The 115,343-nt window shown below is 39.1% G+C and carries 86 protein-coding genes (2 of these 86 only partly in view); 67 read left to right on the forward strand and 19 right to left on the reverse strand.

Annotated features, from left to right (window positions below; translation table 11 throughout):
• Nucleotides 1-938: the 3' portion of a ferredoxin--NADP reductase gene (locus CRS_RS02370; RefSeq protein ID WP_142722479.1), read on the forward strand. Its footprint begins 187 nt before the window's first position; only the last 938 of its 1,125 coding nucleotides appear in the window; its start codon lies beyond the left edge, outside the window; the stop codon is at nucleotides 936-938.
• Nucleotides 935-1,552, forward strand: coding sequence for a vancomycin high temperature exclusion protein (locus CRS_RS02375; protein ID WP_142722480.1), 618 nt, complete (start codon nucleotides 935-937; stop codon nucleotides 1,550-1,552). The genes CRS_RS02370 and CRS_RS02375 overlap by 4 nt, the downstream gene beginning before the upstream one ends.
• Here CRS_RS02375 and CRS_RS02380 read toward each other — a convergent pair.
• Nucleotides 1,549-4,158 (reverse strand): BamA/TamA family outer membrane protein, encoded by a 2,610-nt coding sequence (locus CRS_RS02380; protein WP_142722481.1) that lies wholly within the window; start codon nucleotides 4,156-4,158, stop codon nucleotides 1,549-1,551. The genes CRS_RS02375 and CRS_RS02380 overlap by 4 nt on opposite strands.
• On the opposite strand from CRS_RS02380, the gene CRS_RS02385 reads away from it, so the two are divergent.
• On the forward strand, nucleotides 4,144-4,869 hold the full coding sequence (locus CRS_RS02385) for an RNA methyltransferase (RefSeq protein WP_142722482.1): 726 nt from the start codon (nucleotides 4,144-4,146) through the stop codon (nucleotides 4,867-4,869). The genes CRS_RS02380 and CRS_RS02385 overlap by 15 nt on opposite strands.
• Nucleotides 4,870-4,935: 66 nt before the next feature.
• On the opposite strand, the gene CRS_RS02390 is transcribed toward CRS_RS02385, so the two are convergent.
• The 5 genes from CRS_RS02390 to porQ form a co-directional block, all read right to left on the reverse strand.
• Nucleotides 4,936-5,436: a phosphoribosyl-ATP pyrophosphatase gene (locus tag CRS_RS02390; RefSeq protein ID WP_142722483.1), complete on the reverse strand. Its 501-nt coding sequence runs from the start codon at nucleotides 5,434-5,436 to the stop codon at nucleotides 4,936-4,938.
• A 3-nt stretch (nucleotides 5,437-5,439) separates the two neighbouring features.
• Entirely contained in the window at nucleotides 5,440-5,748 is a 309-nt protein-coding gene (locus CRS_RS02395) for a phage holin family protein (protein WP_142722484.1), read from the reverse strand.
• Nucleotides 5,749-5,827: 79 nt separating this feature from the next.
• On the reverse strand, nucleotides 5,828-6,178 hold the full coding sequence (locus tag CRS_RS02400; protein WP_002979824.1) for a YtxH domain-containing protein: 351 nt from the start codon (nucleotides 6,176-6,178) through the stop codon (nucleotides 5,828-5,830).
• A gap of 95 nt (nucleotides 6,179-6,273) precedes the next feature.
• Nucleotides 6,274-6,948, reverse strand: a complete 675-nt coding sequence (gene cmk, locus CRS_RS02405; RefSeq protein WP_142722485.1) for a (d)CMP kinase — start codon at nucleotides 6,946-6,948, stop codon at nucleotides 6,274-6,276.
• Between the two features lie 83 nt (nucleotides 6,949-7,031).
• The gene (gene porQ, locus CRS_RS02410; RefSeq protein ID WP_142722486.1) at nucleotides 7,032-8,024 is read right to left on the reverse strand and encodes a type IX secretion system protein PorQ; all 993 of its coding nucleotides are present in this window, start codon (nucleotides 8,022-8,024) and stop codon (nucleotides 7,032-7,034) included.
• A gap of 167 nt (nucleotides 8,025-8,191) precedes the next feature.
• On the opposite strand from porQ, the gene pyrH reads away from it, so the two are divergent.
• Entirely contained in the window at nucleotides 8,192-8,899 is a 708-nt protein-coding gene (gene pyrH, locus CRS_RS02415; protein ID WP_002979821.1) for a UMP kinase, read from the forward strand.
• Nucleotides 8,900-9,039: 140 nt separating this feature from the next.
• Here pyrH and CRS_RS02420 read toward each other — a convergent pair whose 3' ends face one another.
• Nucleotides 9,040-10,386 carry a lipase family protein gene (locus CRS_RS02420; protein WP_142722487.1) on the reverse strand — a complete coding sequence of 449 codons (1,347 nt, stop codon included), beginning with the start codon at nucleotides 10,384-10,386 and terminating at the stop codon, nucleotides 9,040-9,042.
• Between the two features lie 440 nt (nucleotides 10,387-10,826).
• Between CRS_RS02420 and frr the strand changes: the two genes are divergently transcribed.
• Both frr and CRS_RS02430 read left to right on the forward strand, forming a co-directional pair.
• Nucleotides 10,827-11,381 (forward strand): ribosome recycling factor, encoded by a 555-nt coding sequence (gene frr, locus CRS_RS02425; RefSeq protein ID WP_142722488.1) that lies wholly within the window; start codon nucleotides 10,827-10,829, stop codon nucleotides 11,379-11,381.
• Between the two features lie 198 nt (nucleotides 11,382-11,579).
• Complete coding sequence (locus CRS_RS02430; protein ID WP_142722489.1) at nucleotides 11,580-12,641, forward strand: 3-oxoacyl-ACP synthase III family protein; 1,062 nt, start codon at nucleotides 11,580-11,582, stop codon at nucleotides 12,639-12,641.
• A 256-nt stretch (nucleotides 12,642-12,897) separates the two neighbouring features.
• Here CRS_RS02430 and CRS_RS02435 read toward each other — a convergent pair whose 3' ends face one another.
• From CRS_RS02435 to CRS_RS02450, 4 genes are all read right to left on the reverse strand, one after another.
• Nucleotides 12,898-13,689, reverse strand: coding sequence for a hypothetical protein (locus CRS_RS02435; protein WP_142722490.1), 792 nt, complete (start codon nucleotides 13,687-13,689; stop codon nucleotides 12,898-12,900).
• Between the two features lie 131 nt (nucleotides 13,690-13,820).
• Nucleotides 13,821-15,278: an LptF/LptG family permease gene (locus tag CRS_RS02440; protein WP_142722491.1), complete on the reverse strand. Its 1,458-nt coding sequence runs from the start codon at nucleotides 15,276-15,278 to the stop codon at nucleotides 13,821-13,823.
• A gap of 110 nt (nucleotides 15,279-15,388) precedes the next feature.
• The gene (locus CRS_RS02445; RefSeq protein WP_142722492.1) at nucleotides 15,389-16,036 is read right to left on the reverse strand and encodes an outer membrane lipoprotein carrier protein LolA; all 648 of its coding nucleotides are present in this window, start codon (nucleotides 16,034-16,036) and stop codon (nucleotides 15,389-15,391) included.
• Between the two features lie 64 nt (nucleotides 16,037-16,100).
• Nucleotides 16,101-18,665, reverse strand: coding sequence for a DNA translocase FtsK (locus CRS_RS02450; RefSeq protein ID WP_142722493.1), 2,565 nt, complete (start codon nucleotides 18,663-18,665; stop codon nucleotides 16,101-16,103).
• A 362-nt stretch (nucleotides 18,666-19,027) separates the two neighbouring features.
• On the opposite strand from CRS_RS02450, the gene CRS_RS02455 reads away from it, so the two are divergent.
• From CRS_RS02455 to CRS_RS02515, 13 genes are all read left to right on the forward strand, one after another.
• Nucleotides 19,028-19,666 carry a cysteine hydrolase family protein gene (locus CRS_RS02455; protein WP_142722494.1) on the forward strand — a complete coding sequence of 213 codons (639 nt, stop codon included), beginning with the start codon at nucleotides 19,028-19,030 and terminating at the stop codon, nucleotides 19,664-19,666.
• Nucleotides 19,667-19,927: 261 nt separating this feature from the next.
• Nucleotides 19,928-20,506, forward strand: coding sequence for a Crp/Fnr family transcriptional regulator (locus CRS_RS02460; protein WP_142722495.1), 579 nt, complete (start codon nucleotides 19,928-19,930; stop codon nucleotides 20,504-20,506).
• A 270-nt stretch (nucleotides 20,507-20,776) separates the two neighbouring features.
• Nucleotides 20,777-24,046, forward strand: coding sequence for a cytochrome c biogenesis protein CcsA (gene ccsA / locus CRS_RS02465; RefSeq protein WP_142722496.1), 3,270 nt, complete (start codon nucleotides 20,777-20,779; stop codon nucleotides 24,044-24,046).
• A 517-nt stretch (nucleotides 24,047-24,563) separates the two neighbouring features.
• Nucleotides 24,564-25,430 carry an SPFH domain-containing protein gene (locus CRS_RS02470; protein WP_142722497.1) on the forward strand — a complete coding sequence of 289 codons (867 nt, stop codon included), beginning with the start codon at nucleotides 24,564-24,566 and terminating at the stop codon, nucleotides 25,428-25,430.
• 80 nt (nucleotides 25,431-25,510) lie between these two features.
• Complete coding sequence (locus CRS_RS02475; protein ID WP_142722498.1) at nucleotides 25,511-25,699, forward strand: Arc family DNA binding domain-containing protein; 189 nt, start codon at nucleotides 25,511-25,513, stop codon at nucleotides 25,697-25,699.
• Between the two features lie 472 nt (nucleotides 25,700-26,171).
• A complete protein-coding gene (locus tag CRS_RS02480) occupies nucleotides 26,172-27,722 on the forward strand; it encodes an aldehyde dehydrogenase family protein (protein WP_142722499.1) in 1,551 nt (516 codons plus the stop codon).
• A gap of 113 nt (nucleotides 27,723-27,835) precedes the next feature.
• Nucleotides 27,836-29,161: an L-lysine 6-transaminase gene (gene lat / locus CRS_RS02485; RefSeq protein WP_142722500.1), complete on the forward strand. Its 1,326-nt coding sequence runs from the start codon at nucleotides 27,836-27,838 to the stop codon at nucleotides 29,159-29,161.
• Between the two features lie 61 nt (nucleotides 29,162-29,222).
• On the forward strand, nucleotides 29,223-29,453 hold the full coding sequence (locus CRS_RS02490; protein ID WP_142722501.1) for a DUF2007 domain-containing protein: 231 nt from the start codon (nucleotides 29,223-29,225) through the stop codon (nucleotides 29,451-29,453).
• 161 nt (nucleotides 29,454-29,614) lie between these two features.
• Entirely contained in the window at nucleotides 29,615-30,127 is a 513-nt protein-coding gene (locus CRS_RS02495; protein ID WP_142722502.1) for a GNAT family N-acetyltransferase, read from the forward strand.
• A gap of 116 nt (nucleotides 30,128-30,243) precedes the next feature.
• Nucleotides 30,244-30,699, forward strand: a complete 456-nt coding sequence (locus CRS_RS02500) for a hypothetical protein (protein ID WP_034694378.1) — start codon at nucleotides 30,244-30,246, stop codon at nucleotides 30,697-30,699.
• Between the two features lies 1 nt (nucleotide 30,700).
• Nucleotides 30,701-31,888 carry an efflux RND transporter periplasmic adaptor subunit gene (locus CRS_RS02505; protein WP_142722503.1) on the forward strand — a complete coding sequence of 396 codons (1,188 nt, stop codon included), beginning with the start codon at nucleotides 30,701-30,703 and terminating at the stop codon, nucleotides 31,886-31,888.
• Entirely contained in the window at nucleotides 31,888-35,034 is a 3,147-nt protein-coding gene (locus CRS_RS02510) for an efflux RND transporter permease subunit (protein WP_142722504.1), read from the forward strand. The genes CRS_RS02505 and CRS_RS02510 overlap by 1 nt, the downstream gene beginning before the upstream one ends.
• Before the next feature lie 91 nt (nucleotides 35,035-35,125).
• Nucleotides 35,126-36,541, forward strand: a complete 1,416-nt coding sequence (locus CRS_RS02515; RefSeq protein WP_142722505.1) for a TolC family protein — start codon at nucleotides 35,126-35,128, stop codon at nucleotides 36,539-36,541.
• Nucleotides 36,542-36,615: 74 nt separating this feature from the next.
• Here CRS_RS02515 and CRS_RS02520 read toward each other — a convergent pair whose 3' ends face one another.
• Entirely contained in the window at nucleotides 36,616-37,596 is a 981-nt protein-coding gene (locus CRS_RS02520; RefSeq protein ID WP_142722506.1) for a BtrH N-terminal domain-containing protein, read from the reverse strand.
• Between the two features lie 164 nt (nucleotides 37,597-37,760).
• On the opposite strand from CRS_RS02520, the gene CRS_RS02525 reads away from it, so the two are divergent.
• Entirely contained in the window at nucleotides 37,761-38,249 is a 489-nt protein-coding gene (locus CRS_RS02525) for a GNAT family N-acetyltransferase (protein WP_142722507.1), read from the forward strand.
• 2 nt (nucleotides 38,250-38,251) lie between these two features.
• Nucleotides 38,252-38,734 (forward strand): MarR family winged helix-turn-helix transcriptional regulator, encoded by a 483-nt coding sequence (locus tag CRS_RS02530; protein ID WP_142722508.1) that lies wholly within the window; start codon nucleotides 38,252-38,254, stop codon nucleotides 38,732-38,734.
• Between the two features lies 1 nt (nucleotide 38,735).
• On the opposite strand, the gene CRS_RS02535 is transcribed toward CRS_RS02530, so the two are convergent.
• The gene (locus CRS_RS02535) at nucleotides 38,736-39,317 is read right to left on the reverse strand and encodes a hypothetical protein (protein ID WP_142722509.1); all 582 of its coding nucleotides are present in this window, start codon (nucleotides 39,315-39,317) and stop codon (nucleotides 38,736-38,738) included.
• Nucleotides 39,318-39,560: 243 nt separating this feature from the next.
• Between CRS_RS02535 and CRS_RS02540 the strand changes: the two genes are divergently transcribed.
• Entirely contained in the window at nucleotides 39,561-40,133 is a 573-nt protein-coding gene (locus CRS_RS02540; protein ID WP_142722510.1) for a YdeI family protein, read from the forward strand.
• Between the two features lie 88 nt (nucleotides 40,134-40,221).
• Here the strand turns inward: CRS_RS02540 and CRS_RS02545 are convergent, their stop codons facing one another.
• Nucleotides 40,222-42,831, reverse strand: a complete 2,610-nt coding sequence (locus CRS_RS02545; RefSeq protein WP_142722511.1) for a TonB-dependent receptor — start codon at nucleotides 42,829-42,831, stop codon at nucleotides 40,222-40,224.
• A gap of 372 nt (nucleotides 42,832-43,203) precedes the next feature.
• Here CRS_RS02545 and CRS_RS02550 point away from each other — a divergent pair, with 372 nt between their 5' ends.
• The 8 genes from CRS_RS02550 to CRS_RS02580 all read left to right on the forward strand — a co-directional run bounded on the left by CRS_RS02550 (nucleotide 43,204) and on the right by CRS_RS02580 (nucleotide 48,988).
• On the forward strand, nucleotides 43,204-43,602 hold the full coding sequence (locus CRS_RS02550; RefSeq protein WP_142722512.1) for a low affinity iron permease family protein: 399 nt from the start codon (nucleotides 43,204-43,206) through the stop codon (nucleotides 43,600-43,602).
• A gap of 32 nt (nucleotides 43,603-43,634) precedes the next feature.
• Nucleotides 43,635-44,204: a CinA family protein gene (locus CRS_RS02555; RefSeq protein ID WP_142722513.1), complete on the forward strand. Its 570-nt coding sequence runs from the start codon at nucleotides 43,635-43,637 to the stop codon at nucleotides 44,202-44,204.
• Nucleotides 44,205-44,235: 31 nt separating this feature from the next.
• Entirely contained in the window at nucleotides 44,236-44,988 is a 753-nt protein-coding gene (locus CRS_RS02560) for an SDR family oxidoreductase (RefSeq protein WP_142722514.1), read from the forward strand.
• A gap of 21 nt (nucleotides 44,989-45,009) precedes the next feature.
• Nucleotides 45,010-45,240 carry an alpha-amylase family glycosyl hydrolase gene (locus tag CRS_RS24730; RefSeq protein WP_262711771.1) on the forward strand — a complete coding sequence of 77 codons (231 nt, stop codon included), beginning with the start codon at nucleotides 45,010-45,012 and terminating at the stop codon, nucleotides 45,238-45,240.
• Nucleotides 45,240-46,475, forward strand: coding sequence for an alpha-amylase (gene amyA / locus CRS_RS02565; RefSeq protein WP_262711772.1), 1,236 nt, complete (start codon nucleotides 45,240-45,242; stop codon nucleotides 46,473-46,475). The genes CRS_RS24730 and amyA overlap by 1 nt, the downstream gene beginning before the upstream one ends.
• Before the next feature lie 147 nt (nucleotides 46,476-46,622).
• The gene (locus tag CRS_RS02570; RefSeq protein WP_142722515.1) at nucleotides 46,623-47,195 is read left to right on the forward strand and encodes a ferritin-like domain-containing protein; all 573 of its coding nucleotides are present in this window, start codon (nucleotides 46,623-46,625) and stop codon (nucleotides 47,193-47,195) included.
• 454 nt (nucleotides 47,196-47,649) lie between these two features.
• Nucleotides 47,650-48,261: an alpha-ketoglutarate-dependent dioxygenase AlkB gene (locus tag CRS_RS02575; RefSeq protein WP_142722516.1), complete on the forward strand. Its 612-nt coding sequence runs from the start codon at nucleotides 47,650-47,652 to the stop codon at nucleotides 48,259-48,261.
• Between the two features lie 115 nt (nucleotides 48,262-48,376).
• Entirely contained in the window at nucleotides 48,377-48,988 is a 612-nt protein-coding gene (locus CRS_RS02580; RefSeq protein ID WP_142722517.1) for a DUF4142 domain-containing protein, read from the forward strand.
• Nucleotides 48,989-49,120: 132 nt separating this feature from the next.
• Here the strand turns inward: CRS_RS02580 and CRS_RS02585 are convergent, their stop codons facing one another.
• Entirely contained in the window at nucleotides 49,121-49,582 is a 462-nt protein-coding gene (locus tag CRS_RS02585) for a PA2169 family four-helix-bundle protein (RefSeq protein WP_142722518.1), read from the reverse strand.
• Nucleotides 49,583-49,811: 229 nt separating this feature from the next.
• Here CRS_RS02585 and CRS_RS02590 point away from each other — a divergent pair, with 229 nt between their 5' ends.
• The 5 genes from CRS_RS02590 (at nucleotide 49,812) to CRS_RS02610 (ending at nucleotide 56,952) form a co-directional block, all read left to right on the forward strand.
• Nucleotides 49,812-50,309, forward strand: coding sequence for an RNA polymerase sigma factor (locus CRS_RS02590; protein WP_172616981.1), 498 nt, complete (start codon nucleotides 49,812-49,814; stop codon nucleotides 50,307-50,309).
• Nucleotides 50,310-50,542: 233 nt separating this feature from the next.
• Entirely contained in the window at nucleotides 50,543-51,355 is an 813-nt protein-coding gene (locus CRS_RS02595; protein ID WP_142722520.1) for a FecR family protein, read from the forward strand.
• A 70-nt stretch (nucleotides 51,356-51,425) separates the two neighbouring features.
• Nucleotides 51,426-54,650 (forward strand): SusC/RagA family TonB-linked outer membrane protein, encoded by a 3,225-nt coding sequence (locus CRS_RS02600; RefSeq protein ID WP_142722521.1) that lies wholly within the window; start codon nucleotides 51,426-51,428, stop codon nucleotides 54,648-54,650.
• 4 nt (nucleotides 54,651-54,654) lie between these two features.
• On the forward strand, nucleotides 54,655-56,058 hold the full coding sequence (locus tag CRS_RS02605; protein ID WP_142722522.1) for a RagB/SusD family nutrient uptake outer membrane protein: 1,404 nt from the start codon (nucleotides 54,655-54,657) through the stop codon (nucleotides 56,056-56,058).
• 15 nt (nucleotides 56,059-56,073) lie between these two features.
• Nucleotides 56,074-56,952, forward strand: a complete 879-nt coding sequence (locus CRS_RS02610) for a glycerophosphodiester phosphodiesterase family protein (RefSeq protein ID WP_228451153.1) — start codon at nucleotides 56,074-56,076, stop codon at nucleotides 56,950-56,952.
• An 84-nt stretch (nucleotides 56,953-57,036) separates the two neighbouring features.
• On the opposite strand, the gene CRS_RS02615 is transcribed toward CRS_RS02610, so the two are convergent.
• The 3 genes from CRS_RS02615 to CRS_RS02625 all read right to left on the reverse strand — a co-directional run bounded on the left by CRS_RS02615 (nucleotide 57,037) and on the right by CRS_RS02625 (nucleotide 60,681).
• Nucleotides 57,037-57,546 (reverse strand): hypothetical protein, encoded by a 510-nt coding sequence (locus CRS_RS02615; protein ID WP_142722523.1) that lies wholly within the window; start codon nucleotides 57,544-57,546, stop codon nucleotides 57,037-57,039.
• Between the two features lie 14 nt (nucleotides 57,547-57,560).
• A complete protein-coding gene (locus CRS_RS02620; protein WP_142722524.1) occupies nucleotides 57,561-59,240 on the reverse strand; it encodes a hypothetical protein in 1,680 nt (559 codons plus the stop codon).
• 298 nt (nucleotides 59,241-59,538) lie between these two features.
• On the reverse strand, nucleotides 59,539-60,681 hold the full coding sequence (locus CRS_RS02625; protein ID WP_142722525.1) for an FAD-dependent monooxygenase: 1,143 nt from the start codon (nucleotides 60,679-60,681) through the stop codon (nucleotides 59,539-59,541).
• A gap of 78 nt (nucleotides 60,682-60,759) precedes the next feature.
• On the opposite strand from CRS_RS02625, the gene CRS_RS02630 reads away from it, so the two are divergent.
• The 32 genes from CRS_RS02630 to CRS_RS02785 all read left to right on the forward strand — a co-directional run bounded on the left by CRS_RS02630 (nucleotide 60,760) and on the right by CRS_RS02785 (nucleotide 115,151).
• Entirely contained in the window at nucleotides 60,760-61,362 is a 603-nt protein-coding gene (locus tag CRS_RS02630) for a TetR/AcrR family transcriptional regulator (protein WP_142722526.1), read from the forward strand.
• A gap of 793 nt (nucleotides 61,363-62,155) precedes the next feature.
• Nucleotides 62,156-62,881 (forward strand): NUDIX domain-containing protein, encoded by a 726-nt coding sequence (locus CRS_RS02635; RefSeq protein ID WP_142722527.1) that lies wholly within the window; start codon nucleotides 62,156-62,158, stop codon nucleotides 62,879-62,881.
• Nucleotides 62,882-62,896: 15 nt separating this feature from the next.
• Nucleotides 62,897-64,381, forward strand: coding sequence for a xylulokinase (locus CRS_RS02640; RefSeq protein ID WP_142722528.1), 1,485 nt, complete (start codon nucleotides 62,897-62,899; stop codon nucleotides 64,379-64,381).
• 106 nt (nucleotides 64,382-64,487) lie between these two features.
• The gene (xylA, locus tag CRS_RS02645; RefSeq protein WP_142722529.1) at nucleotides 64,488-65,816 is read left to right on the forward strand and encodes a xylose isomerase; all 1,329 of its coding nucleotides are present in this window, start codon (nucleotides 64,488-64,490) and stop codon (nucleotides 65,814-65,816) included.
• A gap of 96 nt (nucleotides 65,817-65,912) precedes the next feature.
• A complete protein-coding gene (locus CRS_RS02650; RefSeq protein WP_142722530.1) occupies nucleotides 65,913-68,807 on the forward strand; it encodes a SusC/RagA family TonB-linked outer membrane protein in 2,895 nt (964 codons plus the stop codon).
• 12 nt (nucleotides 68,808-68,819) lie between these two features.
• Nucleotides 68,820-70,778 (forward strand): RagB/SusD family nutrient uptake outer membrane protein, encoded by a 1,959-nt coding sequence (locus CRS_RS02655; protein WP_142722531.1) that lies wholly within the window; start codon nucleotides 68,820-68,822, stop codon nucleotides 70,776-70,778.
• A gap of 78 nt (nucleotides 70,779-70,856) precedes the next feature.
• Nucleotides 70,857-72,032, forward strand: coding sequence for a mannonate dehydratase (uxuA, locus tag CRS_RS02660; RefSeq protein ID WP_142722532.1), 1,176 nt, complete (start codon nucleotides 70,857-70,859; stop codon nucleotides 72,030-72,032).
• Between the two features lie 32 nt (nucleotides 72,033-72,064).
• Nucleotides 72,065-72,880: an SDR family oxidoreductase gene (locus CRS_RS02665; RefSeq protein WP_142722533.1), complete on the forward strand. Its 816-nt coding sequence runs from the start codon at nucleotides 72,065-72,067 to the stop codon at nucleotides 72,878-72,880.
• Between the two features lie 247 nt (nucleotides 72,881-73,127).
• Nucleotides 73,128-74,546 carry a glucuronate isomerase gene (uxaC, locus tag CRS_RS02670; RefSeq protein WP_142722534.1) on the forward strand — a complete coding sequence of 473 codons (1,419 nt, stop codon included), beginning with the start codon at nucleotides 73,128-73,130 and terminating at the stop codon, nucleotides 74,544-74,546.
• A gap of 4 nt (nucleotides 74,547-74,550) precedes the next feature.
• The gene (locus CRS_RS02675; protein WP_142722535.1) at nucleotides 74,551-75,549 is read left to right on the forward strand and encodes a sugar kinase; all 999 of its coding nucleotides are present in this window, start codon (nucleotides 74,551-74,553) and stop codon (nucleotides 75,547-75,549) included.
• Nucleotides 75,546-76,181, forward strand: coding sequence for a bifunctional 4-hydroxy-2-oxoglutarate aldolase/2-dehydro-3-deoxy-phosphogluconate aldolase (locus CRS_RS02680; protein ID WP_142722536.1), 636 nt, complete (start codon nucleotides 75,546-75,548; stop codon nucleotides 76,179-76,181). Before CRS_RS02675 ends, CRS_RS02680 begins: the two co-directional genes overlap by 4 nt.
• On the forward strand, nucleotides 76,182-77,456 hold the full coding sequence (locus CRS_RS02685; protein WP_142722537.1) for an MFS transporter: 1,275 nt from the start codon (nucleotides 76,182-76,184) through the stop codon (nucleotides 77,454-77,456).
• Between the two features lie 37 nt (nucleotides 77,457-77,493).
• Entirely contained in the window at nucleotides 77,494-80,004 is a 2,511-nt protein-coding gene (locus CRS_RS02690; protein ID WP_142722538.1) for a glycoside hydrolase N-terminal domain-containing protein, read from the forward strand.
• Between the two features lie 11 nt (nucleotides 80,005-80,015).
• A complete protein-coding gene (locus CRS_RS02695) occupies nucleotides 80,016-81,734 on the forward strand; it encodes a glycoside hydrolase family 43 protein (RefSeq protein ID WP_142722539.1) in 1,719 nt (572 codons plus the stop codon).
• 87 nt (nucleotides 81,735-81,821) lie between these two features.
• Nucleotides 81,822-83,426, forward strand: a complete 1,605-nt coding sequence (locus CRS_RS02700; protein ID WP_172616982.1) for a glycoside hydrolase 43 family protein — start codon at nucleotides 81,822-81,824, stop codon at nucleotides 83,424-83,426.
• Between the two features lie 94 nt (nucleotides 83,427-83,520).
• Complete coding sequence (locus CRS_RS02705; protein ID WP_142722540.1) at nucleotides 83,521-85,446, forward strand: alpha/beta hydrolase-fold protein; 1,926 nt, start codon at nucleotides 83,521-83,523, stop codon at nucleotides 85,444-85,446.
• 21 nt (nucleotides 85,447-85,467) lie between these two features.
• Nucleotides 85,468-87,915 (forward strand): TIM-barrel domain-containing protein, encoded by a 2,448-nt coding sequence (locus CRS_RS02710; RefSeq protein WP_228451154.1) that lies wholly within the window; start codon nucleotides 85,468-85,470, stop codon nucleotides 87,913-87,915.
• A gap of 17 nt (nucleotides 87,916-87,932) precedes the next feature.
• Nucleotides 87,933-89,306 (forward strand): glycoside hydrolase family 43 protein, encoded by a 1,374-nt coding sequence (locus CRS_RS02715; RefSeq protein WP_142722541.1) that lies wholly within the window; start codon nucleotides 87,933-87,935, stop codon nucleotides 89,304-89,306.
• Between the two features lie 131 nt (nucleotides 89,307-89,437).
• Nucleotides 89,438-91,456, forward strand: coding sequence for an NPCBM/NEW2 domain-containing protein (locus CRS_RS02720; protein WP_142722542.1), 2,019 nt, complete (start codon nucleotides 89,438-89,440; stop codon nucleotides 91,454-91,456).
• Between the two features lie 13 nt (nucleotides 91,457-91,469).
• A complete protein-coding gene (locus tag CRS_RS02725) occupies nucleotides 91,470-92,876 on the forward strand; it encodes a glycoside hydrolase family 43 protein (RefSeq protein WP_142722543.1) in 1,407 nt (468 codons plus the stop codon).
• 168 nt (nucleotides 92,877-93,044) lie between these two features.
• Complete coding sequence (locus tag CRS_RS02730) at nucleotides 93,045-94,427, forward strand: glycoside hydrolase family 43 protein (RefSeq protein WP_142722544.1); 1,383 nt, start codon at nucleotides 93,045-93,047, stop codon at nucleotides 94,425-94,427.
• Nucleotides 94,424-96,361 carry a glycoside hydrolase family 97 protein gene (locus tag CRS_RS02735; RefSeq protein WP_142722545.1) on the forward strand — a complete coding sequence of 646 codons (1,938 nt, stop codon included), beginning with the start codon at nucleotides 94,424-94,426 and terminating at the stop codon, nucleotides 96,359-96,361. The genes CRS_RS02730 and CRS_RS02735 overlap by 4 nt, the downstream gene beginning before the upstream one ends.
• A gap of 25 nt (nucleotides 96,362-96,386) precedes the next feature.
• Nucleotides 96,387-97,607: an SGNH/GDSL hydrolase family protein gene (locus tag CRS_RS02740; protein ID WP_142722546.1), complete on the forward strand. Its 1,221-nt coding sequence runs from the start codon at nucleotides 96,387-96,389 to the stop codon at nucleotides 97,605-97,607.
• Between the two features lie 17 nt (nucleotides 97,608-97,624).
• Complete coding sequence (locus tag CRS_RS02745) at nucleotides 97,625-100,147, forward strand: glycosyl hydrolase 115 family protein (RefSeq protein WP_142722547.1); 2,523 nt, start codon at nucleotides 97,625-97,627, stop codon at nucleotides 100,145-100,147.
• Nucleotides 100,148-100,415: 268 nt separating this feature from the next.
• Nucleotides 100,416-103,154, forward strand: coding sequence for a T9SS type A sorting domain-containing protein (locus CRS_RS02750; RefSeq protein ID WP_142722548.1), 2,739 nt, complete (start codon nucleotides 100,416-100,418; stop codon nucleotides 103,152-103,154).
• Nucleotides 103,155-103,450: 296 nt separating this feature from the next.
• A complete protein-coding gene (locus tag CRS_RS02755) occupies nucleotides 103,451-106,084 on the forward strand; it encodes a glycoside hydrolase family 3 C-terminal domain-containing protein (protein ID WP_172616983.1) in 2,634 nt (877 codons plus the stop codon).
• A gap of 53 nt (nucleotides 106,085-106,137) precedes the next feature.
• Nucleotides 106,138-108,126: an alpha-L-arabinofuranosidase C-terminal domain-containing protein gene (locus CRS_RS02760; RefSeq protein WP_142722550.1), complete on the forward strand. Its 1,989-nt coding sequence runs from the start codon at nucleotides 106,138-106,140 to the stop codon at nucleotides 108,124-108,126.
• A gap of 128 nt (nucleotides 108,127-108,254) precedes the next feature.
• Nucleotides 108,255-109,955 carry a ribulokinase gene (locus tag CRS_RS02765; protein WP_142722551.1) on the forward strand — a complete coding sequence of 567 codons (1,701 nt, stop codon included), beginning with the start codon at nucleotides 108,255-108,257 and terminating at the stop codon, nucleotides 109,953-109,955.
• 33 nt (nucleotides 109,956-109,988) lie between these two features.
• Nucleotides 109,989-110,699, forward strand: coding sequence for an L-ribulose-5-phosphate 4-epimerase (locus tag CRS_RS02770; RefSeq protein WP_142722689.1), 711 nt, complete (start codon nucleotides 109,989-109,991; stop codon nucleotides 110,697-110,699).
• A 39-nt stretch (nucleotides 110,700-110,738) separates the two neighbouring features.
• On the forward strand, nucleotides 110,739-112,235 hold the full coding sequence (araA, locus tag CRS_RS02775) for an L-arabinose isomerase (RefSeq protein ID WP_142722552.1): 1,497 nt from the start codon (nucleotides 110,739-110,741) through the stop codon (nucleotides 112,233-112,235).
• 27 nt (nucleotides 112,236-112,262) lie between these two features.
• A complete protein-coding gene (locus CRS_RS02780) occupies nucleotides 112,263-113,420 on the forward strand; it encodes an aldose epimerase family protein (RefSeq protein WP_142722553.1) in 1,158 nt (385 codons plus the stop codon).
• Between the two features lie 3 nt (nucleotides 113,421-113,423).
• On the forward strand, nucleotides 113,424-115,151 hold the full coding sequence (locus CRS_RS02785; protein WP_142722554.1) for a sodium/solute symporter: 1,728 nt from the start codon (nucleotides 113,424-113,426) through the stop codon (nucleotides 115,149-115,151).
• A gap of 130 nt (nucleotides 115,152-115,281) precedes the next feature.
• Here the strand turns inward: CRS_RS02785 and CRS_RS02790 are convergent, their stop codons facing one another.
• On the reverse strand, nucleotides 115,282-115,343 hold the 3' portion of the coding sequence (locus tag CRS_RS02790) for an NUDIX domain-containing protein (RefSeq protein ID WP_142722555.1). 625 nt of this gene lie beyond the right edge of the window; 62 of the gene's 687 nt are visible here — the last part of the coding sequence; its start codon lies off the right edge, out of view — the gene reads right to left on this strand; the stop codon is at nucleotides 115,282-115,284.

Raw genomic sequence — 115,343 nt, forward strand, 5'->3', positions numbered from 1 at the left:
TTAATGATTATTCAATGACTTCGGCACCCTATGAAGAAAAAATAGGTCTGGGAATAAAGATTAACTCTTCTGAAGGAGCTACTTTTCAGTTATTTCAAAACTACAATGTGGGGGATGTTTTATGGGTAAGTGAACCGGCCGGAAGATTTACGCTTGTTTCTAAACCAAGTGAGTTCAGGACTATTGTTGCTTTTGCTGCCGGAATCGGAATTACTCCTATTTTAAGTCATTTTAAAAATATCCTTCATAACGAACCCAGAACCCGCTTATTTTTATTTTTTGGAAATAAAAGCTCGGATGATCTGGTATATCGTGATCAGTTGGATAGTCTTGCCAGAACATGCGGAGACAGGCTTCAGATATTTTACTTTTTCTCACAGGAGAAAATCGCCGATCAGTTTTTCTACGGCCGTCTGGATGAAAAGAAACTGAACCTTATTATCAATCAGATTCTTCATTTGGATGATACAGACGAAGAATCTACAATCTGGGATGCCGTAGATGAAGTGCTGATCTGCGGAAAAGGTGAAATGATCAAGACATTAGCCAATGCCTGCTACCACCATGGAATTCCAAAAAAGAATATTCATTTTGAACTTTTTGAAGAATTTAATGATACTATTTATCCCGTAGAAAAAGAATTTCCTCTTATTGAAAATATAGAAGTTGAATTTACCATGCTGGGAAAAAAATATAACACCCAGCTTCCTGATAATAAGGATAAAATCCTGCAGCAGCTTTTGATTCAGAATTTCCCTGTACCTTACTCCTGTAAGTCCGGAATTTGTGGAAGCTGTGAATGTTCTTTAGAGGAAGGGGATGTGGAACTGCTGGAAAACGAGTATCTTACCGAAAAAGAGGAAGAGCAGGGACATATTTTAGCCTGTATGTCTATTGTGAAAAGTAAAAAAATAAAGCTTAACTTTGATCTTAGTTGAGAGTTATTAAGAACATATTTAACCTTGGGTTTATATCACTGGAATTGGGAATTCTGATGATATGCTTCTGTAATGTGTGGGTTTTCGGGCTCACCAACGGGAGAACCTATACCAAAATTTCAAAAATTCCTCCAAGGGAAATTGCTCTCGTTCTGGGAACATCTCCGAAAATGAGATCCGGAAATTCGAATCCCTATTTTACTAAAAGAATGGATGCCGCAGCTCTTCTTTATCATCATGGTAAAATCAAGAAAATTATAGTGAGTGGAGAGAAGAGTAAGGGATATAATGAACCGGGTGCTATGAAAAACTATCTGATTAATCAGGAAGGTGTTCCGGAAGATGTTATCATGGAAGATCCCAAAGGTTTCAATACCTATAAAAGTATTCTTCGTTGTAAGGATGTTTATAAAAAGAAAAATGTCATTATTGTATCTCAGGGATACCACAATCTTAGAGCATTGTTTTTTGCAAGAAATAATGATATGAATGCTTTGGGGTTTGATGCGCAGGATGTCACAAAACCAGAAAGTTTTTACAGAAATCAGGCGAGGGAAATCCTCGCCCGTGTAATTGCTGTGGTCTATTTTATTTTAGGCGTTTCTCCGGATTAGAAAGGATATCCGAACGCGATATTAACTGTTGGTTTGAAAGGCTGGATATACTTGATTCTCCATCGGTCGCCTTCAGGTTTATTGGGATCATAGATCTTATAGGCAAGGTCAATTCTGGCTGTAACGTAGGCAATATTTAATCGTAATCCAAATCCACTTCCGATACCTACCTGTTTCCAGAACTTACCGAATTTAAATTCATCACCATATCCATCGTTGTAGTTACGAAGGCTCCACGTATTCCCTATGTCGGTAAATAGGGCTCCCTCATAGGTTTTATTGAAAGGAATCCTGTATTCAATGTTGGTGGTAAGCTTTACGTTGTCGGTCATATAGGTACGTACTCTTTCATCAACCTGGGAATCTGCGGGCCCCAGCCCTCCAAATGCGACCCATGCTCTGATATCATTGGAACCCCCATTGAAATAGGATTTGATGATCGGCATATCCTGTGAATTCCCATACGGTATTCCGACTCCGATAAACTGGCGCAGCACCAATGTCTGGTTTCTGTTAAATCTGAAGTATTTTCTGGTATCAATATCAAATTTGACAAACTGTGCATAAGGCAGTCCGAAAATAGTTCTTTGCGGACCAATAACAACTCCGCCGCTATTATCTTTTTTATTGAATAAGCTAAGAATATTGCCGGCAAGCTCAACTTTTCCATTGAAATAAAATGCATTTGGATATTCTTTTTTTCCAATCTCACTGTATACAAAGTTGTAGATCATGGAAGAAATAAGGACATCCTGGGTCTGTCTGTCTTTGTTTACCAAAGTCCCTCTGAATGCTGTTAAAAGATCTGTCCCCTGTTGGTTAAGACTCGCACGGTAAGCATCATTCTCAATAATTTTTTTGGAAACCTCGTCTACGCTGAGCTTCCCATCTTTATAATCCTGTCCGGTTTGTGCTGTTTCTGGGTTAAATTTAAAATAATCGCCGAAGACTTCATCTTTTACTCTTCCATCGTTTACGAAATAGTCATAATAAGCATCTTTATTTTTGGTCAGACTGACCTGAGTATTGAATAATATAAGCTTATGATATACCTGGTCATTTACACTGGCCTGATAGTTCAATCCCGTATTAAAAATGATTCTTCCCAAACCGATATTGTTCTGAATGGATGCTCCCAGCAAAATAGATGAAGTGGGCGTATACCGTTTAGGAATCAGTTTGTAATAATTAAAAGGCAGCAATAGTCTTGGGAAATTCAGAGAAGCCTGTGCTGATATTTCGTAAGCAGCCACTCTTTTGCTGATATCTTTCGTACTTCTTATAGATCCGAATGTTCCTGAAAGACTGGTAGAAAGGTTTTCTGCTCCCCTGAAAACATTCCGGGTGGTAAGGTCAACAGAAGGAGAGATCCCCAGGTTGAGCACCTGAGAATAATTAATATCAGTTCCCACCTTAAGTTCATATTTTGGAAGTGGTTTCAGTACATATAAAATATCAACAATACTGTCGTTAGGGGAGGTCATTCCACCTTGTCTCAGAGAATCTCTTGCTTTGACAATACTGAAGTTGTTCATCGCTAAAAGATTTCTCTTGGTAACATCCAGCTTCGTTTGATCAAAGACTTTTTTACTGTCCGGAATAATAGCTCTCCATATAGATGAAAGTTTGTACTTATCATTCATCGTGTGGAATCGTATCCTCCGTAAACTGTCTTTTTTCGTATTTTTAGGATAATCTCCGGGTTCGTCCACAATAGCAACATCAATATTTCCAAATGTGGCAATTTTATATGGAGTATCCAGGGAATCTTTATGAATTTCCAGTGTTAAAGGAACTTGTTTTCTGCTTTTAAGAGAATCTGCCACAAAATAAACTTCATCATTGGAAGCATTGAATCTATAGTAACCGAATTCTCTCATCAAATCAGTAATTCTTGTTACTTCTCTTTCAAGAACGGTCTGATCAAGAATCTGTCCGGATCTCACAAGACTTTTGTTCAGAAAAGAACTGTAGTATCCTTTGATCCCCTGATCGGGAATATTATAGTAATAATCTTTAATGCGCGTAGGATCATTATGTCTGACAAAATAATTGACAGAGGCTTTTTTAGAAGCAGAGTCCAATGTATGTTTAAATTTTACATCTGCATCCCAATACCCTCTGTAGGTAAGTCTTTTCTTAATGGATTCAGCACTTTTTTCACTTCGCGTCTGATCAAGAATTACAGGTGGTGTTCCCCAGTTGTGCAATAAACGGTCAAAAAGCAGACTTTTTCCTACACTGCTTTTCATATTATATTTAAGGAATAAAGAATCTCTCAGCTTTTGATTTCTCATCTCACCAGGATAGGTCATATATTCGTTAAGTATAGTGTCGTACTTTGGGGTAGCCATATTGTACAGAAGAAGACTTAACGGCATGAAAAGGAATTGCTTTTTATTAGGCTTCTGCTGAATATAGTCTTTGAGTTCCTCATCAAAAAATTCTCTCTTATCCTCAAATTCCAGACTGTTTTTAGTAAGCAGGTATTCACCGTCAGGAACTTTTTTTGTAGTACTACAAGCATAAAGGAGACCAACAAATGTTGCAAATGAGATAATTTTATAATATTTTTGAGGAGAATTCTTATAATGCTTACAGCTCATACAATAAAAGTTTTACAATCTTTAGATAAAAAGAAGTTCAGACAAAAATACAATTTGTTTTTGGTTGAAGGCAATAAAATCATTTGTGAACTTTTTAATTCTAACTTTAAAGTTAAAGAAATATTATCAACCGATCCACAAAAATTGGACCGTACTGATATTCCCATTACCCATATCTCTGAAAATGAATTAAAAAAAATCAGTTTTCTGAAAACGCCGAAAGATTCCGTAGCAGTATGCTATCTTGCTCAGGAAGAAAAGCTGGCGGATAAGAATATACAGCTGGTTCTGGACGGGATACAGGATCCCGGAAATTTAGGAACCATTATACGGTTGGCAGACTGGTTCGGAATTGAACAGATCATCTGCAGTGAGGATACTGTAGATTTTTATAATCCAAAAGTAATTCAGGCAACAATGGGATCATTTACCCGGGTGAATGTTGTGTATACTGATCTTGTGAAATACCTTTCTGAAACAGAAAATGTAAACATCGGAACAGATATGGAAGGGGAGAATATCTATACTTTTAGAAAACCGGAAAAGATCAATCTGATTTTAGGAAACGAAGGAAATGGAATGAGACCAGAAACAGAAAAACTTTTACAGAAAAGTATCAGTATTCCGAGATTTGGAAAATCCCAGTCTACAGAAAGCCTTAATGTATCTATGGCAGCCGGGATTATTTTAGGACAGTTATTTTCAAAATAGAACTTAGAAATTAGGGCTTAGGATGTGAAAATATGAAACTATTTTTAAATCCTAAGCCCTAATTCCTTAAATCAGTTGTTCCATACTGGAAACACTTTTATTTTTTTGATAGACTTCCATCTTTTTTCTTACATATTTCAGGGCTATAGGAGCAAGATAGATGAGTGCCGCACCAATCAGTTTTTTCTTCCAATTGGAGCTTTTCATATTCTTCTTGGCATAGTTTCCTATAATGGCAGTTACTCCCAGCTTAACAAGGCTGTCTGTAATGCTGCTTCCTTTGAAAGCAGAACTGGCAAGTCCTACAGCTGTATTTTTGCTGATGAGAAGGTCTTTTACTTCTGAAGTAAGCTGTTTGGCAATGACATCTTTTCTAAGAACTACTTTTTCATCACCGTCTTCATCTACTTTTTCCTGAAGATACTGGTCACTTAAACCATTGGTAAACGCACTTAGACTTTCCTTTGTGTTTTTGAAGGTGAGAAGATTTTCCAGGTCGCTTATTTCACTTTGAAGCAGTTTTTTCTTTCTTCTTAATTCTTCTATGCTCTCGTATTTTCTGCCCATAGCTTAATGATTTAAAAATTTAATAACCTGATCTGCAACAGCATTGACAATTTTACCTTTGAATGCAATGACAAATGCCATTACCAAAGCATAAAACCCAGCAACAATTAAGAATCCGTAAGAATAATTATCCAGTGCTTTTCCAATAAGAAAAGCAATTCCAAAATTGAAAAGGATAATAAAAAAAGCAAAAGCAACAAGCAGTACTACAAAGTAAGTAATGAGCCCGGCAGAAAGAGACGACTTTTCAGTCGCTTCAATTTTCAGAAGATCTATTCTTTTGGAGGCGTATTCTTTAATAGTTTCTATCATTGTTTTTTTTTAAAGTTACAAAAAAAGGAACTTTCGCACAAAAGTTCCTCTCTGTAATTTACTTAAAAAGTTAAATTACTTATTTTTTCAGATCATTCAGTTCTGCTTCTACATCTTTTGCCAAATCTGCAGTTTTAGAAACAATCTGATCCTTGTATTTGTCATATCCGTCTTTCACAGTATGTGCTACGCTACTTGCAGTTTCTTTGAAAGTAGAAGAAATATTGCTGTACTGGTCTTTTACCTTTTCTGAAACCTCTCCGTATTTATTTTTTGCCTGATCTTTAAGATCATTCGCTTTTGTTTTGATCTTTTTTCTGGTTTCTTTACCTTCTTCCGGTGCGTATAACATTCCTAAGATTACACCTGCCGCAGCACCTGCAAGAAGTCCTGCCAATATACCTGCTGTATTATTTCCTTTTCTAGACATTTTAAGTTTTTTAATAATTAATAATAGATTAGTTTTTACAGTAATAAAACTTACAATTTGTATACCAAAGGAGGCCTGAAGCCTATTAAAAATTGTTAAATCTTTTTGATGTGAGATAAAATAAGGGCGATGGTTTCATCCTTGGTCAGTTCAGAATTATCAATCACAATAGCGTCATCAGCCTGCTTCAATGGAGCTATTTCACGCTCGCTGTCAATTTTGTCACGTTCTATAAGATTTTGCTTTACCTGCTCTTTATCTGCTTCAATGCCCAGTCCTTTCAGCTCCAGAAATCGCCTTTTGGTTCTTTCATCAATACTGGCAGTAAGAAAAAATTTATAGTCCGCATTTGGCAGAACTACTGTCCCTATGTCACGTCCGTCCATAATAACGCCACCTTTTTCTGCCAAAGTACGCTGTGACTGCAGCAAAAAGTCTCTTACTTCTTTCTGCTTGGCCACAAGGCTTACATTATCAGACACAATATTGGTACGGATTTCTTTAGAGATATCAGAATTATTAAGGAAGAGAACAAGCGTTCCGCCGTTGTTTTTAAATTCAAGTTTGATCTGGTCAAAAGAAGACAACAGCATATTCAGGTCAATCTCACCTTTTGCGTTCAGGCAATGCTGTAAAGCATACCAGGTAACTCCTCTGTAAAGCGCTCCTGTATCCATATGAATAAGTCCCAGTTGATCAGCAATGATTTTAGAGATAGAACTTTTTCCGGTAGACGAGTACCCATCGATAGCAATTACAGGTTTTTTCATACTGCAAATTTCAAGATTTTTTCTTAAAAATCAAGAAGAAGTAAGAAATTTTCGGAATAATTGAGAAATTTCCTCCAGGAAGATTATTCTCCTCTGTGGCTGGAAAGGTCCATTGAGATTCCTATCTGATTGACGTTCGAAGAGTTGTGATATCTTATATGGGCATAATCAATACGGAATCTGGAAACTTTAACTCCAAATCCGGCAGAAAGCCCTGAGAAGTTTCTCTGATCTGCAACTGCAAGCTCATTTCCTCTTTTCACATTATATCCCAGTCTTATATTGAAGTTTTTTTCCGGAAACAATTCTGCTCCCAAAGAAAAATGATCGGCAATCTTTCTTCCGGTACCCACTTTCTGTCCGTCCAGATTCTCTTCTGAAGAAATATCAAACTTCTGAAGGTCATGTGCCGTAACAGTGATGGCAAGAGGGAAGTTCTTGATGGTTTTGGTATATCCCAGATCTACTCTGAAAGGAAGGTTTTCTCTTGTTCCATTGAAAGATTTCAGCTGAAAGCCAAAGTTTCTCATGACCAGTGAAACAACTTCTTTGTTCTTTTTATTATGATAGGTAATTCCCGCTGTTCCTGAGATGGCGGAAGAAGTATAATTATCAATTTTTGAGGTAATAAAATTAAGGCCTCCACCAATAGTCCAGTCTTCTTCAAACTGATAGGCATATCCTGCACCAATCGCTACATCGGAAGCTTTGAATTCTCCGTTTTGGAAACCGCTTTCATCCGTTCTCGGAATACTTCCGTAGCTCATATACCTTGCGTTGATAGTTGCCATATGGCCATTCTCAAAATCTTTGGCGTAAGCAATAGTTCCGTATTTTGAATCGGCAAGGTAAGCCGTTGCGTTTACAGAAAGCTGTTTGTCAGAATCTTTATTTAACAGGGCAGGGTTTGCAATAGCAAAGGAAACATCATAATCTCTTACTGAAATTGCATCACCGCCTAAAGCGGCTTGTCTTGCAGATACAGGTACATTTAAGAACGGATAAACATTTGTTCCTGTTTGCGCATAAGAAACAATTCCTGATAGAAATAATGAAAAAATGATAATTTTCTTCAATTCAATTTATAATTAATGCAAAAATAATCCTTTTTCGTACTTTTCAAAATATTTCTTACATTATTTCTATTTAAATATTTTTCTTTTATCAACATTTTTAATGATTATATTTGCAAAATCAAATTCTTGGGAAACCAGTACTAATAAAAAGTTATTAAAAATAAAAGATGAAATATAAAAGAATCCTTCTGAAACTGAGCGGTGAGGCCTTAATGGGAAACAGACAATACGGTATTGATAATGAAAGACTGCAGGAATATGCTGCTGAGATCAAAAAAGTAGTTGACAAAGGATGTGAAGTGGCCATCGTAATTGGAGGAGGAAATATTTTCCGTGGTGTTGCAGGAGCGGCAAAAGGAATGGATAGAGTGCAGGGAGATTATATGGGAATGCTGGCGACTGTCATTAATGGAATGGCTTTACAAGGAGCACTGGAAGATGCAGGAATCAAAACAAGACTTCAGTCTGCCATCGAAATGGATAAAGTAGCGGAACCATTCATCAAAAGAAGAGCGGTAAGGCACCTTGAAAAAGGAAGAGTAGTGATCTTCGGAGCAGGAACAGGAAATCCTTATTTTACTACAGATACAGCTGCGACTTTAAGAGCAATCGAAATTGGAGCTGATGTGATCTTAAAGGGAACAAGAGTAGACGGAATCTACGACAGTGATCCTGAGAAGAATGCAGACGCAGTAAAATACAATTCATTATCTTTCGATGAAGTTTTTGAAAAAAATCTTAAAGTAATGGATATGACTGCTTTTACTTTGAGTCACGAAAACAAATTGCCTATCATCGTATTTGATATGAATAAAGATGGTAATTTAGAAAAAATCGTAGATGGAGAAAATGTAGGTACATTGGTTGATTTATAATCAAACTTACCGTTAGGAATATAGAAACACCTGTCAAAGCAAAAAGCTTTGACAGGTGTTTTATTTTAGACCAGTTTTCTGGTTAATAATAATAATGATTACCTAATAATCTGAAAGATCTATAACAATTTCTCTATCATTTAATTGGCATTCTCATTTATCAGCTGATTTTCCTCTGTCAGATAATGAGAAGAAATCCAACCGATGATCTGCTGTATTATTTTTAAGATCATCTCATCTTTTGTCACCTGGCTGACTCCCGGTACCAGCTGGGGTGGAGATTGCTGAGGAAGCGGTTGCTGTAAAATAAGACCGTTTATAGCAGGGACATGATCCGAAGCCGGGCTGCCGGAATACATGGTTACGTGCTGAAGGAACAGCTGTCGGACATAGTCATAAAGAGATTGCGGAGGAATATTAACAGGGACTGAACCATCCATTTTTTGAAGCGTTCCCGGAAGCGACTGATTCTGTACCCTTGTATAAGTTACTCCGGATTTAGAAGCTTCATCAATGGCTACTTTCTGTAATGCATTTAACGCAAAAGCGGTAAGCTTGTTCTGAGACGGTCCGTATAGATCAGCAATCAGTTCCAGATCTGCTTTTGGCCACGCATGAGGTACAACATCCAGATCATTCCAATGCATGGTGTTCCAGCTTTGATAATCGCCAGTTTGGGCCTGCCATCCGTTAGGCAGCGGAGGGAAGGTATTATTGAAAAGGCCGGCAAATGCCGCTTCTCCCGGAGTGGGGCCGGCAGTAGGATATACCAGCGTTATCCCGAAAGCATCAAGGTCTTTATTCTCTTTCAGATAAAGGGCAAGAGTAGGCGATAATGCTCCTGCAAGGCTGTGTCCGCAAAAGATAATGGCTGTATCGGGATCAGGATTTAAGCTGGAAAGGAATTGCTGTAATGTTGTTTTAGGCGAAGCGGCAGTATCCGGGCTTATGAGTCCCAGAAGTATACCTATACCAGTAGCGGTTCCTTTTGAAATATAAGGATCAGTTCCATTATAAGGTGATGGTGTAAAATCAGAAGGATCATACGTTGTCCAGTTGACCACTTCAGCCACAGAGAAGTCCTCTGTTTCCCAGTCGTAAAGTGAGGATGGATTGGTTGCTGCAATAGCTACAACATAGGTAGGTAATGTAGGGCCTCCGGGGAAAGCGACTGCATCACATTGGGCTACATACAGCGCATTGTCAGCAACTCCTGTTGGTTGGCCGTTTTCATCCGTTTCTTCTATAAGGGCAGGACCCCATACCAGGTTCCAGTTTCCCAGCAGCGGAGTGATTAAAGGATTGGGAGTTGATGGTTCTGTTTGCTTCATTGCGGCCACTGGTGGTACATTGCTGAAATAATAGGATAAGTCGTACTGAAGCTGTTGCTGCAATTGAACACCTGTACCGTTGTATCCTCCGGCGCGATTGGCAAGACCTGCCATACCAAAAACCTGTTGATAGGCGTCTAAAGATGGATTTTTCATGATGTGATTGGTTTAAAATTAGTTTTATAATGATTAAATACTGTCTTTTCTAAGACTCTCTTTTATCTCGGAGGTATTCAATGCATAACCTCCAAATTATTCCTTAAAAGAACATGGTAAAGGAAGCTATAAAAAATGATATCACCCTAAGTAGAAATAACCAAAATATCCTATAGGTATTTGTACCTGAACTCTTTCACACCAAAAAAGAATATTTATAAAAAGATTTGCTTTTGCTTCAAAGAAAAAGAGAAGCACACAAAATCCATCTGTGGAATAGCTATTATTCGAAAACAATCATTATTTTTGCAGCACTGAATAACAAAAAAATAGTTTTAAACAATAGAGAAACATGGATTTTTGCAGTGTTTTATTGTTTTTAAATAATTGGTAGTCAGACTGATTAATAGATGTGTAATTTATCAAACTATACTATAATAATGGAAGAATTAGATCTTATATTAGAATCTGTAAAACAGGACATGGACGCAGCTGTAAAGCACCTGGATCATGCATTTCAAAGAATCAGGGCAGGTCGTGCTTCTACGGCAATGGTTCAGGATGTAATGGTAGAATACTACGGGGCAATGACTCCAATCAACCAGGTTGCGAATGTTTCTGTTCCGGATGCAATGACCATTTCTATTCAGCCTTGGGACAGAACTGCAATCAATGCAATTGAAAAAGCAATCATCAATTCAAACTTAGGTTTTGCACCTTCTAACAACGGAGAAAATATCATCCTTAATGTTCCACCTTTAACTGAGGAAAGAAGAAAAGAGCTTGCAAAACAGGCAAAAGTGGAAACTGAGAATACTAAAGTAACGGTAAGAAACGCAAGACAGGATGGTTTGAAAGAACTTAAAAAACTGGAAGGAGTTTCTGAGGATGTAGTAAAAGGTGTAGAAGAAGAAATCCAGGCTTATACTGATAAATACGTTAAGCTTTGCGATGAGCATCTTAAGACAAAAGAGGCTGAAATTATGAAAGTATAATTTTCAGTTTTTTAAAATATTTTTAAAGAGGTTTTCGATGGGAAACCTCTTTTTTTGTGATTTTTTACTATGAAATTTCGCCTTTTGCAATGTAATGCATTATTGTTCTATACGATATTGTGAAGTATTTACGTTCATTCATTATATTTAATGAATTATTCCTGACATTTAATTAAAAAACAGGATACAGATATTACAATGATGACAAAAATAATCGGGGTAGGAAATTATATCCCATCGGAAACCATAACCAACTTATTTTTTGATAAACATATTTTTCTTAATGAAGAAGGAATTTTATTAAAGGAGAATAACGCTTCCATCACGGACAAGCTGAAAAAAATTACAGGTATTGAAGAAAGGAGGTATGCTGACAGTACTCAGGTTACATCGGATTTGGGACTTATTGCAGCGCGCTCAGCAATAGAGAATGCAGGAATAGACGCTGAAACACTGGATTATATCATATTTGCCCATAATTTTGGGGATGTCCGCTTCGGAACCGTGCAGTCTGATATGGTACCCAGTCTTGCGGCAAGGGTAAAACATTTATTGGGAATCAGAAACAATTTCTGTGTTGCCTATGATGTTCTTTTTGGATGTCCCGGATGGATAGAAGGAGTGATACAGGCTCATGCATTCATTAAATCAGGAATAGCAAAACGATGCCTGGTGATCGGGGCAGAAACGCTTTCCCGTGTGGTGGATATCCACGACAGAGACAGTATGATTTATGCTGATGGTGCGGGAGCAGCTGTTCTGGAAGTAAATCATGACGATGACTCAGGAATAAAATCTCATTTATCAGCTTCCTATACTCTCAATGAAAAAGACTATCTGTATTTCGGAAAATCTTATAACAATGAAAGATGCCCGGATACACGGTATATTAAAATGGACGGCAGAAAAATATATGAGTTTGCCTTAGTGAATGTTCCTGATGCCATGAAAAAATGTCTTGATAACAGTGGATATTCCATTGATCAATTAAATAAAATTATTATTCATCAGGCGAATGAAAAAATGGATGAAGCCATTGTCAGCAGGTTCTATCAGTTATATGGAAAACAGGTTCCGGAAAATATAATGCCTATGGTCATCCATAAACTTGGAAACAGTAGTGTGGCTACAATTCCTTCTTTATTGACAATGATCCTGAATGACGAACTGGAGCATCATACAATCAGAAAAAATGATATAGTGCTGTTTGCATCTGTAGGAGCCGGAATGAATATTAATGCTTTTGTATATCAGTTTTAAGGTACAAAAGAGGCTATCTGCTATGTTTGTGTTGTCAAATGTAAGACAGTCCGCTTATTTTTTACAGACACAGTACTGATCCTTTCCGGTCTTTATGATTTAATAGAGACTCATAGCTCTTAAAGAGTTCAACCGCATAAAAGAATAATAAGCAGTCCTGTTGTAACCAAAGGATCTTCATAAGGCTGGATGGTTATAAAGTACAAAAAATTAAAAGACATAGAAAAGGCTTTCCGATCGGAAAGCCTTTTGTTTTTTATTTGCAATTTTCGTTATAATCATAGATTACCTCATTGATAATTGAAAGTTTATCTACTGTTGAATTACTGATTTCATCTCTGATGAATTTTCCAAGCCCTGTTCTTTTTTTCTCCTCATTTTTAAGGGAGCCATATTCTCCTTTTGCTATTTTTGCCTTTACATAAGGACAGTCGGCCAGGATAATTTTGGCTTTTGCCGGGGTCAGTTCTTCTACTTTTCCTCCTTTTTTAGAAAAAATATAATTTGGGTTTTCTCTTAACCGGTCTGTTTCTGCCTGGGAGATTGCCTGTGTACTGTTTGCTGAAAGTGCGGTAGGGTAACCATAAAGTTTATAAACTGTGATCTTGCCATCTGTTACTACTTCTGCAAACTGCTCTGTTCTTGAAAGGTTATTGATTGCTTTGAAGCCCGCAGCAAGTCCCGTTGTGCTTTCGGAGCTGTTTAAAGCTTCTCTCATATTGGAGTATTTAACCGATTTAAAAACCCTGGGAGTATCGCCTTCATACAGCATATATTCTTTAATATCATCTGTATCATAAGTCTTAAATTTAATTTTGTTTTTTGCTTTGTCAATATCAGCAATGGCTGCAAATTTTACTTTTAACTGATTTTGCCAGGGGCTGGAATAGCCTCCGTGTAAGTGTACGACACCTTCAATCTTTTTTCCTGCTTTATTGATGATATATCCGTATTTTTCACCATTGTAGGTTCCGTTTTCTTCCTGATCCTGAGCGTAAGTATTCAGAGAAACAAGGCTGAATAAGCCAATAAGTAGTAATTTCTTCATGGTTTTGTTTTAAATTTCAACAAATATAAATTTTTATATTTAAAATGATATAGCATTGAAGACTTTACTCCATCAACAAAAAAAGCTCTGGAAATTTTCCGAAGCTTTTACTTTTTATTCTGATACCGAAATTATTGATATCTCTGATGTTCTTTACTTTTTGAAAACCTTTTGGTGATAGGTTTGAACAGTGCTTTGTATTTTTCAGCATCAAACAGTTGCGAATCTGTAAGGGCTTTATACGTCATCCATACTCCGAAGGGAAGGAGGATAAGATTAGGAAGCCATGCTGCAAGATAAGGATTCATTTTCCCGCTCCACGACATATTTTCCACCCCAACATTCATGACATAGAAGATAATGAAGATCACAATCGCGATGATAACCGGAAGTCCCATTCCCCCTTTTCTGATGATGGAACCTAAACTGGCTCCGATCAGGAAGAAAATGATACACGTTACGGAATAGGCTACGATCCTCTGCTGATAAATAACAACCTTGCTGAAATACTTGACATTGGAACTGTATTCATTCTTTTTAGATTCCAGTGTTGATTTCAGATTGTCCAGTCTGTTGTAAGAATTGTAAATAATATCCAGTTTTTTGAATCCTTTTACAGTGTCCAGTTTTATCTGGGTTTTAGGGGCTACTTTATGCTTGTTGCCCTTGTCCATATAACTGATCACAGAATTGGTCTGGTTAAGAACCTCGGAACCGATGTTGTCAAAAAACTGTTTATTGTCTTTCTTTGTTTTGGTAATAGTACCATCCAGCTGGTTATAGGTCTGGAAACGGTAATCATCTGTAATCTGTTCTTTTTCAATCGCTTTGTTGATGATTTCACTGATGTCAAAATGGGAGACCAATGTGTCAAATTTAATAGCCTGGTCAGGCTGTTTCTGTCTTACATTATCACCTTTTCCTGCAAAAGCGTCTTCAAATACGTATCCGTTATAGAGTACAAGCTTCAGGAAATTTTTATTGGCTGCCGGAACAAATTTCCCTTTTTCCGCAACTACAGACTGCTGATTTTCGTAAGCATTGGCTTTTTTATGGACAAAAACTCCCTCAATATTTTCTCCGTTTTCTCCATATATTTTGTCAAATTTCACCATGTAACCAGGAATCTGGTCGATAAACTGTCCGGGAGTAAAGTTGATGGCCGGCTTTGTCTGGGCAATGTTGAAAAGCATGTTTTTAGCTTTTTTCTGAAAATCCGGTATGATATTGTTGGAGAAGAAAAACAGCATAATGGCAAGAGCTGTTGAAATTCCCAGAAGAGGAGTCATTACTCTGGTCAAAGGAATTCCTGCGGCTTTCATTGCTGCAAGCTCATAGCGCTCTCCAAATTCACCGAATGACATGATGCTGGCAAGAAGTATCGTAAGGGGGAGAACCATACTGATAACGTTTACCCCAAGGTAAAAAAGAAGTTTGAGGATTTGCCAGTAGCTTAATCCTTTTCCCATAAACTGCCCCAACTGAACCCAGATAATGTTTACAATAAAAATGAAAAACAATACGCTGAATATAAAGAAAAACGGTCCAAAGAAGGTTTTTATGATATATCGGTCTAGTATTTTTAACATGCGCCAAAATTAATCAAAAAGCCACAAAGTTTACTTGTGGCTTTTTATATTTTGTTATTTTTTTAACGTAAAAAGTAAATTTGCCTGTTTGCGAATTCGCTTTCAGCTTTTTAAAGTTCTGTAATCACGTAGTTTTTAAACTTATTCTTGTCAAAAACAAACATATTGGGATCCAGATCCTGGTTTTCTTTGTATTCTTTGATCGCAATTACCGCTACATCCTTGTTGTTTCCGTGCTGCTCCAGTTTTACCATTTGTTTTTTCGCAGAATCTACAAAAAGATAGACATACTTTATTCCGTTAGCTTTTACCGGCGTCAGTTTAATGAAATCAGAATTAACGCCATTAACCATTTTTTTACCGTTATAGGTTACATTATAATCATTTCTATAGGTGGTAAGGTAGTTGATAGGGGAGAACATAGTGCTGCTTCCGTTAGGTTTGGCAATGGTCACTTCCATATCATCAGCGTTGATATTGTAAATTTTGTTTCCATCAAAGATCTGCTCTGTATCCATGATCTTCAGTTTGTACTTTTCCCCGGCAACATAATAAATACCAGGTTCTGTTTTTGTCACCTGTCCGTTAAGGCCGCTTCCAAAAGAAAATTTGAAGTAAGAATTCTTTTTAGAATTATAGTTGGCTGTAATATCATCCAATATCTTTTTAGCTTTGACATCAATTTTCTGAGCATTAGCCATACCTACTGCACCTACAACAAAACTTCCCAATATAACTTTTGAAATAATATTTTTCATTTTCTTAATTTAATAATCGTTAGATTTTCTTTAATTCTTAAGGTTAAAACGATGTGTTTTTCCTTTAACTACGCAGATCTTCCAAAAACTGTTCCAAAGAATGAAGATCACTGATCAGAACCTCTCTTGCTTTAGCACCATTGAATCCTCCCACAATACCACTTGCTTCCAGCTGATCCATAATTCTTCCGGCTCTGTTATAGCCCAGTTTCAATTGTCTCTGAAGCATTGAAGTAGATCCCTGCTGGGTAGAAACGATTATTCTTGCAGCTTCCTCAAATAAAGCATCTTTTTCGTTCGGGTCAAAAGCACCTACTGTACTTGTTGAATCTTCAGAAACGTATTCAGGAAGTAATAATGCTGAAGAATATCCTTTTTGTTCTCCGATAAACTCTGCCAGTCTTTCTACTTCCGGAGTATCTACAAAAGCACACTGAAGTCTTAAGATCTCGTTTCCGTTGAAATAAAGCATGTCACCTTTACCAATCAGCTGATCCGCTCCCGGAGAGTCAAGAATCGTTCTGGAGTCCACACTTGATATTACTCTGAAGGCTGCTCTCGCAGGGAAATTGGCCTTGATCATACCTGTAATTACATTTACAGAAGGTCTTTGTGTGGCAACAATAAGGTGAATACCTACGGCTCTGGCAAGCTGTGCAAGTCTCGCAATGGGTAGTTCAACTTCTTTTCCTGCGGTCATAATCAAATCTGCAAACTCGTCCACTACCAATACGATATATGGTAAATAACGGTGTCCGTTTTCAGGGTTTAATTTTCTTTCTGCAAATTTCTTATTATATTCTTTCAGGTTTTTACAGAAAGCATTTTTAAGAAGATCATATCGGGTATCCATTTCAATACACAGGGAGTTCAGGGTATTGATTACTTTGTTGGTGTCTGTAATGATTGCTTCTTCCGCATCAGGAAGTTTGGCCAGATAGTGTCTTTCAATTTTTGAATACAGTGAAAGTTCTACTTTTTTAGGGTCCACCATCACGAACTTCAGTTCACTCGGATGTTTTTTATAAAGAAGGGAAGTAAGAATAGCATTAATCCCTACAGATTTACCCTGACCCGTTGCTCCCGCCATCAGTAAGTGTGGCATTTTGGAAAGGTCAGCCATGAAAATTTCATTGGAAATGGTCTTACCAAAAACCACCGGAAGATCCATATCTGTATTCTGGAATTTCTGGGAAGCAATTACAGAACGCATAGAAACCATTGTAGGATTTTTTCTGGGTACTTCAATACCGATTGTCCCTTTTCCAGGCATTGGAGCAATAATTCTGATCCCTAATGCGGAAAGATTCAGTGCAATATCGTCCTGGAGCTTTTTAATGGCTGCTACCCTGATCCCTGCTTCCGGAACAATTTCGTACAGCGTAACTGTAGGACCGATGGTTGCTTTGATCTCTGCAATTCCAACATTGAAGTTCTTCAGAAGGCCGACAATCTTGTTTTTATTTTCTTCCAGTTCTTCCTTGTTGATGGAAATTTCTTCACTGCCATAATCTTTCAATAATTCTACCGGCGGCATCTGGAAATTAGCCAGATCCAGTTTATGGTCATATAGGCCGTGTTTTTCTACCAGTTCCTGGGATTTTCTGTCAGGATCATCCAGAACATCAATAACAGGCGCTATTTCTACATTAAATTTAATATCTTCCTGTGTGGAGGAACCTGCAACAGAAGAAGGAGCAGCGGGTCTGATATCAAATGCTTCCTCCGGACTCGAAACCGGAATAATGGGCTTTGTCGAAAGATTTAAGCTTACCGGTTGGGAAACTTCTTTTGGCTCAGATTCAAAAGAAGTGTGGTTGGGTGTAGTGATGGTTTCGATATCATTGGAGACCGGAACTTCAGGGAATCCTTTCGGAATATTTACAGGTTCTGGTTCTTTGATTGTATTATCAGAAGGTTGGTTGGTAATATCACTTACCGTTACTCTGGAGGGTACTTCTTCTGTTTCCTCTTCCTCTTCTTTCAATTCTTCATCTGCTTCGAAGTCCTCATCAGAGTCAGGAATCATAGATTTCACTTTCCCAATAGTATTTTCATTGATCTTATTCAGTTTCGCTTTGATAGAACTTGGGCGAAGATTAAATTCAAGAATAAAGTATAAAAGGATACTTGCAGCCAGGACTGTCCATAAACCCACTGCTCCGATAATAGAGTTAAGATAGTCCATGATCTGATAACCATAAACTCCTCCTAAAACTCCTTGTCCTTTTGTAAGGGCTCCCATAAAAATAGGAAGCCAGCAGATAAAAAATAAGGAATGGCCAATGGTTTTCCACGGTTTGAAAATCTTTTTCTTAAGAATCAGTGTTCCTACGACAAGCAATAGAAATGCGATGATAAATGAAGCTATACCAATACTCTCAAAGATGAAAATATTTCCCAGCCAATCACCTACCTTACCAAAGATATTTGAAGATTTTATACTCTTGTCCAGCATGGTTCCTGCCTGGCTTTGATCTGCTTTCCAGTTCATCAGATAAGAGATGAATGAAAATGCAAGAACAGCTGATAAAAGTATAAAAGTAAGCCCGAAAAAAATACGTGGCTTAGATAAAATTCTGCCTTTCTCAGGCGTTTCAGTCGGTTTTTTTTGTGTCTTTTTATCCATAATATCAATGTCGCAAATTTAATGTTTTATTCAACACTAAATGAATCTTTTTTATCCAAAAAATATTTTGGTAATCCTGCTTTTATAGAGGGTATTTAAAATTTTTACTTTAAAATTATTTTCTTTTATGACAGAATAAAATAAGCTTATTTTTCTGCTTATCCAAATCTGATACCGTTCAATTATATTAACTGATTATTATTTGTTTTTATTAAAAAAAGATAATAAAATTTTCGATTAAATAAGCAGAGATGAAAAAAATTAACAGTATTAGAGATTATTATTGACCCAAATTGTTTTTTGAACTAGTTCAAAGGTAAGAAGTTGATGCCTCTGTAATTTTGTCTCATAAAATTTCACATATGAAAAATACTTTCAAAATTATTCTGACCTCAGGTCTGATCTTAATTTCAATGATTACAATGAACGCACAAAAACAAAAAATGGAAAACACGGCATTATTAATTATCGATGTACAAAATGATTATTTCCCGGAAGGGAAAATGACTCTGGAAAAAGCTGAACAGGCCGCACAAAATATCCAGAAAGTTTTAGAGTATTTCAGGGAAAATAATCTTCCTGTCATTCATATCCAGCATATCTCTACCAATGAAGGAGCTGCTTTTTTCCTTCCGGATACAGATGGAGCTAAAATCAATCATTTGGTTTTACCGATGGAAGATGAAAAAATTATTGTTAAGCATTTTCCCAACAGTTTCAGAGAGACTGATCTTTTGAGTTTCCTTCAATCAAAGAAAATCAAAAACCTTGTGATGACAGGAATGATGACCGATATTTGTGTGGAGGCAACAACAAGAGCTGCTTTTGATTTCGGGTTTATTAATACCATTGTCGGAGATGCTACTGCAACCAGAAACCGTGAACTGAACGGAGAAGTGGTAAAAGCAGCAGATGTACAAAAGTCTTTTCTGGCTGGGATATCTGCTCTTGGGAATCTCTATGCCAATGTAATGAATACAAATGAATTTTTAAGCAAGTAGGCTTCTTTGGATACGCAAGGTCGCAAAATGATATTAAAAATTGTTTATCTCTGATAAAAATTTAAAACAGGTTATCTTGCTGAAAATCTTCGATTTTCTTGCGTCTTAAAATAAACAATATGTTATGATAAAACTTTGCGTCTTTGCGTTTACCCAACAAAAATTGAAGTTCTATTGCTTACATATAAAAACAACTTAACATCACTTAATTCAATAAAGGTGTCAATAATTTTGATACCTTTATTTTGCTTAAATTACAGAATGTCCGATCTGCTCTATAAAAATATCAGTAACTATGTAAATCTTTCCCAGGAGGATTTCAACCAGTTTACAAAGCCTTTTGAATACAGAAAGTTTAAAAAGAAAGAAATCGTTCTCAAAGAAGGCGACTATTGTAATTTTGAAGGATTTGTTTTGACTGGTTGCTTCAAAATCTATTACCTGAATGAAAGCGGATTTGAGCAAACCTTATATTTTGCTGTTGAAGGCTGGTGGATTACAGATATTGACAGTCTTATCAATAACGCTCCCAGTATTCTGAGCATTGAAGCCCTTGAAGACAGTGAAGTGTTGATGATTTCTAAAAAAGATAAAGAACACCTGTACGAAACAATGCCACAGATAGAAAAACTGTTCAGAATTATGAATCAAAAATCTTCGGTAGCACTGCAAAGGAGGATTCTTTCCTTAACGGGCAAAACAGCGGATAAGCGTTATCTTGAATTTCTTGAAAAGTATCCCGGATTAGAACAGAGAATTACCCAACAGCAGGTCGCTTCGTATCTTGGTATCACCCACGAGTTTTTAAGTAAAATCAGAAAGAAATTGTTGATTGGGTAAGTGGATTGATTTTTTATATTTCTATTTCAACTGTAGATCAGTTTTTTATGGAATTTTATTTGGTTTTCAAATAGAAGAGTTCAATCACTGAAATAGTTTTTATGAATCTATATTTTTTCAGAATTAAAAATTGAATTTTTCCTAATGTTTTCAAGCTTATTAAGAATGTTTCAAAATAAGCAAAACAAGGGCCAAAGTGACAAAAAACAGCTTTTTTTAAGCTCTTTATGGTTTATCATGCTTATTTTTGCATGTCAAGTACAATAAATCATGAAGAAGCTCCAAGATATTCTTATCTCAACCAGGACAATGGCTGTATTGTTGCTGGTGTACGCATTTGCGATGGCTTATGCAACGTTCTTAGAAAACGACTACGGAACTCCTACAGCAAAAGCATTAATTTATGAGGCCAAATGGTTCGAACTGATCATGGTCCTGCTTATTCTTAACTTCATAGGAAATATCGGAAGATACAGACTTTGGAAAAAGGATAAATGGCCGGTTCTTGTTTTCCACCTTGCCTTTGTTTTTATTTTTATCGGGGGTGCTATCACAAGATACATCAGTTTCGAAGGAACCATGCACATCAGAGAAGGCGAAACTTCCAACGAAATTGTAACGGATAAAAATTTCTTTAAAATTCAGATTGAAGAAAAAGGAGATGTTCTTAATTATCAGGATGTTCCTTATCTGATGTCTCCACTTCACAAAGATTTCCAGGCGACCTATGACTTCCATGGAAAAGAAGTGAAAGTGTTCGCAAAAGAATACATTCAAAGAAAAAAAGACAGTCTTGTCGCTGAGCCAGACGGTACAGAGTATCTTCATTTGGTTTCTACCGGAAACACCGGAAGACAAAATATTTACATCAAACCGGGGGAGACAAAATCGATCAACGGAACTTTGGTGACCTTCAACAGGGCGATTGACGGAGCTGTAGAATTCAAAAATGAAGGAGGGAAATTGTTCATCAAAACACCTGTAGATGCAAGCTACATGACCATGGCTACCCAGGCAACAGGAACTACTGTAAAAAATGAATTCCAGCCGTTGGCATTAAGAAGTTTATATACCATCAATGAACTGAAGCTTGTCGTTCCTGAAGGTCTTAAAAAAGGAAGACTGATGGCTATTGAAGGTGACAGAAAGAAAGATGCCAATGTACCGGATATGCTTCAGGTTGAGCTTCAGGGTCCAAAAACAAAGCAGCTGGTAGATCTTTCTGTTGAAAAAGGAAACCCAAATGCCTACAAGCAGGTAACTATGGACGGTTTAAACATTATGGTAGGTTTCGGGCCTAAAGTATACAACACACCTTTTGCATTAAAATTGGATGACTTCGTAATGGAAACGTATCCGGGAAGTTCGTCTCCAAGTGCTTATGAAAGTCATGTGAAAATCATTGATGAAGGTAAAGAAACTCCTTATAAAATCTATATGAACCACGTTCTTAACCACAAAGGATACCGTTTTTTCCAGTCGAGCTTTGACCCGGACAGAATGGGAACTGTTCTTTCTGTGAACCACGATTATTGGGGAACTTTAATTTCTTATATCGGGTACGGACTTTTATTCTTAGGAATGTTTGTGATCTTCTTCTGGAAAGGAACGCACTTCTGGAAATTAAATAAAATGCTGACTGATGTTAACAAAAAGAAAGCAGCAGGTATACTTTTACTGTTCTTAAGCTTAGGATTAAATGCTCAGAAAATCGAAACTCACGGAACAACAGATGGAAGCAGGGAACATATCCATGTAGAAGGTGACAACCATGCTCATGCTCCGTCTCCGTCTGCGCAGCCTCTTGATGGTGCTGCTCCAAAGCAGAACTCTCTGGCAACTCCAATGGGGAAAATGAGATCTATTTCTCCGGACGAAATTATTGCAAGAAACAAAATCAGTAAAGAACATGCTGATAAATTCGGATATCTTTTAGTTCAGAACTTCGAAGGAAGAATTATTCCAATAAACACACAGGCTTTAGAGGTTTTAAGAAAACTTTACAAGCACGACAGTTTCAAAGGAACAGACGGAAAATCTCTGACTGCTAACCAATGGTTTCTTTCTATTAATACAGATACGCCAAGCTGGACAATGGTTCCGATGATTAAAGTTGGGCCAAAAGGAGGTGATGAGCTGAAAAATAAAACAAAAGCTGATGAAGATGGTTACACTTCTTTAATGAACCTTTTCCCGGCAGATGCTAACGGTAATTTGACTTATATTCTGGAACATGATTATAATACTGCATTCCGTAAAAAACCTGCTGAGCAAACAAACTATGATAAAGAAGTCATTGCTGTAAACGAAAGAGTACAGATTTTCAATGAGTTCTTCAGCGGTCAGTTTATGAGAATTGTTCCTGTAAAGAACGATGCTAACCACACATGGCATTCATGGCTGGATCAGAAATTTGAACCGGATATGGAGTCTCAACAGGTAATGGGTCCTTATTTTGCAGAAGCTCTTACAGCACAAAAAACAGGAGATTGGAGCAAAGCAGATAAGGAATTGGCAAAGCTTTCAGACTACCAGCAGAAATGGGGGAAAGCAGTGGTTCCTACAAAATCTAAAGTTGATCTTGAGGTTTTTATGAATAAAGCAGATATCAATTTCAAATTATTGATTTTCTATACGCTTGTCGGAGGACTTCTTCTGATCTTAGGATTTGTTGAATTATTCAAGCCAAATAAAGTTTTAAACAAGGTAATTAAAGTAATTATTGCGATTGGTTTAATCGGATATCTGTGCCATTTCTTAGGACTTGTGGCAAGATGGTATATCTCAGGACACGCTCCATGGAGTAACGGGTATGAAGCGATTATCTTTATCTCTTGGGTAGGTATTACAGCAGGTTTGATCCTGTATCGAAATGCCAATGCTTTAATCCCGGCAGCGGGATTCATGGTAGCGGTTATCATGATGGGATTTGCGCACGGAGGTTCTGCTCTTGACCCACAGATCACACCGTTAGTTCCTGTATTGAAGTCTTACTGGTTAATTGTTCACGTAGCCATTATTACCTCCAGTTACGGATTCTTTGCGCTTTCAATGATCATTGCCGTGCTTTCCCTTGTATTCTATATTATTTCCAATAAAGAGACGTATAAAATCCACCACGATACGACATTGAAAGAATTGGTAATTGTTTCTGAAATGTCACTAACGATAGGTTTGTTTGCATTAACAGTAGGAAACTTCTTAGGAGGGATCTGGGCCAATGAATCGTGGGGCAGATACTGGAGCTGGGACCCGAAAGAAACCTGGGCTTTCATTTCCATTATGGTATATGCATTTGTACTGCACATGAGATTAGTGCCAGGATTAAGAAGCAGATGGGCATTCCATGTAGCAACGATGTTTGCATTCTGCTCAATGGTAATGACATACTTTGGAGTAAATTACTACTTAAGCGGACTTCACTCCTACGCAGCGGGTGATCCTGTTCCTGTGCCTGCTTGGGTATACATAGGAATCTCAACCATGATCATTTTATCAGCTGTTTCTTACTGGAAGTTTAAAACTTTAACGAAGAAATAAAATACTGAACCTATAAATTGAAATCCCGGAATTCACTTTCCGGGATTTTTTTGTTCATAATGTTCCCGGCTTTAAGATGATTAGTTATAAACGCTAAGTTCGCAATAGCATGTATTGTGATGAAATATCGTTCGCAAAGACGTTTCACTCAGCAAAAGAAGGAGGTGTTTTTAGTTAAGCTGGAAGTTTGTAAAATGTAAAGTGCTTGTGTTTTTTTTTAACGCTAATGTTCGCAATGATTTTATGATGATAGATATCGTTCGCAAAGGCGTTTCACTCAGCAAAGAAATAGTAGTCTTAGCTAAACGAAGTGGCTTTGCGAACAAAAATATAATGCACCCTAATAGATTAACCTCGCGAACTTTGCGTTATCTAAAATACCCGAATCCTATTCCGCACCTCGCAACCCCGAACCCCGAACCTCGCCCCTCAAAAAAAAATCAAAATTTATCATTCATAATTCAAAATTCATTACTATCTTTATGATATCAAAATAATATCAAAATAAAATTATATCATGGAAAAAACATTAAAACCCATGTCGGGCTATCTTACACTGGTTATCTGCCTTGCCTTGTTTGCCGCGGCTGTCTATTTCTTTATTACCGGGGTAGATCAAAGTATAGCCTATGTTGTTATCTCAATGCTTTGCTTTCTTCTGTCATGCTTTTTCTTAAAAGGCTTAATGATTATTCAGCCTAACCATTCGAGGGTACTGAACTTCTTCGGGAAATATGTCGGAAGTGTAAAAGAGAACGGATTATTCTTTATTAATCCTTTGTATTCGTCACAGAAAATTTCCTTACGTTCGGAAAACTTACAGGGACAGACCCTGAAGGTAAATGATAAAATGGGTAACCCTATTGAAATTGCTGTGGTTATCGTATGGAAAGTAGGAGATACTTACAAAGCTGCTTTTGATGTAGAGCGCTATTCTGACTTTGTGAAAATGCAGAGTGAGGCAGCTGTTCGACATTTGGCGATGAGCTTTCCGTATGATAATTTAGAAGATGATCATGCTCCGATTACCTTGAGAGAAGGAGGTGATAAAATCAATTCTATTTTGGAGCAGGAGCTTACAGACCGCTTGTCTAAGGCTGGTATTGTGATCCAGGAAGCGAGAATATCACACCTGGCCTATGCTTCAGAGATTGCAGGGGCAATGCTTCAGAGACAACAGGCTACTGCGATTGTTGCTGCAAGAACCAAAATTGTAGAAGGTGCGGTAGGAATGGTAGACCTTGCATTGAAAAAACTATCCGAAGAAAATATCGTTGATCTTGATGATGAAAGAAAAGCGGCAATGGTAAGCAATTTAATGGTGGTTCTTTGCGGTGAAAAAGCGGCAACTCCTATATTAAATGCTGGAACACTTTACAATTAAGAAGTAAAATTTAACGGTTAAAATTAAGTGCAGAGATCTTCTACACTGATAGTCGGAAATAATGTTAGAGAATTTAGAAAATGAAATCAGAAAAAGCTCAGAACTCTTCGGAAAACAAAGGCAAAAAATCCTTTGTCATAAGGATAGATGAGTCTACATATAAACTCCTGGAAAGGTGGGCCAATGATGAATTCAGAAGTGTGAACGGACAGATAGAATACCTGCTGCATCAAAGCCTTATCAATTCAGGGAGAAAGAAAAAAGAATAGTTTAAAAGGAAGAATCAGGAAAAAGAATAATCTTTTTGGGGAATATTTTACTGAAATCTATGATATCCTCTTTTTTTTAAATTACAGAAAACATAAAAAAGACCACTTTTTTTAGCTTTTCAATAAAGAAATAACAATTCACTTAACCTTATACCAAAAAGAAAGCAGAGAAAATTTCTCTGCTTTTTTATTTTATACAACTCTGAAGACTGTCTGCTCCAACGTAGAATATGACGAGCCAAATCAAGCCTTTAATGGTAAAGAAAGCTAATCCAGCCCATCCCACACGCTTGAACCACTTTTTAAGCTTTGAGTTATTTTCTTGTGAATTTTCCATTGGTGATTATCAAAATGATTACTCTACAAAGATAAGCATGTTTATAATTAGTCCAAATAAAAAGCATAATAAAAATTAAAGTTTTGAGGTTCACATAATATTTTTATCTTTAGAGAGAACGAAAAGTAAGATTTTATGTCAAAAAAAGTAAAGGATTTCGGAATCGAAAAAACACTTAAAAACCTTGGTATTAAAGAAGAGAACAAAGGGACTTCAGTGGGCGGGAAATATTTCGCTTCAGGAAAGGTGATAGAAAGCATTTCTCCTGTGGATGGAAAGCTGATCGCTAAAGTAAAAACTTCCGGAGAAAGTGATTATGACAAAGTAATTGAAACTGCTCAGAAAGCATTTCAGGAATTCAGGCTGATTCCGGCTCCCAAAAGAGGAGAAATCGTAAGACAGCTGGGCTTAAAATTAAGAAAATATAAAGAAGATCTTGGTAAACTTGTTTCTTATGAAATGGGTAAATCATTACAGGAAGGACTTGGAGAAGTTCAGGAAATGATTGATATCTGTGATTTTGCTGTAGGACTTTCAAGACAGCTTCAGGGATATACGATGCACTCTGAAAGACCGGGCCACAGAATGTATGAGCAGTACCACCCGCTTGGAGTAGTAGGAATTATTACAGCATTCAACTTCCCGGTAGCCGTATGGTCATGGAATACAGCATTGGCATGGATCTGTGGTAATGTTACCATCTGGAAGCCATCTGAAAAAACACCGCTTTGTGCTGTTGCATGCCAGAATATCATGATGGAAGTTTTGAAGGAAAATAACCTTCCTGAAGGAATTTCAAGCGTACTGGTATCAGACCACGAAATCGGACAGAAATTAGTAGATGATAAAAGAGTTGCCCTTGTTTCTTTCACAGGATCTACAAGAGTTGGAAGAATGGTTTCTTCTAAAGTAGCAGAAAGATTCGGAAAGTCTATTCTTGAATTAGGAGGAAACAATGCGATTATCATTACAAAAGAAGCAGATATCGACATGTCGATCATCGGAGCTGTTTTTGGAGCGGTAGGAACTGCAGGACAGAGATGTACTTCAACAAGAAGACTGATTATCCATGAAAGTGTATATGACGAAGTAAAAACAAGACTGGCGAAAGCTTATGGTCAGCTGAAAATCGGAAATCCGTTGGACGAAACCAACCATGTAGGTCCGCTGATCGATACTGATGCAGTGAATCAATATGAAGCAGCCATCAAGAAATGTAAAAAAGAAGGTGGAAAATTTGTTGTAGAAGGCGGAGTATTATCTGGAAAAGATTACGAATCCGGATGCTATGTGAAGCCTTGCGTTGCCGAAGTAAAGAATTCTTATGAGATTGTTCAGCACGAAACTTTTGCGCCTATCCTATATCTGATTAAGTACAAAACATTAGAAGAGGCTATCGCTATCCAGAATGATGTTCCCCAAGGATTATCTTCTGCGATTATGACTCAGAATTTAAGAGAAGCGGAACTGTTCCTTTCTCATGCCGGTTCAGACTGTGGTATTGCCAACGTTAATATCGGAACATCAGGTGCTGAAATCGGAGGAGCCTTCGGTGGTGAGAAAGAAACCGGAGGAGGAAGAGAGTCTGGATCAGATGCCTGGAAGTACTATATGAGAAGACAAACCAATACTATAAATTACACTACGCAACTTCCTCTTGCACAAGGAATTAAATTTGATTTATAAAAGCATAGCTTTAAAGTAATTAAAAGACAAAAAAATTAATAACCTGAATGATTAAATGCTTTATTCTTTGGATCATTTAATCATTCGCTTATTAAATCACACTACAATTTATTATGGAACAAACATTGGATATAAAAGTAAATAAAGTTAAAGAAACAGTAGGAAGACATGTGCTGGCCGACGGCTTCGATTTTGTGATGGATATTGAAAAATCACACGGTTCATGGCTATACGATAAGCTTACAGACAGAGAATACCTGGATATGTTTTCTATGTTCGCATCGGCGTCTATCGGATACAACCACCCTTATCTTGTAGAAAGATCAGAATGGCTGGGAAGAATGGCGGTGAACAAACCTACTTTGGCTGACGTTTATTCAGAAGAATACGCCCATTTCCTTGAAGTATTTGAAAGAGTAGTTATTCCTGAAGAGCTGCAGTATGCTTTCTTTATCGAAGGCGGAACGCTGGGGGTTGAAAATGCAATGAAGGCATGTTTCGACTGGAAAACCCGCAAAAATTTTGCAAAAGGATTAGACACTGAAGCAGGAATCTGCATCCACTTCAAACAGGCTTTCCATGGAAGAAGCGGTTATACTTTAAGTTTAACAAACACTTCCGATCCCAGAAAATATCAATATTTCCCAATGTTCAACTGGCCGAGAATTTTAAATCCAAAATTGAAATTCCCGATTACAGAAGACAACCTTGAGGAAACCATCAAAAACGAAAACCTTGCTTTGCTTCAGATTGAAGAGGCTATCCTGATGCACCCCGATAAAGTGGCTTGTATCATTATAGAACCTATTCAGGCTGAAGGCGGTGACAATCATTTCAGAGACGAATTCTTATTGGGATTAAGAAGAATCTGTGATGACAACGAAATCTTACTTATTTTTGATGAAGTTCAGACAGGTATCGCTATTACCGGAAAAATGTGGGCATTCCAGCATTTTACAGCAAAACCGGACATTATTTCTTTCGGGAAAAAAGCGCAGGTTTGTGGGGTACTGGCCAATAAAGAAAAGTTTGATCAGGTTCCGAACAATGTTTTCAGAGAAAGTTCAAGAATCAACTCTACATTCGGAGGGAATTTTATTGATATGCTCCGTTTTCAGCTGGTAATGGAAGTGATCGAAAAAGAAAACCTTGTGGAGAATGCAAGAATAGTTGGAGACTTTTTATTGGAAAGTTTAAAAGCTCTTGCTGAAAAGTATCCTGAGAAAATTTCAAATGCAAGAGGAAGAGGACTGATGTGTGCGATCGATCTTCCAACTGCAGAACAGAGAAACCACCTGATGAACGAGCTTTTCAATGATGGATTGATCATTCTTCCATGCGGGGACCAGTCTCTTCGTTTCAGACCTCATTTGAATGTTTCCCAAGAGGAAATTCAATTGGCTTTAACCAAAATTGAAAATAATATTAATAAAATTTAAAACAGGGGATTTGTAATTTTAAAAAAAACGTCGTATATTTAGATACTCAAACAATTAGAATATGGAAAGAAGTACGAGAGTATCAGTTTATGAAAGTGATAACCCTTCAGAAATTCAGTTGGTTAAGTCTAAATTGGATGACGCGCAGATTACAAACACCGTTGAAAATAACTATCTTACATTTACCACAACGCCAACAGCAACTTCGCTGAAGGTAATGGTAGATCTGGAAGAAGAAAAAAGAGCATTTGAAATTATTGATGCTTACCTTCAACAAAGTGAAAATCAATAAACAATTTCATAATTTTAAATTTTACTACTTCGAACCGAAAATTAATTTTAATTAGTTTTCGGTTTTTTAATTCAATAAAACCTTAAAAGATAAACATTTCAAAGATTGAAGGATAGTTCTTCTGAGTTTAAATCATTCAATCTTTTAATCAAATTTACAGTATGAATCCAGAGATTAAACTAAGACAAGCGAAAATTGAAGACAGGGACATTATTTGGGAAATCATTCAGCAATCTATTGAAAGGAGGAGACAGGACGGAAGTACTCAATGGCAGAACGGATATCCAAATCTTGGAACCGTAGAAAGTGATATTGCCAAAGGATTCGGACATGTTTTGACGGTTGATGGACAGATTGCTGTGTACGCAGCCCTGATTTTGAATGATGAGCCTGCATACAGCACCATTGAAGGAGCATGGTTGAGCGATGGAGAATTTGTAGTAGTTCACAGAGTGGCCGTAGATGAAAAATTTGCAGGACAGGGTATGGTAAAAAAGCTTTTTGATCATATCGAAGAATTTACCAGATCCCATGGCATTCAGAGTATTAAGGTAGATACCAACCATGACAATATCGCTATGTTAAAAATCCTTGAAGGCAGAGGATATTCTTATTGCGGAGAGGTTCTTTTGAGAGACGGGATGAGAAAAGCATTTGAGAAGATTATAATTTAGGTAAAAAGTTAAATCAACTTTCATTGAATTTTTAAAACAGCCTGTATTTATAAACTCTATCAGGTTTGTTCGTTTAGTTCTGAACTAATTTCTACTTTTGTTCAAATTTTTATATTATGCACCAAAGTATAGAAATTGATGAGAAAATTTTTCAGGATGCCGTAAAATTCTATGGCACCGTGTTCAGCCTACCCCCTTTAGCATCGAAAATTTATTCCTACCTTCTTTTTGACTATGAGAAAGTAGGAATTACTTTTGACGAGTTTGTTGAAGTACTTTCTGCAAGTAAAAGCTCTGTTTCTACCAGTATCTCATTACTGCTCAATGCACAGCTTATTGTAGATCATAATAAGATGGATGAACGGAAACGGTACTTTTTCATCAATGATGAATACAAAAAAATACGATTCGAAAAAATTGTCCAGAAAATGCAGGACGAATTAAGACTATTAGATGATTTAAACAATTTTAAAAAAAGTAAAGACGATGGATACAATGAAAGAATAGAAGTTTACAAAGCACTCTTAAATAAAAACATAGAAAATATTCAGGAATCTCTTAATAAACTATAAAATGAATAATAAGCTAGTTATACTTTCCATTGCAGCGCTTTCACTGACTGCCTGCAAAAAAGAAGCTCCGAAGCAGGATGGCGCCAAGCCTTATCCTGTTGTTTCCGTGGAGTCAAAAAATATAGTGGGTTATCAGACGTTTCCGGCTACCATCCAGGGTAGGGTAAACAATGATGTACGTGCAAAAATACAGGGATATATTACCCAGGTATTGGTGGATGAAGGGCAATATGTTACAAAAGGACAGCCACTGTTCCGTCTGGAAACCAATATTCTGAATGAAAATGCGGCGGCTTCCAAAGCAGGAATCGGTGCTGCAGCCTCCAGTGTTGCAGCGGCTCAGGCTTCTGTAAATGCAGCTCAGGTTGAAGTTAACAAACTAAAACCTCTGGTTCAGAAAAATATCATCAGCAACGTACAGTTACAGACTGCACAGGCACAACTGGCTCAGGCTCAGGCTCAGCTGCAGCAGGCAAACGCAGCCAAAAGACAGGCTGAAGCCAATTATAAAGGAGTAGAAGCCAATATCGAATATTCTATCATCCGTGCGCCTATTTCTGGGGTCATCGGCAAGCTTCCATTAAAAGTGGGAAGTTTGGTAGGTCCGTCTGATCAGACTCCTCTGACAACGATTTCTGATACATCTGAGATCTATGCTTACTTTGCCATGAATGAAAAAGAATATTTTGATTTCCTTGAAAAATCTCCGGGCGCATCTATGCCTGAAAAAATTAAAAACTTACCTATGGTGGAACTTCAGCTGGCCAATGGAAGTCTTTATCCTGAAAAAGGGAGAATTGAAGCCATTACCGGTCAGATTGATCCTACAACCGGGACTATTCAGTTCAGAGTTGCTTTCTCGAATGCTCAGAAATTATTAAGTAATGGTAACAGTGGAACGATCAGATTCCCTCAGCACTATGACAATGTACTTGTAGTGCCTGAAAGCGCTACTTATGAGCAGCAGGGTATTGTATATGTATACAAGATAGAAAAAGGTGATACAGCCAGAAACGTTGTTGTGAATGTTATCGACAGAATCGACAATATGGCTCTTATCAAATCTGGAGTTAATAAAGGTGAAAGAGTTATTGCAGCTGGTATCGGAGGTCTGAAACCGGGAACAGCAGTAAAGCCGAAGCCAATTAAAATGGATAGTCTTGTTCAATCAATAAAACCGAAATTCTAATGATAAAAAACTTTATTAACAGACCGGTTTTATCCACCGTAATCTCAATCCTGATTGTGATTCTCGGTGTGCTGGGACTGATCTCGTTACCGGTTACACAGTATCCGGACATTGCACCGCCTACGGTGAGTGTTTCCGCAAACTATACGGGAGCCAATGCCGAAACGGTAATGAAGAGTGTAGTAGTACCTTTGGAAGAACAGATCAATGGGGTGGAAGGTATGGATTATATCACTTCCAGTGCCGGTAACGACGGTTCTGCTCAGATCCAGGTTTTCTTCAAACAGGGAATAGATCCTGATATTGCAGCGGTAAACGTACAGAACCGTGTGGCGAGAGCTACGCCACTGTTACCTGCCGAAGTAACGCGTTCAGGGGTAGTAACCCAGAAGCAGCAGACCAGTGCCCTGATGTATATGTCTTTCTATTCTGAAAATAAAGATCTTGATGATGTATACCTCCAGAACTTTTTGAATATCAATATTATTCCCAATCTGAAAAGGGTAAATGGTGTCGGGGATGCGAACGTTTTCGGGGGTAAAAACTACTCAATGAGAATCTGGCTGGACCCTGCAAAAATGGCTGCTTACAGTGTAACACCTACTGATGTTACCAATGCCATTAATGAGCAGAGTAGAGAAGCCGCTGCAGGTTCTATCGGACAAAACAGCGGAAGTTCTTTTGAGTATATCATCAAATATGTAGGTAAATTCAACGATAAAGAACAGTACGATAATATCATCATCAAATCTCTTGCAAACGGACAGAACCTGATGCTGAAAGACGTTGCTAAAGTGGAACTGGCAGGACAGTCTTATACAGGAATCGGGGAGAACGGAAACAACCCTTCCATCAGTATGGGGATCTTCCAGACTCCGGGATCCAACGCTCAGGAGATTATTAAAAATATCAAAGCCTATCTGAAATCAGCTGAAGGGACTTTTCCAAAAGGGATAAAGTATACTTTCAACTTTGATACCAACGAATTCCTGGAAGCTTCTATTGAAAAGGTAGTCCATACTTTGATTGAGGCCTTCATTCTGGTATTTATTGTAGTATATATTTTCCTTCAGGACTTCAGATCTACACTGATCCCGGCTATCGCAGTTCCGGTATCTATTGTGGGGGCATTCTTCTTTCTGAATCTCTTCGGATATTCATTAAACCTCTTGACCTTATTTGCATTGGTACTGGCGATTGGTATTGTAGTGGATGATGCCATTGTGGTCGTCGAGGCCGTTCATGCCAAGATGGAGCATGGTATTTCTGATGCTAAAAAAGCGACTGTAGAGGCGATGGATGAGATTACAGGAGCAATTATCTCTATTACTTTGGTAATGGCAGCAGTATTTATCCCGGTAACCTTTATTACGGGACCTACAGGGGTATTCTACCAGCAGTTTGGTATTACGCTGATTATAGCCATTATTATTTCTGCGATTAATGCATTAACCCTGAGTCCGGTTTTATGTTCATTATTTTTAAAACCTCACGAAGCGCATCATGCAGAATATAAAAATCTGAATCTTTTACAGAAGTTCTTCTATAAGTTTAATATTGCTTTTAAAACGACTACTGAACGTTACGGAAGAGGATTTGTATTCTTATTAAGACATAAATGGGTAACCCTGATTATTTTCGCTGTTACCGGAGGTATCTTATTCTGGGCAAGCAGCAGCATGAAGAAAGGGTTTGTACCTACAGAAGACAGAGGGATTATCTTTACAGATGTACAGCTTCCTCCGGGAGCTTCCATGGAAAGAACTTATAATGCTTTGAAAACACTTCAGGCCAAAGCACTGAAAGTTCCGGGTGTGCAGAATGTAACGATCTCAACAGGTAGAGGGTTCTTGTCCGGGAACGGGAGTAACAACGGTCTTGCCTTTGTTAAACTTAAACCGTTCGAAGAAAGAAAAAAAGACGGACAGACTTCTGAAGATATTACCAAAAAATTATTTGGAATTGTAGGATCTGTTCCTGATGCCAAAGTGGTATTCTTCCAGCCGCCTAGTGTACCGGGATTTGGTAACAGTGCAGGTTTTGAAATGGTATTGCTTGATAAATCAGGTGGAGAATATGCTGATCTGGATGCCAAAACCAATGAATTCATCGGTAAGCTGATGCAGAGACCGGAAATTCAGTTTGCACAGACTTCATTCAATACCAAATATCCTCAGTATCAGATGGAAATAAATGTTCCTCTGAGCAAACAGCTTGGTGTTTCTGTCAGTGACATTCTTGCGACAATGCAGGGGTATATCGGAGGAATTTATACTGCAGACTTTACCAAGTATGGAAAACAGTTCAGGGTAATGGTTCAGGCGCTTCCTGAAAACAGAAAGAATATTGAAAACCTGAATCAGCTTTATGTAAGAACAGGATCAGGGATCATGACTCCGATTTCACAGTTTGTAACATTGACAAAAGCATACGGACCACAATCTGTAAGCCGTTATAACCTTTTTACTTCAGTGAAGGTGACAGGAGCGAACTCTGACGGGTATAGTTCCGGGGATGCGATTGCTGCGGTACAACAGGTAGCGGATGAAACTCTGAATCAAAACTATGCGGTAGAATTTACAGGGTTAACGAGAGAAGAATTAAATTCAGGCTCTCAAACACTTCTTATTTTCGGGCTAAGTTTGATCTTTGTTTACTTTATCCTTTCTGCACAGTATGAAAGTTATATCCTTCCGCTGATCGTTATTATTTCTCTTCCTCTTGGAGTAATGGGGGCTTACTTCGGTCAGAAGATTATGGGGCTGGAAAATAACATCTACTTCCAGATTGCCCTGATCATGCTTGTGGGATTACTGGCGAAAAATGCGATTCTTATTGTCGAATTTGCTGTTCAGAGAAGGCATCATGGAGAAACGATTGTGATGTCAGCCATCAATGCAGCGAAAGCCAGGGTGAGACCTATTCTGATGACATCGTTTGCCTTTATTTTCGGTTTATTACCGTTGGTACTGGCAAGTGGAATTGGAGCCGTAGGTAACAGATCTATCGCTACGGGTGCGGCCATCGGACTATTGATAGGAACTGTTTTGGGATTATTTGTAATTCCGGTTCTGTATGTGATTTTTGAAACACTGCAGGAAAAAATTAAACCTATCAAAAAAGAAGATATCAATTTAGCAGAATAAAATTAAGATTTAAGAAATTAGAAGTTAGAAATTAGAAATGAGTCTAAAAACTAACTTCTAACTTCTAAACTCTAACTTCTAATTAAAAATAATGAAGAGTTTATTAAACATCATAAAAGGAATCACTTTTTCAGTTTTCATACTCGGAGCCATCTCATCCTGTATGGCAAGAAAAGAGTATGAAAGGCCGAAGAACGTTGTGGACGAAAAGCTTTTCCGTACGGATATGCTCCCTTCGGACAGTACCAGTATTGCAGATATTTCATGGAAAGAAATATTTACTGATCCGATATTGCAGGGGCATATCTCTAAGGCGTTGGAGAATAATCTTGACATCAGAATTGCGCTGGAAAGTATCAATTCAGCAGAAGCGTATCTGAAGCAAAGCAAAGCAGCTTATCAACCAACACTTTCTATCGGTCCCAACTACACATTTCAGACGCAGTCTATTAACACCCAGTTTGGGCAGATCATTGGGGAAAGACGTTATGTAAACCAGTTTGACATTACGGCAAGTATCGGATGGGAAGCAGATATCTGGGGCAAATTAAAGGCACAGGAGAAAGCACAGCTTGCTACCTACCTGGGAACTGTTGCAGCTCATAAAGCGGTAAAAAGCAGCCTTGTATCATCCATTGCATCTGCATATTATCAGTTGCTGACATTTGATGCGCAGAAGAGAATTATTACGGAAACCATTGCGGTAAGAGAGAAAAACCTTGAAGCTACTAAGGCTTTAAAAACTTCCGGGACAGTTACTGAAGTAGCAGTACAGCAGAGTGAGGCCCTTGTTTTCAATGCCAAATCATTACTGATTGATATTGATACACAGATCCAGCTGCTTGAAAATACCATGAGCCTTTTGATGGGAGAGCCTTCCCATTCTATTGAAAGATCTACATTGGAAGGACAGAAGCTTCCGATTGATCTGAAACTGGGGTATCCTACTCAGCTTCTGGCCAACCGTCCGGATGTCATGAGAGCAGAATTTAACTTAATGAATGCTTTCCAACTGACGAATGCTGCCAAAGCTCAGTTTTATCCTACTTTAAAACTGACAGGAAGCGGTGGATTGCAGTCTGTGGATATTGACCACTTATTCAGCGTAAATTCATTGTTCGCGAATGTAGTGGCAGGACTGGCACAGCCTATTTTAAATAAAAGGCAGATCCAGACCAATTATGACGTAAGTCTTGCCAATCAGGAAACAGCTTATCTGAACTTCAGAAAGACTGTTCTGACAGCTGGAAAAGAAGTTTCTGATGCCATCAGAGTATTTTCTGTACAGGATTCATTCATTGAATTGAAGCAAAAAGAACTGGATGCCTACAAAAAATCTGTTGACTATTCCCAGGAATTGGTTAATTATGGTATGGCCAACTATCTGGAAGTGTTGAATGCAAGTGTGAATTCATTGAATGCAGAGCTTAACATTTCCAATGCAAGATACAGTAAAATGAAAGCAGCCGTAGAGCTTTACCAGGCTTTGGGCGGAGGCTGGAAGTAGTCTTTATTTCGCAAAATATAAAAAAAACGTATGTCACTACTGGCATACGTTTTTTTATGATATGTGTAAAAATCCTATAATGTGACCAAAATTTTCATGGCTTCTCTCTCTTTTTCTGATAGGGTTTTTAAGATATCCGAAGCCTGTTGAATATATTTTATTTCTTTTGTCTGGCTCACTTTTTCAAACAGCCGGGAAACACCCGTCCAGAGTTCAGCAATTTCTGAGAAGGCTTCATATCCTTTTTTTATCTGATCCAGTTGAAGCAGTTCATAACTTTCCTTCAAAAAATCACGATATAAATTTCTGAATAAAGCTCCGCCTGTTCCTGCTTTTTCCATGAGTAAAGCTGCTTGTTTAAATTCCCCTTCAATATTTTTACTTGTATTGAACCATTTGATAACTTCATTACTCGTTTTTAAAATCCCTTTGTAAGAGATATTGGTAATGGGAGGATCCAGATATTCAGCTGCATTATTTTTGATCGCAGTGATGATGACTATTTCCAGATTAAATTTTCTGTCTGTTTTCCTGAGGGTATAATACAGATTTCTGGAAGCCATCGGCCCTTTTTCAGCCCGTGCCATTGCCAGGCTTTTTAAGGAAGTCTGTACCTGTCCGCCCTGTTGTATGGTATCCACCAAAAAAGCATTTTCATGATCATAACCATAAATCGCGGCATAATGTCCGGCAAAATGAAAAGGATTTGAAAAGTATTCCAGATGGTAGCAATCCATTTTCAATCCTACTGGCTGGCCATTATTGATAAGTTCTTTTACTTGTCCCCAGGCCTTTTGCTGTGAAGATGTTTCTTTTACTGTTAATTCAAGATTCAGATTTTTAGCTAAATTTTGAGTCAGCAAATCAGGTTTTATTCGTCCTCCGATGAAAGGGAAATCCATCGTTTTCATATTCCAGTAGATAAAGCTGAGACCTTCACCCAATCCGAAAAGCATAGGCTCGGAAAGCTCAATTCCTATTTGCCGCAATAATGTTCCTGTGGCAGTAGTTTCACAGTGCTGGCCGTTGAAAGGCTTCAGGTTTTCTATTTTCATTTTTAAAGTAAAGTTTTGAATGGTATTAATTTTTGAGAAAATTACATAAATATCATCAGATAAAAATTAGGTTTGCTATTTTATGTTAAATTTCTTTAAACCGGAAAAATAATTTGTAAATATGTATTTGACTACGTAGTTTTATACTTTAAAATACAGACACTATGAAATTAGAGATACAGCCGATAGGAAATTCTTACTCAGAGCAGGCCATTGACCTTATTTTAACAATTCAGCAGAAAGAGTTTAATATTCCGATTAAGATACAGGATCAGCCTGACCTTTTGCAGATAGAAAGTTTTTACACAGAAGCCGGAGGTAATTTTTGGGGTGCTTTTGTAGATGGTGAGCTGGTAGGTTCTATAGCATTGGTTAAATTTGACGACAGGGCAGGAGCCATCAGGAAAATGTTTGTGAAAAGGGAGTTCAGAGGAAAAGAACTGAATATAGCCCAGGAATTACTGGAGGTTTTAATTACTTTTTGCCGTAAAAGAGGGATTGATGATCTATATTTGGGAACCATAACGGTATTGAAGGCAGCACAACGTTTTTATGAAAGGAATCATTTTGTGAAGATTGAAAAAGGAAATCTTCCGGCTGACTTCCCTTTAATGAGTGCTGATGATATTTTTTACCATTTAAATATTGACTGAATATGAATGTAATCAACGAAGCAGGAATTCTTGCCATATCTACCAGGCTGCACCGTCTCAGTGAACAATTGAGAAAAGATGGAGCACTCATCTACAAAGCATTCGGAATTGATTTTGAACTGAAGTGGTTTCCGGTGATCTTTACCATTTATAAAAAGGAAATAGCAGGTGTAGTAGAAATTGCCAACGAGATCGGGTATACCCATCCGTCTACCATAACCCTGCTTAAGGAACTCGAAAAACTGGAGTTGATACAATGGGAAAAAGATCAGCAGGACGAAAGAAAAAGACTGTTTAAACTGACTCCAAAAGGGAATGAGCTTATTGAAAGAATGAAGCCGGTATGGGAGCTGATGTCCCAGGTTTTGGGAACTATTACAGACAATAAAAATAATCTGCTGGCCGCGATTGATGAGGCAGAAGAGAAAATTGCCAGCCAGTCTTTTTACCAGAGAGCATTACAGGTGAAGAACTCGAAAAAATAATTTATACCATTATGATGTCAATCGGGTTTCTGACAGGCATGATACTTTTTAAATATTCCTGATCTTCTGTAGTTAATTCATTTATCGCCAGTGCAATATCCTCCCATGCTTTTCCGTCTTGACGTGTAAGGGCAAATTCAATGGATTGAATTTTAGGCTTTTTATTAAGTCCTAATATTCTTAAATCTATTCTTTGTCCTTCTTTTATTTTACCTTCTGCAATTTGTCCTATTAAGAAAAAGTTTCTTCCGGTTAGTTGAAATACATTATTAAGCTTAAATTGAGCAACCGTTAAATGATGCCAGCTATATCCGCAATATCTGCATTGCTTTGCTTGTGGAGTACGGGCTAATTTATTGCAATTTGGACAATAATTGAAAAAAACTTTTTCAGGAGTTTCTCTCATGATCCGTTTTACTGTATTTTGTTCAAAAGCTTCATATCCATTCTCCAATAGCTTTATGATTTCAGGTTCAGTATTAATCCACCCTCGTTCAATCATTATATTCTTCAAATAAATACTATCAGAACTTTTGTAAGTATACATATGATGATTCAATGCTAATGTTTCATTCTCTGTCATTAACCTTCTGAAATACCTAATGACATAATCTATAGTTTCCCTATCCATATCTGACTGAACAAGATAAATATTTAATTATTTATTTGGGGCTAATTTATGATTTATTTCTTTAAAATATATTTTCATATTTATTGATGAAGTTCTGAAATATTCCTCATAAGAAATTGAATTTTTACTACTGACAAACTATTGTCACCAAAGTATTTTAACTTTACATCATAGTAAAACTAAAACTACGGGAAAATGGATGAGAAAAAAACTTTTCATGTCAAAACAAGGGAGGACTGGCGTCAATGGCTGGAAGAAAACCATCATATAGAAAAGTCTGTATGGATCATCTGTAATACCAGAAAATCAAATTTACCTAGTGTTTCCTGGAGTGAACTGGTAGATGAAGCGCTTTGTTTTGGCTGGATTGACAGTACAAGGAAGACCATTGATGAAGGTTCTTTTATGCAGCTATTCAGCAGACGTAAACCGAAAAGTACCTGGTCAAAAATCAATAAAGAGAAAGTTCAGAAACTGATAGAAAATAATCTGATGATGAAAGCTGGATTTGAAACCATCAGAATGGCGAAAGAAAATGGCTCCTGGAATATTTTAGACAGTGTGGAAGACCTGGTAATTCCAGAAGATTTGAATGAAGCTTTTAAAATTCATGAAGGCTCTGAAGCCTATTTTCAAAGTTTGAGCAAGTCCATAAAAAAAATGCTGCTGCAATGGATTGTGGTCGCGAAAAGACCCGAAACCAGGAAAAAACGTATTGAGGAAGTAGCAATACAGGCGGCTCAGAATAAGAGACCCAAAAACTTTTAAGCTTCACATTGGAGGTTCGTATAAAAAAACAGGCTATTCCAAAAAGGAACAGCCTGTTCAATTCATTCATTATCAAAATGATATTATATTAGAATCTTAAAGTTGCTGCAACAGACCAGGTTCTTCCAAAACCAAGGAATCCTGTATTACCGTCTGCAACCCCCTGATACACTCTGCCAGCTTCCTGATACGTTTTTCCTGCATCCGGGCCATTAGCGATTTTATCGCCTGCAAAAATATTGGAGCTTAATTCAGAAATATAATATTTGTTGAATAAGTTGTATACGTTAGCTCTCAATGTTAAAGACTTTTTCGTATCCAATGTGAACTTGTAAGAAGCCCCTACATCAAATAAATGATAGCTCGGTAACTTTACAATTCCTTTTTCTCTTGCGGCTTCCGTAAGGAAATTGATCGGGTTGAACTGTGCATAAAGCTTGTCATAATATTCCCAGTTGGCATCAATACTGAAAGCTTTGGTAATATTATAATCAGCTCCGATGCTGGCTGTTGTCTGGGCTGCATCTCCAACCTTCAGGTCTTTAATATTGATCGTTCCGGTTGCTCCTGCAATTTCCTGGTTGTTCTGAACATCAAGAATATTAAAGTTGGCGTTTCCTTTGTACTTCCAGTTCCCCAATGATACCATTCCTCTCAATCTAAGATTAGTGAAAGGTCTTGCTTTTGCTTCCAGTTCAATTCCCTGGTGTAGCTGCCCAACGTTCAATGCATTATAGAAATAAGCATTTCCAAGGGTTAGCTGAGAGAATTTGGCAACATCTGCAGCCGTAGCATTGAATGTTCTTGAAATGAATCTGTCATCCCACTGTGTTCTGTAAGCGTTGATATTCACATCCACATAACGGGATTTGAAACCGTAACCTAACTCTACAGAGAAGATTCTTTCATTCTTCGCATCATTGTAGATGTTCTGGTTTGAAGGAAATAATGCGTTGAATAACGGCTGTCTTGAGATAACCCCTGTATTGAAAAATACATTGTGGTGATCGTCAATATTATAATTGGCACCTCCTTTTACAATATAACCCGTTTTGTGATACCATTTTGTTTCCTGGTTTCCAGGTGTGTACAGCATATAATCTCTTCTCTTGTAATATTGCTCGGAAACAGATCCCTGAACAGATGCACTTAGCTTTTCAGAGCTGTATTCAACCATTCCGTAAATACCTGCCCATTTTACCAGACCTTCGTTGTGGATAGATACTTTCTGAGCATCTTTAAGTTTGGTAAGCGGTTCCGGTTTTACAGTTTGATTGATGTAATATCCTTTTGGGGCATTGGCTGTACTTGGAACGAATAATGCATCAGATCCTAACATGTCAGTCACAATGTCATACAATGCACCTTTGTACGTTTTAAGGTCAATCCCTCCGTTGAAAGTCCAGTTGTTTTTTTTGTAATTAAGGTCAGCAATCACTCCATACCAGTCATGAGCATTGATACTCTGCTTTCTTACGATACCGCTGGTTCCGTTAAGAGTAGAAACATACTGTCCGTTGTAGTCACCAGGAGAACCTGCAGGTGCCGTAAAGGTAGATTTCTGGAAAGTATTTCCATTATAATCTGTTACCATTCCGCCTCTGTTGTAACGGTAAATCATATCCCAGTTGATCGTACCGTCTCCGCCTGCACCATAATTCATGAAGTTCATAGTTTGTCCTGCAGCGTTTTTGATAGAACCGTTAAGTCCTGTACCTCCACCACCACGTCCCCATGAACCGTAAACAACTGTAGATAACTTAAGGTTATCATTCATCGTCCAGTCCCAGTTCAGGGATGCGATAGGCTTATGGTAGAAGTTAGGAGCTAGGTTGAATTGAGAACCGTTTAACATTCCTGTTTGCGGGTTGTATCTTCTTCCATAGGTTTCAAACTGCTGCAGTGTTGCTACGTTCGCTCCGGTGGCAGAAGATCTTCTTGTGTCGTGTACCTGTGGTGCCCCGGTTGCGATTAAATTGAAAGCATGTTTTTCATTAGGCTTAAATCCTGTTGAGAAAAACCATGAGTAACCTTCTCCTTTCGTTCCATTGATGTATCCGTCACCTTGCCAACGGGAAAGCAATACGGTTGTTCCCCATTTGTTTTTTAATCCTGAAGAGTACATTGCAGAAATTCTGGAGTAGTTATCATTACCTACTTCTCCTTTGATCATTGCTTTTTGCTCAGCATCGGTAGCTTTGGTGACAATATTGATGGTTCCTCCTACAGATGGAACAACAAATTTAGAAGCTCCCAAACCTCTCTGGATCTGAATATTGCTGGCAATATCCGCTAATCCCGTCCAGTTGGACCAGTACACGGTACCTCCCTGCATGTCATTCACCGGCTGCCCGTTGATGATTACTGCAATGTTGGCACCATCAAAACCTCTCATGTTGATTCTGCTGTCTCCAAATCCTCCACCTACTTTAGTGACGTAAACGGATGGAGTAGACTTCATAATCTCAGGGAATTCTCTGTTTCCCAGTTTCTCCTGAATTTCTGCTGCCTTGATGTTGGAAACTGCAACAGGAGTTTTTCTCTCTTTGGCTGTTTGGGAAAGGTTTCTACCCACCAACATCACCTCATCAATAGATTTGGATTTTTCTAATGAATCCTTCGTACTCTGCCCGTAATACAAGGCCGCCGTAGGTAATACAAGCGCTATAATTAGACGCTTTTTAAAAATAATGCTCATGAAATAAACTAGCGTGTTTGATTTTAAGGCTGCAAAGATGAATAATTATTTTTTAATTAAGTATTAAATCTTAACGAAGTGATTTTATTCAGTTTTTGAATCATGCTTTATGACTCACTTTTTTATATATGTTAATTATTTTACATCTTTAGTTTACAATTTGTTATACAAGAAAGTGGTGGGAAAAGCGGTTTTTTTTAACGGATAAAAATAATTATGCGGTTCTCCACATTTTTAAATAAAACCCAATATTATTGTAGAATATATTATAATAATAGCTAAGTAATAAAAGCCATAGATGACTTGAATCATAATTCTTATACTGCTGTTTCGATAACTTGTATCATCATTTTATTCAAAATCGTATTATTTATGAAAAAAAATTTTTTTGAAAGATTTTCAGATCGTGTCGTTTGTATTACAGGAAGTCCCGGTGCTTTTATTACGGCAAGTGTACTGGTTATTGTATGGGCTGTTTGCGGACCTCTTTTCAGTTATTCTGAAACCTGGCAGCTTGTTATCAATACAGGGACCACAATTGTAACTTTCCTGATGGTATTTCTGATTCAAAAAACCCAGAACAAAGATTCCAAAGCTATTCAGATAAAGCTTAATGAACTGATAGCATCCTATGAAAAAGCCAGCAACCGGCTGGTTGATATTGAAGATCTGACGGAAGAGGAACTTGACCGGCTTCACAAATATTATGAAAAGCTGGGGCAGCTGTCCAAAGAACAACAATATCCGAAGGATTCTGAAAAAGAACAATAGCCGGGAAAGTCCTGATATATAAAATACAATCAATGATTTTAAAACCTTCACAAATTGCTCACGCTGATTCATTATCAGTGAAATCATTAGTGCATTTCGTCATAGAACTTGAAAAGCTCTTTAAGCGTATAGGAGAGTACCTGCTTTCGGGAAATGAAACCGTTTCGACAGCCGAAAGTGTTACTGCTGGCTTCCTGCAGTTTTCGTTTTCCCAGATGAAGGATGCCTCTCAATTTTTTAAAGGCGGCATGACAGCTTATACTTTAGAAGAAAAAGTAAATCTTCTTGATGTAGATGCTCTGGAAGCCAGACAATATAACTCTGTATCTCCTCATATTGCTGAAACAATGGCGTTGCAGGTAGGTAAACTCTATAAAACAGACTGGTCTATCGGAGTAACGGGATATGCTACTCCCGTGGAAGAATCACAAGGAAAGCTTTTTGCTTACTTCTCCATTGCTTACAAAGGAAAAGTTGTTCTTTCTGAAAAATTAGATCTGCATTCCAGAACAAAGTCTGTTAATGCTCAACTTTATTACAGTGAATTCATTCTGGGATGCTTTAAGCTGGAACTAGATAAGCACCGGAAAAACAAAGAATAAACTTATTTCAATAATCACTATAATCACACCTATGAAAGATTTACAATTGAAAAATAAATCTGTCCTCATTACAGGAGCAGACAGCGGAATTGGTAAAGCCATAGCTCTTTTGTTTGCGAAAGAAGGAGCTGATATTGCATTTATACACTATCATGACGCCAAAGATGCTCAAAAAACAAGTCAGGAAATTGAAAAACTGGGTCACAAAGTTCTTTCATTTGAAGGAGACATTAATGACAGTTCATTCTGCAAGACTGTTGTTAATGAGGTCGTTTCAAAATTCGGTGGAATAGATATCCTGATTAATAATGCCGGGACACAGGTTCCGTGCAATGCTATAGAGGATCTCAAAGAAAAAGATATCCGTAAGACTTTTGATTCAAACATTATTGGAATGATCCTGCTGACAAAATTTGTATTTCCCCATTTAAAAAAGGACGGTATCATTATTAATACAACCTCTGCCACCGCTTATATGGGGCATGAAGAACTACTGGATTACTCCGCAACCAAAGGAGCCATTGTTTCGTTCACACGCTCACTAGCACTTCAGGCTAAACCGAAAGGAATACGCGTGAATGCCGTAGCGCCCGGACCTGTAGCCACACCGCTTACGGAAAATACATTCGGAGAAGAGGATGAGGATCAGGATAAACCGCCTTTAGAACGTAATGCCTCTACTGAAGAAGTGGCAGCAAGTTTTTTATTTCTTGCTACAGAGGCTTCCACACAGTTTACCGGGCAGATTCTTCACCCGAATGGCGGCTTAATGGTTAACGGTTAATCATAATATATGAACGGGGTTATGATTCAGTTTTTCCATTGGTACCATCCGGGAAACCTTTGGAATGAGTTTGCTGAAAAAGCAGAATATTTAAAAGATCTGGGGTTTACTGCTGTCTGGTTTCCTCCTGCCAATAAATGCAGTCTCAATATGGAAGGACGTGGCTATGATGTCTATGATCTTTATGATCTGGGAGAATTTGATCAGAAAGGAAGCATACAACCCGGTACGGGACGAAAGCTGAATATTTAATGGCTATAGAGAAAGCGCATGAGGTGGGAATGTCTGTGTACGCAGATATTGTTTTAAACCATAGGATGGGAGGAGATGAAGAAGAAAAGATGGTGGTGCATCAGCTGAATGAAGAAAACCGTAATGAAAGAATCTCAGAAAATATGGAGGTTTCGGCCTATACGAAATTTACTTTTCCGGGAAGAAAAGGAGTGTATTCGGACTTTATATGGGATTATCACTGTTTCAGCGGTATTGATTATGTGATCAGAGAAGGAGAGGAGCTGAAAGGTGTTTTTAAAATCCATAATGAATATGGTGAGGAGTGGACAGATGCCGTAAGTCATCAGTTTGGTAATTATGATTATCTGATGGGTGCTGATATAGAATACCGTAATCCTTATGTTGTGGAGGAAATGAAAAACTGGATCAGATGGTATATGGATACAACAAAGGTTGACGGGATACGGCTGGATGCTTTAAAACACATTTCTTCAGACTTCCTGAAAGAATGGACTCAATACATAAAGACAGAAATTAACCCTGAATGCTATATTCTGGGAGAATTCTGGAAAGACGAAGCCGAAAAAATTGAATATTTCTCTGATCAAATGACTGATCTCATTTCCTGTTTTGATGCGCCGCTGCATTATAATTTCTTCAGAGCCTCAGACGAAGGTAAAAATTATGATCTGAGTGGAATATTAAAAGGAAGCTTTCTGGAAAAGAAGCCCGTTTTCTCTGTTTCCTTTGTGGAAAATCATGATACGCAGCAGCTTCAGGCTCTTGAGTCTGCGGTGAAAGACTGGTTCAAGCCCTTGGCTTATGCTATTATTCTCCTTACTGACGAGGCTTACCCCTGTGTATTTTATCCTGACCTTTTTGGCGCAGAATATATTGATATAAAAGAAGATCAGGAAGTACATATCATCATGCCGAAAGTAGAGGAACTTCCCGGTCTCCTTGAAGCAAGAAAGCTTTTTGCATACGGTAAGCAGATTGATTATTTTGATCATCCCAATTGCGTAGCTTTTGTACGAACTGGAGATGAAGAACATTCGGGATGCGTTGTGATCATGTCTAACAGTGAAGAGGGGTATAAAGAAATAGAACTGGGAAAAGAACAGGCAGATTCAGTCTATATTGATTTCTTAAAGAACCGTCACGAAGAAATTGCGGCTGATCAGAGTGGAAAAGCTGTATTTCGGGTAAATTCCGGTTCGGTAAGTGTATGGGTGGAAAAACAAACACCGTAATGGTTTACGAATTTGCAGGTTTCTATCCTCTGCATATATCTTCCAATAGTATCTCCGGAAGTTTTAGGTACCACATCTTAATATTTCAGGCAAAAATGGTCTTATAGTTGCAGATTTATCACCAATCAATCACTAAAATATTATATTATGGAAACTAAAACGGCAACCAAAAAAGCTCCTGCCAAAAAAACGACAACAGCGAAGACATCAACTAAAACTCCGGCTAAAAAAAATGCAGCCAAAGGTTTGGAGGATCTTTTTGAAGATTCCCTGAAAGACATCTATTGGGCTGAAAAAGCACTACTGAAAGCATTACCTGTAATGATGAAAAATGCAACCGATGAAAAACTTAAAAAAGGCATCGATAAGCATATCAGTGAAACGGAAGGTCATGTTGAACGATTGGAAGAGTGTTTTAAAGCATTAGGTAAAAAAGCTCAGGCAAAGAAATGTGATGCCATGCAGGGGTTGCTTGATGAAGGAAAAAGCATTATGGAAGAGACGGAACCCGGAGCAGTAAGAGACGCTGGGATCATTGCAGCAGCACAAAAAGTTGAACATTACGAAATTGCAACCTATGGTACATTGGCAGCATTTGCCAAAGTATTGAAAGAAGAAGAATGTCTTAAAAACCTTTTAAGTACACTGGAAGAAGAGAAAAAATGCGATGAACTGCTAACAAAAGTTGCTGATACCAATCTTAACAGCAAAGCAATATAAAAGTACTCATTGATTATAGGAAAGGAAACTGATATTTTGGTTTCCTTTTCTATTTTATTGAGGTTCTTTAAACTTTTATAACCATTATTTTGATCATAAAGGTACAAAAGTTTTAAACACTTAAATTTTCAGAACCCAAACTTATGCGTAATAAATACCCTAAGTTTTGTAAAAATCTTTGATTTTCATCTTATGTGAACTTTTCTGCGGTATCATTTTAGGCTTATTTAAGTGAACTCATGTGTTTTAAAATGAAACCTTTTGTGGCTTTTGTGGTTGGTAAAGTTTAAACAACTTTATCATTTCAATAATTTATTCAGAAAAGATAAATAATAGTTTTGGTTTGTTTTGTATCAGTATTAATATATTTGCAGATATAATTTGTATCGGGTTTTTTTTGATCCTGGAAGAAAACAGGAGAGATACAAATTTTTATTATTTAAAAATGTAAAATATGACTCAACTCAGCTTGTTTGATTCTGAAGAACTGTATGAATTTCCAAAAGATCTTCTGGAGTACAGAGCGCATTTCCTGAGTCAGAAAGAGGCTGGCGAACTTAAGGCCCATCTGCTTGAAACTGCTCCCTGGAAGCAGCGTACCCAGAAAATGTATGATAAGACGGTCTTAACGCCACGGTTAACTGCATGGTATGGTGACCCAAAAACTGATTATCCATTAGGAGACGGTGAAGTGGAGAATAATCTCTGGACACCTGAACTGTTTTCTTTAAAGGAAAGGATAGAAAAAATATTTGGCTATCAGTTCAATTCCGTATTGCTCAATCTTTACCGTGATCATAATGATTCTGTTGCATGGCACAGGGACAAGGAAAGCCGATACGGGAAACGCCCTGTGATTGCATCATTAAGCTTAGGACAGACCAGAAACTTTGATTTCAGGAAAAAGGATCATCACCAGAGCAGATACAGCCTGCCACTTCCTCATGGTTCCTTATTGATTATGAAGGGAGATCTGCAGGAGCATTGGGAACACCGGATTGCCAAATCTGCTGTTTCTATGAAAGAGCGTATTAATCTGACATTCCGATTGGTTCATCAGTTGTAGGGTGTTCATTTATAATGTTTTATAACTGGTCTGATCTGTTTTTGGCAGATAAATTGTTGCTTTTTATCAATAGTCATTATGACTTCATGTCTATCACCACTTAAAATTTATTATTATGAAAAATTTTGTAGTTACACTTTTTGCACTGGCTGCATTGACGGCCTGCAAAAAAAATGAACCCACATCGTCCGCTCAGTCTGCGGAAAGTACAACAGTATCTCCGCCAGCTGAATCGGGCATGACAGTAAATGATTCTGCCAAAATATCTGAACCTAAAAGTCAGACGGCTTCTCTGGGCGATCAGGATAAAAAGTTTGCAGATGCTGCCGCTATAGGAGGATTAATGGAAGTTATGATGGGGAAACTGGCCGCCACAAATGCTGAGAATTCAGTAGTGAAATCTTTGGGAGCAATGATGGTAACAGATCATACCAAAGCGAACGATGAGCTTAAGAAATGGGCTTCAGCAACAGGTTATACTTTGCCTGCCACCTTAGATGCCGAAAAGCAGAAGATGTATGATGATCTGAAAGCAAAGAAAGGAAAAGACTTTGACAAAAAGTATACGGATCTCATGGTAAGTGATCACAAAGAAGATGTAGAAGCATTTAAAAAAGAAGCTTCAGAAGGAAAAGAAGCCTCCTTAAAAGCATTTGCCGGTAAAACTCTTCCGACATTAGAGCACCATCTGAAGGAATCAGAAAAAGCTAAGAGTACGGTACATTAATGTATCATAAATTTCTGACTTTATGACCTGCATCATAACATGGGCAGAATATATTAGATATTTTTGAAATGATTAAATATTATTTTGTTCTTGATTATTAAGCTCCTCTTTTTAAGGGGAGTTTTTTATTGATTATTCTTTCTTTTTATATTCTTCAATTTTTTTAAACTGCCGATAAGAACTTTTCAAATTGCGAAGTTGCTCAGATACAATGGCAGTAGTCTTTTCACTAAGATAACCTGTATCCAGTGCATTTTGATAAGCTTCTATAGCTGCTTTTTCGCCAAACACTACATTTTCCAATGTAGACTCTACCAGATTACCCATCGTAAATGAGTTTTTTATATCGATCCATGTTCTGTGAACAGCTCCGGCTATGGATGGAGAATCCTCAGGAGCACCTTGTTTTTCTGTGATCAGATTGATCAGCTCATTTTTCATGATTTTCGATTGAGAAATCATATGGTCATATTCATCTTTTACGTCAGGGTACATTTCCCAGACTTTTCCTTCTACCTTTTCAAAACCTTCTATCCGGTCATTGGTGATGTGAAGCAGATCATTAAGTGTTGATATTTCCTGTTGATTATTCATAATATAATTTTTGAAAGGGTTCAATCAGCTAAATTATCAATTGTTTAATGGAATATTTATAATCCTGATCATATACCATCTATTTCAGGATTTGCTTTAACTATAATTTTGAACATGAATGCAACTTCAGCTGTCAGAAATTTAAACTTAATATAAATTTAATATGATTGCCATAGCTTTTGGATACTTTTGCATCATTGAGATTTGGTTTCAAAAGACATTTAAAAGGATGGATCATTTTAAAGAAATATATTCCGGTTACAAGCACAGGGTGTATTTTTTTGTGGCAAAATACCTTACGGAAGAGGAAGATATTGAAGAAATTGTTCAGGATATTTTTATGCATGTCTGGAAACATCTATCCAAAAAGCATTCTCCGTCAGAAATCGAAGCACTTATCTTTAAAGCTGCCAAACAGGAAATCTCCAATTTTTACCGCAAAAGAAAAATGATCTTTGTTCCTCTTGAAAGTTCTCCGGAAAATCAGCAGGAAGAAGAGAGCTCAGAAATTGAAAAGCAGCTGCAGCAGGAAGACCAGCTCAAAAAGATAGAAAGTCTTCTGGAACAGGTTCCAGAGAAAAGCCGGGAATTTTTCATTAAAAATAAAATCCAGAATCTCAGCCTTTTTATGATCGCCCAGGAAAATGATATTTCCAAAACAGCCGTGGAAAAGCATGTCAATAAAGTATTGAAGTTTCTGAGAGCGAATTTGAATTTTTTCTTCTAAATATTCAGTTTATATGAATATCATATTGGTATTAAGCCCTCATTTCCGCTTTCTGTTTGATTGAGAATATTTTTCAAAGATTCAGTCTTAAAAATTCCCTTGGTAACGTTTATCCATAATTTTCAACATTTATGCTGCATTACCCAATATGAACAAATCGTTAAATCAAAAAAATAGGGGTTGACGATTGTATACTTCCTGCGTATTCTCTAATAAAGATCAAAAAGGAGAGTATGGATTTCGAAAACCAATGGAAATCGGTCAAAGAAGAAAACCGGAAAATGAAGGATTCGGCAGATCAGCGGATCTGGAATGGACTTGAAAATAAAATCCGATCCAGAAACAATACGAAACGGCTGTTATGGGCTGCGGCTGTTCTTTTACCTTTATTTACGGTGATCACATTCTTGACTGCAGGCAGTGAAAGCAACTCTTCGCATGATGATCTGATGGTTTTCAGAACGGAAAAGAAACAAAAAGAATTTACACTGCCTGACGGAAGCAGAATTACACTGGAACCGGAGAGCGAGTTGAAGCTGGCTGAAAATTTCGGAAAAAAGGGCAGAAATGTTTCTTTTAAAGGGAAAGCCTTTTTCAGTGTTGCTAAGAATAAAGCATTGCCGTTTATTATTGATGCGGACGGATTTAAGGTAAAAGTATTAGGAACAAAATTTTTGCTTGACCAGAGATCTGAGGATAAAAAGGTTTATTTAAAAGAAGGAAAAGTGAAAATTGATTATCAGGGTCGTACAACATTCCTTTTGCCCAAGGAGACCTGGCTTGCTGATAAAGACGGAACCGAAAAACATTTCTATGATAAAGATGTTGTAAGAACATTTGATTTTAATGAGGTAAAATTCGGGCAGGCAATTGCTCAGCTGGAGAAGACTTATAATATTTCCATCACATATCCTCAGCAGTATCAGGAAAATGTAATAAACGGAGATATTACCGGAGATCTGTATAAAGCAGCAACAACAATAGGATTTCCATTCAGTCTTAAAATAAGAAAAGAATCAGAGCATCATATCATTTTAGAAAAATAATGCACCGGTAATTGGGGTTACCGATGCATTGAATATAATCAGTCAAATAACAACTAATTTCAGCAAATCTATGAAAAAAACAACAATTAGCATGATGTTGTTGGGTCTTTTGTGTGCGCCACAGTTTTCCTACGCAGAAGCTAACAAATGTTTTCAGCAGTCCGTCAGTCAACGGAAAACGCCTTTGATTAAAATTTTTGAAAAACTTTCCAGGGAACATGGCGTAAAATTCTTTTATTCGGTTTCTGACCTGAAAGATATTCAGGTGGATGAATCCCAGCTTAACTATCGATCTCTGCCAGCATCTTTAGATTATCTTAAAAAAAATGTCGGTCTGGATTTTAATGTAGATCAGAAAACAGTCACTGTACGTCTCAATCAGAAAGCTATGGCTGCCATTCGGGAAAATAATGCCATTCAGTCTGCAGTATCTTTAAATCCGATAAAAGACACGGTAAAATCCAGAGAAAAAAACATTGATGAGGTTGTTTTGGTGGGCTATGGGAAACAAAGCAAAAAAAATAACTCAGGGTCTATTTCTTCTATTGATGAGAAGCAGATGAAAGGGGTGGCATCCAGTAATTTTGGAGATATTATCGCAGGAAAGGCAACGGGGGTTCAGATTACCCAGGCCAATGCAACGCCGGGAGGTTCGCCATCAATCAGAGTACGGGGAATCGGGACGTTAACTGCAGGCTCCAATCCTTTGATTGTGGTAGATGGGCTTCCTTTAACTGAAGGTTCCAATCTGAATGCTATTGATCCCAATTCCATTGCAAAAATCGATATCCTGAAAGATGCCGCTTCAGCAGCCATTTATGGTTCCAGAGGAGCGAATGGAGTCATCATCATCGAAACAAAACAGGGAAAAAAGGGAAGGATGGCCATTTCTTTTGATTCCTATTACGGAATGCAGATGAGAAGTGATAATGTGAAATTGGTGAATGCTTATGATATGGCTACTTTTCTGAAAGAAGCCAGAGACAACAATTATCTTTCTAAAGGAAGCAACAGAAGTATTTCTGATGACAATGCCACAAGAATAAGCAAAGGAGCCTCTTTAAGAGAATTAATTCCCGATTATCTGGCGCCTTATCTGGCCAAGCAGCCTGGATTGACAGACACCGACTGGCTGAATACGGTCATGAAACCGGCACCCATCAGCCAGACTTCACTGAATATTACCGGTGGAAGTGATAAAAGTAAATATGCTTTTACCATGACCTATTTTAATCAGAAAGGATTGGTGATCGGGACGGACTACGAAAAATTTTCCACCAGTGTTAACCTCTCCACCGACCTTACAGACAAATGGAAAGTAGGGGTTACAATGACTCCGTCTTATGCAACAGGGACAGTCAACGCTGCAGAAAACTCCAGAAGCTACAATCCTTTACAGATGGCTACAGCCATGTATCCTTTTTTTAAACCTTACAATGATGACGGAAGTCTTGCCATTTCCGGGCAGATTTTAGGAAATACTGCTACTGACGGAGCATTGGTAGAAAATCCCGTTGCTGTTCAGAAAATGACTGACAGAAAGTATACTTTATTTAAAACCTTCGGAAATATTTTCACTGAGCTTGAACTGCTGAAAGGTCTGAAATACAGATTATCAGTAGGAGGAGATTATACAAATTACGAATATAATTTCTTTGATCCTTCTACAGTAGGAGCCTACAGAGCAGCAGCTCCGGATGTTACCTTTGCCAACAGAACAGAGTATATCCGAAAAAATTATTTAATTGAAAACTTACTTTCATTTGATAAAAAGTGGGGTTCGCACAGAGTGGATGTCATTGCCGGGCAGTCTTTTCAGCAGGAAGATAATACTCAGCTTTTAACAGAAGCTACAGCTTTTCCGGATAACAGCATCCGGAATATTGCAGGAGGAACTTCGTTTAAAAATACTTTAACCCAATATAAATGGCGGTTACTGTCTTATTTTACCAGAGTTAATTATACATTCGACAATAAGTACAACCTGATGGCCTCTTATCGTCGTGATGGCTCTTCACGCTTCGGGAAAAACTCTAAATGGGGAGATTTCTATGCATTTTCAGCCAGCTGGACAATAAGTAACGAAAATTTCTTTCCCGAAAATACATTGGTGACAGATCTGAAATTCAGATACAGCCTTGGAAGTAACGGAAACAATCAGATTCCCAACTTCGGAGCTCTTTCATTGATGAATCCGGATAATTATAACTTTGGCGGAGCTTTGGTACCGGGGTATACCACGGCAACGGCCCCCAACCCGAATATTTCCTGGGAAAAGTCCAGATCAAACAACTTCGGGATCGACTTTTCTTTGTTTAAAAATATACTGAACATTTCTGCAGACTATTATATTCTGAACAGGGATGGGTTGCTGTTGGATGTTCCGGTTCCGCAACAGTCCGGCTTCAGTACATCCCTCCAAAATATTGGGAAGATCAAAAATTCCGGCTTTGAGTTACAGATTGCTTCAAAAACTTTCAAAATTGCCAATGACTTTACTTACTCGGGAAGCTTTAACTTTTCGACCAACAAAAATGAGGTTCTGGCTTTAGCAAATGGGCAGAACCAGATCATAACAGGAGAAAATAACTTTTCAGTGACGAAAGTGGGCAGTTCTATTGGTGAAATGTATGGTTACAATATTATCGGAATTTATAAAAGTCAGGATCAGATCAACAATTCGCCACATATTACCGGAACCATGGTCGGAGATTATATTATGGAAGACCTGAACGGAGATGGGAAAATTGATGTTAATGATAAAAGAAGCTTTGGCAGTGGTGTTCCAAAATATATTCTGGGCTTTAACAATAATTTCAGATATGGTCTTTTTGAGCTGAGCTTCTCATTATACAGCGAGATTGGTAAAAAGATCTATAATGCTGATGCAGTCACCACTTTAGAATCCGGAGAAGGTTTCGGAATGGCTTCACAGTATTATTTTGACAACCGCTATAATGCAGTAACCAATCCCAATGGCTTTTTTGGGATGCCGAATATGAACTTTTCCAATAACAGGAAAGAAGCCAGAACCTCAAACTTATATTTTAAAAATGCAGATTATGTAAGATTAAGATCACTGCGACTGGCTTTTAACTTCCCTAAATCTATGCTGGGAAATATAGGCCTGGAGAATGTACAGATTTATATGGTAGGAAATAACCTTTTCACCCTGTCAAAATACAAAGGAATGAATATAGATGCTACGTCTGACAATGTTCTTACCCAGGGTTTTGATCAGGCCTATTATCCTGTTGCTAAAATTTACTCTATTGGTTTTAACCTTCAATTTTAAAATTATGAAAAAAATATTCATTACAATATGCTTCCTTTCATTAATCGTTTCATGTTCGTCTGATCTTTTGAATGTAAATCCGGAAGCACAGAAAGTTTCATCACAATTTTATACCAACGCTTCTGAAATCGAGCAGGGTATTATTTCAGTCTATGGATCCCTTCAGTATACGGGACAGTATCAGCTGGCAATGCCGGCTTTAGGTGAGCTGCCTTCTGATAACACCTATGATGAGGTGCCTGCCAATGATTCTTTTACGTATGGTGAGCTGGATTTTTTTACCATTCAGCCTAATAACAGCCTTATTGCGAGTGCCTGGAAAGACAATTATATCGGAATTCAGCAGGCGAATATTATTCTGACCAGGATTGATAAAATTCCTGATATGACTGATGCACTGAAGAATATAAGGATTGGCGAAATGAAATTTCTGAGAGCGCTCATGTATTTTAATCTCGTGAGAATTTATGGAGATGTTCCACTTGTTTTAAAAGAAACTACGAATGTTAATGATTATTTTGGACAGCCAAGAACCCCTGTAACAGAGGTATATTCAGCTATAGAAAAAGATCTGAAGGATGCCATTAATCTCTTGCCGGCTACTGCCGCTCAAAAAGGGAGAGTGACCAAAGGTGCTGCTTTGGGGATTTTGGGTAAAGTGCTTCTGACGCAGAAAAAATTTGCTGAGTCATTGACCTATCTGAGTCAGGTGGAACCTTTGGGCTACCAGCTTTTGACCGATGTCAATAAAATTTTTGACGTTGCCAATAAAAATAATGCTGAAATTATTTTCGATGTCCAGTTTACATCCGGCTTAAACGGAAATTCTGAAGGAAGTACGGCATTTCAGATGTTCAGTCCCTCCGGATCTGTTTCAGGTGCGAAAGGCCATAATCTTCCTACTAAAGAAGTCTATAATCTTTATTCTGCCGGAGATACAAGACGTTCTGCATATATCGGACTTACTTCAAACGGAGTCCCTTTCAGTAAAAAGCTGGTAAAAACTTCGAACACCATTGCGGATGGGGGCAGCAATTTTGTAGTGCTGCGGTTAGCTGATGTTTTTCTGATGATGGCAGAATGCTTTGCAGAGCAGAATGACTTTGCCAATGCCAATATATATGTAAATAAAATTAAAGGGAGAGCAGGGATTGCCCCTGTCAGTCTTTCCACAAAAGACAGCCTGCTTAATGAGATTGACCGCGAAAGAAGGCTGGAGTTTGTAGGGGAGGGACACCGTTGGTTTGACCTCCTCAGAACCGGAAAAGCAATCTCAGTGATGACAGCTTACTTTAATAATAACGCAGGATACAGTACGGCACAGATCAAACCCTATCATCTTCTGATGCCTGTCCCACAGGGACAGATCAATACAGACCCTGCCATTAAACAAAATCCCGGATATTAATAAAAAACTTGAATTATGCTAAACAATACATTATTACCATTATTTTTTCTTGTATTCTCTTCTCTGTTTGCTGCACAGCACAGGAATGTTTCACTCTCTGAGTTTCCCGATGACAAAGTAATGGTGGTTGCTCACCGGGGTGATTGGAGAGAGGCTCCTGAAAATTCAGCGTGGGCTATAAAAAAAGCCATTGAAAAAGGAGTTGATATGGCTGAAATAGATCTTGCCATGACAAAAGACAGTGTTTTGATCCTTATGCACGATAATACCATTGACAGAACAACAACAGGAAAAGGAAAACCTTCTAACTTTACACTGGAAGAAATTAAAAAACTGCACCTTAGAGATGGATTGGGAGTGGAAACACAAATGAAAGTTCCCACGTTACAGGAAATTCTTGAGATCTCGGAAGGAAAAATTCTTCTGAACCTGGATAAAGGCTTTGATTATATAAAACAGGTATATCCTTTAGTGAAAAAACGAAATATGCTTGATCAGGTTTTATTTAAAGGTCATGAATCTTATACTGAATTTAATCAGAAATACGGTGATATAAAAAAAGATATTCACTATATGCCGATTATACAGCTGAGCAAAAGTGAAGATCTTAAAAAGATCTCAGAATATATCAAAAACTATAAGGTTTATGGTTTTGAATTTACAGTAGGGACAACAGAAAAGAATCTGATTGATTTTAAAGAATTGAGAGCAAAAAAGGTCAAAATATGGGTAAATGCATTATGGCCTCATCATAACGCCGGAAATAATGATGATCTTGTTCTGGATAATCCTGATGTTTATGACTGGTATATTCATAAAGGCATAAACATTATTCAGACGGACAGGCCGAAAGAGCTGATCAGTTACTTGAAACGTAAAAAACTTTATTTTTAGAAACTCCTGAGCTGAAATTGAATATTTCAGCTCTTTTTATTGCTAAAGATACCTCATCAAACCTGACCTAATGCCCCTAACATATCAATTTCCCCAAAAGGTCCATACCGAACCATTAAAGACAGCAAGTTGTTTTTTGGTGGTGTCATAAACCATCATTCCTGCCGCCGGAGAAATAATATTAAGGTGAGGGCTTGCGACTTTAGGCAGGATCATCGCTTTATTTTGATCTTCAAGAACAAGAATGCCGGGAGTGGAAGAGGGAGTTCCTATGGATACCTTTGCACCGGGGTGATCATTTAAAACATCCTGCAGGCTGGTATCGGCTGCTCCGGAAGAGTCTACGGAAAGGTCTTTCCAGCCGGTATCCTGGAATACTTTTACCTTTTTATCTGCAATATCGAAGATCAGGGTTCCTTCAACAGGATTTTGTACATCCGTTGTACTGCTCACCCACGGAAGTACTATTCCTCTGTTTTCCGTCCCGAATTCTAAAGACGACGATTCAGATTCCAATGTTGTTTTTCCTATTGCTACCTGTGAATAAAAGCAGCTTGACAATGGGAGAAGGAGCAGTATAATTATTTTTTTCATAATTCAGTTTTTTATTAATCAGGACAGGTTTGATTATTAAAGCATTTCCATCCGCCAGGAGTTCCGTCAATATTCACCTGAAGACAATGTTGAGTGGTGTTGTAAACGATCATTCCTTCTTTTACATCTGAAGCAGGAATAGCAGCTACTTGTGTATCTGTAAGCCTGTTGATGACCAAGCCTTTCGTTTTTGATTCCAGCACAGTCCATGCTCCCTTTCTGGCACCAGGCCAGCTGCTGTCTCCGGAATTGGCTCTTTGGAGGGCCGTAATTCCATGATTTGCAGGGAGAGCAGTTCCGGCTGTTAAAGCAGGCTTATAACATGGAACCGCACCGGGTACGATGATCGTATCAGTTGCTGTATCACAGTTTGAAGGTGATGCCGCCTGGCATATCTGGTATTCCAGCGTATACGTTCCTGGAGGAGTTCCCGGAGCTACATTTATGTATCCGGTTCCCGGATCAAGATTAATGTTGGTGGTGGTTGTGGAAATCTGGGAAAGGATTACATTGGTAAGTGTAGCCTGAGCACCGTTGTATGTTTCAAAATCATTATCGAGAACATTTCCTGCAGAAGAGCTGCCTGCGGGAATGGTATAAGTATCCTCTACCGCCATGGGAGGCAGCTCTGCGTTGATGGTAGGGCAAAAACCTACTGAAGTGACCATCGGTGCGCTGCAGCTGTTGGTTGAAGCACAGTCATACGTTACGTTTGACAGCATGACAGGATTGCTGTTCAGAAAAACAGTTCCGGCATTGGATGGACCTGAATTTCGTTTAAAATCAAGATTCGGTCCTATGGATACATTATTTACCTGTATCGGGTTCTGAACTTCAAAATAACCTTTTTTACTGGCAGATGCCGGACCATGTATAGCAGCATTTCCTCCCTGATACTGATTGATCAGAAACCGTCCTTCATTATACAGTATGGCATCAGCCGGTGCATTGTTCATATTTCCTGTAGAAGAAAATACGCCAAAATTATATATTTCACTGGAGTTACCGGATAGATTGATATCTCCTCCGGCGGTAAAAGTTCCGGTATTGATAATTTTTCCGCCATTTATATTAAAACCGCTTGCAGAATTGATCGTTCCGCAGTTGAGATAAAAGCTCTGTTCGTTGTTGCTGTAGTTACCAAGAATGGAAATAGAACCTGTCTTCTGGTTTCTGAACTGTGTCATTGCAGAATTGCTCATATTAATATTACCGTTGATATTTAATGTGCCATAATTATCAACAATATTATCTGTATTATCCCCAAACTGAAGAACTCCTATATTTATAATGCCTTCATTGACAATTCGGTTGTTTTGTCCTACAATATTCATATTACCGTTCCCTCCACCGACAATAATGGTTCCCGTATCATATATGTGTACATCCAGATCTGCTACAGTAGTTGTGGCCTGATTGAATACCAGTGAACCATGTACGTCAAAAAAGACAGGTGCGTTGGATACTCCGCTTATATTATTTTGAAATATTACCAATGCGTTTGTTCCGATGCATATTTTAGTATTGGCTCCAAAAGTTGGATTGTCAAAAGTTGTTGTGGTTGTGATACACACCGTTGTATTGTCAGGAAAATGATAATTGGGATCCGTGGGATTGGTTATAGTACATCCTGTACATTGAGCACTAACACTAAAAGGGAAAAATATAAAGAATAAATAAAGATAATATTTCATTTTGTGGTGTGTTATATCCAAAAATAATTAAAATATTTTAATATTGTTTGTCTTGAATGATACTTTTTTTGCCGGAAATTGATAAAAATAAGACGTATTAATTTTATATTATATAACAGTTAATATTATAAGGCATTTTGAATGACTTCTTCATATTTAAAATAATACCACCAAAGCAAAAAATGTTTTGGTGGTACGGTTATTCTTTACCCTGAGTAAATGCAGATAATCAGTTAGAATAAGCGCTTACTTTTTACAGATAGGATTACATAAAAAGATAAATGAACCTTTGGAAAATCTATTCAATATTTAAATTAACGCCATAAAGAAAGTCGAACTGTTTACGGGTAATATTATCAGGAGTGCACCGAACCAGAAAATTACGGAGGAGGCTGCAAGGCAGACTCTTCACACTGGTAAGACGGCCCAGCATCCAGGATGCATCTACAACCCGTTGGGCACGTTTTAACCGTCTTGCCTGGTATTTGGCGAAAGCAGTTGAAGGACCAGATTCCCTGCTTAGATAGGCAGCGAGTATATAAGCATCTTCAATTGCCTGGCTGGCTCCCTGTCCCAGATTGGGAGTAGAAGCGTGGGCTGCATCTCCTACTAATACAACATTGTCCCGATACCATTGGTTAAGAGGATGTATATCATAAAGATCTCCATGTATCAGAGTCTCAGCATTCAGTTTTTTTGCTATATCCTGTATATGCTGGTCAAAAGGCATTAATTCTTGTTGTATATAGGAGAGTGCCTCGTTGGGGGTAAACCGGCTCCCTGCGTCCATGGCTTTGGTCATCCAGAAATATGCCTGATTGACACCTACCTGTGAAATGGATACACGTACACCACCTTTACGGCTCCATACTTCTCCACTTCTTGATTGTTCTGCTGATGGAAGAGTGGTATTGATAATGGCCCGCCAGCAGGTCTGACCTGAATAGCGATATTGCGCTTTAGCTACATGCTGTTCCCGTATGACAGACCGGATACCATCCGCACCTATGATCACATCCGCATGATCAGTGGTACCATCATCAAAATATACCGTATTGTTTTTAATATCTACGCATCTTTTACCAAGATGTATAGTCTGTTTTACAGCATTCATCAGAATCTGTTGTAAGGTACCACGATGTATGGCTTGAGTAGCATTACCATAGCGCTTTTTAATGTCTGTATTATCAATATTTTGCAGAAGGTTGCCTTTTATGTCTTTTATAAATACAGATTCGAGAAATATGGAATTATCTTTTACTATTTCTGCCAATCCCAGACGCTCATAGACATTCATTGCATTACCACCTAACCATATACCTGCTCCCACGGCTTTAAGCTCTGTTGCCGCTTCGTAGATTTCAAAAGGGATTTTGTTGTGCTGTAAAGCAATAGCAGTGGTAAGCCCTCCTATGCCTGCACCGATGATGATTACTTTCATAATTTCTATATTTTAGTACAAATGTACTAAAAATTTCCACACTTGTACATTTGTACTAAAATTTTTATTTTCGCTGTTATGAATACAAAAGAAAAAATACTGATTACTTCTACTCATTTATTCAATGAGCAGGGTATAGATGTAATAACGATCCGGCATATTGCTAAAGAAATGGGAATCAGTCACAGTAATATTCAGTATTATTTTAAGAATGCTGATGATATCATTGCCACCATCTATAATAACCATATTAAGGAACTGGATGAATTACCTGTATTCAAAAATCTAACTCTTGATGCATTAAAATCATCCATAGTACTGGTCATGGAGCATATTTATAAATACCGGTTTATATATATACATTTTGTAGTAATTGCCAGACGTTTACCTTCTGTGAAAAAAGAATATGCCAAACGGTTTGCTATCCGCCAGCAGCAGTTTATGGATCTGTTTGCTTATTATCGCGAAGAAGGTATTATGCGAAAGGATATTCCCATTCCTGTGTGGGAAAGCTTAATCAACAATATTTATATCATTGGAGATTTTTGGATTTCAGCTAATGAACTCAATACCATGTTAAAAGGAAGAAAAGCAGTTGATTATTATGGTAGGCTGATTGAACAATTGTTTTATCCTTATTTAACTGAATTGGGAAAGTCACAGATAACATTGTCCAAGTGACAGAATACGGTCTTCCAGGATTGCTGGGGCATATAAATAGGTAAGGTATTCTTTAATTCAGCCTGCTTAGTTAAATTTTCTGGAGGCCAAATTTTGTATCTGTAAAAACATGACGCTGTGTCAGAAGTCAAATAATTTGGCTTTTGTCACTGACTACATCGAACCCTCGATTTCTGACGAAGGAAGAATCTCATTGATAACCAGAAGCATGAGATTCTTCATTACAGTTCATTTCATCAGAGTGACACTTTTGAGACAGTTTCTTGTTTCTTTTTGATGAGATCTTCAAAGTCCAGTATCTCAATTTATTAAGCCGTTTAGCAACTATGTGAAAGTGATCTTATATAGATGGATACAGCCACATCGCTTTTTTGCTTTTGTATCCGGGTAATCTTAATCTATAAATTCATTGTTTCATAAAACTTTTGCTGCTGGACTAGGAAAAGTGGTAAAAAAAAGGAGGGTTTTAGTTGCATTTTGATAATAAAAAGTGTGTTTTTTACATTTTTTTTTCAGTCAAAATGAAAAAAAAAATCATTCTTCTTATCATACTATTTATTCAAAAAAAAAAGATCATTTTTTTGACGTTATGCTGTTGCAATTAATTGTTAATTCATGTCTTATGAAATAACTAAGTGTAAAATTAATGATAACCTTATCATATTTTTTATACAATTGATATCATAAAAAATCGATATGTAATGTATTGATATGCAGTAGATAATGATTGATTTGTTTTTTTTATTCAGATGAATTTTTATATTTGTAATGTTACCAAAATGTTAACGAACTAATGAATCAAAACTTTATCCATACCTATGTCTCTGTGGACTGTGTTGTTTTCGGATTCGACCATGAAAACCGGTTGAATATATTATTAGTACAGCGCCATGTTGATGATGTTCCCTTGGAAAAACAGATCAAACTGCCAGGTAGTTTGATTTTCAGCGATGAAGATGTAGATGATGCCGCTCAAAGAGTTCTTCATGAACTTACCGGAATCAAAAAAATGGTTCTTAAACAGTTCAAATGCTTTGCAGATCCAATGAGAGCAAGTAATGTACATGATATAAAATGGATGGATAAAGAGTATAAACATCATATAGACAGAATCATTACAGTAGCATATCTTTCTCTCTGCAAAATAGATCATAAGATCAACAGCACAAAATATGATACCGTAGACTGGTATCCTATTGATGAGGTTCCGGCGTTGCCATTTGATCATAACAAAATCATCAGTGAATCTCTGATTGAGATCAGAAAATGGATTGAATCTGATTTCTCCATTATTTTTGAACTGCTGCCAAAAAGGTTTACCATAAGACAGCTTTATCAGCTCTACAGTGCTCTGAGTGAAAAGAATATTGATATTAAGAATTTCCATAAAAAAATATCTTCCTTCCCCTACATTGTTCCTTTGGATGAGATTCAGAAAGATGTCTCACACCGTGCAGCAAGATATTACAGATTTGATGCGAAAATCTACAAGAAAAACAATACAAAACTTATAAAATAATTCCTTTAAAAAATTATGTACTTACTAGGCTATGACATTGGCAGTTCTTCTGTGAAAGTTTGTCTCATCGAGGCATCCAGTGGAAAAGTGATTGCTTCTGAATTTTCTCCCAAAAAAGAAATGAAAATCACTGCTATAAATCCAGGATGGGCAGAGCAAAATCCAGTTGACTGGTGGATCAATCTGAAGTTGGCTCATGAAGCTGTCATGCATGAATCCGGTGTACATGCTGAAGATATTAAAGGAATTGGAATCACCTGGCAGATGCATGGGCTGATTCTGGTAGATAAAGATCAGAATCTTTTAAGACCGTCAATTATATGGTGTGACAGCCGTGCTGTTCCTTATGGAGAAAAAGCTTTTAAGGAAATAGGGGAAGAGAAATGTTTATCACATCTTTTAAATTCACCGGGAAATTTTACTGCATCAAAGCTTGCATGGGTAAAAGAAAACGAGCCTGAAATTTTTGAAAAAATAGATAAAATAATGCTTCCGGGAGACTATATTGCGATGAGACTTTCCGGACAGATCGGAATGACCATCGAAGGATTATCAGAAGGAATATTCTGGGATTTTAAAAACAACTGCATATCGGAAGATATCATTAATCACTATGGAATTCCCAAAAGTTTTTTCCCGGAAATTGTACCTACATTTGGGATTCAGGCAACCGTTTCAAAAGCAGCAGCTGAAGAATTAGGCTTAAAAGAAGGTACCCCTATCTCTTACAGAGCCGGTGACCAGCCCAACAATGCGCTTTCCCTGAATGTTTTTAACCCGGGTGAAATTGCCTCTACAGCAGGAACTTCCGGAGTAGTGTACGGAGTTCTGGATCAGCTGGAATATGATAAATTGTCAAGAGTAAATACATTTGCCCATGTCAACTACACACCGGAACAGATCAGGCTGGGCGTTTTACTGTGTATCAACGGAACCGGTATTTTAAATTCCTGGCTGAAGCATAATTTTGCAACCTCACTTTCTTCTTATGGTGATATGAATGATATGGCTTCACTTTCACCGATTGGCTCAAAAGGATTAAGCATTATTCCTTTTGGAAACGGGGCCGAAAGAGTGCTGGAAAATAAAGATACAAGCTGTTCTATTCATGGAATTAACTTCAATATACATACTAAGGGAGATATACTGCGTGCAGCGCAGGAAGGTATTGTATTCTCTTACGAATACGGAATGGATATCATGAGAAATATCGGAATGGATATTCAGGTGATCCGTGCAGGAAATGCCAACATGTTTTTAAGTTCAATTTTTCGCCAGTCGCTATCCAGTGTCAGCAATGCGGTCATTGAACTTTATGATACCGATGGAGCGGTAGGGGCAGCAAGAGCTGCCGGAATGGGAATAGGGTTTTACTCAGATTCCAGAGAAGCATTTTCTTCACTCGAACAAATAGCGGTGATAGAGCCTGAACACGAAAAACGAGAACAATATTTAGAAGCCTATGGCAGATGGAAACATCATCTTAACGAAATAATCTAGGACAATTACAACCGTATTTTTCATCCTCTTACTGACTTTTAAGACGCAGTGAGAAGGGTATCTCTACGCAAAAATTTAAAATTAAATTAAAAATAATCAAATAAATATGAACACTTTAACAGGTACAAAAGAGTTTTTTACGGGTATTGAAAAAATTAAGTTTGAAGGGAAGGAGAGCAAGAACCCGTTGGCATTCCGCTATTATGATGCGGAAAAGATCGTGATGGGAAAACCTATGAAAGACTGGACAAGATTTGCGATGGCATGGTGGCACACCCTGTGTGCAAACGGAAGTGATCCGTTCGGAGGTCCTACCATCCACCACCCATGGGATATCGGAAATGATGCTGTGACCAGAGCAATGCATAAAATGGACGCAGGCTTTGAATTCATGTCTAAAATGGGCTTCAGTTATTACTGCTTCCATGATATCGATTTGGTAGATCCTGCGGATAACTGGAAAGACTATGAGAAGAATATGCAGGCGATTGTAGAATACGCAAAACAAAAGCAGCAGGAAACCGGAATTAAGCTTTTATGGGGAACAGCCAATGTTTTCACGCATGAAAGATACATGAACGGCGCTTCTACCAATCCAAATTTTGATGTAGTGGCATGCGCAGGAACCCAGGTGAAAAATTCAATAGATGCTACCATAGCACTTGGAGGTGAAAATTACGTTTTCTGGGGAGGAAGAGAAGGATATATGAGCCTTTTAAACACGGATATGAAACGTGAAAAAGACCATCTGGCCCGTTTTCTTTCCATGTCAAGAGACTATGCACGCCAGCAAGGCTTTAAAGGAACTTTCCTGATCGAGCCAAAGCCGATGGAACCTACCAAACATCAGTACGATTATGACTCTGAAACAGTAATAGGATTTCTTAGACATTACGGATTAGACAAAGATTTTAAACTGAACATCGAAGTAAACCATGCTACATTGGCGGGGCACACGTTCGAGCATGAACTTCAGGTTGCAGTAGATGCAGGACTTCTAGGAAGCATTGATGCCAACAGAGGAGATTATCAGAACGGATGGGATACCGACCAATTCCCGATTGATTACTATGACATGGTTCAGGCATGGCTTGTACTGCTTCCGGCAGGAGGACTGGGAACAGGAGGCGTAAATTTTGATGCCAAAATCAGAAGAAATTCTATTGATGCTGAAGATTTATTCATTTCACACATTTCAGGAATGGATGTATTCGCAAAAGGTCTTCTTGCTGCAGCTGATATTCTTGAAAATTCGGATTACAAAAAACTGAGAACAAACCGCTACGCTTCTTTTGATAACGGAAATGGAAAAGCATTCGAGGAGGGTACACTTACACTGGAAGATCTTCAGAGAATCGCTCACGAAATAGGCGAACCACAGCCAAAAAGCGGAAAACAGGAATTGTTTGAAGCCATCGTGAATATGTATATATAATAATAAAATAAAAGGCTAATAAACACTAAGGATTTTTATAAACTATAATTATTAAAACAGCCTTTTATTCAACAACTAATACTAAAAATAATAATTATGAACCGATTTTATTTCAATAAAAGCAATAGAGCGGCATTATTTTTTGCAATGACTTTATTGCCTTCCGGTATTGCATATTCACAGGTTAAAAAAGATACAGTAGCTAAGGAGAATAAAATAGATGAAGTTGTTGTGATAGGATATGGAACCCAGAGAAAAGAAGCTGTAACAGGTTCCGTTGCTACTGTTAAAGGAGATGCTTTGCGTGAAGTGCCTTCTGCCAACATTACCCAGGCATTACAGGGAAGAACAGCAGGGGTAGATATCTCACAAACCTCTACAAAACCGGGTGCTGCCATGCAGATCCGTATCAGGGGAACAAGGTCTCTGACCGGAGATAATAACCCGTTGATTGTATTGGATGGTATTCCTTTTGTGGGATCACTGGGAGATATCAGCTCAAGTGATATCAAAAGTATTGACATCCTGAAAGATGCCTCAGCTACAGCCATCTATGGGTCAAGAGGAGCAAACGGGGTTATTCTCGTTACCACCAACAGAGGAGCAAAAGGGCAGAGGCCTAAATTTACCTATAACACCTTTACAGGAGTTCAGACTCTGTTTTCAAAATATCCTATGATGGATGGCCCTCAGTTTGCAAAATTGCGTGCTTATGCCATTCCTGCTGGAAATACGACGCCTTTGTATTCCAATGGGGTGGATGAGAACAACAGTGTTAATACAGACTGGCAAAGCCTGTACTATAAGCCGGCAATGATGACCAGCCATGATATCGGGGTTTCAGGAGGAACAGAAGGTGGAAACTATAATGTGGGATTATCTTATTTTAAGCAAAATGCATTAATTCCGCTTCAGAGTTATGAAAGATTTGCCCTGCGTACAGCTATCGATCAGCAGGTAGGTTCTTCTTTCAGATTTGGTTTTACCACCAATACCAACTATTCTGTCTCCCAGGGAAATGGAGTAAATCCGGGAGCAGTTCTGGGATATTCTCCTATTGCCAATCCTTATAATTCGGATGGAAGCCTTAAAAGAGTAATGAGTACGGCTGGTGGAATTGATCAGACATGGATTTATACCAGAAGAAGTCTGGAAAATCTGGGAGATAAATATATTGATGAAACCAAGGCTTTTGCATCCTATAATAATCTTTATGGTGAGGTCAACCTGCCAATCAAAGGATTGAAATACCGATTGAATGTAGGTTTGGATTTCCGTACCTCAAACAGCGGAAACTATGCCGGTGTAGGAGTTTTCAATACCAATGCACAGGGACCCTCAGCGGCAGGAAGAGGAAATAACCAGACTTATCACTGGGTGTTGGAAAACCTTTTGACTTATGACCGTACATTTGGTAAGCATAAGATTAATGCTGTAGCATTATATTCTGCGGAAGGAAATAAGTATACAAGCTCATATATGAGTGCAAAGAACGTTCCGGCAGACTTTTTCCAGTATTATAACTTAGGACAGTCACCACAGGCAGATATTACCGTAAGACCTGAAGATCAGATTTATTGGAAAACAGGTTTGCTGTCTGGAATGGGAAGAATCATGTATACCTATGACAACAAGTATATGCTGACAGCAACACTTCGTGCAGATGGGTCTTCAAGACTGGCTCCGGGTAACAAATGGCATACTTATCCTGCATTATCATTAGGATGGAATGTTACCAACGAATCTTTCATGCAGAATATTAAAGCTATTAATCTCCTTAAATTCAGAGCGGGATGGGGACAGACTTCCAATCAGGCTGTAAATCCGTATTCCACACTGGGAGCACTTACAGTTACTCCTTATAATTTTGGAGGGACCAACAGTACAGGAGTTTATGTAAGCCAGGCACCAAATCCTAATCTTGGCTGGGAATATTCAAAAACCCAAAACTATGGGGTAGACTTCGGCCTGTTTAACAATCGTCTTACAGGAAGTGTGGAATATTACAAAACCCATACATATGACCTGTTGACACAGAAAAGCCTTCCGCCATCCACAGCCATAGGTTCTATTGTATCCAATGTGGCAGAAACAGAAAATAAAGGTTTTGAAGTAAGTCTTAACGGGGTCATTTTTGATAACCCGGATGGGTTTACCTGGGAGGCCGGAATTAACTTCTATACCAACAGAAACAAAATTTTATCTCTTGCATCCGGAACACCGCGTGATGTTAATAACTTATGGTTTGTAGGGCATAATATCAACTCTTTATATGATTATCAGTATATAGGGCTTTGGCAGGCCGGAGATCCTTACCAGAATATTCTGGAACCAGGAACAGCAGCTGATGTTGTAGGATCTATTAAAGTGCTGTATACAGGAGGTTATAATCCTGACGGGACGCCGGTAAGAGCCATAGGACCTGATGACAGACAGATCTTTGATACCGCTCCGAAATTTCAGGGAGGATTCAATATGCGTTTTGCCTATAAGAATTTTGAACTTAGTACGGTAGGAGCTTTTCAGCATGGAGGAATCCTGATAAGCTCTCTATACGGATCTGCAAGTTATCTTAACAGATTAACAGGTCGTGGTAATAACGTGGATGTTGACTATTGGACAGAAGATAATACAGGTGCCTACTTTCCGCGTCCCGGACGTCATTTAAGTGGTGACAATCCAAAGTATTCTTCCACTTTGGCAATGTTTGATGCTTCCTATCTTAAGCTTCGTACCATAACATTAGGGTATAATATCGATAAAGACTTTTTAAAGGATTTGAAGATCACCAGTTTAAGAATCTACTTTACGGTAACCAATCCTGTGGTATTATTTTCTCCTTATCATAAATTCTCAGGAATGGATCCGGAACCTAACTCTTTAGGTAATGAAAACCAGGCTGTAAGCGGATATCAATCGAGACAGCCGATTATTGGAACCAATAACCCTTCTACAAGAAATTATTTAATGGGACTTAACTTAACCTTTTAAAACCGGACAGTCATGATAAATTTTAATAAAAAACTGATAATTGGAGCCATCTTCTTATCACTTACATTTACAGGATGTAATGAAATTCTTGACGAGCAGCCAAGATCAAGCTACACCGTTGACTACTTTAATACACCGGACGGAATCAACCAGAGTTTTACTTCCCTGTACAGACAGCTGAGATTGCTGTATGGAAACGGATATTTTATGAGCAATTGCCAGAATGGAACGGATGAGTCTACCTGGGCACAAAGTGCTGATGGTAATTTTAAGGAATTGGATATGTCCGGAAACGGAATTATCAATTCCAATACTTTTCCAACAAGCATGATTTGGGGGTCGGTTTTCCCTTATATTAATACGGCTAACGGGATTATAGAAAAAGGACCGGGATTCGGAATTGCAGAATCTATGATTTCTGAAGCCAGGTTTTTCAGAGCATTCGACTATTTCATGCTGGTGCAGACCTATGGGGGAGTTCCATTGGATCTTGGAGCTGGAGAACTTAAGTTTAATACTTTACCTGCAACAATTTCCACAAGAAATACAGTTACTGAAGTTTATACAAAGGTGATTTTTCCAGATCTTGTTAAAGCTATTGATAATCTCCCTGCAGCACCAAGAGTAACAGGCGGAGTTACAAAGAATGTAGCAAGATTATTTCTTGCCAAAGCTTATCTTACTTATGGCTGGTGGCTGCAGAATCCTAACAATATACCTACTTATCCGGAAGTAGCGAGAAATGACCCTGACGGGCACAACGCCCAATGGTATTTTCAGCAGGCCTACGATATAGCTATGGCAGGAATTAATAACCCCGGAAGTTATGGCCTTCAGCCCACTTTTTATGATGTAAATGTTGGAGCTAATGACAGAAACAGTGAGTCTATGCTGTATGCAGACCACACACAGTCAAGCTCCTATTACAATGAAAGTGACCCTGTAGGATTTGGATCTGGCTGGGCCCCTGACAATTTTGCCGCCTGGATGCAGACATGGAATTATACAGCCATCAAAAGCAGCAAAACAACAGCATGGGCAGGAGCAGACGTGGTAAGCTCAATACAGCGTGAAGCAGCCCAACCTCTGGGACGCCCATGGGTACGTATGTGTCCTACTCTGGGAGTTATTAAAAATACTTTTGCCGATAAAACCAATGATTCCCGCTATGATGGAACTTTTGTAACCACTTACAGAGGAAACTGGAATAAAAACGGAACAGGGCTTACAGGTGTGGCCGTATTGTATAACGCCAATAACCTTCCGGTACAACCTGGAGGAGCTATCCTGAGTTTCCTTAATGATGACAGCCAGACCCCTACCTATCCTTCAGGATCAGGACAAAGCGGCGTAGGTGCAGGGACTCTGCCGGGAAGAGCAGACTGGGTGATTGCGCCAAACGGAATCAGCAGAATTGTATACCCGGGATTATGGAAGATAGGAACTTACCGTACTGATGATCCAAATGGTTTAGGATATCCGAATGCAGGATTAACCCGTCCTTTCAGCGTTGCCAAATTCTCAGAATTCTATTTTATTGCTGCGGAAGCAGCCGTTAAAGGAGCTTCAGGAGCGATGACAGCCAGAGATCTTATCAATGTCATTCGTGCCCGTGCCGGAAAATGGAAGTTCAATAATGCCCAGAATGCTGCTTATGTAGCAGATAACAGTGCAGCGATGACTGCTGCTACACCCGCTGTAATTACTATTGATTATATCCTTGCAGAGAGATCCCGTGAATATTACGGAGAATTTTACAGATGGTATGATCTGGTACGTACACAGAAATGGGGAGATTATGCAGCTACCTACCAGATCGGGGGAGCTTCTTATGGAGATCATACTCCACAGACAGTAACGAGAACCATCAAGCCTTTCCATTATCTGAGACCAATTCCTCAGAATCAGCTTGATGCAATGGAAGTTTCTGCTGATATTAAGGCAAAATATCAGAACCCCGGATACAATTAATTTCATTCTACATTCATATCAGCAACAGAGTAGGTGTGAAAGCACCTGCTTTGTTTACTGAATTAAAATTTAAAAATTATGGAAAAAACCTGGCGTTGGTTTGGAAAAAAAGACAAAATAGAACTGAGCACGCTTCGTCAAATAGGAGTAGAAGGAATTGTTTCTGCGCTGCATGATATCCCAAACGGAGAAATCTGGAATCCGGAGGCCATCAATGATTATAAAAACTATATAGAAAGCCACGGACTTCGCTGGTCTGTTGTGGAAAGTCTTCCCGTGAGTGAAGCTATCAAATACGGAGGTGAAGACCGTGACTCTTTAATAGAAAATTATATCACAAGCCTTGAAAATTTGGGTAAAGCAGGCATTACAACAGTTTGCTACAATTTTATGCCTGTTCTGGACTGGGCACGTACCGATCTTTTCCACGAATGGGAAGATGGTTCGTCATCCCTCTATTTCGACAAAGCCAAATTTGCGTACTTCGAAATTCATATCCTTCAAAGAGAAGGGGCAGAAAACGACTATAATCCGGAGATCCTTCAGAAGGTAGAAGAATTAAAAAATACATTAACGGAGAAAGATAACAATGACCTGATAGATTCAGTCATTGTAAAAACACAGGGATTCGTGAACGGAAATATCAAAGAAGGTGAAATAAATCCTGTGGAAAAGTTCAAAAGTTTATTGGAATTGTATGATGGTATCGATAAACATCAGCTTCGTCAGAACATGAAATATTTCCTTGAAAAAATAATGCCTGTCTGTGAAAAATGGAATATCCAGATGTGTGTACACCCTGATGATCCTCCGTTTTCACTATTGGGTTTACCAAGAATAGTGACCAATGAAGAAGATATTGACTGGCTTCTGCAGGCTGTTGACAATCCTCACAACGGGTTGACTTTCTGTGCGGGTTCTTTAAGTGCTAATCTTCAGAATGATGTTCCCAAGCTGGCTCAGAAATTTGCCCACCGGACGAAATTCGTTCACCTGAGAAGTACCAATGTCTTTGAAAATGGTGACTTCATCGAGGCCCATCACCTGGGAGGAAGAGGAAAACTCATCGACGTGATCCGTGTATTTGAAAAAGAAAACCCTGATCTGCCCATGAGAATTGACCACGGAAGACTTTTAACAGAAGATGTTGATAAAGGATATAATCCCGGCTATTCATTTTTGGGACGAATGCTGGCATTGGGTCAGATCGAAGGAGTAATGGCCGCAGTACAGTCGGAATTACAGAAAAATTAATCTGCGTTTGTAATAAAATAGTAAAAAGTAAAATGAAAGACCTGTTTAGTATTAAAGACAAAGTCGCAGTCATCACAGGGGCTTCAGGTGTTTTAGGAGGAAGTCTTGCTAAAAGTTTTATAGAGGCCGGCGCCAGAGTTGTGGCACTGGGAAGAAACCAGGAAACACTGGACGCACGTGTAAAAGAACTGACAGACTTGGGAGGAGATGCATTCGCTATAGAAGCCAATGTGATGGATATAGAAAGCCTTGAATCTGCTGCAGAGAAAATAAAGGAAAAATATGGCAGCATTGATATTCTGCTCAATATAGCCGGTGGAAATATTCCGGCTGCAACCTTATCTCCCGAACAGTCATTTTTTGATATGGATATGAAGGGATGGGCAGAAGTTACCGATCTTAATATCAACGGAACCGTTTACCCCAGCTATGTTTTCGGAAAAGTAATGGCTGAGCAGGGGAGTGGAAACATTATCAATATTTCTTCCATGGCTGCCTATTCAGCCATTACAAGAGTGGCAGGATATTCTGCAGCCAAATCAGCAATTACCAATTTTACCCAATGGCTGGCCTCTGATCTTGCATTAAAATTCGGAGATAAGATACGTGTGAATGCCGTGGCACCAGGATTTTTCATTGGAGATCAGAACCGTGCAATCCTTCTGAATCCGGACGGAAGTTTGACAGAGCGAAGTAAAAAAGTAATAGCCAAAACACCCATGAAGAGATTTGGAGAAGTAGAAGAGCTGAACGGTGTTGTACAGTTTCTGTGCTCAGAGGCAGCAAGTTTCATCACAGGCGCACTGATTCCTGTTGACGGAGGTTTCAGCGCCTTCAGTGGAGTATAAAAGTATAAAAACTAATTTCTTCATATATAATAATTGGAACAGGACCTTAATGGTTTCATTCAAGGTCTTGTTTTTAAAATGTAGACACCAAAGTGTTGTGAAAATCTTTGATTTTCATTTTATGTGAACTTTTCTGCAGAATTATTTTAAACTTTCTTAAGTGAGCTAAAGTGTTTTAAAATAAAGATTTTGTGACTTTGCAGAGTTTAAACAAGTTAATTAAAATCCAGGATTGTAAAAATAAATAATGAGTAATTCCATTAAAAATAAAAATGTTTTCGGAGAACTGTTTTTGCTTGAATCAGCAAAGGCAGAGAATCTGTATTTCGGCTATGCCAAAGAGATGCCGGTTATCGATTATCACAATCATCTTGAGCCGGATGTTATTTCGGCCAATCAGCATTTCCGCTCCCCAAACGCTATCTGGCTGGATGGTGACCATTACAAATGGAGAGCCATGAGAAACTTTGGTACTGATGAACAGTTTATTTCCGGAAATGCTTCAGATCAGGAAAAATTCAGGAAATGGGCAGAGGTAGTACCTTATACCCTTCGTAACCCCTTATTTCACTGGACTCATCTGGAACTCAAAAATCCTTTTGGAATCAGCGAGTATTTATCACCCAAAAATGCAGATACCGTGTATCATCAGATGAATGAAAGTCTGCAGACACCTGGTTTTTTGCCACAATCCATTATTGAAAATTTTAAAGTAGAAGCCTTATGTACTACAGATGATCCTGCTGATGATCTGGTTCATCATAAAGCATTAAAAAACAGTGGATTTAAAACAGCTGTTCTTCCGGCTTTCCGCCCTGATGCCTATATTAATATGATAAATCCCGAACAGTATCTTTCAGGAATTAAAAAGCTTGAAAAAGTCTGTGGGTTTTCAATCACTTCAGCTTCTGATCTGTTGAATGCACTTCAGTCCAGAATCAATTATTTTGTGGAAGCAGGGGCCAAAGTGGCCGATCACGGCTTTGAATATTTTCCGGATACCAAAAAGTGGAATCAAAACCTTGAAAAAGAGTTTTCCGAATTCCTGAAGGGCAATCTCTCAACATTTTCCGATCCTGAAGCTTTATGCGGCTATATGCTGAAAGAGCTTTGCAAAATGTATGCAGAAAAAGGCTGGGTACAGCAGTTTCATGTAGGGGCAACCCGAAACAACAATTCAGAAATGTTCAGAAAAATGGGTGCCAATGCAGGATACGATGCCATTGGAGAACCATATTACGCACAGAGAATGAGTATTTTGCTGGATGAACTGAATTCGGAAGAAAAGCTGACCAAAACTATTATTTACAATCTGAATCCGGCATTTAATGAAGTTCTGGCATCCCTTGCCGGAAATTTCAATGAAGGAGGCATCAAATCCAAAGTACAGTTTGGAGCAGCCTGGTGGTTTCTTGATCAGCTTGACGGGATGACCAAGCAGATGAATACGCTTTCCAATATCGGTCTGATCAGCACTTTTGTCGGCATGCTGACTGATTCCCGAAGCCTTTTATCATTCTCAAGACACGATTATTTCAGGAGGCTTTTATGCAATATGTTCGGAAGTGAAATGGAAAGAGGTCTTCTTCCCGATGACGAAAAATGGGTAGGAAAGATCATCCAGGATATCTGTTATCACAATACAAAAAATTATTTTGAAATATAAAATCATGCAGGATTCATCGAAAATATTATGTTTCGGGGAACTGCTTCTCCACTTTGCCCCGGATTCCGAAGGAAACTGGCTGAATGAGCAGTCTCTTAAGATGTATATAGGCGGAGCAGAATACAATGTAGCAGCAGCACTTTCCCAATGGAAAAATTCTGTCAAACTGTTATCAGCATTACCGGAGAATTTTGTAGCAAACCAGCTGGAATCTCAGCTTAACAGTAAAGGAATAGAAGTCCTTGCAGAAAAAACTCAGGGAAGAATAGGAACATTTTATCTTTCTTCTGATGGAGATATGCAGAATGCCTCAGTGGTGTACGACCGTTTTCCGTCTGTTTTTACCCAATCGGATTTTGAAACTTTCAGTGATGATGAGATATTTTCAGAGGTAAAATGGCTGCATATCAGTACCATCACACCGGCTTTGAGCGACAATGCATTCCGCAAATGTTTACAGATCATGAAAGAAGCCAGAACAAGAAATATTACGGTTTCTCTTGACCTGAATTACAGGGCGTTGCTTTGGCAAAACCAGAATCCTCACAAAATTAAAGAGCTGATGCCATTTGTGAACGTTCTCATGGGAAATATCTGGTCTGTTGGGCAGTTTCTGGATATTCCGGTTGAATATGAGCTTAACGGAAAATTTGATGATGAAAATCTTCTGAAACAGGCCGAAAAAACAGCATTGGAAATCAGAAGGCAATTTCCGGGGGTGGAAAAAATAGCCAATACCTTCCGCTTTACAAACGGAGAAAAGGTCAATTATTTTGCCACCTTATTTGCTGGTGAACAGCTTTTGATTTCAGAAAAATACAATTCAGATACAATTGAAGAAAGGGTAGGAAGCGGTGATTCTTTCATGGCCGCTTTGATTCATGGAATTTTAAAAGGAAATCCTGAACAGCAGGTTCTGGAAGATGCTACAAAAGTTGCTTTTAAAAAGCTTTTTGTAAAAGGAGATACCATTGATGAAAGCATTAATATCGAAACATTATGAATGAAATAGTACAAAAAATAAAAGACCAGAAAATCGTTCCGTTGTTTTATAACGAATCGTTTGAAGTCTCAAAAAATATCATAAAAGCTTTATACGAAGCAGGAATCCGTGTGATAGAATATACCAACCGCGGCCATCAGGCATTGGAAAATTTCACTAAGCTGAAAGAAATTTCCCATACAGAATTTCCTGGTCTTCTGTTAGGAATCGGGACGGTAAAAAATATACAGGAAATGGATGATTATGCTAACGTAAAATCAGATTTTATCATTACACCGGTTATCAGTGAAGCATTGGTGAAACATGCCCTTGAAAGAAATATCCTTTTGATTCCAGGGTGTTTTACCCCTTCCGATATCAATATTGCCTATCAGAATGGCTTAAAACTCGTTAAAATATTCCCAGCTGATGCTTTAGGGAAGAACTATATCAAATCGGTACAACCTGTTTTCCCGGGAATGAATTTCATGCCCACCGGAGGAATCCATGCAGAATTTGAAGATATTATGGAATGGCTCAATGGTGGCGCCGTAGCAGCAGGATTGGGAAGTTCCCTTATTGGAAAAGATTGTAATGAAGAAGAATTGACCCAGAAAACACAGAATTTATTACAACAACTTAATCATAATTAAATGCAGGCTCCTCAAAACCGCAATATAAGATGGTGGATGCTGTCCCTTGTCTTTCTCGCCACTACGATCAATTATCTTGACCGTCAGGTAATGGGTTTACTGAAACCTGTACTGGAAAAGGAATTCAGCTGGGACGAAAAAGATTACAGCTATATCGTCATGGCCTTTACCACGACTTATGCCATCGGTTATATGGCGATGGGAAGGTTTATAGACAGGGTGGGAACCAAAATCGGGTATGCGGTTTCCCTTATTGTATGGAGCTTGGCCTCTATAGGACACGGTTTTGTGAAAAGTACCATCGGGTTTATCATTGCGAGAAGTACCTTAGGCATCAGTGAGGCAGGGAACTTTCCTGCTGCCATCAAATCAGTGGCTGAATGGTTTCCCAAAAAAGAAAGAGCACTGGCAACCGGAATTTTTAACTCAGGAGCAACGGTGGGAGCTATTTTAGCGCCGTTATTGGTTCCGTTCATTCTCGGACATTACGGCTGGAGGCAGACTTTTGTATGGATCGGAGCCTTGGGTATGGTTTGGATTGTCCTTTGGTGGAAATTCTATGCCGTTCCGGAGAAAGCCAAAAATCTCAGTAAGGAAGAACTGCAGTATATAAAAAGCGATCAGGCTGAAAAAACAGAAGAGAAAACGAAAATTCCTTTATCGGAATTACTCAAATATAAAGTAACATGGTCATTTGCCATCGGTAAAATTTTAACTGATCCTATCTGGTATTTCTTCATGTTCTGGCTGCCGGCGTATTTTTCTGATGTATTCAAAATGGATTTAACAAAACCATCTCTTCCGTTAATTATTATTTACAGCGGAACCACGATCGGAAGTATTGGCGGAGGATATCTCTCATCATTTCTGATCAAAAAAGGCTGGGCCATCGGAAGAGCCAGAAGTGTTACAATGTTATTATTTGCTTTGATGGTGGTTCCGGTCATGTTCTCAAAATATGTAGATAATATGTGGATGATCACGGTTATCATTGCTTTTGCAACAGCCGCACACCAGGGTTGGGGTGCCAATCTTATGACCACGGTCGGAGACCAGTTACCCAACAGCTATGTCAGTTCTGTCATTGGTTTTGGCGGAATGCTCGGTTCTGCAGCAGGAATTATTTTTCCTTTGTTCATCGGAATCGTTTTGGACACATTCAAAAAGGCAGGAAACGTCAATGGCGGTTACAATATTATTTTCTTTATCGCAGGAATTTCATATGTTGCAGCCTGGGGACTCATTTCGTTGATCAACAGAAAGAAAACAGTTTAGTATAACAATAATATAGTTTGAAGTTTAAAAAGTAAAAATGAAATCCGGGTTTTACATCACCATAGGTCTTCTGATCAGTATATTTTCCTTTGCCCAGAAAGGAGGAAAATATAAGCTGTGGTATGACAAGCCCGCAAAACAATGGGTGGAAGCTTTACCGGTAGGAAACGGAAACATGGCAGCTATGGTCTATGGAGACCCTTATCAGGAAAAGCTTCAGCTGAACGAAGGGACATTCTGGTCCGGAGGCCCTTCCCGAAATGATAATCCGGATGCTCCAAAAGTTCTGGATTCCATCCGGTATTATATTTTCAACGGAAACTATAAAAAAGCCCAGATCCTTGCGGATAAGGGATTAACAGCGAAAACAGTTCACGGTTCGGCATTTCAGAATATTGGTGATTTTACACTGGATCTGAATAACCTTAAAGAGATCAGAAATTATTACAGAGAACTGGACATTGAAAAAGCTATTACCACCACCACATTTACTTCTGAAGGCATTAATTTTAAAAGAGAAGTCTTTGCCTCAATTCCTGATCATGTAATCGTTATTAAATTAAGTTCAGATCACAGGAATGCACTGAACTTTACAGCAAAATTCAACAGCGAGCTCAAAAAGGAAGTCAAAGTCATTGATGCCACTACTTTACAGATGGATGGGGTTTCTTCCACATTAGACGGCATTCAGGGGCAGGTGAAATTTAATGCACTGGCAAAACTCATTACCAAAGGTGGCAAAACCCAGATCTCAGAAGACGGAATTTCAGTAAGCAATGCTCATGAGGTCATGATTCTAATTTCCATTGCGACCAATTTTACAGACTACAAAAATTTAAATACAGACGAAGTTGCAAAAGCCGGAAAGTATATTGAACAGGCAGAACATAAAAGTTTCAAAACTTTAGTTCAAAACCACCTGAATGCTTACCAGAAATATTTTAAAAGAGTAGATCTGGACTTAGGAACTTCCGAAGCTTCGAAAAATCCAACGGATATCAGGATTAAAAATTTTGCAACGGGCTATGACCCGGAGCTTATTTCATTATATTATCAGTTCGGGCGTTATCTCCTGATTTCTTCCTCTCAACCGTGTGGCCAGCCTGCGAATTTGCAGGGGATCTGGAACAATTCCAATAAACCGGCCTGGGACAGCAAATATACGATTAACATTAATACGGAAATGAATTACTGGCCGGCTGAAAAGACCAATCTTCCTGAAATGCATGAACCATTGATCCGGATGATAAAAGATTTGAGTGAAACAGGAAAAGAAACGGCAAAAACAATGTACAACAGCCGTGGCTGGGTAGCACATCATAATACCGATATCTGGAGAATAACAGGGGTAGTGGATTTTGCCAATGCCGGAATGTGGCCGATGGGCGGAGCCTGGCTTTCACAGCATTTGTGGGAAAAATATTTATACAGCGGAGACAAAAACTATCTGCGAACCATTTATCGTGTTCTGAAATCTGCAGCACAGTTTTATGAAGATTTCCTGATTGAAGAGCCTGCGAATCACTGGCTGGTGGCAAGCCCGTCAATGTCACCCGAAAATATTCCGCAGGGACACCAGGGAAGTGCTCTGGCGGCGGGAAATACAATGGACAATCAATTGATGTTCGATTTGTTCACCAAAACAAAAAAGGCAGCACAGATTCTCAATACAGATTCAGATAAAATTCAGGTCTGGAACACTATTATTTCAAAATTACCACCGATGAAAATCGGAAGTTACGGACAATTGCAGGAATGGATGGAAGACCTGGACGATCCTAAAGATAATCACAGACATGTTTCGCATCTATACGGATTATTTCCTTCCAACCAGATCAGTCCGTTTACCACGCCGGAATTGCTGGACGCCTCCAGGACTGTACTCATTCACCGTGGAGACGTGTCCACAGGCTGGTCAATGGGTTGGAAAGTCAATCTCTGGGCTAAATTGCTGGATGGAAACCATGCCGGCAAATTGATCAGAGACCAGTTGACGCTCGTAGAAAAAGACGGTTGGGGCAGCAAAGGCGGAACATATCCGAATCTTTTCGATGCACATCCTCCATTCCAGATTGATGGAAATTTCGGCTGTACTTCCGGGATTACCGAAATGCTTCTGCAGACTCAAAATGGTTTTATAGACATTCTTCCCGCACTTCCGGTTGAGTGGAAAAACGGCAGCATTTCAGGGCTGAAAGCATATGGAGGTTTCGAAGTCAGTATTATCTGGGAAAACAATCAAGCTAAAGAAATTACCATAAAATCCGGATCGGGAGGAAACTGCAGAATAAGACTTCCGAACGAAATGCAGCTTTCCGGAAATGCAGAACTGAAAAAAGCAGAAGGTAAAAACCCGAATTCTTTATTTGAAATTCCGGAAACTCCGAAACCTGTGATTTCTGACAAAGCAAAATTGAATCCAGTTGAAATTAAAACTGATCTTATCTATGATTTCCCGACTGAAGCAGGGAAGGTCTATACATTAAGAAGGAGTGATAAAAGCTCTGAAGGACAATCCGAAACTAAATCTATTTACAATAAAAACTAAAAAATCTATATATGAAAAAGAGTCTAATGAATCCTGTTTTTTTAAGAAATAAAACCAATGTCATTGCAGTGGCAGCACTACTTTCCATCAGTAACCTCTCTGCACAGACTTTTTCCGACTTCAACTACCATGGAAACGATAAAATATATAATGACAACCCTCTTAAGCCGGACGAGTTCTATTCCCCGATTTTACAGGGCTGTTATCCTGATCCCAGCATTACCAAAAAAGGTGACGATTATTACCTGGTAAACTCTTCTTTTTCAATGTTCCCGGGTGTTCCGATTTTCACGTCTAAAGATCTGGTAAACTGGAAGCAGGTGGGGCACGTTTTGGACAGACCTTCCCAGCTTAAAGTTGAAAAATCGGGGGTTTCGCATGGAATTTATGCACCGGATATCAAATACAATAAGCACAACGACACTTTTTATATGATCACTACCCAGTTTGCAGGCGGTATCGGAAATATGGTCGTAAAAACCAAAGATCCTGCAAAAGGATGGAGCGAAGTCCAAAAGCTAAACTTTGACGGTATTGATCCTTCTATTTTCTTTGATGATGATGGAAAAGCTTACATTGTTCACAACGATGCTCCTCCACAAGGTACTGAGCAGTACAGCGGTCACCGTGTTATTAAGATTTGGGACTATGATCTCGAAAAAGACCAGGTAGTTGCGGGTTCGGATAAGATTATTGTAAACGGAGGCGTGGATCTTTCCCAAAAACCCATCTGGATTGAAGGTCCCCATATTTACAAAAAGAACGGTAAATATTACCTGATGTGTGCAGAAGGCGGAACGGGAGGCAACCATAGCGAAGTGATTTTTATGGCAGATTCTCCGAAAGGACCATTTGTTCCCGCTAAAAATAATCCAATTCTTACACAAAGATATTTTCCGAGAGACCGAAAAGAAAAAGTGGATTGGGCAGGTCATGCAGATTTGGTGGAAGGTCCGAACGGACAATGGTATGGCGTATTTTTAGCAATTCGTCCGAATGTCAGCAACCGTGTTAACAAAGGCCGTGAAACTTTTATTCTTCCTGTAGACTGGAGCGGAACGTATCCTGTGTTTCAAAATGGTCTGGTTCCGATGAAACCAAAATTGAAAATGCCACAAGGTGTTCAGAATCAAACCGGGCAAAACGGATTTTTCCCGAACGGCAACTTTGCATACAACGATAAACTAACCGATAAAAACCTCGATTTCCGTTGGATTGCCATGCGTGGTCCTCGTGAAAACTTCATTACTGCAACAAAAAATGGTGTAAAAGTGAGCCCAATGGAAACGAACATCAAAGCGTTGGCTCCGGTTTCATCTTTGTTCCACAGATTACAGCACGAAGACTTCGAAACTTCCGTAACCTTGGATTATAAACCAAAATCGGAAAAAGAATTGGCTGGAATTACCCTCTACCAAAGCGAAACATTCAATTACGTTTTTGGAATTACCAAAAAAGATAAAGATTTCTACATCGTATTGGAAAGAACAGAAAAAGGACAGTCAAAATTGATTGCCAGCGAAAAGATTTCATTATCCAAACCGGTTAAACTGCAGGTTGTTGCCAATAAAGATGAACATAACTTTAATTATTCACTGGATGGCAGGAACTATAAAAACCTTGGCGGACCGGTTTCAGGAGATATACTTTCTACCGATGTAGCGGGAGGTTTTACAGGAAGCCTTATCGGGCTTTACAGCACCTCTTCCAATGATATTGTACCGAATTAAGTTAGTATTAGCAATGTCACACTGAGCTTGTCGAAGTGTTTCCTTTTAAGACTGAAAAGAATCAAATCGAACCAAAATATCAAAAACGTGAAAATCAAAAAATCTTATATAGTTTCTTTATTGGGATTTATCGGGCTGAATCTTCTTTCAGCCCAGGTAAATCCTTCCGGAAAACAGAGTACCGCATTTACCAATCCCATCATCTGGGCAGATGCACCGGATTTATCCATTACCAGAAACGGAAATGATTTTTACCTGATCAGTACCACTATGCATCTGATGCCCGGAGCTCCGGTAATGCATTCCAGAGATCTGGTACATTGGGAAATGTCCGGGTATGTTTTTGACACTTTGAATGACAACTCAAAATATGATTTATTGAACGGAACCGTTTACGGCAGGGGCCAATGGGCTTCATCAATTCGCTACCATAAAGGGAAATATTATGTTTTGTTTTCTCCGAATGATGAACCTTTTAAATCCTATTTCTATGTGACTGATCATCCCGAAAAAGGAAAATGGAAACTCATCACCAGAACACGGCATTTTCATGATGCGTCTTTATTTTTTGATGATGACAGGATATACGTTTTTACTTCCAACAAAGTTTTTGAACTGAGTCCTGATTTTAAAGAAGTGATCGGAAATCCGGATGGAACTGAGGTATTTCAGAAAGATGCTTCGGAAACCGGACTTCTGGAAGGTAATCAGATCATCAAAAGAAACGGAAAATATTATATGATGATGATATCATGGCCAAGAAACGGAAAACGCCGTCAGGTAGTCTACAGGGCAGATAAAGTGACAGGTCCTTACGAGAAAAAAGTAATTCTGGAAGATAATTTTTTAGGATTTTCCTATGCAGGTCAGGGCGCTTTGATAGATGATAAAAACGGAAACTGGTATTCCCTTATTTTCCAGGACAGAAACGGAGTGGGACGCGTTCCGCTGCTTCTGCCTGTACAATGGGAAAATGACTGGCCGGTACTGGGGGATAACGGAAAAGTTCCTTTGAAAGGAGAAGTTCCGCTTCCGCCGTTCAAAGCAAAAAATCATCTGGTGGAAAGCGATGAGTTCTCTGATAAAACAATGAAAATCCAGTGGCAATGGAATCATAATCCGGTGAATGAAGCATGGTCTTTATCTGAAAGAAAAGGCTTTCTGAGACTGAAAACCAGCAGAGTGGTAGACAATCTGTACGCGGCTCCCAACACTTTGACCCAGAGAATGGAGGGTCCGACTTCTTCAGCAGTTGTCGCCATGGACCTTAAAGGAATGAAAGATGGAGATGTAGCTGGTTTCAGTGCCTTCAACGGGGATTCCGGGATTTTGTCAGTAGTAAAGGAAGGTGAAGAAAAATTCATTGTTTTTTCAACCAACGAAGTGAGCCTGGATAATAAAACAAAAGCCATTACAGGGGTTAAAAAAGAAGAAAAAAAACGGATTCCTCTTAATTCTGATAAAGTTTTTCTTCGTATCGATGCTGATTTTAACCTCGGGAAAGATCTTGCAGACTTTTATTACAGTACTGATCAGAAGAACTGGACGGAAATGGCAAAAGATTACAAAATGATCTTTGATTACCGTAGATTTTTTATGGGATCAAAATTCGCAGTTTTCAATTATGCCACTAAAAATACCGGAGGCTTCGTAGATGTGGATTTTTTCAGAGTCAATGAAGCCGGAAAATAAGAATCAGATAAAAGTCTGTTGTAAACAGTAAGTAAAATATACGCTATTATTTTTTTATCTGAAATAATAAGTGTGAAAAATACAAATAAAAATCATGAATAAATCAGTTATATTGGCTTTAGGACTTGTTTTGTCGGGAATATTTGTTTCCGCTCAAACTCTTGATCAGCAGGCGCCGCAGGGTTTCGATGTGGAAAATGCTGCTGTTTCCCACGGGAAAATTGACACGATTCAATACCAATCGAAAACCGTTGGAACAACAAGAAGAGCTTTGATTTACACACCACCGGGATTCAAAAAAAGTGAAAAATATCCCGTTCTTTATCTTCTTCACGGAATTGGCGGGGATGAAAAAGAGTGGTTCAACCAGGGAAAACCCAATATTATTCTGGATAATCTGTATGCACAGGGAAAACTGCAGCCGATGATTGTTGTACTTCCCAATGGCCGTGCGATGAAGGATGACAGGGCGACGGGAAATATAATGGCTCCGGATAAAGTTGAAGCTTTTGCAACTTTTGAAAAAGATTTACTGAATGACCTGATTCCGTTTGTAGAGAAAAAATATCCGGTTAAAAAAGACCGTGAAAACCGTGCTTTGGCAGGACTGTCAATGGGAGGCGGACAGACACAGAATTTTGCTTTCGGAAACATTGATAAGTTTGCCTGGCTGGGTGCATTTTCTTCTGCGCCCAATACAAAAGAGCCCAATAAGCTTTTACCCAATCCACAGGATGCGTTAAAACTGAAGCTGATTTTTATTTCCTGTGGCGATGCAGACGGGCTGATGCCTTTCAGCAAGAGAACCAGTGATTATCTGAGAAAAAATAAAATCCCCCATATTTTTTATATAGAACCGGGCGGCCATGATTTTAAGGTTTGGAAAAATGATTTATACATTTTTTCACAGCTGTTGTTTAAGCCTGTTGACAAAACCAAGTTTGAAGGATTTACCGTTTTGGGAACTCCTGCAGCAACCAATATAAGAAATGCCCAGTATCCTCAGATCCTTCCCGACGGAAGGGTGATGTTCAAAGTGAAGGCACCGGAAGCACAGAAAGTTCAGATCGATTTAGGAAAAAAATACGATCTGAAAAAAGATGCTGACGGCTTCTGGACAGGTACAACTGATCCGCAAAGCGGAAGCTTCCATTATTATTCCCTGCTGATTGATGGGGTTGCTGTTGCAGACCCGTCCAGCGAAACATTCTACGGAATGGGAAGGTATGCCAGTGGAATAGATATTCCTTTCGAAGGAGATGATTTCTATGCGTTAAAAAACGTCCCTCATGGAGATATCCGTATTAAAAATTTCTATTCCAAAGTCACCAATTCCTGGAGAAGAATTTTTATTTACACGCCACCGGGTTACGACCAGAATCCTGCTGAATCTTATCCTGCACTGTATATTTTACATGGTGGAGGTGAAGATGAAAGCGGCTGGGCGAACCAGGGCAAGACCAATCTGATCCTGGATAATCTGATCGCAGAAGGAAAAGCAAAAAAAATGGTCATCATTATGCCGGATGCCAATATCGGACAGGGCGGAATCCGGAACTTTGGAGAGCGCAATCTTCAGATGTTTGAAAAAGAGCTGAAAGAATCCATCATTCCATTTGCAGAATCCAGTTACAGGATAAAAAAAGGTAAAGAAAACCGTGCATTGGCAGGACTTTCCATGGGTGGAATTTATACGCTGTATGCCGGAATTCAGAATTCAGATATGTTTTCCGGTTTGGGAGTTTTCAGCTCAGGATATATGTTGCCGATGCTTCAGGATGTTGCCAATAAACAGTACAAATTTTTAAATGAAAATAAATCTGCTTTTTCATCTAACATCAGAAATTTCTGGATTTCAATGGGTGGAAAAGATGATATTGCTTATGAAAACGGTCAGAAAATGCTGAAAGAACTGGATAAAACCGGAATTAAGTATACGTACACAGATTATCCTGGAGGCCACACATGGCCGGTTTGGAGAAATAGTCTGCATCAGTTTGCCCAGGTACTTTTTAAATAATGTTTTCAAATCTGAAATAGAATGAGCTTTACAAAGATGAACACCAAAACTTCTATCATTACGGTCATCATGTTTTCCGGAATGGTAAATGTCAGTGCACAGTCTTATCAGAAAACAGATTCTGGATTGAGGTTTTCTGCTGATCATATGAATGTTGAAGTGAAATTTTATGGAGAAAATGCGGTTAGGATTATTAAATATCCCGCAGGCAGATTATTTGTCAAAAATAGTTTGTCGGTCATTAAACAGGAGCAGAAAATCAAATTCTCAGTTTCAGAAAAAAATAATGTTATTTCATTAAAAACAAATGACCTCCTGCTTTCTATTAATACTAAAAATGGAGTGATCACTTATACATTACCATCCGGAAAGGAGCTTTTGAAAGAAATCGCAAATGACTTCAAGCCATTCAATGATGCCGGAACGCAGACTTATTCTGTAAGACAGGATTTTCAGCTTGAAAAAGACGAACCTATTTACGGTCTGGGAATTCTGCAAAATGAAAAAATGTCCCAGCGGAATACCGATGTAAAAATGATTCAGAATAATACCTGGGATTTTGTGCCTTTTTTCCAGTCTGTAAAAGGATATGGTGTTTTTTGGGATAATTATTCACCAACACAATTTACGGATACACCTCAGAAAACATCCTTTTCATCAGAAGTGGGAGATGGTATAGATTATTATTTTATCTACGGAAAAAATGCCGATGGAGTAATTGCCGGAATGCGTGATCTTACAGGAAATGTGCCGATGCTTCCTTTATGGACATATGGCTACTGGCAAAGCAAAGAACGTTATAAAAGCCAGGATGAACTGGTGAACGTTGTTAAAAAATACCGTGATCTGAAAGTTCCTCTGGACGGAATCATACAGGATTGGCAATATTGGGGAAATAATTACCAGTGGAATGCCATGGACTTCATTAGTCCCGACTTTCCGGATGCTAAAAAAATGGTACAGGAGATCCATGATATGAATGCCCATCTTTCGGTTTCTATCTGGTCGTCATTCGGGCCAATGACCAGGCAATACCGTGAAATGGATTCAAAGGGAATGCTTTTCAATATCAGTACATGGCCTGAATCAGGCCGTGATGTCTGGCCTCCGGATATGAATTATCCTTCCGGTGTCCGTGTTTATGATGCGTACAATCCTGAAGCCAGAAATATATACTGGAAATACCTGAACAAAGGCATTTTCAGCCTGGGAGTAGATTCCTGGTGGATGGACTCAACAGAACCTGATCATCTCAGCCAGAAAGCGGAAGACCTGGATACTAAAACCTACCTTGGCTCATTCAGAAAAGTAAGAAACGCATATCCGCTGATGACAGTAGGCGGTGTTTACGATCATCAGCGTGAAACCACTGGTGATAAAAGGGTTTTTATTTTAACAAGGTCAGCTTTTGCAGGCCAGCAGCGATATGCAGCCAACACCTGGTCCGGAGATGTCAATTCTTCCTGGGAAACATTGCGCAAACAGGTACCGGCAGGATTGAATTTCAGTCTTACAGGAAATCCGAATTTCAACTCTGACATCGGCGGTTTCTTTGCTGGTACTTACAAAAGAAATGGAGGTTCAAAAAATCCAATGTTCCAGGAACTGTATGTCCGATGGCTGCAGTATGGAACCTTTACACCAATGATGCGTTCGCATGGAACCGATGTTGCGAGGGAAATTTATCAGTTTGGAAATAAAGGAGACATTGTGTATGATGCGATAGAAAAATTCATCAGACTGCGTTACAGTATGTTACCGTATATCTATTCTGTTTCCCATGATGTTTCAAAAAACGGCTCAAGCTTTATGAGAGCCCTTTCCATGGACTTTCCTTCAGACAGAAAAACGTGGGATATGAATAACGAATATCTTTTTGGAAAGTCATTGCTGGTGGTGCCGGTTCTCAATGCCCAGTATACTCCTGAAAAGACAGTTAAAACCGATGAAAATGAAGGCTGGAATAAAACTGACAGCAATAAGGATAATTCGGTTTCAAATATAGATTTTACTCAAAACAAAAGCGTGAAAGTTTACCTTCCGGAAGGAACAGATTGGTTTGATTTCTGGACCAATGAAAAATACAGTGGAGGGAAAGAAATTCAGAAATCTGTTAATCTTCAGACTATTCCTTTGTATGTAAAAGCAGGAAGTATCATTCCGTTAGGCCCCGATGTACAATATGCAACGGAGAAAAAATGGGATCATCTTACCATAAAAGTTTATCCGGGAAGCGATACCGATTTCATTGTATACGAAGATGAATTCGATAACTATAATTACGAAAAAGGATTCTATACAGAAATACCTTTTCACTGGAACGAAAAATCAAAAACACTAACGATAGGTGACCGGAAAGGCAAATACAAAGGAATGATTGAGACAAGGAGTTTCAACCTGATTCTTCCTGATGGTCAGCAGAAAACAGTGGATTATTCCGGGGGAAAAACAGATATCCATTTTAAATAAACTTAAAATATAGGAGTATGAAAAATTTAAGTTTGATATTAGCATTGGGATTTTTCCAGATTTCTTTCGCTCAAAATCCGATTATCCAAACCAAGTATACTGCAGACCCGGCCCCGATGGTTTATAAGGATACGGTTTATCTTTATACGAGCCATGATGAGGACGATGCTTTCGGATTCAAAATGAAAGACTGGTTATTATACACTTCTACAGATATGGTCAACTGGACAGACCACGGTGTAGTGGCTTCGCTCAAAGATTTTAAATGGGTAAATACCGACAACGGTGCCTGGGCACCACAGGTTGTCGAAAGAAAAGGAAAATTCTATATGTATTGTCCAATGCCGAACAATATGGGGATTGGTGTTTTAGTGGCGGACAGTCCGTATGGTCCTTTCACCGATCCTATTGGTAAGCCTTTGATCAAAAATTCTCTGGATGACATCGATCCCACAGTTTTAATTGACGACGACGGGCAGGCTTATCTGTACTGGGGAAATCCGAATCTTTGGTATGCTAAATTGAATGAAGATATGACATCTCTTGCCGGACCAATCACCAAAGACCCTTCGTTTGCGAAGGCGAAAGACCAGCCAGATCCTTTCAAGTATCAGGAAGGACCTTGGGTTTGGAAAAAAAATAACCATTATTATATGGCTTACGCATCAAAATGTTGCCCGGAAGGGATTGGTTACGCTATGGCAAAATCATCTACAGGACCCTGGAATTATGGAGGCGTGATTATGGATGGCGACCAGAGATCCAGCGGAAATCATCCCGGTATTATAGATTTCAAAGGCAGATCTTATGTTTTCGGATTCAACCATATGCTTAGGATGCAGACCATGAGCAAGCATTACGAACGCCGGTCTGTCAGTGTTACAGAAATTACCTACAATGCAGATGGAACCATTCAGAAGCTTCCTTTCTGGACTGCGGATGGCGCAAAAAGAGTGGGTACTCTGAATCCTTATAAAAAAGTTGAAGCAGAAACTATGGCTTACAGCGAAGGCCTGAAAACAGAAATGGTCACAGAATGGGAACGCAATCAACCCTATAACAGAGGCAAAAAAATTACAGACCGTATCATCGTTACCTCAATTAACAATGGTGATTATATTAAAATCCAGGGAGTAGATTTTTCCAAAGGCGTAAAATCTTTAGATGTGAATGTTGCATCTCTCTATGGAGGAAAAATAGAAGTACATTCAGATGCTCTTAATGGACCTGTGCTTGGCGTTGTTAACGTTACAGGAAAAGGTGAGGGCGACTTATATAAGACTATTAATACACCTCTGAAAAGTGTAAAGGGAATCCATGATTTATATTTTGTTTTTAAGGGAGAAAAAGACCTTTTCTATTTCGATTGGTGGAAATTTAATGAAAATTAAAGCTGAATTCAGGAATATCAACAGGAATGGGCTTTAGCCCATTTTATAAAGAAAGAAATATGGGTGGCTTTAGCCAAAACTTAAGTCATTTGTTATGAGTTATAATTAATATATCAGTTACAATTTAAAAAATGTTCAGATTTAAACTCTTTATTTTCAGTTTTTTAATTGCCGGATACTGTTTAAATGCGCAGTCAACCGTTTGGTTAGACCAGTTGGATTTGAGCGTTGTAACACAGGGGCACGGAAAACCGGGCATCAATACTTCGGTGGACGGAAAACCTATAACCATTGCAGGCGAAGTTTTCAAAAGAGGCTTTGGAACCCACGCTGAAAGTTCTTTGTTGATTAGATTAAATGGCAAAGCAAAAAGCTTTACCGCAATGGTGGGATTGGATGATGAAATCAAAGGGCAGAATCCCGCTGCCGAATTTGAAATTTACGGCGACAACAAAAAACTTTGGTCAAGCGGGGTCATTAAATTAGGCGATAAAGCAAAGCCTGTTTCCGTTTTGCTGGAAGGTATAAAACAATTAGAATTAGTCGTAACAGACGGCGGAAACGGACCTTATTATGATCACGCCGATTGGGCAGATGCTAAGTTTGAAACAGCAAACGGTGCAAAACTGATAACATTTAATCCGATTTCATCAGTACCTTATATTTTGACGCCAAAACCTGCGGCAACTCCAAAAATTAATTCAGCAGGCGTTTACGGAGTTCGTCCTGGCTCACCTTTTTTGTTCAGGATTGCAGCAACGGGTGACAGACCAATGACTTTTACGGCAAAAAATCTTCCGAAAGGTTTAACAATAGATTCACAGACCGGAATCATCACTGGAAAAATAGATTCTAAAGGAAGTTATGAAGTGACTTTGAATGCTAAAAATGCGAAAGGTTCAGTTTCAAAAAAATTAAAAATAGAAAGCGGAGACAGAATCGCTCTCACGCCTACAATGGGCTGGAATAGCTGGAACTGCTTCGGACATGAAGTTTCTGCCGATAAAGTGAAACGTGCAGCAGATGCTCTTATAAAGTCGGGACTAATCAATCACGGATGGAATTATATCAATATCGATGATTCCTGGCAGTATAACAGAGATGGAAAAGACCCTTCATTCCAGGGAAAAATGCGTGATGAAAACGGTTATATCCTGACCAATTCCAAATTTCCTGATATGAAAGGCCTTGCAGACTACATGCATAACAATGGCCTGAAAATGGGAATTTATTCTTCCCCCGGTCCATGGACCTGTGGCGGATGTGCCGGAAGCTACGGTTACGAAAAACAGGATGCTGAAAGCTATACCAAATGGGGCGTTGATTACCTGAAATACGACTGGTGCAGTTATGGAGGAGTGATTGACGGGCTGCCGGATAATGACCCCAATAAAGTTCCTTCTCTTGCTTTTGAAGGTGGTGGGGATCCGGATAAAGGCGTGAAACCATTCAAACTGATGGGAAGTCTTTTGAAACAGCAGCCGAGAGACATCGTGTATAACCTCTGCCAATACGGAATGGGTGATGTATGGAAGTGGGGTGATGAGGTCAGTGCACAATCCTGGCGTACCACCAACGATATTACAGATACCTGGTCAAGCGTAAAGAATATTGCCTTTGCTCAGGACAAGGCAGCTCCTTTTGCGAAACCCGGAAACCGGAACGATCCGGATATGCTGGTTGTTGGCGTTGTCGGCTGGGGAAATCCACATCAGAGCCGGTTGAAGCCTGATGAACAGTATCTTCATATGAGTCTGTGGAGTATTTTTTCAGCCCCGTTGCTGATTGGCTGTGACCTTGAGAAACTGGATGATTTCACTTTAAACCTTCTGACGAATGATGAGGTTATTGCCGTCAATCAGGATGCTTTGGGAAAACAGGGTGTTGGTTTGCAGACCATTGGTGAGCTCAGAATTTATGTCAAAGATTTGGAGGACGGAAGCAAAGCTGTGGCTTTTGCCAATTTCGGAAGAGAAAAAGTGACGCTACCCTATAAAGATTTCAAAAAATTAGGGATTTCAGGTTTTCAGACGGTTCGTGACCTTTGGAGACAGAAGGATATTGCAGAAATCAATACGGACAAAAAAGGTCTTTCATTGGACATTCCGGCACATGGTGTTGCCTATTATAAATTCATTTCACTCAAATAAATAAGATTAAGATATGAATCAACGAAACTTAAAATATATCACACTTTCTTTTCTGTTGGCAGGGATTGGTATTTCTGCGCAGAATCCGGTTATTCAGACCCATTTTACACCAGATCCTGCTCCCATGGTCTATAAAGGGAAAATGTATATTTATACAGGGGATGATCAGCCGGGATTTGATTTTTATACGATGACCAAATGGCGGGTGTATTCCACGGAAGATATGGTCAATTATACAGACCATGGTTCGCCTATTTCTTTAGAATCTTTCAGCTGGGCGCGGGACAGAGCCTGGGCAGCACAGTGTATTGAAAGAAACGGTAAATTCTACTGGTATATCTGTGTACAGACCGTTGACAACAATATGGCTATTGGGGTTGCGGTGTCTGACAGTCCTACCGGGCCGTTCAAGGATGCTTTGGGAAAACCTCTGATTTCAACCGGAACATGGGATAATATTGACCCGACGGTTTTTATAGATGATGACGGACAGGCTTATCTGTACTGGGGAAACAGTAAATTATTTTATGTGAAGCTCAATAAAGACATGACTTCTTATCAGGGACAAATCACAGAAATTCCACAATCGGTGGAAGCTTTCGGCGGGCTGAGACGTCCCGGGAAAAGTGATGAGGTTCTGCAAAAGCAGGAAAAATTTGATGATGTATATGTAGAAGGACCATGGCTTTACAAGCGAAACAATCAATATTATATGATGTACGCCGGAATGACCGGAAGAACAGAATGTTTATCCTATTCAACCAGCCCATCGCCAACCGGGCCGTGGAAATATCAGGGGAAAATAATGACCGACCAGCCTACTAACAGCTTTACCAACCATGGCGGAATTATCGATTTCAAAGGAAAGTCCTACCTGTTTTACCATACCGGACTATTGCCGGCCGGAGGAAGCTACGGACGCTCAACTGCTGTAGAAGAATTCAGATATAATGCTGACGGGACTATTCCGAAGATCACCATGACCAAAGAAGGTGTAGCTCCGGCTGGAACCTTAAATCCATATCAGAGAACCGAAGCCGAAACTATGGCATGGTCGGAAAAATGCAGCACTTCCGAAAACAGAAAAACCGGAGTGTATGTCTCCGATGCCAGAGCAGGAGGGTATATCAGGGTCCGTTCGGTAGATTTTGAAAAGGGAACTTCAGGATTTTCAGCTTCCGTTGCCGCAGGAATTGATGGTGGAATTCTGGAAGTTCATCTGGATGATGTTAAAGGGCCAAAAATAGCCGAGATTGAAATTCCGAGAACCGGTGGCTGGGAAGAGTTCAAAACCCTGACCTCAAAAATTTCAGAATCTGTTTCCGGTGTTCATGATGTATACTTTGTGTTCCAGGGGAAAAATATTACGGCAGGAAGAAAGTTATTTAATTTCGATTACTGGAGCTTTCAGAAAAAATAAGATAAAAATTCCCCTCCTTTGGAGGGGTGTCAAAAAATCGAAGATTTTTTGACGGGGTGGTTAAAATGGCTATAACAATATGAGAAACCAAATTTCGAAAACCTTAATAATTCAACCATTTAGCTCCTACAGGCAATAGCAGCCTTAGTGCTCAAATAAAAGTTAAATATGAAAAAAACAATAAAGGCAATACTTAATCTCTGTTTAACAGGATATTCGGGAATATTATTTTCTCAGAACCCTATTATTCAGACCAATTATACTGCAGACCCGGCACCCATGGTATACAATGACAGACTGTACGTGTACACCACACACGATGAGGATGATTCTACCTGGTTTACCATGAACGACTGGAAAGTGTATTCCACCAATGATATGGTCAACTGGACAGATCACGGAACAATTCTCTCGTATAAAGATTTCGACTGGGCAAAACGCGATGCCTGGGCCGCACAATGTGTAGAAAGAAACGGAAAGTTTTTTTTATACGTTCCGATGTGGTCCAAAACCAATAACAAAGGCGCTATAGGGGTTGCCGTTGGCGACAGTCCGTTTGGACCTTTTCATGATCCGCTGGGAAAACCTCTTGTTCAGAGCGAATGGGGAGATATTGATCCCACCGTTTTTGTGGATGATGACGGACAGGCTCATATGTATTGGGGAAATCCTAAATTAAAATACGTAAAGCTGAATGAAGATATGATCTCCTATTCCGGAAATATTACAGAAGTTCCGATGACCGAAGAATCATTTGGAAAAAGGGACGGAAAGCCTAACCCGGAAAGACCCACAAAATACGAGGAAGGCCCGTGGCTGTACAAAAGGAAAAACCTGTATTATCTTTTCTGGCCGGGAGGTCCGCTTCCTGAATTCATAGGATATTCTACAGGGAAAACAGCACAGGGACCCTGGAAATATGGAGGAATTGTAATGCCTACTGAAGGGAAGTCATTCACCAATCATCCCGGTGTTATTGATTTCCGGGGGAAAACCTATTTCTTTTATCACAATGGTGCATTGCCGGGCGGAAGCGGGTTTACAAGATCAGTAAGCCTGGAAGAGCTTACCTTCAATAAAGACGGATCCATTTCGCCATTTAAAATGACTAACGGAATTACAAAAGCTATCGCGACAGTTAATCCTTATTCATTCAATCAGGCAGAAATGATTGCCTGGTCGGAAAATGTAAAATCCTATCAGAATAAAGAGGCTGGTGTTTTCATCAAAGCAAAGAAAAATGGGGCTTATAGCAGTGTAAAGAATGTAGATTTCCGGAAAAAAGGAGCTGCTGCCTTCTCTGCAAGAGTAGGAACTACCCATAACAGTGACGTCACAATGACCGTTCATCTGGATGCTGTGAACGGCCCGGTTGCTGCAACGGTAAAGGTTCCGCTGACGGGTGGAGATGACCGCTGGGAAACCGTAAAAGTTCAGATGGCTGAAAAGATTACCGGCATTCATGATCTGTACTTTGTATTCAATGGAAAAGCCTCAACAGATATTATGTATTTCGATTACTGGACCTTTCTTGAAAATAATGAGTTATGAGAAAAAAAGTTTTATATATCATATTCAGCCTGTTTCTGATCAGCAAAGGTTTTGCACAGGTAGCAGAGATTTCAAGTCCGGATGGACACCTGAAGCTTCAGGTTTTTTCAGAAGAGGGAAAAGCATCGTATAATGTTATCCTTCTGGGAAAAGCAATGCTTGAAAAATCCCCGCTGGGCATGGTAACCAATGAGTCCGATTTTTCAAAAGATCTGAAATTTATGGACAGCAAAAAGGATATTGTTTCTAAGAAATATACGAACGAAAAAATCAAAAAATCTGAGATTGATTATAAGGCCAATACTTTATTCGTTAACTTCAGTAATACAGACCAGCATCAGATAGGCATTGAATTTCAGGTGAGCAACAACAATATTGCTTTCCGCTACAATATTCCACCGATGAAAGAACGGCTGAGTGTTGTGATACAGTCAGAATCCACAGGGTACAGATTTCCGTTACAGACGACTACTTTTCTTTCACCTATGATGAAGCCGATGACGGGATTTGCCCGTACAGCGCCAAGTTATGAAAGTGGCTATAAAGCTGATGCTGAGCTGGGAATGCCATCCGATTATGGATACGTTTTCCCTGGCCTGTTCCATATTGGAAATGAGGGCTGGGTACTGCTTTCCGAGACAGGAGTGAACAGTACGTATTGTGCTTCACACCTTGAAACCACAGCAGAAAAAAATCTTTACAAAGTCGCTTATCCGAACATTGCTGAAAATAACGGTTTCGGAAGTACCGGAGCAGCCGTTTCTCTTCCCGGAAAAACACCGTGGAGAACAATTACAGTAGGCAGCTCCCTGAAACCCATCCTAGAAACTACCATTCCTTTTGATGTAGTAGATCCGATGTATGAGCCTTCACAGGAGTATCAGTTCGGAAAATCTACCTGGAGCTGGATTCTTTGGCAGGACAAAAGTATGAACTATGATGATCAGGTGAAATTCATAGACCTTGCTGCTGCGTTGAAATATCAGTTTATTCTTATGGATGCGCTTTGGGATAAAAATATTGGAAAAGAACGAATGAAAAACCTTATTCAATATGCAAAATCGAAAAACGTGGGAGTATTACTTTGGTACAATTCCAATGGGGCAGCCAATGACGCACCGATGGGACCGAGAAACAAAATGAGCTCATCCATTGAACGGAAAAAAGAAATGAAATGGCTGAAAGAGACAGGCGTAAAAGGACTGAAAGTGGATTTCTTCGGAGGAGACAAACAGGAAACCATGCGTCTGTACGAAGATATTCTTTCCGACGCCAATGATTTTGGATTAACCATTATTTTCCATGGAGCCACTGTCCCGAGAGGCTGGGAAGTGATGTATCCGAATTATGCAGGAAGCGAAGCTGTTCTTGCTTCGGAAATGCTTTATTTCTCAGAAGATGTACGGAAACAGGAAGCTTTTTTTGCCACACTTCATCCTTTCATCAGAAACACAGTGGGAAGTATGGAATTCGGAGGTACTTTCCTCAATAAATATTTAACAGAATCCAACAGAGACAAAAATAAAAGGCATACCACAGATGGCTTTCAGCTGGCTACAGCAGTCCTGTTTCAGAATCCCGTTCAGATGTTTGGTGTAATGCCAAATAACCTGACCGATGCTCCAGAATTTCAGCTCAGCTTCATGAAAGAAGTTCCGACACTTTGGGATGAGACAGTTTTCATAGACGGCTATCCCGGGAAATATGCCGTAGTTGCGAGAAGACATGCGGATCGATGGTATGTGGCAGGGGTAAATGCCGAAAAGCAATCCCAAAAACTGAAAATAAAACTTCCGATGTTCGCCGGGAAAAACTTGCAACTTATCAATGATGATGCAAAAGGAAATACATCAGAGAAAGAAGCGAAAGTAAATGCAAAAGGCGACTTTACAATTGAAATTCAGCCGAACGGAGGATTTGTAATAAGAAATTAGAGATTAATATAATAAAACAGGAAAAATGCGCTTCAAAAACTTATATATCCTTATCATTTCGGGATTTTTGGTTTCCTGCTCTTCCTCACAGAGTCTGGAAAAGCAGTCTTCCAAAGACCAGTGGCTCACTACCTGGGCAACAGCTCCCCAATTGGTGGAACCTAAAAACCTTGCGCCGGAACCAGGGCTTTCGGGGAACACCCTGCGTCAGATTGTGCGTGTATCTGTGGGTGGGAAAAAACTGCGGCTACGTTTCTCCAACAAATATTCCATGGATAGCCTGGAGGTAAAAGCCGTTTCTATTGCCGTGCCGTCCGATAGCAGTAATGTGGATGCAACCAGCATCAGATCATTAACGTTTGAGAAGAAAAACAGTTTTAAAATTGCTCCCGGATCCGATATTTATTCTGATGAAGTGAACTTTAACCTGAAGCCTAATTCGTTACTGGCTATTACAATTTCCTATACAAAAGTAACCCAATCTGTCACCGGACATCCGGGGTCAAGAACAACCTCTTTTATTGTAAAAGGTGAGCAGGCCAATGCTGCAGTATTTAAAAATCCTGTAAAAACAGATCATTGGTATTCACTTTTTAACATTGATGTAAAGACCCGTGAACCTTCGTATGCGGTGGCTATTATGGGAAATTCCATTACAGATGGAAGAGGATCGGGAACCAACAGACAGAATCGCTGGCCGGATATTTTTTCTCAGCGGTTATTGGCTAATCCTTCTACCAGGAATATAAGTGTCCTTAATTTCGGGATTGGTGGGAATTGTGTAGTGCGTGGTGGTTTGGGTCCTACAGCATTAGACCGTTTCGATTATAACATCCTCAATCAGCAGGGCGTAAAATGGCTGATCATTCTGGAAGGAGTGAATGATCTGGGAGGAACAGGAGATCCTGATGACGCTTCCAAAAGAACAGAAGAACTGATTGCTGCTTACCAGGTGATGATTGATAAGGCACATGCTAACGGAATCAAAGTGTACGGAGCAACGATTCTTCCTTTTGCAAAGTCGTTCTACGACAAACCTTTCCGTATCGAGGCCTGGAAAAAAGTAAACGACTGGATCAGGAACAGCGGGAAGTTTGATGCCGTCATCGATTTTGCCAAACACATGCAAAGTGAAAATCCGGAAGTCATCTTAAACGATATGCACGATCATGATTTCCTTCACCCCAATGAAGCGGGCTACAGGAGAATGGGAGAATTTGTGGATCTGAACTTATTTAAAAATTAAAATCAAAAAGATATAGTATGAATTTTACAAAAAACATTTCGCTGTTTCTTACGTTGTTGTTTATATTTTTTGTAAAAGCAACCGAACCATTTATTTCTTTTGCTAAGACAGAAAATTCGATGGTATTGAAAGAGCGCAATTCAGGTTTGATGCTTTTTTCAGACAGTGATTCGGATAAAGGAATTCTGCGGGCCGTTGCGAACCTTCAATCTGATTTTCAAAAAGTAACCGGTGTTCAGCCTCATCTTATTTCCCAAAACTCTGGCTTGAACGGAATGATCATCATTATTGGTGAAGCAGGTAAAAGCAAGACCATTGATAATTTAATTCGTCAAAAAAAGCTGGATGGAAAAGCATTAACAGGGAAAAGGGAAAAATATATCATTCAGAATGTCAGTAATCCATTTCCGGGCGTTTCTGAAGCCATTGTGATTGCAGGAAGTGATAAAAGAGGAACGATTTACGGGATTTATGAAATGTCTAAGCAGATAGGTGTTTCACCATGGTATTATTGGGCAGATGTTCCGGTTGAGAAAAAAGATAATGTATACTTTAAAAAAGGAATATATACTGATGGTGAGCCTGCTGTAGAGTATCGCGGTATTTTCCTTAATGATGAAGAACCTTCATTGGGAGGCTGGGCCAGAGCAACATTTGGTGGAGTAAACAGTAAGTTTTATGAGAATGTTTTTGAGCTGATCCTGCGCCTTAAGGGAAACTATATCTGGCCGGCAATGTGGGGGAAGGCATTCTATGACGATGATCCTCTGAGCGGACCGTTAGCCAATGAAATGGGTATTGTCATGGGAACTTCTCACCATGAGCCTATGGCTTTGGCACAAACCGACTGGCACAGGTATATCAAAAAAAATAACCTCCCTAATGTCTGGGATTATGCTAAAAATGCGGAAGTTTTACAGAAATTCTGGAAATCCGGACTGGAGAGAAGCAAAAACTGGGAAAAACTCGTAACAGTAGGAATGCGGGGTGATGGTGATGAAGCAATGGGAGAAGGAACCAATATTGCCCTGCTCGAGAAAATTGTAAAAGATCAGCGTAAAATCATTGCAGATGTTACGGGGAGAAAAGCGGAGAAAACACCGCAGGTCTGGGCATTGTATAAAGAAGTTCAGGACTATTATGATAAAGGAATGCGGGTTCCGGATGATGTGATCCTGCTGTTCTGTGATGATAACTGGGGAAATGTAAGAAAGCTTCCGGACCTCTCAAAACCTTTGCATAAAGGCGGCTATGGAATCTATTACCATTTTGATTATGTAGGAGGTCCGAGAAATTCCAAATGGATCAACATAAGCCCTATCCAGAGAGTATGGGAACAGATGAATCTTTCCTATGAACATAAAGTAGATAAGCTTTGGGTCGTGAATGTAGGAGATTTAAAACCCATGGAGTTTCCGATCAGTTTTTTCCTGGAAATGGCCTGGAATCCGAAGCAGTTTAATGCTAAAAACCTTTTGGAATATACTGAGAAATGGTCTGCTCAGCAGTTTGGAGAAAAACACGCCAAAGAAATTGCCAGGATGATTAATCTGTATGCCAAATACAACAGAAGAGTAACTCCTGAAACCCTTGACAGTAAAACGTACAGCCTTGAAAATTACCATGAATTTGAAACGGTCTTAAATGATTACAGAGCATTGGCCGTAGACGCCTTACGGTTAAAAGAGCAGATTCCTGCAGAATATCAGGATGCGTATTATCAGTTGGTTTTGTACCCAATTGATGCATGCAGTAATTTATACGAAATGTACTATGCGGTGGCAAAAAACAGGGAACTGGCAGCAAAAAAAGATCCTGAAGCCAATTTCTACGCAGATAAAGTGAAGACATGTTTTGAAAGAAACGCTTATCTGGATAATCAATACAATAATGTGATTGCCGGAGGAAAATGGAAGCATATGATGGATCAGATGAGGATAGGATATAAAAGTTGGGCAGACGGAAAAGAAAATATAATGCCTGAAGTGACCTATATTTCTGACGCTGAGGTTCCCAAAGAAAAGGTATTTCAGGAGAAAAACGGCTATGTTTCCATTGAAGCAGAAAATTTTGCAAGAATGAGCAATTCTGACCGAATCCATTGGGAAGTGATTCCTGATTTCGGAAAAACAAAATCCGGTGTGACAACCTTTCCACAGGATTTATATCCAAAAAGCGATGAAAATATCTGGCTTGAATATGATGTCAATTTTGAATCAAAAGGGGAGTTTGAAGTCCAGTTATTATTAGCACCGACTTTAAATTTTAATCATAATAAAGGATTGCGTTACGAAATTTCTTTTGACAACGAAACTCCGCAAATTGTCAACTTCAATGGCCATTACAAAGGAGAATTGGGAAGATGGCAGTCAGAACATATTATTAAATCCGTTACAAAACATTCGGTTCAGCAGGCTGGAAAACATACATTACGTTTCAGAGTGCTGGAACCCGGCATTGTCCTTGAAAAGATACTGATCAACACCGGAGGATTAAAACCCTCTTACCTGGGCGCTCCGGAAAGCGAAATGCTTCACTGAGTGACCAATACTCATCACAAACAACACTTTAATTATGAAACACTAATCTTAATTCACATTCCAATCTGAAATACAGTTCCCTCACAGAGAATGAAGAGAAAGAACAGCGAATGATTTTGTAAGCAACTTTATTTAACAGATCGCTGCCTGATATTATTCAGGGTATTTTCCTGACGGTTTTTGAAAATGAACCGTCTTGATGGGGAATCTATTGCCCTTACTTTAATTGTTTATGATCAAAATCACGACTATCTAAAACTAAACCATTATGAAAAAAATTTTAAGTCTTGTAACCATTCAGTCTATAGCTCTGTTTTGCAGCCTGATGCTGCATGGACAGCTTACAACCGTAAAAATTGATAAGAATATTCCTTATCAGAAAATAAAAGGATTCGGAGGATTTGTCTGCAGTCCCCAGTTTGCGTATAATCATATGTCTACATCAGAGATTCAGACGCTTTGGGGAGCTTCCAGTGAAGGTGGGTATAATATTATGAGATTGTATATTCCCGAGAACAGCAGCAACTGGAGTTCTGTATTAGCTACAGCACAACTCGCCAAATCTATGGGACTTACCATTTTTGCTTCGCCCTGGACCATGCCCGCAGCCTGGAAAACCAATAACCATGTCAATGCTGTTTATACTGACGCTAACGGAGTACAACAGATCGGATATTTAAAGCCGGAAAATTATCAGGATTATGCGCTTTATCTTAACAGCTTTGTTACCTATCTCCAGAACAATGGAGTAGATCTTGATTATATCTCCATTCAAAATGAACCGGATGAAATGGCACAGTATCAGGGATGCATCTGGACTCCTGCGCAAATTACTACCTTCATCAAGAATTACGGACAGCTTATCAATTGTAAAGTGATTGCCCCGGAAAGTGTAGGATTTACAGATAATTTTGCCAGTGCTTTGCTGGATCCTGCGGCAATGGCCAATTTTGAAGTGTATGGCGGGCATCAATACGGGCTTATGCAGTCTACCTACAAACAATTCCAGAATTACAACAAAGAAATCTGGCAGACAGAATATCTGATCAACTGGAACTCTTCGTCCACCCAGCCGGCAAGAGATTTCAGCTGGAATACAGATGCATTTACCTTTGCCAGCAGTGTCAACAATGCATTATTAGGTAATGTCAATGCGTGGATTCATTATTCTGCCAAACGCTATTATGGCTTAATGGGTGACGGAACTTACGGAACTCCCGCAGGTGTAATGACCAAAAGGGGCTATATCCTTTCACATTATGCTAAATATACAACAGGAAAAACGAGAATAGAAGCCAAATGGGATGATAAAACCGGAGCTTTACAAGGGTCTTCCTATATTTCCCAGGATGGAAATCAGATTGTTCTTATGGTCATCAACTCTTCTCAGAATGCTTATAGCCTTAAGGTTGATCTGCCTTTTTATACGACTTCAGGAACAAAAGTACTGACCAATACGCAATCCAATATGGTGAGTACACCTATCACTATGAGTACGGCAACATTCCGTCCTACTGCTGATATCAGCCCCTCCAGTGTCATGACTTTTGTTTTCAATAAAAGTGGTGACAGGCCTGCTTCTCTCATGACAGGCGGAGATATTCATTATAATAAAATCGAAACACAAACGGCTACCAGTACAGCTTTTGGGACAGGATTCAATATCAGCAATACAACAGTGACGTTCTCTAATCCAAGCCCTCTTATCAGTAATAATATGACTGCGGCTAACGGATATCTTCAGCTTAATGACAGGTACAATAAGCTGATTCTGCATGTAAACAGCTATACAACGGCGGGACAAAGTTACTCAGACAATACGACTTTATATTACATCAACAGTCAGGGCGTAACGAAATCATATAATTACGGCAAGATTAATTTTCCGCAGGGAGGAAACTTCGATATCACCTTAGATATTTCAAGACAGGTGCTTACAGACGGATGCAAAGGAATTTTAGGACTGAGAAATTCCAATTACAGCTCTGTGCTTACGATTAATCTGGGAGATGTTTATTTCAATGTAGGAAATGAAATTGCTTCTAAATTCGGAGGAACCTACTCAGCAAGCGATAGCTATCTGATGGATGCCCTGGAAAACGGCTATTATACTTCTGTAGACTTCAGAAATGCATCAGGAGTTACATCCTCCAACAACTGGCAGCCTATGAGTGCCAACACTAACAGCATTTATTATGTGAATTCAAACGTAAGTTCATCTGCCAATAATGTGATCTCCGGTACTACATGTTCAAATCTTGTCCTTTCCGGTCAGGGTATGGATTTTCAGGTGCCGTTTAACTTTACAGCGAATACAGCTTCTTACAGCCGTACCTTTAATGGTTATGACGTCCTTATCTTGCCATTCCAGGCTAATATACCTTCCGGTGTTACTGCTTACCTGATGTCTCCGGATGCAGGTAATATCAATTGTACTGCAATTTCAAACGGGATCATTCCTGCAAATACTCCGGTAATCATCAATGCTACAGGAAATATTACTTTCAACGGCTCAGGAAATGTTTCCACACCCAAAGCAATCACTGTGAATCAGATGAACGGGGTTTATCAGAGCATCAAAGTTCCGGCGAATGCTTATGTGCTGAAAGCAGAAAACGGAGTAACAGGCTTCTATAAAGTAACTGCAGGAAGCGAACCTGCAATAGGATCTTTCAAAGCATATCTTACAGAAGAAAATACTTATTCTGCCAACGTTCTTCCTTTAAACTTCGGATCGTTAAGCACCAGAAATATTTCTGCTGAAGCTAAAAAAGAGGATGTAAAAATATATCCTAATCCGGTAAAAGCAGACCTTTTCATTGATTCTGATTTGTCAGAAGCAGCTGCCACCATTTTTGACGGAAGAGGAAGTGTCATCAGGTCCGGATTGAAAATAAATCCAGGAAAAAACCATATTAACGTGGGAGATTTCCCGGCTGGTATTTACTTTATTGAGGTTACTCAAAAAAATAATATAGTCGTAAAACAAAAATTTATCAAAGAGTAAATTGAATCCAAAGCCATCATGAGCACTGTTTATGGTGGCTTTATTTTTTACAACTTAATGGATGAAAACGAAAAGTAAGTGGGATTTATCACTAATTTAAGTGTGTTATTTACATTTATTTAAAATAGAACGTTATATTTGTTTTTTAGTCATTGCTGCTCAATGATGCCGGAAATTTGTATAAAATAAGAATGAAAACATAATTATCCGTGAAAATCTGTGAAATAAGTGGTTTGAAAATGATTAATCACAAAATCAACAGTCATTTTCCGGACTTTATTGAAACCGTACTACCTATGAAAAGAATTGTATTAATCCTATGTGCAACACTGACAGCACCTTTATTTATTGCCCAGAGCCATTATAAATACCCATTCAGAAACCCGGAGCTTCCGGTTAATGAAAGAATAGAGAACCTTCTTTCTTTATTGACCACAGAAGAAAAGATAGGAATGATGATGGATAATTCCCAGGCAGTTCCCCGTCTGGAAATTCCTGCCTACGGATGGTGGAATGAAGCACTTCACGGGGTAGCAAGAGCAGGTACAGCCACTGTTTTTCCTCAGGCAATCGGGATGGCGGCCACATGGGATGTTCCGGAGCATTTTAAAACTTTTGAAATGATTTCTGATGAAGCACGGGCAAAATACAACAGATCTTTTGATGAGGCTCTGAAAACAGGGCGGTACGAAGGACTGACCTTCTGGACACCCAATATCAATATTTTTCGTGACCCAAGATGGGGAAGAGGCCAGGAAACCTATGGTGAAGACCCTTATCTGACCTCTGTTCTGGGCGTTGCAGCAGTAAAAGGCCTGCAGGGAAACGATCCGAAATTTTTTAAAACCCACGCCTGTGCCAAACATTTTGCAGTACACAGCGGACCGGAATGGAACCGCCACTCTTATAACGCAGAAATATCAAAAAGAGATCTGTATGAGACGTACCTTCCCGCTTTCAAAGCATTGGTTCAGGAAGGGAATGTAAGAGAAGTAATGTGTGCCTACAATGCTTTTGACGGGCAGCCATGTTGTGCAAACAATACTTTACTTACTGAAATTCTCCGTGGAAAATGGAAGTATGACGGAATGGTGGTCTCAGACTGCTGGGCACTGGCCGATTTTTTTCAGAAAAAATACCATGGCACTCATCCTGACGAAAAAACAACCGCAGCAGATGCCCTGAAACATTCCACGGATCTGGAATGCGGAGATACCTATAACAATCTGAATAAATCTCTGGCAAGCGGACTGATTACCGAAAAAGATATTGATGAGTCGATGCGCAGAATCCTGAAAGGGTGGTTTGAGCTGGGAATGCTTGATCCGAAATCTTCCGTTCACTGGAATACCATTCCTTATTCTGTAGTCGATTCTGAAGATCATAAAAAGCAGGCACTGAAAATGGCACAAAAATCAATAGTGCTGATGAAAAACGAAAAGAATATTCTGCCTCTCAGCAGAAGTATTAAAAAAATTGCCGTTATAGGACCAAATGCTGATGACGGATTGATGCAGCTGGGAAACTATAACGGAACGCCTTCTTCCATTGTAACGATTTTAGAAGGAATCAAAACCAAATTCCCGAATGCTGAAATTATCTACGAAAAAGGAAGCGAAGTAACAGATCCTTCTTCCAGAACGTCATTATACCAGAATTTTATCAGTCAGAAAAACGGCGCAAAAGGAATGAAAGTAGAGTTTTTCAATAATAATGAATTCAAAGGGCAGCCGGCCAATACTTCCGTAAATTCTACTGCCATCAGCTATAACAGCTTTGGAGGAACCCAGCTTGCACCCAATGTAGGAAGAGAAAATACCTCAGCCATCATTTCAGGGATTTTCAAAAGTACCTACACAGGAGAGGTCGTGTTTTCTGCTTCCACTTCCGATATCTATACTCTTTTCGTGGACGGAAAAGAAATCGCAACAAGAAAAGGACCTGATGCAAGACATCCTTCAGAGTTTCCTGTAAAAATGGAAAAAGGAAAAGACTACCAGATAGAACTGCGTCATACACAAAAAGGAAAATATGTAAGCATCAGCTTTGAAGTCTACAGAAAAGACCCTGTTAATTTTGCTTCGGTGAGGGAAAAGGTGAAAAATGCAGACGTCATTGTCTTTGCAGGCGGACTTTCTCCAAGCCTGGAAGGTGAAGAAATGATGGTGAATGCAGAAGGCTTCAAAGGAGGTGACAAAACTTCGATTGCTCTTCCTAAAGTCCAGAGGGACCTGTTGGCGGAGCTTAGAAAAACCGGAAAACCTGTTGTTTTTATTCTTTGTACAGGAAGCGCCTTGGGATTGGAACAGGATGAGAAAAATTATGATGCCCTGTTGAACGCCTGGTATGGCGGACAATCCGGAGGGACTGCAGTGGCAGATGTTTTGGCAGGGGATTATAATCCTTCGGGAAAATTACCCATTACTTTTTATAAAAACCTTGAACAGCTGGATAACGCTCTTTCAAAGACAGGCAAGCATGAGGGATTTGAAAATTATGATATGCAGGGGAGAACCTACCGTTATATGACGGAAAAACCTCTTTATCCTTTCGGGTATGGCCTGAGCTATTCAAAATTTGTTTACGGAGATTCAAAACTGAGCAAAAATACGATCAGTACCAACGAAAATGTGACGATCACAATTCCGGTAACCAATATTTCAGAAAGGGATGGTGAAGAAGTTGTCCAGGTCTATATCAAAAGAATTAATGATACCCAGGCACCGGTAAAAACATTAAGAGCTTTTGAAAGAGCTTTAATCAAATCTAAAGAAACAAAAAATATTCAGCTGACCCTCTCCAAAGACTCATTTGCGTTCTACAATGAAAAAGCAGATGATCTGGTTTCAAAACCTGGCGACTATACCATTTTTTATGGCGGAACTTCTGATGATGCGGGGTTAAAAAGTATTCCGCTAAAAGTAAAATAAAAATTGATTCAGGACAAATTGAGACATGCTTTAGCTTTCAAAATATACGATCTATGACAACAAAAAATAAAATATTCTCCATCACGATTTCCCTAAGTGCTGTTTTTTTTTCGGCTCAGAATAATACGGTTCGTACTTATAACCTGGATCTGAAAGAAACTCCTGCACCTGTTAAAATACAACCTACCATGTACGGGATTTTCTTTGAAGACATCAATTTTGCAGCAGACGGCGGATTGTATGCTGAACTGATTAAAAACCGAAGCTTTGAATTTGACGAGCCTTTCACAGGATGGAGACAGCCCAACACAAAAACACTTTCTCCTAATCTGGATTCCGGGTTTCTGACTATTTATACGGATCATTCCAAGACCAATAAAAATTATGCACGAATTACCGTTCTGAATGATAAAAATTATATTCTGGAAAATGAAGGATTCAGAGGAATAGGCCTTCATCAGGGAGAACAATATGATTTCAGTTTTGATCTGGAAAATGTTTCAGGTAATATTGCTGCAGTAAATGCAAGTCTTGTTGATGAAAACGGGAAGGAAATTTCTTCAGTCTCCACACTCATTAAAGGAAAGGGATGGCAGAAATATACAGCCGTTTTCAAATCACCACAAACTGTAGAAAAAGCAAAACTGCGGATTATATTTACCGGAAACGGCATCGTGAACATGGATATGATCTCACTCTTCCCGCAGGATACCTGGAAAGACAGAAAAGGAGGCTTGCGAAAAGACCTCGTTCAGAAATTATATGATCTGCAGCCCGGATTTTTAAGGTTTCCGGGTGGCTGTATTGTAGAGGGAAGAACTTTGGCAGAACGCTATCAGTGGAAAAAAACAATAGGAAATATAGCAGACCGCGAATATCTTATCAATAAATGGAGTACAGGATTTCCGCATCGTCTTACACCGGATTACGGACAGTCTTTCGGGTTAGGATTTTATGAATATTTCCAGCTTTCCGAAGATCTGGGCGCAGAACCTGTTCCTATTCTGAGCTGCGGAATGGCATGCCAGTTCAATACCGCAGAACTGGTGAAAATGGAAGACCTTGATCCCTACGTTCAGGATGCCCTGGACCTGATTGAATTTGCCAACGGAGGTTCTGGCACAAAGTGGGGTAAACTCCGTGCTGAAATGGGACATCCAAAGCCTTTTAATTTAAAATTTATCGGAGTAGGAAATGAGCAGTGGGGAGCGGATTATATTGAACGTTATAAAGTATTTGAAAAAGCCATTCACACAAAATATCCTGACATAAAGATCATTTCCGGAAGCGGACCGTCACCTGACGGCGAATTCTTCGAGTATGGCTGGAAAGAACTGAAGCAGCTTAATGCGCAGATTGTAGATGAACATTATTACAATTCTCCCGAATGGTTCATGCAAAATGCAGGCAGATACGATAAGTATGACCGCTCCGGGCCAAAAGTTTTTGCCGGGGAATATGCAGCTCAGTCTGTAGGCGTGGTAAAGCCTGATAATAAGAATAACTGGTTAACAGCCCTTTCAGAAGCAGCTTTCATGACCGGTCTTGAAAGAAATGCAGATGTGGTCTATATGACTTCCTACGCACCGCTTTTTGCCCATGCTGACGGCTGGCAATGGACACCCGATCTCATCTGGTTCAATAATCTGAAATCCTACGCGACCCCGAATTATTATGTTCAGAAATTATTTTCCAACAATAAAGGAACGGATGTATTAAAAATAGAACATAACGGAAAAGCAATATCCGGGCAGGAAAAATTATACGCTACAGCAGTAAAAGATGCAAAAACTCATGAGATCATTATAAAAATGGTCAATACTGATACTCAGGGTAAAACGATAAATATCAAACCAGGAACTTTGAAAACAGGTAAGAAAATAACCAAAATCCTTCTATCCGCACCACAGCTTTCTGCTGAAAATAGTTTCGATGCTGAACCCATAAAACCTAAAGAAGAGATTTCTGAAGCCAAAAATGGGGAAATTTCAACGGAAATTCCTGCCAATTCTTTAGTTGTTTTAAAGGTAAAAATAAATTAATTATTTGATATGCAGTATTTTGTGAAAAATAAGTGTGTTTTTTACATTTATTTAAAATAGAATCTTATATTTGTTTTTATCTCATCACGAGAATTTAAAATCTCAATAATCAAAAACGTTTCACCACCATGAAAAAATATGTTATCGGGCTGGACTACGGTACAGATTCCGTACGGGCCGTTCTTATTGACACTGAAAACGGTTCTGAAATAACTTCTTCAGTCAGCTATTATCAAAGATGGAAAGAAGGTAAATTCTGTAATCCCTCAGCCAATAGTTTCAGACAGCATCCTTCAGATCATATTGAAGGTCTGGAGAAAACTATTTCAGAAGTTGTAAGAGAAAGCGGGATACCGGCAGAGCAGATCGTTAGTATCTGCATTGATACTACAGGCTCTTCACCGTTACCAGTAACAAGTGATGGAGTAGCCTTAGCACTGGTTCCGGGATTTGAAGAGAATCCGAATGCCATGATGGTTTTATGGAAAGACCATACCGCTATCCGCGAAGCTGAAGAAATCAATACCCTTGCAAGAACCTGGGGTGGAGAAGATTATACAAAATATGAAGGCGGTATTTACTCTTCAGAATGGTTCTGGGCCAAAATACTGCACATCAGCAGAGTGGATGCAGGGGTAAAAAATGCTGCTTATAGCTGGATGGAGCACTGTGATTATCTGACTTTCCTTTTATCAGATCATAAAGACCTGGCTACCTTTAAAAGAAGCCGTTGTGCAGCTGGCCACAAAGCCATGTGGCATGAGACATGGGATGGTCTGCCTTCCGAAGAATTCCTCAACAGGCTTGACCCTTCTCTGGGAATGCTCAGAGAAAGATTATACAGGGAAACCTATACTTCAGATGAAGTTGCCGGCTACCTGAATGAAGAATGGGCTGCAAAAACCGGTCTTACCACCCAAACCATTATTACTGTAGGAACTTTTGATGCCCATTCAGGCGCAGTAGGAGCCAGGGTGGAAGAAAATACCCTGATCAGGATCATGGGAACTTCTACCTGCGATATTATGGTTGCCTCACAGGAAGCTATCGGGAATACAACCGTTAAAGGAATCTGCGGACAGGTTGACGGCTCCGTAATTCCAGGACTGATAGGGCTTGAAGCAGGACAGTCAGCCTTTGGAGATGTGCTGGCATGGTATAAAGATATCCTGATGTGGCCGGTTCACCAGGTTATGATGCATTCCGAAAATATTTCAGATGAACAGAAGACAAAGCTCGCAGATGAAATGGAGGCAGTACTTATCAGAAAACTAACCCTTGAAGCAGAAAAAATTCCTCTTTCAGATAGTGTTCCGATTGCATTGGACTGGGTAAACGGAAGAAGAACACCGGATGCAGACCAGGAACTTAAGGCAGCGATCAGCCAGCTTTCTCTGGGAACAAAAGCTCCTCATATTTTCAAAGCTTTAGTCAATGCTATTTGTTTCGGAGCTAAGAAGATCGTTGACCGTTTTGAGGAGGAAGGTGTGAAAATCAATAAAGTGATTGGAATTGGAGGAGTAGCAAGGAAATCACCGTTTATCATGCAGACACTCGCTAATGTTCTGGATATGCCGATTGTTGTTGCCGCTTCGGACCAGACTCCTGCGTTAGGAGCTGCTGTTTATGCAGCTGTATCAGCAGGAATTTATCCGACCGTACAGGAAGCAAGCATGAAAATGGGCTCCGCATTTGAAGCGGAATATCAGCCGAAAGCGGAAGAAGTACAGCACTACAGAGAATTAATGCAGCAATACCAGAAGCTCGCTGATTTTATAGAATACAATACCAAACCGAAAAACAACAGGAAAGAACTTCAGAACTCCTGATTTTCCATTTTAACCTTTTGAATGATACTCAAAATGAATACCTATAAAGAACTCCAAAGAGAATGTTATGAAGCGAATATGCAGCTGGATGCCCTGAAGCTGGTGGTCTATACTTTCGGGAATGTAAGTGCTGTAGACCGTGATAAAGGCATTTTTGCCATTAAACCAAGCGGTGTCCCTTATGAAATTTTAAAGCCTGAAGATATGGTAATTTTAGACTTTGATGCCAACGTCATTGAAGGCAGGCTCAGACCCTCTTCCGATACCAAGACCCATGCTTACCTGTACAAAAACTGGGAAAACATCGGTGGAATTTCCCACACTCATGCGATCTATTCCGTGGCGTGGGCACAGGCACAAATGGATATTCCTGTTTTCGGGACCACCCATGCAGACCATTTAACAACAGATATTCCCTGCGCTCCACCTATGCGGGATGAGCTGATTGAAGGAAACTACGAATACAATACAGGAATACAGATTCTGGAATGCTTTAAAGAAAAACAGCTCTCCCCGGAAGAAGTAGAAATGGTTCTGATCGGTAATCACGGTCCGTTTACCTGGGGTAAAAATGCAGAGAAGGCTGTTTACAACAGCAAAGTGCTGGAAACCATTGCCGAAATGGCTTATCTCACCAGGCAGATCAATCCTGATGCGGAACGTCTGAAAGACTCACTCATCAAAAAACATTATGAACGTAAGCACGGCAAGAATGCTTATTACGGACAGGAATTTAAACACTAAACACTTCAACATAAACAACTATTAACGATCAACAAAATTATGTTAACACCTCTCAATACCAAAGAAGTCTGGTTCATCACAGGAAGTCAGCATTTATACGGACCTGAAACACTTGCCCAGGTGGCAGACCACTCACAGAAAATTGTGGCAGAACTTGAAAAATCTTCTTTCATCCCGGTAAAAGTCATTGTAAAACCAACGGTAAAAACTACCGAAGAGATATTTGAAACCATTGCAGCCGCTAATCATGCAGAAAACTGTATAGGAGTAATCACGTGGATGCACACCTTTTCACCCGCTAAAATGTGGATCAGAGGACTAAAAATTTTACAGAAGCCTCTTCTGCATCTGCATACCCAGTTCAACAGAGATATACCGTGGTCTACCATGGATATGGATTTTATGAATCTTAACCAGGCCGCTCACGGAGACCGTGAATTTGGTTTTATGGTAAGCAGACTCCGAAAGAACAGAAAAGTAGTGGTAGGGCACTGGTCAGAAGAAAGAGTTCAGAAGCAGATCGGTGACTGGAGCCGCGTTGCTGCAGGCTGGGACGACTGGCAGGGAGCTAAATTTGCTCGTTTCGGAGATAATATGCGGTTTGTAGCCGTTACAGATGGAGATAAAGTGGAAGCTGAAACTCAATTCGGATTTTCAGTCAATACCTGGGGAATCGGTGACCTTGTAGGCGTTATCAATTCTGTAAGCGAAGGAGAAATAAAAAGCCTTATGGAAGAATATGAATCTTCTTATCACATGGCAGCTTCCCTTTTGGAAGGAGGAGCCAACAGAAGTTCGCTGTACACCGCCGCAAAAATTGAATTGGGCCTTGAAAAATTTTTAAAAGACGGAGGATTTAAAGGATTTTCGGATACCTTTGAAGACCTTCACGGGCTGGAGCAGCTGCCGGGAATTGCCGTACAGAGACTGATGCAGAAAGGATACGGATTTGCAGGCGAAGGAGACTGGAAAACAGCAGCACTCGTACGTGCCATGAAAACAATGGGGCAGGGCCTTGAAGGTGGAAATGCCTTTATGGAAGATTATACCTATCATTTAGACCCTTCCAATCCTTCTATTTTAGGCTCCCATATGCTGGAAGTAGACCCTGTGCTGGCCGCCGGAAAACCTTCGTGTGAGATCCATCCGCTGGGAATCGGAGGAAAAGCAGATCCCGTTCGTCTCGTTTTTAACTCCAGAGGAAATATTGATTCTCTGAACGCTGCCCTGATGGACTTTGGAAACCATTTCAGACTGCTGATCAACAAAACCAGAGCATTGGAAATTACAGAAGAGCTGCCAAAACTTCCGGTAGCAAGAGTTTTATGGAAACCTCTTCCTGATTTATATACGGCAGCAGAAGCCTGGATACTGGCAGGAGGGGCACACCATACATGTTACAGTGAAAATATTTCAGCAGAGCAGCTGGAAGATTTTGCTGAGATAGCAGGAATTGAATCATTAGTCATTGATGAAGATACCAGAATGCGTGATTTTAAAAATACACTTCGTTGGAATGAAATGTATTATCGTTAATTAATTTTAAAAAATATGTAAATAATTATGAAAAAAACAACATACAACGGCATTTTTATTTTATTATTTTTAATTATTTTCGGCTGCAAAAAAGAAAATAACAACCAGGATATTTCAGGAAAAATGGAGAATGTTCATACTTCAGACTATGGAGTGACGCCAAAAGGCGATTCTATTAAAAAATATACGTTGACCAATAAAAACGGGATGAAAGTTGAAGTCATCAACTTTGGTGGAATTATCACTTCTTTAACCGCCCCGGACAGAAACGGGAAATACGAAGATGTGGTACTCGGCTTTACAAAACCCGAAGGATATTTCGATGGCAACCCTTATTATTTCGGTGCTTTGATCGGAAGATATGGCAATAGGATTGCTAATGCAAAATTCTCACTGGAGGGTAAAGCATACGAAATTGATAAAAATGACGGTCCCAACAGCCTTCACGGAGGAAAAGAAGGATTTCATACCAGATTCTGGAATATTGAGGCAGTAAAAAATGCAAAATTTCCGACATTAAAATTATCTTATACCAGTGCAGATGGTGAAGAGGGATATCCGGGGAAATTAACAACAACTGTTTTTTACACGCTTACAGATGATAATGCCTTGGAAATTTCTTACGAGGCTGAGACCGATAAACCTACAGTGGTAAATCTTACCCAGCATTCTTATTTTAACCTGTCCGGGAATTTTACTACAACGATTACTGATCATGAACTGCAGATTAATGCAGATCATTTTCTTCCGGTGAACGAAACCTTAATTCCTACGGGTGAGCAGAAAGCGGTAAAAGGGACTCCTTTTGATTTCACGGTATCAAAAGCCATCGGAAAAGATATCAGTGCAGAGGATGATCAGTTGAAAAAAGGAAAAGGGTATGACCATAACTGGATTCTGAATGGGAAAGGTATGAGAAGTATCGCTAAGGTATATCACCAGGGTACAGGAAGACTGATGGAAGTTTTCACCGATGAGCCTGGTGTGCAGTTTTATTCCGGAAATTTTCTTGACGGAAAATTTGATACTAAAACCGGAGGTAAAAATGAATTCAGAACAGGGTTCTGTCTGGAGACCCAGCATTTCCCGGATTCACCAAACCGGCCTTCTTTCCCTTCTACAGAATTGAAGCCAGGACAGAAATACCACTCGAAAACCATCTATAAATTCTCCGTAAAAAAGTAAACTATGGGAAAATTAGCAACTATTGATATTATCATATTCCTGATCTATTTCGTAGTGGTAGCTTCCTACGGACTATGGATCTATAAAAAGAAAAAATCTGAATCTACAGGAAGTAAGGATTATTTCCTTGCGGAAGGATCTTTGACCTGGTGGGCCATTGGAGCCAGCTTAATTGCTTCCAATATTTCTGCTGAACAGTTTATCGGAATGAGTGGTGAAGGTTTCTTTGTCGGAATCGCTGTTGCCGCTTACGAATGGATTGCTGCTCTTGCGCTGATCATTATTGCGGTCTGGTTTATTCCAATCTATCTTAAAAATAAGATCTATACCATGCCCCAGTTTCTGGAAAGAAGGTATAACAAATCTGTTTCGCTGATTATGGCCGTATTCTGGCTGTTTCTGTATGTTATTGTGAATCTTACTTCCATTCTTTACCTTGGAGCTCTTGCCATCGATACTTTACTGGGAGGAGAACATCTTCACGGCATTATGATCGGTCTTTTGCTTATGGCTCTTCTGATTGGTCTTGGAGGGATGAAAGTGATAGGATATACAGACGTTATACAGGTAGCAGTGCTTATTATCGGCGGTTTTGCAACGGTGTATATGGCTTTGCAGATTGTGGACCAGAGAATCAACGGAGCGGCTGTAGGAAATGCTTTAGCAGGATTTAATACCCTGATCAATGAGGCTCCCCAGCACTTTAAGCTGATTCTACAAAAACCAACAACTACTACCACTACTTTGGCAATGCCTCAAAACCTTGATGTACAGAAGTATGTCGTGTTACCAGGTCTGGCCATGTATTTTGCAGGTCAATGGATTGTTAACCTGAATTATTGGGGCTGTAATCAGTACATCACCCAGAGAGCTTTAGGGGCAGATCTGAAGACGGCAAGAACAGGAATTTTATTTGCAGGATTTCTGAAGCTATTCATGCCTGTGATCGTAATGCTTCCAGGAATCGCTGCTTATGTATTGTACTCGAAAGGACACCTTCCAGGATTCAACGGGGTGAAAGACGGTGCTTACTCTGCGATATTAGGATTCTTACCCGTAGGACTTAAAGGATTGGCAATTGCCGCTTTGACGGCAGCGATTGTGGCTTCACTGGCAGGAAAAGTGAACAGTATTTCAACCATTTTTACGCTGGATATCTATAAAAAATACCTTAAAACAGATGCCACCGAAATCCAGATGGTGAGAACAGGCCGCTGGGTTATCATTATCGCAATGATGGCAGCATTGGCCTTTACCTGGACGGACGTTTTAGGAATTGGAGGTGAAGGAGGTTTCACATTTATCCAGAAATATACGGGCTTTATCAGTCCGGGAGTTTTTGCCATGTTCCTTCTGGGAATGTTCTGGAAAAGAACAACGGGAACGGCTGCTTTGGTAGGGGTTATCTTGGGCTTTGTTCTGGCGATTTTCTTTAACAGCTTTGCTGTAGGTATTTTTGGGAAAGAAACCTGGATGTATACTGCATTCACTTATGAAAAACTGGAGAACGGAGTAGTGCATACCATTACCGAGATTCCTTTCCTGATCAATATGGGATGGTCATTCTTTATCACGATAATCGCGATGATCCTGATCAGTCTTGCAGGTCCGAAGGTAAATCCTAAAGCTTTTGCCATTGATGTAACGATGTTTAAAGTGGACAACAGAACTTTAGTTTTGATCGTAATGACGCTGCTTTTACTGACGGCCTTGTATGTGAGGTTCTGGTAAAAGTGAATGGTCAATAGTGAATTCGTTTTCACTTGTCACTTTTAAAAATTCACCATTGAGTTGCGAAGCAAAATTGACTTTTCACCTATAATAAAAAAACAGGATGCTTAAAAAGCATCCTGTTTTTTTATTATATCTTAAACATAAATCCCCTTGAGATTTTCTTGTTGTATTTTTTTTCGTCAAACCGGT

This window comes from Chryseobacterium sp. ON_d1 (assembly GCF_006829085.1).
Classification (GTDB): domain Bacteria; phylum Bacteroidota; class Bacteroidia; order Flavobacteriales; family Weeksellaceae; genus Chryseobacterium.

Coding starts and splice junctions, on each gene's coding strand:
- CRS_RS02385 (WP_142722482.1), top strand. CDS start 4,144: ATGCTTACAGCTCATACAATAAAAGTTTTACAATCTTTAGATAAAAAG.
- CRS_RS02380 (WP_142722481.1), bottom strand. CDS start 4,158: ATGAGCTGTAAGCATTATAAGAATTCTCCTCAAAAATATTATAAAATT.
- CRS_RS02390 (WP_142722483.1), bottom strand. CDS start 5,436: ATGGGCAGAAAATACGAGAGCATAGAAGAATTAAGAAGAAAGAAAAAA.
- CRS_RS02395 (WP_142722484.1), bottom strand. CDS start 5,748: ATGATAGAAACTATTAAAGAATACGCCTCCAAAAGAATAGATCTTCTG.
- CRS_RS02400 (WP_002979824.1), bottom strand. CDS start 6,178: ATGTCTAGAAAAGGAAATAATACAGCAGGTATATTGGCAGGACTTCTT.
- cmk (WP_142722485.1), bottom strand. CDS start 6,948: ATGAAAAAACCTGTAATTGCTATCGATGGGTACTCGTCTACCGGAAAA.
- pyrH (WP_002979821.1), top strand. CDS start 8,192: ATGAAATATAAAAGAATCCTTCTGAAACTGAGCGGTGAGGCCTTAATG.
- CRS_RS02420 (WP_142722487.1), bottom strand. CDS start 10,386: ATGAAAAATCCATCTTTAGACGCCTATCAACAGGTTTTTGGTATGGCA.
- frr (WP_142722488.1), top strand. CDS start 10,827: ATGGAAGAATTAGATCTTATATTAGAATCTGTAAAACAGGACATGGAC.
- CRS_RS02430 (WP_142722489.1), top strand. CDS start 11,580: ATGATGACAAAAATAATCGGGGTAGGAAATTATATCCCATCGGAAACC.
- CRS_RS02435 (WP_142722490.1), bottom strand. CDS start 13,689: ATGAAGAAATTACTACTTATTGGCTTATTCAGCCTTGTTTCTCTGAAT.
- CRS_RS02440 (WP_142722491.1), bottom strand. CDS start 15,278: ATGTTAAAAATACTAGACCGATATATCATAAAAACCTTCTTTGGACCG.
- CRS_RS02445 (WP_142722492.1), bottom strand. CDS start 16,036: ATGAAAAATATTATTTCAAAAGTTATATTGGGAAGTTTTGTTGTAGGT.
- CRS_RS02450 (WP_142722493.1), bottom strand. CDS start 18,665: ATGGATAAAAAGACACAAAAAAAACCGACTGAAACGCCTGAGAAAGGC.
- CRS_RS02455 (WP_142722494.1), top strand. CDS start 19,028: ATGAAAAATACTTTCAAAATTATTCTGACCTCAGGTCTGATCTTAATT.
- CRS_RS02460 (WP_142722495.1), top strand. CDS start 19,928: ATGTCCGATCTGCTCTATAAAAATATCAGTAACTATGTAAATCTTTCC.
- ccsA (WP_142722496.1), top strand. CDS start 20,777: ATGAAGAAGCTCCAAGATATTCTTATCTCAACCAGGACAATGGCTGTA.
- CRS_RS02470 (WP_142722497.1), top strand. CDS start 24,564: ATGGAAAAAACATTAAAACCCATGTCGGGCTATCTTACACTGGTTATC.
- CRS_RS02475 (WP_142722498.1), top strand. CDS start 25,511: ATGAAATCAGAAAAAGCTCAGAACTCTTCGGAAAACAAAGGCAAAAAA.
- CRS_RS02480 (WP_142722499.1), top strand. CDS start 26,172: ATGTCAAAAAAAGTAAAGGATTTCGGAATCGAAAAAACACTTAAAAAC.
- lat (WP_142722500.1), top strand. CDS start 27,836: ATGGAACAAACATTGGATATAAAAGTAAATAAAGTTAAAGAAACAGTA.
- CRS_RS02490 (WP_142722501.1), top strand. CDS start 29,223: ATGGAAAGAAGTACGAGAGTATCAGTTTATGAAAGTGATAACCCTTCA.
- CRS_RS02495 (WP_142722502.1), top strand. CDS start 29,615: ATGAATCCAGAGATTAAACTAAGACAAGCGAAAATTGAAGACAGGGAC.
- CRS_RS02500 (WP_034694378.1), top strand. CDS start 30,244: ATGCACCAAAGTATAGAAATTGATGAGAAAATTTTTCAGGATGCCGTA.
- CRS_RS02505 (WP_142722503.1), top strand. CDS start 30,701: ATGAATAATAAGCTAGTTATACTTTCCATTGCAGCGCTTTCACTGACT.
- CRS_RS02510 (WP_142722504.1), top strand. CDS start 31,888: ATGATAAAAAACTTTATTAACAGACCGGTTTTATCCACCGTAATCTCA.
- CRS_RS02515 (WP_142722505.1), top strand. CDS start 35,126: ATGAAGAGTTTATTAAACATCATAAAAGGAATCACTTTTTCAGTTTTC.
- CRS_RS02520 (WP_142722506.1), bottom strand. CDS start 37,596: ATGAAAATAGAAAACCTGAAGCCTTTCAACGGCCAGCACTGTGAAACT.
- CRS_RS02525 (WP_142722507.1), top strand. CDS start 37,761: ATGAAATTAGAGATACAGCCGATAGGAAATTCTTACTCAGAGCAGGCC.
- CRS_RS02530 (WP_142722508.1), top strand. CDS start 38,252: ATGAATGTAATCAACGAAGCAGGAATTCTTGCCATATCTACCAGGCTG.
- CRS_RS02535 (WP_142722509.1), bottom strand. CDS start 39,317: ATGACAGAGAATGAAACATTAGCATTGAATCATCATATGTATACTTAC.
- CRS_RS02540 (WP_142722510.1), top strand. CDS start 39,561: ATGGATGAGAAAAAAACTTTTCATGTCAAAACAAGGGAGGACTGGCGT.
- CRS_RS02545 (WP_142722511.1), bottom strand. CDS start 42,831: ATGAGCATTATTTTTAAAAAGCGTCTAATTATAGCGCTTGTATTACCT.
- CRS_RS02550 (WP_142722512.1), top strand. CDS start 43,204: ATGAAAAAAAATTTTTTTGAAAGATTTTCAGATCGTGTCGTTTGTATT.
- CRS_RS02555 (WP_142722513.1), top strand. CDS start 43,635: ATGATTTTAAAACCTTCACAAATTGCTCACGCTGATTCATTATCAGTG.
- CRS_RS02560 (WP_142722514.1), top strand. CDS start 44,236: ATGAAAGATTTACAATTGAAAAATAAATCTGTCCTCATTACAGGAGCA.
- CRS_RS24730 (WP_262711771.1), top strand. CDS start 45,010: ATGATTCAGTTTTTCCATTGGTACCATCCGGGAAACCTTTGGAATGAG.
- amyA (WP_262711772.1), top strand. CDS start 45,240: ATGGCTATAGAGAAAGCGCATGAGGTGGGAATGTCTGTGTACGCAGAT.
- CRS_RS02570 (WP_142722515.1), top strand. CDS start 46,623: ATGGAAACTAAAACGGCAACCAAAAAAGCTCCTGCCAAAAAAACGACA.
- CRS_RS02575 (WP_142722516.1), top strand. CDS start 47,650: ATGACTCAACTCAGCTTGTTTGATTCTGAAGAACTGTATGAATTTCCA.
- CRS_RS02580 (WP_142722517.1), top strand. CDS start 48,377: ATGAAAAATTTTGTAGTTACACTTTTTGCACTGGCTGCATTGACGGCC.
- CRS_RS02585 (WP_142722518.1), bottom strand. CDS start 49,582: ATGAATAATCAACAGGAAATATCAACACTTAATGATCTGCTTCACATC.
- CRS_RS02590 (WP_172616981.1), top strand. CDS start 49,812: ATGGATCATTTTAAAGAAATATATTCCGGTTACAAGCACAGGGTGTAT.
- CRS_RS02595 (WP_142722520.1), top strand. CDS start 50,543: ATGGATTTCGAAAACCAATGGAAATCGGTCAAAGAAGAAAACCGGAAA.
- CRS_RS02600 (WP_142722521.1), top strand. CDS start 51,426: ATGAAAAAAACAACAATTAGCATGATGTTGTTGGGTCTTTTGTGTGCG.
- CRS_RS02605 (WP_142722522.1), top strand. CDS start 54,655: ATGAAAAAAATATTCATTACAATATGCTTCCTTTCATTAATCGTTTCA.
- CRS_RS02610 (WP_228451153.1), top strand. CDS start 56,074: ATGCTAAACAATACATTATTACCATTATTTTTTCTTGTATTCTCTTCT.
- CRS_RS02615 (WP_142722523.1), bottom strand. CDS start 57,546: ATGAAAAAAATAATTATACTGCTCCTTCTCCCATTGTCAAGCTGCTTT.
- CRS_RS02620 (WP_142722524.1), bottom strand. CDS start 59,240: ATGAAATATTATCTTTATTTATTCTTTATATTTTTCCCTTTTAGTGTT.
- CRS_RS02625 (WP_142722525.1), bottom strand. CDS start 60,681: ATGAAAGTAATCATCATCGGTGCAGGCATAGGAGGGCTTACCACTGCT.
- CRS_RS02630 (WP_142722526.1), top strand. CDS start 60,760: ATGAATACAAAAGAAAAAATACTGATTACTTCTACTCATTTATTCAAT.
- CRS_RS02635 (WP_142722527.1), top strand. CDS start 62,156: ATGAATCAAAACTTTATCCATACCTATGTCTCTGTGGACTGTGTTGTT.
- CRS_RS02640 (WP_142722528.1), top strand. CDS start 62,897: ATGTACTTACTAGGCTATGACATTGGCAGTTCTTCTGTGAAAGTTTGT.
- xylA (WP_142722529.1), top strand. CDS start 64,488: ATGAACACTTTAACAGGTACAAAAGAGTTTTTTACGGGTATTGAAAAA.
- CRS_RS02650 (WP_142722530.1), top strand. CDS start 65,913: ATGAACCGATTTTATTTCAATAAAAGCAATAGAGCGGCATTATTTTTT.
- CRS_RS02655 (WP_142722531.1), top strand. CDS start 68,820: ATGATAAATTTTAATAAAAAACTGATAATTGGAGCCATCTTCTTATCA.
- uxuA (WP_142722532.1), top strand. CDS start 70,857: ATGGAAAAAACCTGGCGTTGGTTTGGAAAAAAAGACAAAATAGAACTG.
- CRS_RS02665 (WP_142722533.1), top strand. CDS start 72,065: ATGAAAGACCTGTTTAGTATTAAAGACAAAGTCGCAGTCATCACAGGG.
- uxaC (WP_142722534.1), top strand. CDS start 73,128: ATGAGTAATTCCATTAAAAATAAAAATGTTTTCGGAGAACTGTTTTTG.
- CRS_RS02675 (WP_142722535.1), top strand. CDS start 74,551: ATGCAGGATTCATCGAAAATATTATGTTTCGGGGAACTGCTTCTCCAC.
- CRS_RS02680 (WP_142722536.1), top strand. CDS start 75,546: ATGAATGAAATAGTACAAAAAATAAAAGACCAGAAAATCGTTCCGTTG.
- CRS_RS02685 (WP_142722537.1), top strand. CDS start 76,182: ATGCAGGCTCCTCAAAACCGCAATATAAGATGGTGGATGCTGTCCCTT.
- CRS_RS02690 (WP_142722538.1), top strand. CDS start 77,494: ATGAAATCCGGGTTTTACATCACCATAGGTCTTCTGATCAGTATATTT.
- CRS_RS02695 (WP_142722539.1), top strand. CDS start 80,016: ATGAAAAAGAGTCTAATGAATCCTGTTTTTTTAAGAAATAAAACCAAT.
- CRS_RS02705 (WP_142722540.1), top strand. CDS start 83,521: ATGAATAAATCAGTTATATTGGCTTTAGGACTTGTTTTGTCGGGAATA.
- CRS_RS02710 (WP_228451154.1), top strand. CDS start 85,468: ATGAGCTTTACAAAGATGAACACCAAAACTTCTATCATTACGGTCATC.
- CRS_RS02715 (WP_142722541.1), top strand. CDS start 87,933: ATGAAAAATTTAAGTTTGATATTAGCATTGGGATTTTTCCAGATTTCT.
- CRS_RS02720 (WP_142722542.1), top strand. CDS start 89,438: ATGTTCAGATTTAAACTCTTTATTTTCAGTTTTTTAATTGCCGGATAC.
- CRS_RS02725 (WP_142722543.1), top strand. CDS start 91,470: ATGAATCAACGAAACTTAAAATATATCACACTTTCTTTTCTGTTGGCA.
- CRS_RS02730 (WP_142722544.1), top strand. CDS start 93,045: ATGAAAAAAACAATAAAGGCAATACTTAATCTCTGTTTAACAGGATAT.
- CRS_RS02735 (WP_142722545.1), top strand. CDS start 94,424: ATGAGAAAAAAAGTTTTATATATCATATTCAGCCTGTTTCTGATCAGC.
- CRS_RS02740 (WP_142722546.1), top strand. CDS start 96,387: ATGCGCTTCAAAAACTTATATATCCTTATCATTTCGGGATTTTTGGTT.
- CRS_RS02745 (WP_142722547.1), top strand. CDS start 97,625: ATGAATTTTACAAAAAACATTTCGCTGTTTCTTACGTTGTTGTTTATA.
- CRS_RS02750 (WP_142722548.1), top strand. CDS start 100,416: ATGAAAAAAATTTTAAGTCTTGTAACCATTCAGTCTATAGCTCTGTTT.
- CRS_RS02755 (WP_172616983.1), top strand. CDS start 103,451: ATGAAAAGAATTGTATTAATCCTATGTGCAACACTGACAGCACCTTTA.
- CRS_RS02760 (WP_142722550.1), top strand. CDS start 106,138: ATGACAACAAAAAATAAAATATTCTCCATCACGATTTCCCTAAGTGCT.
- CRS_RS02765 (WP_142722551.1), top strand. CDS start 108,255: ATGAAAAAATATGTTATCGGGCTGGACTACGGTACAGATTCCGTACGG.
- CRS_RS02770 (WP_142722689.1), top strand. CDS start 109,989: ATGAATACCTATAAAGAACTCCAAAGAGAATGTTATGAAGCGAATATG.
- araA (WP_142722552.1), top strand. CDS start 110,739: ATGTTAACACCTCTCAATACCAAAGAAGTCTGGTTCATCACAGGAAGT.
- CRS_RS02780 (WP_142722553.1), top strand. CDS start 112,263: ATGAAAAAAACAACATACAACGGCATTTTTATTTTATTATTTTTAATT.
- CRS_RS02785 (WP_142722554.1), top strand. CDS start 113,424: ATGGGAAAATTAGCAACTATTGATATTATCATATTCCTGATCTATTTC.